Raw genomic sequence first — 113,695 nt, 5'->3', positions numbered from 1 at the left:
GATCGGATGAGCAGGCCCAACGGCCACCTCAGCCTCCCAACCACCATGATCCGACGCCTCTCTGGTGCCGTTGCGACAGAGGCTGCCCCCCTAGCTCCAGGTCATGGCAGGTTGTTCGAGGTGCCCTTCAGCCGCGACCAGCCTTTCCCGGGAAGTCCGTCGCGGCTGAAGCCGGTCCTGCGCGTGTGCTTGCCGTCGAGATGAGAGGCTCCCTGACGTCGCTCCCGCAGGGCAGGCCGTCTTCGGCGTGATGGTGGCGGAAGCAGGTGATCGGCCGTGCCCTACGGGCTGGGGTGCAGTCCGAGCGGGTGGCTGCGCCCGTTTCGCTACATATAAGAAGGAAGGGCGCCGACGGATGGCCAGTGGCATCGTGTCGCGTCCCGTCGCACGCCGGCGCGTCCGGCGCCGCCCATGTTGCGGCGTGCGCGCACTCACAAGTCGCCGTGGTGCGCCTGCAGCGCCGCGATCGCAGCCAGGCCGGCGGTTTCGGTGCGCAGGATGCGCGGCCCCAGGCGCAGGCCGACGAAGCCGGCAGCTTCCAGTGTGGCGCGGTCGCGTGGCGACCAGCCGCCTTCCGGGCCGATCGCGATCGTCGCCGCATCGCCACCGATGTCCAGCGCGCGCAGGCGCTGTTCGCCCTGCGGGTCCAGGATCAGTCGGCATGGGCTGTCCGCCGCGGCGCGCGCCGCATCGGCCAGTGCCAGCGGCGCGCTCAGCTGCGGCACGCGCGCGCGGCCGGACTGTTCGCAGGCCGCGATCACCACGCTGCGCCAGTGCGCCACGCGTTTGTCCACCCGCGCCGCATCCAGCTTCACTTCGGTGCGCTCGGCCCACACCGGCACGATCGCGGCGACGCCGAGTTCGGTGGCCTTCTGCAGGATCAGGTCCATCTTTTCGCCGCGCGCCACGCCCTGCAGCAGGGTGATCGCCAACGGCGACTCGTTGTCGGCCGGCCGTGCCGCGCCGATGCGCACGCTGGCGTTGCGCTTGCCGGCCTGCAGCAGTTCGGCGTGGTAATCGCAGCCGTCGCCGTTGAACAGCACGCAGGGGTCGCCCTCGCGCAGCCGCAACACGCGCAGCAGGTGGTTGGCGACATCCTCCGGCAGGCTCAACTCGGCGCCGGCGTGCAGCGGCAGGTCCACGTGGCAGCGGGTCAGGCGCATGCCACTGCCTCGTCGATCGCCGCCAGCGTGGTCTCGGCCAGCAGCGCGAGCTGCGCGGCGTCCATGCAGTAGGGCGGCATCCAGTACAGCACGTCGCCCAACGGGCGCAGCACCACCCCGCGCTCCAGCGCGGCGCGGTAGGCATGCAGGCCGACGCGCGCCGACGCAGGGAAGGGCGTGCGCTTGTCGCCGTTGCGGGTGAGTTCGAACGCCACCACCATGCCGGCCTGGCGCACGTCGGCCACGTGCGCATGCTCGGCGAACGACGCCGACAGCGCGCGCATGGTCTCGGCAGTGCTGCGGTTGCGTGCGATCACATCGTCCTCCTGCAGGATCCGCAGCGATGCCAGCGCCGCGGCGCAGGCCAGCGGGTTGCCGGTGTAGCTGTGCGAATGCAGGAAGGCGCGCTCGCGGCTGTCGTCGAGGAAGGCGTCGTACAGATGCTGGGTGGCCAGCACCGCCGACAGCGGCAGGAAGCCGCCGGTCAGGCCCTTGGACAGGCACAGCAGGTCCGGCATCACGCCGGCCTGCTCGCAGGCGAACAGGGTGCCGGTGCGGCCGAAGCCGGTGGCGATCTCGTCGGCGATCAGGAACGCGCCGTTGGCGTCGCACAGTTCGCGCGCCCGGCGCAGATAGGCCGGATCGTGCATGCGCATGCCACCGGCGCACTGTAGGCGCGGTTCCAGGATCACCGCGCAGATCTCGCCCGGATGTCGGTCGAACAGGTCGGCCAGCGCATCGGCGGCGGCGTCGGCGCGTTCGCGTGCGCTCTGTCCCGGTGCTGCCTGGTAGGCGTCGGGCGAGGGTGCGAACAGCGCCTCGGCCAGCAGCGGTGCATACACCCGCCGGTACAGGGGGATGTCGCCGACCGCCAGCGCCCCGATGGTCTCGCCGTGGTAGCCGTTCTCCAGCGCGACGAAACGCGTGCGCCCCGGCTCGCCGCGATTCTGGAAATAGTGGAAGGCCATCTTCAGCGCCACTTCCACGCCGGCCGAGCCGTTGTCGGCATAGAACACCTTGGCCAGTGGCGCGCGCCCTTCCTGGCGTGGCGCCAGCGCCAGCAACTGCTCGGCCAGCAGCACCGCCGGTTCGTGGCTGAAGCCGGCCAGCATCACCTGCTCCAGTTGGGTGGCCTGAGCGGCGATGGCTGCGGCGATGCGTGGTTCGCCGTGGCCGAACAGGTTGGTCCACCAACTGCTCACCGCGTCCAGGTAGCGGCGGCCGCCGTGGTCGATCAGCCAGGCGCCTTCGCCACGCGCGATCGGGACCAAGGGCAGGGTGTCGGGGTGTTCGCGCATCTGCGTGCACGGGTGCCAGAGCACGGCGAGGTCGCGCTGGCGCCACGCGTCGGCCATCTGTGCTGCGGTCAGGTCTGATAGCATTTCGCGCTCATGAACAGGTTCTTCGCTCCGCGCATTCTATCGACCGACGCCGCCCGGCGCCGCAGGGTGCCGGCGTGACCCGTCGCTTGCCGGTCATCCACGCCGTGCGCGAGCGCAGCGAATCGGCCGCCGAGCGCCGGGTCGAGGAGCTGGACCTGGAATTCAGCAACGGCGAACGCCGCGTGTTCCACCGGCTCAAGGCGCCGGGCCACGGCGCGGTGGTGGTGGTGCCGATGCTGGATGCGCAGACCGTGCTGCTGGTGCGCGAGTACGCCGCCGGTGTGCACCGCTACGAGCTGGGCCTGGTCAAGGGCCGCATCGATGCCGGCGAGACCCCGCTGCAGGCGGCCGACCGCGAACTCAAGGAAGAAGCCGGCTACGGCGCGCGGCAGCTGCGCGTGCTGCGCGCGATGACCCTGGCGCCGACCTACATGAGCCACCAGTCGTGGCTGGTGCTGGCACAAGATCTCTATCCCGAACGACTAGCCGGCGACGAGCCGGAGGAATTGGAAGTGGTGCCCTGGAAACTGGCTGAACTGGATCAACTGATGTTGCGTGAAGATTTTTCCGAGGGGCGTTCGCTGGCGGCGCTGTTCATCGCCCGCGAGTGGCTGGGTCGCGCCGAATGATCCGTCTGACCAGTGATTTGCGCGAAACCGTGATCGCCATCGCCATCGATGCCGCCGCGGCGATCATGTCCGTCTACGCCACCGGCTTCGAGGTGGAGCACAAGGCCGATGCCAGTCCGTTGACCCAGGCCGACCTGGCCGCACACCAGATCATCGTCGAAGGCCTGGAACGGCTGACCCCGGACCTGCCGGTGCTGTCCGAGGAATCGGCGCAGATCCCGTGGGAGGTGCGCGAGCACTGGACCACCTATTGGCTGGTCGACCCGCTCGACGGCACCCGCGAGTTCGTCAAGCGCAACGGCGAGTTCAGCGTCAACATCGCGCTGATCCACCAGGGTGCGCCGGTGTTCGGCGTGGTCCAGGCGCCGGTGGACGGCCGCGTCTGGCACGCGGTGCGCGGCGAGCAGGCGTACCGCCGCGAGGGCTTCCGCGATACCGCGCTGAACACGCGACGCCCGGCCACCGCGCCGCTGCGCGTGGCGGCGAGCCGCTCGCACCGCGACGCGCGCACCGACGCGCTGCTGCAGCGCATGGGCGAGATCGAACTGGTCGCGCAGGGCTCCTCGCTGAAGTTCTGCCGGATCGCCGACGGCGACCTGGACGTGTACCCGCGTTTCGGCCCGACCTCGGAGTGGGACACCGCCGCCGGGCAGTGCGTGCTGCAGGCCGCGGGCGGCGCGCTGCTGGCCGCCACGACCGGCAAGCCGTTCCGCTACAACCGCCGCGAATCGCTGCTCAACGGCGACTTCGTCGCGCTGGGCGATCCCGGGCTGCCCTGGCGCGACTGGCTCGGCTGAGCCGCGCCGCGAGCGCGCGCCGCATGGCGCGCGCTCTGCCACACTAGGCGGCAGGCGGCAGCGGTGCCGTCGCACCGGAACCCGCCCGTGACCCCCACCCGCTACGACCTTCCCGCCCTGCTCGACATCATGGCGCGCCTGCGCGATCCCGCGCAGGGCTGCCCCTGGGACCTGGAACAGGATTTCGCCAGCATCGCCGCGTACACGATCGAAGAGGCCTACGAAGTGGCCGACGCGATCGACCGCCAGGACCTGGCCGGGCTGAAGGACGAACTCGGCGATCTGCTGCTGCAGGTGGTGTTCCATGCGCAGATGGCGCGCGAGCAGGGCGCGTTCGGCTTCGACGAGGTGGTCGCGGCGATCTGCGACAAGATGGTGCGCCGCCATCCGCACGTGTTCGGCGACAGCAAGGTGGCCGATGCCGAACAGCAGACGCTGAAGTGGGAAGAGATCAAGCGCGCCGAGCGCGCCGCCGCCGGCGAGCGCGACGGCTCGGCGCTGTCCGGCATCGCGCGCGGCCTGCCGGAATGGCAGCGCGCGCTGAAATTGCAGTCGCGTGCGGCGCGGGTCGGCTTCGACTGGCCCGGCCCGGTGCCGGTGCTGGACAAGGTGCAGGAAGAACTGGAGGAAGTGCGCGCGGAACTGGCGCATGGCGCTGCGGCCGATCCGGCACGGCTGCATGACGAGATCGGCGACCTGCTGTTCGTCTGCGCCAACCTAGCGCGGCATGCCAAGGTCGATGTCGGCGCGGCGCTGCGCCACGCCAACCTCAAGTTCGAGCGCCGCTTCCGCGCGATGGAACGGTTGGCGCAGCAGGACGGCGGCGCGCTCGACGGTCTGGCCCTGGCGCAGCAGGAGGCGTACTGGCAGCGCGCCAAGGACGAAGAGCGCGCCGCGGCCGGATGAAGACCCTGCTGCTGTTCGTGCTGACCGCCGTCGCCGAGATCGTCGGCTGCTACCTTCCTTATCTGTGGTTGCGCGAACAGCGCAGTGCCTGGCTGCTGTTGCCCGCCGCGGGCAGCCTGGCGGCCTTCGTCTGGCTGCTGACCCTGCATCCCGCCGCCAGCGGCCGCGTCTATGCGGCCTACGGCGGCGTCTATGTCGCGGTCGCGTTGCTGTGGCTGTGGACGGTGCAGGGCATGCGCCCCACACGCTGGGACCTGCTCGGCGCCGGCCTGTGTCTGGCCGGCATGGCGGTGATCATGTTCGCACCGCGGCAGGGCTGAGGTCTGTGCGGCAGGTTGTCCTGCGACAACCAGAGGCCGGCCTTCGCGTAGGAGCGGCTTCAGCCGCGACAGGATTCACCGGGAACACCCGTCGCGGCTGAAGCCGCTCCTACGGCATCACCGCGTGACCTGCCAGGTTGCTGCAAAGCGCGTTATTGGAGATGTCATGAAGTCGCCCGTGCATGCGACGACGCGCTCCATTGCCGCCCTGTAGGCGTCACCTCCACATGCGCGGCTTGCGCAAGACTGCTGCGTCGCGGACACGCCTGGCGCGACGCTGTCGTCCACCACCTGGCCGCACCCGGCGCTGCGCCCGAGGAGGGCGTCCACGCGCTGCGAGCGGACGCCCGCGCTCCCGGCGTATGCTGGACGCCTGCGTCGCCTCGGGAGGGCCATCGCATGCGCCGCTTCGCCAATTTCCGCGAGTTCTACCCGTTCTATCTGAGCGAGCACCGCCATCGGCTGTCGCGCCGGCTGCATTTCGTCGGCAGCCTCGGCGTGCTGGCGAGCCTGCTGCTGGCGCTGTGCACCGGCCAGCCGCGCTGGCTGTGGGCCGCACCGGTCTGCGGCTACGGCTGCGCCTGGATCGGCCACTTCGTGTTCGAGAAAAACCGTCCAGCCACCTTCAAGCACCCGCTGTACTCGCTGGCCGGCGACTGGGTGATGTTCAAGGACATGCTGCTCGGCCGCATCCGCTGGTGACCGGCGCCCGCGCCGGCGCTCGCTATACTGCGGATTCGATTTCTTTCTGGTTAATGGAGCAACCTGATGCCGTCTACCTTTTTCCTCACGTTGGTGATCCTGTTCTTCGGCGTGGTGGTGCTGTTCAAGACCGTGCGCATGGTGCCGCAGGGATTCCAGTGGACGGTGGAGCGTTTCGGCCGCTACACCCACACGTTGTCGCCCGGCCTGCACTTCCTGATTCCGTGGATGTATGGCGTGGGCCGCAAGGTCAACATGATGGAGCAGGTGCTGGACGTGCCCAGTCAGGACGTCATCACCAAGGACAACGCGGTGGTGCGCGTGGATGGCGTGGTGTTCTTCCAGGTGCTGGACGCCGCCAAGGCGGCCTATGAAGTGTCGAATCTGGAAATCGCCACCATCGCCCTGGTGCAGACCAACATCCGTACCGTGATCGGCTCGATGGACCTGGACGAGTCGCTGAGCCAGCGCGAGACCATCAACGCGCAGCTGTTGAACGTGGTCGACCATGCCACCAATCCGTGGGGCATCAAGGTCACCCGCATCGAGATCCGCGACATCCAGCCGCCGCGCGATCTGGTCGATGCGATGGCCCGGCAGATGAAGGCCGAGCGCGAGAAGCGCGCGCAGATCCTCGAGGCGGAGGGCTCGCGGCAATCGGAGATCCTGCGCGCCGACGGCGAGAAGCAGGCGGCGGTGCTGGAGGCCGAAGGCCGCAAGGAAGCCGCGTTCCGCGACGCCGAGGCGCGCGAGCGCCTGGCCGAGGCCGAGGCGCGGGCGACGGCGATGGTGTCCAAGGCGATCGCCGAGGGCGACGTGCAGGCGATCAACTACTTCATCGCGCAGAAGTACGTGGAGGCGTTCAAGGAACTGGCCACCGCACCGAACCAGAAGTTCGTGCTGATGCCGATGGAGTCCAGCGGCATCATCGGCTCGATCGCCGGCATCGCCGAACTGGCGCGCGAGGCGCTGAACAAGCAGGGCACGCCGCCGGCGGTGCCGCGCGTGCCGCCGCGCAACGGAGTCTGAGCCATGCGCATTGAGGTAGTGGCCTGGGGTGCCCTGACCTTGTTGCTGTTCGCGGCCGAATCGCTGGCGCCGGGCGCCTTCATGCTGTGGATGGGCTTCGCCGCCGCGGCGGTGTTCCTCGCGGTCCTGGTGTTCCCGGACATCTCCCTGCTGCTGCAGGTCGGCGCGTTCGTGGTGCTGAGCTTCGTCTCGATCCAGGTGTATCGCACCTGGTTCCGCAACCGCGGCCGGACCAGCGACCAGCCGCTGCTCAACCGCCGCGCCGAACAGTTGATCGGCCGCGTGGTGACCCTGGACCAACCGATCCACGGCGGCCGCGGCCGTGCCAAGGTCGACGACGCCTTCTGGGTGGTCGGCGGTCCCGACCTGCCGGTCGGCAGCGCGGTGCGCATCGTCGGCGTGGATGGCATGACGCTGCTGGTCCAGGCTGCTTGAAAGCCGGGATTGGGGAGTCGGGATTGGGGATTCGTAGGAGCGGCTTCAGCCGCGACCCGAGATCGATGGCAGGTCGCGGCTGAAGCTGCTCCCGCGTAGTGCGTTATCGGGGGGCAGTCCTTCGGATCAGGATGGCTGCTTCTGCGATTCCCGACTCCCGACTCGCCAATCCCAGCCTTCGGCGGGTCGCGGCTGAAGCCGCTCCTACGACAGCGGTGATCAAGCGCCAGTCCTTCGGATCGGGACGGCGGCTCCTACGAATCCCCAATCCCGACTCGCCAATCCCAGCCTTCGACGGGTCGCGGCTGAAGCCGCTCCTACGACAGCGGCGATCGAGCGCCAGTCCTTCGGATCCAGGATAGCCGCTCCTACGAATCCCCAATCCCGACTCCCCACTCCCGGCTTCACCCCAGCGATAATGGGGGACTTTTCTCACGGACCCGCGCCATGACCCAGAAGACCATCCTCAACGACAGCCACCGCGCCCTCGGCGCCAAGATGGTCGACTTCGGCGGCTGGGACATGCCGATCCACTACGGCTCGCAGATCGACGAGCACCACCAGGTACGCCGCGACGCCGGCATGTTCGACGTCAGCCACATGACCGTGGTCGATCTGCACGGCGAGCAGGTCCGCGCCTTCCTGCGCCATCTGCTGGCCAATTCGGTGGACAAGCTGAAGGTGCCGGGCAAGGCGCTGTACACCTGCATGCTCAACCCGCAGGGCGGGGTGATCGACGATCTGATCGTCTATTACATGTCCGATGCGTTCTTCCGCCTGGTGGTCAATGCCGCGACCCGCGCCAAGGATCTGGCCTGGATCGGCGAGCAGGCACAGGCATTCGGCGTGCAGGTGCGCGAGCGCGACGACTTCGCGATGATCGCGGTGCAGGGTCCGAACGCGCGCGCCAAGGCGATCGGCCTGCTGCGCGAGCAGGATCGTGCCGCCGCGCAGAAGCTCGGCCGCTTCGCCGCGATCGAGGCGACCTCGGTCGACGGCGTGCCGCTGTTCGTCGCGCGCACCGGCTACACCGGCGAGGACGGCTTCGAGATCGTGCTGCCGCAGCAGCAGGCGCCGGCGTTCTGGGAGGCGTTGATCGGCGCCGGGGTCAAGCCGGCCGGGCTGGGCGCACGCGACACGCTGCGTCTGGAAGCGGGCATGAACCTGTACGGCCAGGACATGGACGACACCGTCTCGCCCTACGAGGCCGCGCTGGCCTGGACCGTCGCCCTCGACGAGGGCCGCGACTTCATCGGCCGCGCCGTGCTGGAAGCGCAGAAGGCCGGTGGCGCACCGCGGCAGATGATCGGCCTGGTGATGGACGAGAAGGGCGTGCTGCGTCACGGGCAGAAGGTGCTGACCGCCAACGGCGACGGCGAGATCCTGTCCGGCACCTTCTCGCCGACACTGGGCAAGGCGATCGCCTTCGCGCGGGTGCCGGCCGGCGAGCCGGGTGCGGTGCGCGTGGACATCCGCGGCAAGGAGGTGCCGGTGCGCGTGGTCAAGTTCCCGTTCGTGCGCGAAGGTCAGGTCCAGCCCGGCGTGCTCGGCTGAGTCCTATCCGCCGCGCGCGACTTCTTCCTCACGCGCGCGGTTCGCTACACTAGCCTCCCATCCTCGATACCGTCTTCTTCCGGAGCAACCCCATGAGCGAGATCCCTGGCGACCTCAAATTCCTCAAGTCCCACGAGTGGGCCCGCGTCGAAGGCAACGGTCGCGTGATCATCGGCATCTCCGACCACGCCCAGGGCCTGCTTGGCGACCTGGTCTACGTCGAACTGCCGAACGTCGGCGATCATGTCGAAGCCGGCAACGGCGTGGCCGTGGTCGAGTCGGTCAAGGCCGCCTCGGACGTGTACAGCCCGCTCAGCGGCAAGGTGGTCGAGGTCAACGCCGCGCTGAGCGACAAGCCGGAAACGATCAACGAGGACGCCTACGGCGAAGGCTGGATCCTTGTGCTGGAAGCGGACGATGCCGAGCAGTTGAACGAACTGCTGTCGCCGGACGAGTACGCCGAACTGCTCGAGGACGACGGCCACTGAGCCGACCGCCCGTCGCGACACCCGAACCGGCCGCCCAGTGCGGCCGGTTTCTTTTTTGGGGCCGCGCGACGCGGCCGTCATCGTCCGCGTCGGCATCGCCAGTCTCGCCATGGTTGTCCCGACGCGCCACTTCGCCAGCCGCCGCCTGTGCTTTTGCGAAGACGGCGTGAGATCGCTTTCGGGGGCAGTACCGCGAGCGCAACGCGTTCGCCGCATGTGGCCGCAGACGATTGGCGCGTCCGGCGTATCGGTCTGTGTCGGTTTTCCGACGCGGCGCAGGTGCCGCGCGGCGCGGATACGCGATGCGGGCCGGCGACGAACAGGCATGGGCGGCGTGGCGCAGCCGCGCACGTCGCCGATGCGCGACGGCGCGGTGCGTGCCGGCGTCGGCCGACGACTTCTGCGGGCTGCGCCGGTCGACGCGTCCATGCGAAGGCATCGATGGAAGCATGGTCTGGAGTGGGCGAGGGCAGTCGCGTGTGGCGCGGTGTGTCGGCGAGGTGCATGCAGGTTGTATCGCGGTGGCGCGATGCGACGCGTCTCGGTGACGCGGCACGCGATGCATCGCGCGCGTCGTGGCCGCCGCACGAAGCAAAAAAGTTTGCGCACTTTTGCGCATTTGCACTTGTGCGATGCCGGAACCGCACGCAGTCGCGAAATTTTTTTTCAGCTAGCGGACAGGCTGGCGCGCGCCGCCGCAGTTGCCGTCGACGCGTCGTCGATGCCTGCCCGTAATGCGATGCCGGCATTGCGCTGTTGCAGAAAACACGGAAATTTCCCTGCTTTTTTCGCGTGCGCGGTTTTCCTTGCGATGTCGGCAGCGGCGATCGGCGGCGGCGGCAAGGCGGCCGGCGCGGCATGCGGCGGTCGTGGCGCGCGTGCCGGCGGAAAAAAAATTGCGCGGAAGTGTTGACAGTAAAAAAAACCGTGATTAGGTTTCGCCCAGCAGACGTTGCTGCGCAAGCGAGTGAATCGGATCGACATCAAAACGCGAAGCACAACTTGGACATCCGCCAGGAACCCGAAGATGGTGGAGTTGGAGTCGCTTCCCTCCGAGAAACGCAACGTCTCCCCTGGTATCGCACCCGTATCGACATCCGGTACGGGTGTTTCTGTATCCGATCCGGCCCGCAGCGCGCGCCGGCGGTTCCCGCAGGCGGAACATCGCCGCGAGGTTGCTTTAACTGGGCATTTTCAATCCATAGTTCACTGACGAGGAGCCATCCCATGGCGACGAAAAAAGCTGCGAAAAAGCCGGCCGCTAAGAAGGCGGTCAAGAAGACTGCCGCCAAGAAGCCGGCAGCGAAGAAGGTTTCGGTAAAGAAGGCGGTCAAGAAGGTCGCCAAGAAGGTGGCCAAGAAGGTCGCCAAGGTGAAGAAGGCGGTCAAGAAGGCCGTTGCCAAGAAGGCAGTGAAGAAGACGGCAAAGAAGGCCGCCACCAAGAAGACCGCGAAGAAGGCCGTCGCCAAGAAGGCGGTGAAGAAGACCGCGAAGAAGGCTGCGACCAAGAAGACCGCTGCCAAGAAGACGGTGAAGAAGTCGGCTGCCAAGAAGCCGGCCGCGAAGAAGGCAACTGCGAAGAAGGCCACCGCCAAGAAGACCGTGGCGAAGAAGAAGCCGGCCGCTCGCAAGAAGAAGGCCGCTCCGGTCGCGCTGCCGGCCACGCCCGCGCCGCTGATCTGATCCATCCCGATCGCTGTTCCTAGACTCCCTCCCCGGTGCCCAGCGGGGAGGGAGTTTTTTATGTGCGGCATCCGGCCGTGCACGATCGCAGCACGCCTTTCTGCCTGACGATGCCGGTGGCGTTCGTCTTCTCCACCCTCGAAGACTGCTCTCTGCGCTCAGCTTGCCAGGTCGCGACGCGCACATCCTGCCGGTGTGTCTGGCACGACTGACTAGTGGCCGCCTACCGCGTCCGCCTGTTTCCGATCCAATTCGCCTGTCCTCTTTGCGCTGATCGCCAGGTCGGTTGCTAGGGATCTGCCCGTGTGTCTCGCAGTGGGACAAGCCTGCATGTCGGGACCGCCGCTTCGGGATCGGGTACCTGCGGCGATAACGGCGCACCCATCAGGTCTTCCCGACTGCGCTTGTCGCCATGCCGGTCACGCGCGCACCACGCGTGAGCAAGCGGGTTCGGCGAGGGACCTGCGCGAAAGCAACAGGCAAGCCACCCACACGGTGGTGAGGCTGCAGTGCCAGGGTGGGGTATCGGATTGAATGCACCGACCGAACGTGGAGCGGCCGGTCGCGGGAACGGGACCTGCTGCAGCAATCGAGACGCTTCTGGCATCCTCGGATCCAGCCCGGCCGCCGTGCGCCAGGCACGCAGCATGTCAGTGTGCCTTGCCCGACGATCGACACTGCATCGCTGTTTCCACGCATTGCGTGGACCGCAGGCACCTGCTTGGTCCCACTCGAGCCGAATGCAGCATGCGCCGTAGGAGCGGCTTCAGCCGCGACGGGCAGTCCCGGTAAAGCCCGTCGCGGCTGAAGCCGCTCCTACAGGATGTGTCTTGCCCGGCAGGTGCGCCTGCGCGCTACCCAGCGCTCTTGCGCGACTTGCCAGCATGCCGGCCCCGGCGTGCGGCGACGTGGAGCGCCATGTTCACCCGCCTTGAGATGGCGGACGGCGGCGAGAGCGCGCACTGCGTGCCTTGCGCGCGATCATGGAAGCGGCGGTGCGCCGTTGTCGCCGCGGCCGTAGGCGGGCGCTCCGAGCGCCCGCTGCCGTCGGGGGGAGAGGCGGGCGCTGACGTTCGCTGTGGCGTCGGCTCGGCCGTTGCGGTGGTGCCTGGGCGAGGCGATCGCGCTGCCACATCGCCACGTGGTCGCAACTTGGACAGGGCTGCGTCGCAGCGACGGGGCAGCGGGAATGCACACGCAACCCAGGTAACGCCGCAGACAGCAGAAAGGCGGCTTGCGCCGCCTTCTGCGAGGATGCTGCCCGGAGACCGCGCTCAGTGCGGCGAGGCCACCGACTTGGACGAGGATGCGCCCTTCTTGTCCTTCGGATCCGGACGTTCGGCCATCAGGTTGTCGCTGCCGAAGTCGGTGTCCACGTCCAGCCAGCGCTGCGCCGGCAGGCCGATCGCGCGATCGAGTACGGTCGGCAGCAGGCCCGAAGGCAGGCCGCTTTCGCCGTTCCACAGGATCGCCACGGCGAAGTCGCGTTCCGGCACCAGCGCGATCAGGCCGCGGTAACCCTGCACCGCGCCGGCATGGAAGATCACCTGGTGGCCGGAGTAGTCGAACACGCGCCAGCCCAGCGCATAGCTGGCCGAGTTGACCCGGGCGCGGCGCCAGCCCGAGCGCATCTCGCCCGGGGTGAGGATCAGCGGCGCGTGCAGGGTCGCCAGCAATGGCTCCGGCAGCACGTCGGGGCGATGCCCGGTCTGTGCGATCAGCCACTGCGCCATGTCGCTGATGCTGGCGTTGACGCCGGCGGCGGGCGCCAGGCGATAGTAGGTCGGCTTGGGCGTCAGCGAGACCCAGCCGTTGCGGCTGCGCACGTGCGGGCGCGCCCAGCGCGGGCTGGCCTGGATGCCGGCCAGGCCCATGCTGGCGTCGTTCATGCCCAGCGGCTTGAAGATGCGGCGCTCCACCGACTGCTCGTAGAAGCTGCCGGACGCGGCGAACACCACGTCGCCGATCAGGCTGAAGGCGACGTTCTGGTAGGCGTAGCACTCGCCCGGCGCGCACTTCAGCGGCGCATAGGCCAGCTTGTGGCTGAGGCTGTAGTAGTCGAGGTTGGATTCGACGTCACGGTCGTAGGCGTTGTAGGTGAGGCCGACGCGGTGGCTGAGCAGGTCGGCGACGTTCAACTGGCGCGTGGCCACCGGATCGCTGAGCTGGAAGCCCGGCACGTAGTCGACAACCTTGCTGTCCCAGCGCAGGGTGCCGTCGTTGACCAGCAGGCCGGCCATGGTGCCGGCGAACGCCTTGGACAGCGAGGCCAGGCGGAACACGGTGTGCGCATCGACCTGCTCGGGGCGGTTGACGTCGGTGACGCCGTAGCCGCGCGCGCTGAGCACCTGGCCGTTGTGCACGATGGCCATCGCCAGGCCGGGTACGCGCTCGCCATAGGTCAGTTGTTCGGCGGCCGACTCCAGCGCGGCCACGTCGAAGTCCCTGGCCAGCGGCAGCACCTGGCTCTGGGTCAGCGAAGCGCGGTAGGGCAGCGGCTGGGTCGGCGAGGTGTAGCGCGTGGCTTCGGTGTGCAGCGGTGGCGGCAGCGGTTGCGCGGGCGCCGGCGTCTGTGCGGTGGAGGACATCGCAAAGGGCAGCAATGCCCCGAGCAACCCGGTTGCCACCGGTCGAAGGAGCCGGTGCCTGCTGTTCTGTGTCATTGCGCCTGAGGCCTGTGAGGTGCTGCCGGCCACGATTCTAGCGCCGGATTTCTCGAATGCACAAACTGGGAGAAGATGAATAGGCATCGCCTTGATCCTGCTGGGGATTTCCCGCCTCGGACGGGGACGTGCAGGCCTGCCGACGGTGCGATGGCGGGAACTGCGGCGGATGCCATGGACATGCAATCGCCGTGCCGCGCGCGCCCCGCTTTAGCCCCTCTCCCCCCGGGAGAGGGGTTGGGGTGAGGGTACGACCGCCAGGACCATCGGACGTGGTGGCAACGGTCTGCAAATCCCGCCGCCACGAGGCGCCGTGCCTATCTCCCGCAGCAGCCGCCTCACCCCTCCCGCAGCACGGCCCGCCCACGGATCAGGTCGGCGGCGCGTTCGGCGATCATCATCGTCGGGCCGTTGGTGTTGCCGCTGACCAGGCGCGGCATCACCGAGGCGTCGACCACGCGCAGGCCGTCGAGGCCGCGCAGGCGCAGCTGCGGATCGACCACCGCCTGCGCGTCGCTGCCCATCCGGCAGGTGCCGATCGGGTGATAGATGGTTTCGGCCTTGGCGCGGATGAAGGCGATCAGCCCGGCCTCGTCCAGGTCATCGCGCGCCGGCAGCAGCGGCGTGCCGCGCCATGCATCGAACGCCGGTTGCCGCAGGATGTGCCGCGCCAGGCGCGCGCATTCCACCAGCATGCGCAGGTCGAAGCCGTCGGGGTCGCTCAGGTAGTTGGCCTGGATCCGCGCCGGCGTGCGCGGATCGGCGTCGTTGAGCGCGATGCGGCCGCGGCTGCGCGGCTGCAGGTGGCAGGCATGCAGGGTGAAGCCGTCGCCGGGCAGGCGGTTGCGTCCGTGGTCGTCGAGCATGGCCGGCACGAAGTGCATCTGGATGTCGGCGCGCGCGTCCGGCGCCAGCGGCGAGCGGATGAAGGCGCCGGCCTCGGCGATGTTGCTGCTGCCGGCGCCACGATGCCCGCGCAGGAAGTAGTCGAAGGCGATCCTGGCCTGGTTGCGGCGGTCGTAGCTGATGCCCGGGCGGGTGCGATACAGCGTGCACACATCCAGGTGATCCTGCAGGTTGGCGCCGACCTGCGGCTGGTCCAACTGCACCGCGATGCCGTGGCGGCGCAGCGCCTCGGCCGGGCCGATGCCCGAGAGCATCAGCAACTGCGGCGAGTTCACCGCGCCGGCGCTGAGCAGCACCTCGCGCGTCGCGCGCGCCTGCACCTCGCGGCCGTCCTGCGCATAGGCGACGCCGACCACGCGCCTGCCCTCGATCAGCAGGCGCAGCACCAGCGCGTCGGTGACCACCTGCAGGTTGTCCCGCGCGCGCGCCGGCGCCAGGTAGGCGACTGCGGCCGAGCAACGCGCGCCGTCCTTCTGGGTGACCTGGTACAGGCCCACGCCCTGTTGCTGCGGGCCGTTGAAATCGGGGTTGTGCGGAAAGCCCGCCTCCTGCGCGGCGGCCACGAACACGTCCGAGAGCGGGTTGTGGTAGCGCAGGTCGGAGACGTGCAGTGGGCCGTCGCCGCCATGCAGCGCATCGCCGCCGCGACTGTTGCGTTCGCTGCGGCGGAAGTAGGGCAGCACGCCACGCCAGTCCCAGCCGTCGGCGCCGTCGGCCGACCAGTCGTCGTAGTCGGCCGGCACGCCGCGCACGTAGCACATCGCGTTGATCGAACTGGAGCCGCCCAATACCTTGCCGCGCGGCCACCACAGCCGGCGGTCGTTCAAGGCCGGCTCGGCCTCGGTGAGGTAGTTCCAGTTGATGCGGCGGTTGTTGGCCAGGCGCGCCAGGCCGGCGGGCATGTGGATGAAGGGATTGCGGTCGCGTGGCCCGGCCTCGATCAGCAGCACCTTGCAGTCGCGGTCCTCGCTCAAGCGGTTGGCGAGCACGCAGCCGGCCGAGCCTGCGCCGATGATGATGTAGTCGTACACCCGCACTGTCCCCTGAGTTCCTGGCGCCGACGCTAGTCGCCGAGGATAGAGCATATGCTCGGCGCGGCCCGCCGCCGGATGCGATGCACGTGCAGCGTGGCGGGGCGACTGGCGCGTGCGCTGGCGGTGTTGCGGTGCATCAGCTACCGTGCGCGCTTTACGCCCGCGAAGATCGCCGATGTCCCGTTCCTGCGCCAGGGTCTGCCGCCGATGAGCGCCGCTCCGCACGCCCCCGGCGCACTGGCGCGGTTGCGCGGTGCGCTGCACGATTCGCCGCCGCTGGCGTGGGCGTTCCTGTACTTCTTCTCGCTGCTCAGCGGCTACTACGTGCTGCGGCCGGTGCGCGAGGCGATGGGCGCTTCCGCCGACGTGGCGGCGGTGTTCCCGCCGGCGATGATCGCGTTCTTCGCCGCGCACGGCATGCCATTGAAGGAGTTCGCGCTGCAGGTGTTGTTCACCTGCACCTTCCTGATCATGCTGTTGCTGCAGCCGGTCTACGGCGCGCTGGTCAGCCGTTATCCGCGACGGGTGTTCCTGCCGGTGGTGTACGGCTTCTTCATCGCCACGTTGCTGCTGTTCTACGTGCTGTTCGACAGCGGCGTGCCCGGGCGCGGCATGGCCTTCTTCCTGTGGATCTCCGTGTTCAACCTGTTCGCGGTGGCGGTGTTCTGGAGCTTCATGGCCGATGTCTTCAGCAACGCCGAAGCGCGCGCCTGCTACGGCTACATCGGCGCCGCCGGCACGCTCGGCGCGTTCCTGGGGCCGGTGATCGCCAGCAGCCTGGTCGAACGCATCGGCATCGCCAACCTGATGCTGGTGTCGGCCGGCTTCCTGGTGGTCAGCGTGGTGTGCCTGCTGCGCCTGCGGCTGTGGGCGGTCGCCCGCGAGCGCGAACGCGGCGTGGTCGGCGGCGAGGCGCCGATGGGCGGCGACGTGCTGGCCGGGCTGAAGCTGATCGCGCGCGAACCGCTGCTGCGCTGGCTCGCCCTGATGTCGGTGTTCGGCGTGGGCGTTGGCACCCTGCTGTACAACGAACAGGCGGCGATCGTGCGCCGCCTGTATACGGATGCCGCGGCCAGTACCGCCTTCTACGCCAGCATCGACCTGGCGGTGAACGCGGTGACCCTGGTGCTGCAGCTGCTGGTCACTCGCGCGCTGCTGTCGCGCTTCGGCATCGGGCCGGCACTGCTCATCCCGGGCTGCGCGATCCTGCTCGGCTACTCGGTGCTGGCGGTGTCGCCGCTGCCGATGCTGGTGGCGGTGGTGCAGGTGGTGACCCGCGCCGGCGAGTTCTCTTTGGCCAAGCCGGCCCGCGAGACCCTGTACACCCGGGTCGGACGCGAATGGCGCTACAAGGCCGGCGCGGCGATCGATACGGTGATCTACCGCGGCAGCGACCTCAGCTTCGCGTGGCTGTACAAGCTGCTGTCGGGATTCGGCTCGCAGGTGGTGTTCGTCGCCGGTCTGCTGGCCGCCTCCGGCATGACCCTGGGCGCGTGGCGGCTGCTGCGGGAGGCGGCCAAGCTGCCGCCGGAACGCACGAGGCCGACGCGCTGAGCCTGCGCCCTCCCGCCAGCGCGCGGATGCGCGCGGCTTCGTCGTCGCCCTGCGCGCAAGCAGGTGTCGCGCAGGGGGACTGGCCGCCCATCGGGGTGGTGGCTATGCTGGCGTTCTTTCTCCTGTGCCGGATAGCGCGATGATCCTGTTGGCTTCGATCCTGGTGGGCGCGGTCGCGCTGCTGCACCTGTATATCCTGGTGCTGGAGATGGTCCTGTGGACGCGTCCGCTGGGCATGAAGGTGTTCCGCAATTCGCCCGAGAAGGCGCAGGCCACGCGCGTGCTGGCGGCCAACCAGGGGCTCTACAACGGCTTTCTCGCTGCCGGCCTGGCCTGGGGCCTGGTCGCGCAGCGGGTCGACGTGATGCTGTTCTTCCTCGGCTGCGTGGTCGTGGCCGGCCTGTACGGCGGCTGGAGCGTCAGCCGCCGCATCGTGTTCGTGCAGGCGCTGCCGGCGGCGCTGGCGGTCGCGGCGGTGCTGCTGGCGTACTGAGCCGCACACCGCACACCGCACACCGCACACTGGACGCGATGGCGATCAGGCCGAGGCCGGCGTCCATGGCGACACCCACATGGCGATGCGCGCGAAGCAAACGACCTGCTCGCGCACGTTGCGGATCTCCGCACTGACCGGCAGGCCGTCGCCGCGCTCGGCGGCGACGATCGCCACGTCCGGCGTGGCCAGCGCATGCATCGGACCCAGCGCCTTGCTGCGGTATTCGACCCGTATGCCCTTGGGCATTCAGCGCATCGACGGCGGCAGTCTGGTGTCGATCATGACCCCGCCGGCCAATTCCGCGAGCTTGCACAGGGCGATCATGTGCACCGTGCCGATGTGATTGCTGATCCGCCGCCAGCGCGCGATGCGCACCTCGCTTGGCCGGGGGCCTCAAATAGCGACGCCAAGAGCAACGTAGGAGCGGCTTCAGCCGCGACGGGCGTTACCGGGAATGCCCGTCGCGGCTGAAGCCGCTCCTACAGTAACAGCATGGCGGCTGACGTGTGGCCAGAGCGCGTTGTCGGAAGCGCCCGGCAATCGGCTCATGACCGACCCCTCAAAAGCAGACGGCGGACCGAAGTCCGCCGTCGTGGGTGTCGCATGGCCAGGACGATCAGGCCGCTTCGCGCGAATGCCCGTCGTCGGCCGCGGCGGCGGCACGCTGGTAGTAGCTCGCCGACCGCAGTTCGTCGGTGTCGAAGTCGTCGACGCTGATCGTGTCCATGGTGATCTCGCGCAGTTCCTCCAACTGGCGGCGCTCGTCGGCCGACAGCACGCCTTCGCGCACCGCCTCGTCCAGCTGCGAGGCGAAGTCCAGCGCCTCGATGCCCTTGCTCTTGAGCGCCTTCAGGAACTTGCGCTCCACCGGCTCGGCCAGCACCGCCTTGGTCAGGTAGCTGGCGATGCGGCCGCCGGGGTTGTTCTCGCACGGGGTCAGGAACACGCCCTGGCCCAGGCGGTCGCGGGCTTCGTTGGGGGTCATCAGCAGCGCGGCGACGCGGTGGCCCAGGCGGTCGCCCGGCGCCTCGGCGCGGCGGCCCCACGGGAAGATCAGCGCCCACATCAGCCAGCCGACCGGACGGATCGGGAAGTTGCGCCGCGCCGCCGACAGCGCCAGCTCGATCTTGTGCACGCTGTCGTGGAAGGCCCAGGCCAGCAGCGGCTGGTCGGTGGCCGGCGCGCCGTCGTCGTGGTAGCGCTTGAGCATGGCGCTGGTCATGTAGATGTGGCTCAGCACGTCGCCCAGGCGTCCGGACAGCGACTCCTTGAACTTGAGCTTGCCGCCGAGCATCAGCATCGACACGTCGGCCATCAGCGCCAGGTTCGCCGAGTAGCGGTCCAGCTTGCGGAAGTAGCGGCGGGTGTAGGCGTCGCCCGGCGCGGCGCCGAGACGGGCGGCGGTCAGGCCGAACCACAGCGAACGCACCGCGTTGGAGATGGCGAAGCCGATGTGGCCGAACAGGTTGCGGTCGAACTCGTCGACGCCGGCTTTGTGGTCCGGGTTGCCGGCGGCCTTCATCTCCTTCATCACCCACGGATGGCACAGGATCGCGCCCTGGCCGAAGATCAGCAGGCTGCGGGTCATGATGTTGGCGCCTTCCACGGTGATCGCGATCGGCGCGGCCTGCCAGCTGCGGCCGGCGAAGTTGCGCGGGCCGAGGATGATGCCCTTGCCGCCGACCACGTCCATCACGTCGCTGATGACCTCGCGGCTCATCGTGGTGCAGTGGTACTTGGCGATCGCCGACGGCACCGACGGCACGTCGCCGCGGTCCACCGCCGCGGCGGTGGCCTGCGACAGCGCGCTGATCGCATAGGCCTTGCCGCCGATCCGCGCCAGCGCCTCTTCCACGCCTTCGAAGCGGCCGACCGACAGGCCGAACTGCTTGCGGATGCGCGCATACGCACCGGTGACCACCGCGCCGAACTTGGCGCCGCCGCTGGCGGTGGAGGGCAGGGTGATCGAGCGGCCCACGGCCAGGCACTCGTTGAGCATGTTCCAGCCCTTGCCGACCATCTCTACGCCGCCGATCAGCTGGCTCAGCGGGATGAACACTTCGCGGCCGTGGATCGGGCCGTTCTGGAACGGCGAGTTGAGCGGGAAGTGGCGGCGGCCGATTTCGACCCCGGGGGTCTCGCGCGGCAGCAGCGCCAGGGTGATGCCGATGTCCTTGGTGTCGCCGATCAGGCCTTCCGGGTCGTACATGCGGAACGCCAGGCCGACCAGGGTCGCCACCGGGGCCAGGGTGATGTAGCGCTTGTCGAAGGTCAGCTTGACGCCGAGCACGTTGGCGCCGTTCCACTCGCCCTTGCAGACGATGCCGTAGTCGGGGATCGAGGTGGCGTCGGAGCCGGCGAACGGACCGGTCAGGCCGAAGCAGGGCACTTCCTGGCCCACCGCCAGACGCGGCAGGTAGTAGTCCTTCTGCTCCTTGGAGCCGTAGTGCAGCAGCAGTTCACCCGGGCCCAGCGAGTTGGGCACGCCGACGGTGGAGCTGACCACGCTGGAGACCGAGGCGATCTTCTGGATCACCTTGTGGTGCGCCAGCGCGGAGAAGCCGAGGCCGCCGTATTCCTTCGGGATGATCATGCCGAAGAACTTGTTCTTCTTGATGAAGTTCCAGAGTTCCGGCGGCAGGTCGGCGTGGACGTGGGTGATTTCCCAGTCGTTGGTCATCCGGCACAGTTCTTCGACCGGGCCGTCGAGGAAGGCCTGCTCCTCGGCGGTCAGCTGCGGCTTGGGATAGTTCAGCAGCTTCTGCCAATCCGGATCGCCGGTGAACAGCTCGCCTTCGAAGCCGACCGAGCCGGTTTCCAGCGCGATGCGCTCGGTCTGCGACAGCGGCGGCAGCACCTTGCGGAACACCTTCAGCATCGGTGCGGTGAGCAGCGGCTTGCGCACGAACGGCAGCAGCAGCGGCACCGCGACCACCGCCAGCACGACGGCCGCGGCGATGGTGGCGACGTGGCTGGCGCCGAGCAGCCAGCACGCGACCAGCAGCGTGGCGCTCAACGCGGCCCAGACGGCGAGCCGCATGCGGTGATAGGCGGCGAATGCGCCGGCCAGCAACAACACGAGGAAGGGGGCGATGATGCTCATGGGCGTGCTCCGGGGAGGTACTCGGTGACGGCGGACGATGCGCCGGCGCAGGCCGGTGGCAGGGCGTCCAGATAGTGCAACACAGTGGCGGTAAATGCGGCGTTGTCGTCGCCGGCCAGCATGTGCGTGGCCTCGGGCAGATGCGCGTGCTGCGCATGCGGCACCAGCGACAGGAACTCTTCGATGGTCTGTGGCGTGACTAGGTCGCTGCGGCCGCCGCTGATCAACAGCAGTGGACACTGCACCTGCGCCGCGGCCTGCGCGATCGCGCCCTGGTGCTGGTCGCTGTCGCGCGCCAGTTCCTCGACCAGGCGCGGATCCCAGTGCCAGTACCAGCGGCCGTCGGCGTGCTGGCGCAGCACGCTGCGCAGCGCCTCCGGCGACTTGCGTGCACGCTGCGGCAGATACGCGGCGATCGCGTCGCCGGCGTCGTCCAGGCTGGCGAAGCCCTGCGGGTGCGCGGTCATGAAGGCGAGGATGCGCTCGACCCCGGCCGGCTGCCAGCGCGGGGTGATGTCCACCAGCACCATCGCCCGGAACAGGCCCGGCCAGCGCGATTCGGCGATCAGCCCGAACAGTCCGCCCATCGAGGCGGCGACCAGTACCGGTGGCGGCGACATCTCGCCGGCGACCACGATCAAATCGTCGGTGAACTGCTCACCGCGATAGGGCAGGTCGGCCGGGTTGCGTGCGGAATCGCCATGCCCGCGCGCGTCGTAGGCGACGCTGCGGTAGCCGTGCGCCTGCAGCGCCGCCGCCGTTGCCGACCAGGCGTGCCGGGTCTGGCCGAAACCATGCGCGAACAGCACCGATCCCGCCTCGCCGGGACCGGTGACGGTCGCGGCCAGCGCCAACTCGCCCGCGCCCGGGAGGGTGGACGAGACGGCATGCGTGACGGTGGTGGAAGCTGAAACCATACGAGATAGTATGGTTGCCCTGCGCGGCATGTCAATACGATGCAGTATGGGTGCAAAAAGCCAATGCTGCCGGGCGTTTGCGCCCGCCGCGCGGAGGCCACATACTGCAACCGACGTCCCCGTATGGTTAAATCCACGGATGAATACCGCGCCCGCTCCTTCCTCCGACGACGGCGCCGCTTCCGGCGGTGGCCGCAACAACCGGCTCAGTGCCGAAGACTGGGCGCAGGCCGCCCTGGACCTGATCGCCGAACAGGGCGTGAGCGCGGTGGCGGTGGAACCGCTGGCGCGGCGCCTGGGCGTGACCAAGGGCAGCTTCTACTGGCATTTCCCCTCGCGCGATGCGCTGCTGCAGGCCGCGCTGGAGCGCTGGGAACTGGTCGAACAGCAACAGGTGTTCGGCAGCCTGGAAGAGGTGCCGGATCCGCGCACACGGCTGCGCGCGCTGTTCCAGCTGGTCGCGCACGAGGTCAAGCCGCACATCATCTACAGCGAGTTGCTGAAGGCGCTCGATCATCCCGCGGTGCGGCCGGTGATCGACCGGGTTTCGCAGCGGCGCATGGAGTACCTGATCGCCTCGTTCCGCCAGGCCGGGCTCAGCCGCACCGACGCGCAGCATCGCGCACGCCTGGCCTATGCCGCCTACGTCGGCTTCCTGCAGCTGTCGCTGCAACTGCACCAGCCCAAGCAGGCGCGCGAGGACTTCGAGGCCTACGTCGAACACGTCATCGTGACCTTGATTCCCGGCTGATGGCGCAGGTGCCGGCCGCCGCCGACACGCTGGAGGCCGTGCATCGGCACGTGGCCGAGGGCGACTACCGGGCCGCCGATGCGCTGTGCGAGGGCGCCTTGGACGTTGCGCCCGCCGATCTGGCGCTGCGCCGTGCGCATGCGCTGCTGCTGATGGACAGCGGCGCATTCGCGCGTGCCGCACAGGCCTGGGCGCTGGTGGCCGCGGCCGAACCCAGTGCGGAGGCATGGAGTCGAGGTGCGATCTGCCTGGCCCGGCTCGGTGCGCATGCGCAGGCCGTGCCCGCGTTCGAGCACGCCTTGCAACTGGCCGCCGACGCGTTCCTGGTGCGGTTGTGGTACGCCGAAAGCCTGGATGCGCTGGGGCGGCACGACGATGCCCTGCCGATGTATTTCGCGGCGGTGCGCACGGCGCAGGCAAAGGGGCGCTGGCTCGATCAGAACAGTACCGCTCCGGAACTGCAGGCGCGCGTGGTCGCCGCGATGCAGCGGATCGATCAGGGGCGGCACGCGCTGTTTGTCGCCGCGATCCAGCCGTTGCTGGATCGTTTCGGCGAGCCAGCGCTGCGCCGGGTGATGGCGGCCTTGCGCATCTACCTCGGCCTGCAGCCACGGCCGGCGGATGATGGCCAGCATCCGACCTTCCTGTACATCCCGGAGCTGGATCCGTCGCCTTATCTAGGAGCAGCACGATTCCCCTGGCACGACCGCCTGCAGGACGCTACCGCCGGCATCGTCGAGGAGGCGCAGCAGGTCCTCGCGTCGCGGCAGTCGGTGCAGCCGTTCCTGGATTTCAGCAACGGTGCGTCGCCGCAGGACTACCTCGTCGGCGAGCGTGGCGACGGCGCCTGGGACGCGTATTTCTTCTACCGACACGGGCAGGCCCATTCGGAGAACCTGCAGCTCTGCCCGCGCACGGCGGCCGCGTTGGCGCAGGTGCCGTTGACGCGGATCGACGGGCATGCGCCGGAGGTGTTGTTCTCGATCCTGGCGCCCGGCACCACGATCAAGCCGCATTACGGCGTGACCAACGCGCGCGTCGTGACCCACCTGCCGTTGATCGTGCCGCCGGACTGCGCACTCGAGGTGGGCGGCATCGCGCATGCCTGGGAGGTCGGGCGCCTGGTCACCTTCAACGATACCTGCCTGCACCAGGCCTGGAACCACAGCGATCGGGTGCGGGTGGTGACGATCCTGGACACCTGGCACCCGGATCTGGACGAGGCCGAGACGCTGGCGCTGCGGCACCTGGTCGAGACGATCGGCGCGTTCAATCTGCGCGCTGGCGTGTGAGCGGCGCCCGCCGCGGCGCGTGTGTTGGAGTTCGCAGCGACGCTCAGCGCTTGAACATGAGATAGGTCGACAGGATGTACTTGTCGTTGGATACCGGCGGCTCGCCGACGTGCTGGTACATCCAGTAGGGCGGGAACATCAGCAGCCTGCCGGCGCGGGGAGCGGTTTCCACGTCGAGGTCGCAGAAGCGTGTGGTTCCGCCTTCGTCGACGTCGTTGAGGTACCACAGGAACACCAGGTAGCGTTCCGAGACCGCGTCGAGCGCGTCGAAGTGCGGCTGGAAGCGATCGGTGCCGCCCACCTGGTACTTCTTCAGGATCAGTCGGTCGATGGTCGGCCGGTACGGAATGGGCAGGGTCAGGCCCAGTTCCTGGTTGTAACGGGCCAGGTAGCGTTCGATCCGGTCCAGGAAGAAGCCGAGAAAGGCCGGATCGGCCAGCTTGCCGATATCCAGCTCGGTCCAGTTGCTCTCGCCGAGCGCGGCGTGGAGCGTGCTGCCGTTGCGCAGGTGATGCGCGCGGGACGCTTCGAACCCGTCGATCAACTGTTGGCAGAACGCGACGGGCAGCGCGTCGTCGTAGCTGCGGATGTAGTCGCTCAGCGCTTTCATGGGGCAGGTGCTTCCAGGTCGTAGCCCCAGTGCGCGGCCACCGGCTGCAGGATCGGCAGCGCGCTGGCCAGCCAGGGCGCGTAGGGATGCCAGCGCCCCACCGCGCGCTGGTTCACCGGTTCCACCACTTGCGCGTAGCTGGGGGTGCTGATGTAGCCCTTGCGTGCGGCATGTTGCGCGAAATCGGCCAGGAACCCGGCCTGGTCGATGCCCAGGAAGTCGCCGATGCGCTGCACTTGCGCAGGAAAATCGGCCACCGTTTCCTCGTACTTGAGGATCAGCAACTGCGGTTGCAGCAGCGCCTGGTGGTGGATCCAGAAGCGCATCGCGTTCACGTAGCTCTTGGCCAGGCGCTCGAGCGTGGAGCACAGCACCATGAAGGCGGGCGAGCGGAAGTTCTGCATGTAGCAGCTCAACAGCACGTCGCAGGGGTGGCGCAGGGCGAGAATGATCTTGGCGTCGGGGAACATGCGCATGATCACCGGCAGGCGCAACATGTTCAGCGGGTTCTTGTCGACCAGTTGCTGGCCCGGGGCCAGGGTGGTGACCTTGGCTACCTCCGCCCAGTACACCTGGCGCATCGCCGCGACCTGGTCCTGGTCCAGCGCGTCCAGGTCGTAGGGGTAGCGCTTGCCCTGCGCTTCCATCCATTCGATGCAGCGCTGCAGGATCGCGCGCTCGTCCATCGACGCGTAGCGCGGATGCGCATCGAGCATCTGTTCCAGCATCGTGGTGCCCGACCGGGGAAAGCCGACGATGAACACCGGCGATGCGTCGCTGTCCGGTGCCGTGCCGCGTGTGTCCGCTGCGAATGGAGTCTCCAGCCACAGGCTGGAGATCTGCAGCGGTTCTTCGCCGGAGTGGGCGATGTCCGGCATGGTCTCGGCGGCGAGCTTGAACTGGAGCGCATGCGCCTTCTCCAGCATGGCCATCGCCGCGGCAGGCTCGCCCTGCTTGTCGTCGATGCCGGCCAGCGCAAAATAGGCATTGGCTTCGATCTGCACCTGCGGCCGCAGCGCAAGCAATTCGACAGTGGCGTCGCGCGCGGCGGCGTAGTCCTTGCGGCGCAGCGCCAGCGCCGACTGCAGTTGCAGCAGGTCGATGCGGCTCTGCCGGTCCTCCTGCACGGCGATGGCGCTCGCCTGCTGCCACAGCGCCTCGGCCTGGCCGATGCGGTTGGTGCGTTCGTGCAGTTGCGCCAGGCGGATCAGGTTGGAAAGCGACGGCGCCTGGCCATGCGGCGTCTGCGACAGCAAGGCCTCGGCTTCGTCGGTTCTGCCGACCTGGATCAGCGCACCGGCCAGGTCCTCGCGCAGGTCGTCGGGCAAGTGCGGCCACAGTGCGGGCGGCGGGAGCAGGGCGGCGGCGCGTTGCGCATCACCGCATTCGAAGCAGGCGATGGCGGCGTGGATGCGCGCTTCCGGTTGCGCCGGATCTAGGTCGACCGCGTCCAGCAGGCGGTGTCGCGCATGCGCGATGTCGCCCATGTCCAGCAACAGCAGGCCATGGTCGACGAGATAGTGATAGGTCTGCGGTGCCAGGGCGAGCGCCTGGCGGTAGGCCTGATCGGCGTCGGCGTGTTCGCCAAGAGTGCGCAGCGCCATCCCCAGATTGGCCCAGTGCGCCGACTCCTGCGGCTGCAGGCGGGTCAGGGTGCGGTAGTGCGCGGCAGCGGCGGCCACGTCGCCGCTCTGCTGCAGCGCCATCGCCAGCAGCGTGTGCCAGCCGGGATCGTGCGGCGCTGCGGCCAGCGCCTGCCGGCAGAGGTCGCTTGCCGCGTCGGCCCGGCCTTGTTCGATGAGATCGATCGCGTGTTGCAGGTGTGGAGCGTCCATTCGGGTCTGCCAAAAAAGAGGGCCGCGCGAATGCGTCGCGCGGCCCTCGTCGTTACGTCAGGAGCGGACTGAGCGAACTCAGAAGCTCATGCTGTAGCGAGCCCACAGGTAGCGGCCAACGGTGTCGAAGCTGTTCACGTCCGTGTTGGCGTTCAGCACGTTGTTCTGATACAGCATGGGCGGCTGCTTGTCGAACACGTTGTCCAGGCCCACTTCCACCTTCGAATTGAACCACGGCAGCGCGTAGTTCACGCTGACGCTGTGCAGGAAGTAGGAGCCGTAGCTCTTGACGATACCGCAGTACTGAGGCGCGTTAACCGGGTCGCAAGCAGCATCCGCGCTGACCTTCTGGCTGAGATCGGCACTGCCGACGTCGAACGGACCAACATAGCGGATACGCCAGCTGGCGCCGAAGTCACCCTTCTGCCAGTTCACGAACAGGCGGCCGCGGACGCGCGAGTACAGGCCGTAGCTCTTGTTGTACGTGCCGGCGATATGGTTCACCACGCCCGCCGGATCGTCCGGATTGGTCTTGTTGTCGTAGCGCGCGATGTAGGTGCCGTCCAGGCCGAAGGTGTAGCTACCCCAGGCGGTCTCCGGCAGGCGATAGCGCAGCGCCAGGTCCCAACCCTTGGTATCCAGGCGGCCCAGATTGACGATCGGCTCGCGGATGAAGTTCACCTGTCCGTCGGAGTAACGGTTGATGAAGCCGCAGAACGGGCTGCTTTCATCGCTGTAACAGATGTTGGCCACGGTCTGCGCATCGGCGCGGTTGATCGTGTCGTTCAGGTACAGGCGCCAGTAGTCCAGGCTGGCCGAGAAGCCCGGCAGCCATTCCGGGTCATAGACCACGCCCCAGTCGAACGACTTGCCCTGTTCCGGCTTCAGGTCGAAGCCAGCAGCGACCGAACCCGACCACACGCCGGTGGTCTGCGACATGCCGCTCGGGGTGATGCCGGTGGCGCCCGGAATGGCGGTCGCACCCGCGCCCGCGCCGCACGCCGCTTCGTGGTTGCGCGCGGTGCCGGTACGGCCGTAGCCGAGGCAGGGGTCGGTGAAGTTCGGCGCATCGCCGCTGGCGCCGGCGTACAGGTTCTCGATCGTCGGGGCGCGGAATACCTCGGCGACCGTGCCGCGCAGCAGCAGGTTCTGGATCGGACGCCATTCCAACTGGACCTTGCTGTTGGTGGTGTTGCCGAAGGTGTTGTAATCCGAATAGCGCGAGCCCAGGGTCAGCGCCAGCAAGTGAGCGAACGGGACCTCGGACAGCAGCGGAACGTACAGTTCGGCGTACAGTTCCTTCACGTTGTACTTGCCGCTCAGCGGAGTGCCGCACGCTTCCTGCGAGATGAAGCAGTTGCCGTTCGCGTTGGCGATGGCGATGTAGTCGACCGCGTTCTTCTGGTACTCCTCGCGCCAGGACACGCCCACCGCCAGCTGCGTGGCGCCGGCCGGCAGCGAGAACAGCTCGCCGTTGGCGTTGGCTTCGAAGCTGCGCATCTGGTAGGTGTTGGAGTAGGTCGGACGCGCTTCGTATTTGCCGAGGGTCGCGATCGTCTGCGGGTCGTTGATGTTGAAGATGTTCAGCGGGGTGCAGCCGGCGATCACCGCGCCGGCGCTGCCGCACTTGACCACGCCATCGGTGTCGCGGAACGACGGACCCAGCGCGTCGCGCAGGCCGGCGTAGTACACGTAGCCGTAGCTGGTGTTCTCGCGGGTGTAGTGGCCGTAGTTCATGGCCGCGTCCCACTTCCAGGTACTGTCGCCGACGAAGCCTTCCAGGCCCGCCACGACCTGGTCGGTCACGGTGCTGTAGTAGGAGCGGCGCTGGCCCAGCGAGGTGAAGCGGGTCAGCAATTGGTTGTATGGCGGGGCGCCGTCGGTCGCGCCGAAGTTGGTGCCGAACGGGTTGTAGAAGTTGTTGGCGGAAATCACCACCTTGTCGCCACGGGCGTCGAACGGCAGCGGCGCGATCGCGAAGTTGGAGCTGGTCTTGTTGTGGTAGACCTGGGCGAAGGCGTTGATGCTGTCGGTGATCTGATAGTTGGCCAGGAAGAACGCGTTGGTGCGCTCCTGCGGCGTCATGATCAGGTTGGTGGCCTGGTAGTTGAAGGAGTCGGTCGCGCCGGAGTAGCAGCGGTAATCGCCCTGCGAGGCGCCGGACGCGCCGGGCTTCAGGGTGACGGTGGAGCAGCCGCCGTACTGGGCCTGCAGCGCGGTTGGCACGGTGATGCGGCCGCGCGGATTGCGGCTGGAGCCGAGCACGGTGACCCCGCCGCTGTACAGGTAGGTCGCGTCCTTGGAGTACTTGCGGTTGGCAGAGGAGATGCCGTCGAACTTGTTGTAGTTCAGGCCGACCATGATGTTGCCGCGATCGCCGACCTGACCGAAGGTCAGCGAGCCGCCGCTGCGCGCGCCATCGCTCAGGTGCGTCGCCTGACCGTAGTCGAGGGTGACCGCCAGGCCTTCGAAGTCCTTGCGCAGGATGAAGTTGACCACGCCGGCCACGGCATCGGAACCGTACACGGCCGAGGCACCGCTGGTCAGCACTTCGATGCGCTCCACGGCGCTGGCGGGGATCGAGTTGACGTCGTTGTTGACGACGCGACGGCCGTTGACCAGCAGCAGGGCGCGCTCGTCGCCGAGGCCGCGCAGGTCGACCGAGGACTTGCCGTCGCCGCCGCCGTTGTTGACCGCCGGGCTGGCCGGCGCGCCGGACATCGCCGGCAGTTCCTGCACCAGGTCGCCGAGGGTCAGCTTGCCGGTCTGCTCGATCGCGGCGCGATCGATCACGACCACCGGGCTGGCGGTCTCGGTTTCAACGCGGGCAACGCGCGAGCCGGTGACCTGGATGGTGTCCAGGGTCTTGGACGCATCGTTGGAGGAGCTGTCCTGCGCCGCGGCCGCGCCGGTGCTGAGCAGCGCGGTGGTGCCGGCGGCGAGTGCGAACGCGATCGCGTCGCGCAAGCGATGGGTCTTGCAATTCATTGGCTCTCTCTCCGAAAGGTGTATGTCAGCTGAGTTCTCCTGCGGAGGCGCCGAAATGCGATGCCAAAAACCGCGGGGTGAGCCGATGTTAACTTTGTCTTCAGAGAAATTAAAGAGTCGTTAATGAGGGTGCAATTTTAGTGATGTATATCACGTCCGTTCAGGCAATAAAAAAGCCTCCGCGAGGAGGCTTTTTCTTTGCGGAACAACACGTTGCTGGCGGTCGCTACAGGTCCTGCTCATAGCGCACGTAGGGGATGGTTCCTTCTTCGGTGCTGATGTTGTTCGGCGAGAACGGGTTCTTGCCGCGGGTGATGACGTTCTCGGCGCCGACGGTCAGCTGGCCGCTCCACGGGGTGCGCCAGGTCAGGCCCACGCCCAGGCCGGTCCACTTGCCGGGCTGGCCGGGGGCATCGACAACACGGCCGATGACGTTGGCGCTGAACGAGCCGTAGCCGCCGCCGATGCTCAGGCTCTTGCTGTCCCAGCGGTCGAGCATGGCCGGGGAGGCATCGGCGATCGGGACCAGACGCGCCTTGGCGTAGGTGCCGCCAATCGACACGAAGCCCTCGCGGCCGATGTTCTGCTGCGCGAAGACGGTCAGGTCGTTCTGCTCCATCCGCATCGACGGCGTCTTGTTGGCGCCGGCCAGCCAGGCGGGGAGGTTCTCGCGGCCGGTGCCGGCCGACAGAGACAGGCGCCCGCCGGGACGGTTGAAGGTGGTGGTGGCGGCGACGTGGTGGCCGGTGGTGCCGTCGTCGTCGCCCAGGCTGGCCAGCATGCAGTGGCTGGCCAGCCCGCTGATGCTGCTGCCGCTGGCGCTGTTGCACAGCAGGCCCAGCGAGTCGCCGGAGGACAGGCCGAATGCGGCATCCAGGGAGTTGCGGCCGAAATGCCAGCGCGCGCCCACCGCCTGTTCGCCGGTGGGCTCCAGGTACAGCAGTGCCTCGACCTTGCCGCTGCCCTTGTTCCAGACCGGCAGCACGGTGCGGTCCTGGCCACTGGCCGGCTTGCTCTGCGCGTGCACGCCCGTGCTCGCCGCAAGGGCGATCAGCAGGGCGAGCGGTAGGCGCAGGAAGGGTCGCATCAGCAGTCTGAGACTTGGGGCGGGCACGAAAGTTCCCGCCGGACAGGGTGATCGATGCTAGTGGATTTATGTTTCTTTAACAAGTCGGACTCCCCGGTCGCGACGCGCGTTGCAGCTAGTGCAAGCGCTCCGAGGAACTCGGTTCAGCCTGCGTTACGGCAAACAATACTCCGAATTCCGTCAAGGGGAAGTCATAGTGTCGGCCGCAGAATTCGCAGCGGATCTCAACTTGGCCGGTGGCCTCGGCTGCGGCCCGCGCTTCTTCCTCGCCCAGCGAGCGCAGCATCGCCGCGACCCGCTCGCGCGAGCACGAGCAGCCGAAGCGCAGCGGGCGGTCGCCCAGCAGTTCCGGGGTCTCCTCGTGGAACAGCCGGTGCAGCAGGGTCTCGGCCGGCGTGGCCAGCAGTTCCGCCTCGCCGACGGTCTCGAACAGTGCGCCGGCGCGGTTCCAGCCGTCCTCGTCGCCCGCATCGCCAGGCAACTTCTGCAGCAGCAGGCCGGCGGCATGGGTGCCGTCGGCGGCCAGGATCAGCCGCGTCGGCAGCTGCTCGGACTGGCGGAAGTAGTCCTCGAAGGCTTCGTCCAGCTCGGCCGAGGACATCGCCACCAGGCTCTGGTAGCGCTGCGGCTCGCGCGGATCCAGGCCGGGATTCTCGATGGTGATCGCCAGCAGGGCGTCGTCGCCGAGCGCGCGCAGGTCGCGCGGCGCGTCCTGACCGTCGCCCAACTGGACGATGCCGCGCAGCGTGCCGGCCGCGGTGCACTCAGCGAACAGGGTGCGCAGGGCGCCCTGGCTGCGCAACTGCACCGACAGGCGCCCGTCGACCTTGGTGTGGCCGGTGAACAGGGCCGCGGCGACGCAGGCCTCGCCGAGCAATTCGGTGGCCGCCGCCGGGTAGCTGGCCGGCGCCAGGATTTCGCGCCAGGTGTCGTGCAGGCGCACGTGCACACCGCGCACGCCGGCGCCGGGCAGCAGGAAGCGGGTCAGACGATCGTCGGAAGAATGCATTGCGGCCTCGCTGCGCATGGGAAGATGGCGACCGCACGAGAGTGGATCGTCACGGTGGACCAGATCGAAGAGAGCATAGGAATGGGGGCGGCGCGCCGCGATGCAAGTGGCGCTGCGCCGGTGCGTCCGCGCAAGCGCTGGCGGCGCTGGTTGCTGCTGGCGCCGCTGATCTTCGTGCTGGCGAGCGTGTCGCAGGTGCTGCTGCTGCGCTTCGTCGATCCGCCGTTCTCGGCGATGATGCTGGAGCGCCAGCTCGGCGCCTGGGCCGGCGGCGACTGGTCGTACCGCATCGCCTACGACTGGCGCGACACCGCGCGGATCGCGCCGAGCCTGCCGATCTCGCTGGTCGCTGCGGAGGACCAGCGGTTCCCCAGCCATCACGGCTTCGACCTGGACGCGATCGAGAAGGCGCGCGACCACAATGCGCGTGGCGGGCGCCTGCGCGGGGCCAGCACGATCAGCCAGCAGGTCGCCAAGAACGTGTTCCTGTGGCAGGGCCGCAGTTGGCTGCGCAAAGGATTGGAGGCCTGGTACACGGTGCTGATCGAGGCGCTGTGGTCGAAGCAGCGGATTCTCGAGGTGTACGCCAATGTCGCCGAGTTCGGCGATGGCGTGTATGGCGCGCAGGCGGCGGCGCGCAGCTTCTGGGGCAAGGACGCGGCGCAACTGACCCCGGCGCAGAGCGCGCTGCTGGCGGCGGTGCTGCCGGCGCCACAGCGCTATAACGCCACCCGTCCCGGTCCTTATGTGCAGGGCCGCGCCAACTGGATCCAGCGCCAGACCCGGCAACTGGGTGGGCCGGCCTACCTGCAGGCGCCGTAGGTTTAGCCCCTCTCCCCTCGGGAGAGGGGTTGGGGTGAGGGTACGGCTGCACGTGAGCGTGGCCGGGTCGGCGGCACCCGCACCCTCATCCGCCCCTGCGGGGCACCTTCTCCCGAGGGGAGAAGGAACTCAAAACCCCTCTCCCACCGGGAGAGGGGTTGGGGTGAGGGTACGGCTGCACGTGAGCGTAGCGAGGTCGGCGGCACCCGCACCCTCATCCGCCCTGCGGGCACCTTCTCCCGAGGGGAGAAGGAACTCAAAGCCCCTCTCCCGCCGGGAGAGGGGTTAGGGTGAGGGTACGGCTGCACGTGAGCGTGGCGGGGTCGGCGGCACCCTCACCCTCATCCGCCCCTGCGGGGCACTTTCTCCGAGGGCAGAAGGACCTTGAAGCCCTCTCGCGCCGGGAGAGGGGTTGGGGTGAGGGTACGGTCGGCACGTGAGCATGGTGGGATTCGGCGGCTGACGTACCCTCATCCGCCCCTGCGGGGCACCTTCTCCCGGTGGGAGAAGGGGGACTCCCGTTTTTGTTGCGTAGTGCCGCGCCGCTGGTGAACGCGCAGGCCGCTCCGTACCATCCGCCGATGGAATCCGAACGTCTCACCGTCGTCGTCACTGCCTTCAACGAGGCGCAGACCCTGCCGCTGTTGCACCCGCGCATCCTCGCTGCGCTCGACGCCGTGCCGGGATTGGAGGGTCGGGTGCTGTACGTGGACGACGGCAGCCGCGATGCCACTTGGGAGACGATCCAGGCGCTGGCCGCGTCCGACCCACGGGTCGGGGCGCTGCGCCTGTCGCGCAATTTCGGCAAGGAGCTGGCGCTGACCGCGGGGTTGGACTGCGTCGAGCGCGGCGCGGCGATGCTGCTGGACGCCGACGGGCAGGATCCGCCGGAGTTGATCGGGCAGTTCGTGGCGCACTGGCGTGCCGGCTACGACGACGTCTACGGCACACGCCTGGTGCGCGAAGGCGAGGGCTGGCTCAAGCGCGGCACCGCGGCGCTGTTCTACCGGGTGATCGGGCGCCTGTCGAAGACGCCGATCCCCGCCGATACCGGCGACTTCCGCCTGCTGTCGCCGCGCGCGCTGGCTGCGCTGCGGCAGTTGCGCGAGCGCCATCGCTTCATGAAGGGACTGTTCGGCTGGATCGGCTTCCGCCGCCTGGCGGTGCCGTATCGGCGGGCGCCGCGGCTGGCCGGGCGCAGCAAGTTCAGCCTGTGGCGGCTGTGGAACTTCGCCCTGGACGGCATCACCGGCTTCTCCACCGCGCCGTTGCGGGTGGCCACCTACCTCGGCCTGGCGACGGCGGCCGGCGCCTTCCTGTTCGCGCTCTTTGTGGTGGTCAAGGCCGCGCTCTTGGGCGATCCGGTGGCGGGCTGGCCGACGATGATGGCGGTGATCCTGTTCCTGGGCGGCGTGCAGTTGATCGCCCTGGGCCTGATCGGCGAATACCTAGGCCGGCTGTACGAGGAATCCAAGCAGCGTCCGCTGTATCTGGTGGAAACCTGGCGTGCACCGGGCGAAGGAGTATGCTCGGCCGTGCGATCCAGCGAACCGGGAGGCAGCGATGCGGACGGTACGGCAGGTCTTGAGCGAAAAGGGCAATGAGATCCACGCGGTCGCGCCGGACACGGCGGTGATCGAGGCGCTGCGGCTGATGGCCGCCAAGGGCATCGGCGCGGTGCTGGTGCTGCAGGGCGGACAGCTGTCCGGCATCCTGTCCGAGCGCGATTACGCACGCAAGGTGGTCCTGCAGGACCGCTCCTCGGCAACCACGCCAGTGCGCGACATCATGAGCAGCAGGGTGCACACCGTGGACCCGTCGCAGAGCGTGCAGCAGTGCATGGAACTGATGACCGGGCAACGCATCCGCCACTTGCCCGTGGTGGATGCCGGCACCGTGATCGGCGTGATCTCGATCGGCGACCTGGTCAAGGCGGTGATCGAAGAGCAGCGCGAGGAGCTGGATCAGTTGCAGGAGTACATCAGGAGCTGAGATTGGGGAGTCGGGATTGGGGGTTCGCAAGGGCGGCGGCGCTTGCGCCGTTGTCCGCCGAGCGCATCCTCCATCTTGGATTGGTCAGTGTTCCGGGCGCCTGCTTTTGCGAATCCCGAATCCCCAATCTCGAATCCCGCGGCTACTTGCCGCCGCACTGAATATCCTTACCCGGCCCGGTCTCGATGGTGGCCAGCAGGGCGGCCGGCGGGGCGATGCTGCCCAGGGCGACGGCAATGGCGCCGCGCAGGCCCAGGGCCTTAAAGTCGGGGCGGAAGCTCGGATCCTTGAAGGTGCCACCCACGCGCAGTGGCGAGCGCAGGGCGAGGATGCTGTGGTCCTTGGGCTGGGCCTTCAGCAGCAGGTCCAGGCGCTCCTGGCCCAGGTCGATGGTGCCGCTGCCGACCAGCAGGGTGTCGGTGCTGTCGAAGGCCAGGGCGCGCGAGGTCATCACCCCGTGCTGCACCGCGAAGTCGCCGAACGCGCAGCGCACCGGGATCTCGCGGTCCTTGGTCACCAGGTACTTCAGCGATTCGGCGATATCCAGGCCGGCCAGTTCCATCACCAGGTTGCTGATGCGGCCCTTGCCCATGCCGACGGCGACGCTGCCGTCGGCGGTGCCGAGCATCTGCGCGATCGAGTTGCCGCTGCCGGCCAGGGCGATCTCGCCGCCGATCGCGCCGGCGGCCTCCTTTGCCAGCTTGCCGTCGGGGAACAACTTGCCCAGTTGCACGCCGCGGATCGACAGCTGCGCGCGCGTGAGCAGGGTGGGCTTGCGCGCATCCATGCGAATGTCCGAGCGGATGTCGCCGCCCGCCACGCCGAAGTTCAGCGGCTGCAGCAACAGCACGCCGTCGTCGAGCTTCAGGTGCGCGTCCATGTCGTCCAGCGGCAGCGACGGTGCGTTGATGCGCTGCGCCTTCCAGTGCACGTCGGCGTCCATCGCGCGTAGCTTGCCGAGGTCGTATGGCGTGGACGGCAGCACTTTGTCGGTGGCGGCGAGCTTGGCCGCCTGCGCCTTCTGCTCGGCATTGGCGGTCTCGCCGGCGCCGGTGTGTGGCGGTGCGCCGACGAAGCCGGCCAGGTCGTCGAAATCCAGCCGTTGCGAGCGCAGGTCGGCGCGCAGGAACGGACGCGCGCCGCCTGTCTCGATCTGCACCGTGCCGGCCAGATCGCTATCGCCGGCGCGGCCGCGGAAGTCCTGGTAGCGCCAGCGATCGCCGTCGCGCTGCAAGCGCCCATCCAGCTGATAGGGCGGGGTGGAAGGAATGGCGATGCCCAGCAGTGGATACAGGTGGGCCATGTCGGTGCCGGCCAGTTGCAGTTGCAGGTCGAACACACGCAACTGGAACGGATTGGTCAGGGTGCCGCGCATGTGCGCGCGGGTGCTGCCGGCGCTGCCGCGCAGGTCGACGCGGAACGGATGGTCGCTCTCGCTCAGTTCCAGCGGCGAGGCGGTATTGCCCTTGAGGGTGAACGGATTGCCGCGCCAGCGGCCGTCGCCGCTGACCGTGATCGGCGGCGCGGCATCGCCACGGCGACGCTGTCCGACCTGGCTGTCGACGGCGATGTCGATCTCGGTGCGTCCGGCGGGGTCCTGGAAGCGCAGATGCCCTTGTTGCACCAGCAGGGCGCCAAGGACCACTGGCCTGCCGCTGTCGTCGGACTGGCCGAACGCCCAGTTGCCGGGCTGTCCGGCCGGGCCTGTCTCCAGCAGCAGATCGGGCTTGGTCAGGCGGATCTCGGGGATGCGCACGCGGCCGCGCAGCAGCGGCCACAGCGCGATGTCCAGTTCGGCGCGGTCGGCGCTGGCCATCTGCGGCTGCTTCGACCAGTCAGCATTGGCGAAGCGCAGGCGATCGCCACGGACGGTGATGATGCGGCCCAGCTCCACGTCCAGATCGCCGTCGATATGGAAGGCGCGCCCGGTGCGCGCCTGCACCGCGCGTTCAATCGGTGCCTTGAACCAGTTCCAGTCGAAGATCAGGATGATGGCGAGCAGGAGCAGCACCAGTGCGCCGAGCACGAACGGCCAGCGCCGCAGGCGGCCGTCGTTGCGCCGCCAGGGCCAGGAGCGGCGGCGTGCGCCGGATGCGGAAGCAGGGTCGGGAGCCATGCGGTCATCCTAGGCAGCCGCCGTGCACGGGGTGCGAAAGCGAGCGGCGCCTCAGAGCACCTGGCCGGTCACCGCCACGAAATGGCAGACGCTGCCGGCGAGGACGAACAGGTGCCAGATGGCGTGGAAGTAGCGCACGGTGTCGCGTTGATAAAAATACGTGCCGAGGGTGTAGAACAGGCCGCCGGCCAGCAGCCAGCCCAGGGTCCAGGCGTCGATGGAGCGCAGCAGCGGTTCGATCGCGACCACGATCAGCCAGCCCATGGCGATGTACAGGATGGTCGACAGCAGGCGGAAGCGGCCGGTGAAGAACAGTTTGAAGATCACCCCGGCCACGGCGATGGTCCAGATCGCCGCGAACAGACCCCAGCCCCACGGGCCGCGCAGGCCGATCAGGGTGAACGGGGTGTAGGTGCCGGCGATCAGCAGGTAGATCGCGCAGTGGTCGAAGATCTGCAGGCGTGCCTTGGCGCCGGGATGCGGAATGGCGTGGTAGAGCGTCGAGGCCACGTACAGCAGCAGCAAGGTGACGCTGAACACGATGGCAGTGGCGAGCTGCCAGCCGTCGCCATAGATCGCGGCGAGGGTGATCAGCACCGAGCCGCCGGCCAGCGAGGCGATGGCGCCGAGGCCGTGGGTCAGCGCACTGGCCAGTTCGTCGCGCCAATCCGTGGAAGGCGGCGCGTCGGCGTTCGAGTAGGCGGGCGAACGGTCTGCATCCATGGGCCCGCACGGTAGCGCAATTGCGAGCGGTTCGCATCCGCTGCGTCGCAGCACCGCGCCGCCGGTTGGGCGTGCGCTCAGCCGGCGCACGCCCACGGTCACATGGCGGTCATTCCATTGCCACGCTGTGCGCGTGTTCGCGGGTGGCGGCGAAGCGCACGTCCGGCGCGCGTTCCTGCGCCAGTTGCAGGTTGACCCGGGTCGGCGCCAGATACACCAGTTCGCCGGCGGCGTCGATGCCCAGGTTCATCGCATTCTTCTCGCGGAACTCTTCCAGCTTCTTGGCATTGTCGCAATGCACCCAGCGCGCGGTGACCACGCCGACCGGCTCGAAGCTGGCGTCCACGCCGTACTCGTCCTTGAGCCGGTAGGCGACCACGTCGAACTGCAGGGTGCCGACCGCGCCGAGGATCAGGTCGTTGCTCATCAGCGGGCGGAAGAACTGGGTGGCGCCTTCCTCTGACAACTGCGCCAGGCCCTTCTGCAGTTGCTTGAGCTTGAGCGGATCGCGCAGGCGCGCGCGGCGGAACAGTTCCGGGGCGAAGTTGGGGATGCCGGTGAACGACAGCGACTCGCCCTCGGTGAAGGTGTCGCCGATCGAGATGGTGCCGTGGTTGTGGATGCCGATGACGTCGCCGGGATAGGCCTCGGCGGCGATCTCGCGGTCGCTGGCCATGAAGGTCAGCGCATTGGCCAGCTTGACCTCCTTGCCGGTGCGCACGTGCAGGGTCTTCATGCCGGCGGCGAAGCGGCCCGAGCAGATGCGCATGAAGGCGACGCGGTCGCGATGCTGCGGGTCCATGTTGGCCTGGATCTTGAACACGAAGCCGGTCAGCTTGTCCTCGCCGGCCTGCACCTGCCGGCCGGTGGTGGCGCGCGGCTGCGGCGGCGGTGCGTGCTCGGCGAAGAAGTCCAGCAGCGGCTGCACGCCGAAGTTGTTGACGCCGGAGCCGAAGAACACCGGGGTCTGCTTGCCGGCGCGGTAGGCGTCCAGGTCGAAGGCATGGCTGGCGCCCTGCACCAGTTCCAGTTCCTCGCGCAGTTCGGCCAGCATCTGCGCGCCGATCTTCTCGGCCAGGCCGGGTGCGTCCAGCGACGGGAAGATGGTCGAGTCCTGGCGGGTGAAGTTGCGGCCGGGCTCGTACAGGTGCACTTCACCGGTCACCAGATGCACCACGCCCTTCAGGCGCTGGCCCATGCCGATCGGCCAGGTCACCGGCGCGCACTCGATGCCGAGCACGGTCTCCACTTCGTCGAGCAGGTCGATCGGGTCCTTGCCCTCGCGGTCGAGCTTGTTGATGAAGGTCATGATCGGCGTGTCGCGCAGCCGGCATACCTCCATCAGCTTGATGGTGCGTTCTTCCACGCCCTTGGCCACGTCGATCACCATCAGCGCCGAGTCCACCGCGGTGAGCACGCGATAGGTGTCCTCGCCGAAGTCGGCGTGGCCGGGGGTGTCGAGCAGGTTGATGATCTTGCCTTCGTACGGGAACTGCATCACCGACGAGGTCACCGAAATGCCGCGCTCCTTTTCCAGCGCCATCCAGTCCGAGGTGGCGTGGCGCGCGGCCTTGCGGCCCTTCACCGAGCCGGCCATCTGGATCGCCCCGCCGAACAGCAGCAGCTTTTCGGTCAGCGTGGTCTTGCCGGCGTCGGGGTGGGAAATGATGGCGAAGGTGCGGCGACGCGCAGCTTCGGTGGCGACTTCGGACATGGGCGGCACGCCCGCGAAGGGCGTCATCGGCAACGGAGGAAGCCCACGATTATAGCGGGCTTCCCGCGGCGGCCGTTCAGTTGAGCAGCCAGGGATGCGGGCGCTTGCTGGATTGGCGCGCCACCAGGTTGTAGACGATGACCATGCCGAGCAGCAGCAGGCTCCAGGCCGGCGCCAGCCAATGCGGCGCGACTGCGCCTGTCAGGCCGACCTGGCCAATGCTGATTCCGCCGAGCATGGCCAGGACGAACTGGGTGACGGTCAGCAACAGCGCGCCGCGCGGCCAGCGCATGCAGGCTAGCAGCAGGCTGCTGGCGGCGAGAGTCGCGGTCAGGGTGATCGACACGGTCAGTGGGTAATAGGCCGTTGGCGCGTGCTTGAGTGCGCCGAGCAGCCAGGACAGGCCCAGCCAGGGCAGCATCGCCGCGAGCGCGCGCTTCAGGATCACCTGGTTGAACAGCTTGCCGGCCTGCCCGGGGGCGCCTAGGCCGGGCAGCAAGGCGCTTTCCATCAGCCCCAGGTTGCCGTGCTTGCGCCACAACCACAGCCGTTGCAGGAACTTCACGCTGGACAGGTTGGCCATGACGTTGGCCATGACCAGCGGCAACGTCGGCGACTGCGTGCGCAGCAACAGAGGCGTCCACAACAACAGCAGCAGCGCTGGCGTGACCAGTGCGGCCAGGAGGGTGCTGGCGGTACTACCGGGAGCGAAGCCGGGCCCGAGCGCATAGCGCATGGCGCGTTCCGGTCGATGGCGCAGATCGGTCGGAAACACCGGACGGGCGATGCCCTGGATCCAGCCCAGGCGCCCACCTTGCGATTCGACCGCCTGCTTGGTGGTGCCGTCGCCGGGCTGGCGTTGCTGCAGGCCGATCCACATCGGGCGCGTCCATGCCGACAGCGCATCGGCCGGGCGACCACGCAAGTAGCGGTACGAGCACAGGCTGATCAGACCGCAGGCGAGCGCGGCGAGCAGCATGCTGGCGCGCGGATGCATGGCCAGTGGAGCGAAACTGGCCTCGGGCAACAGCCCGCCGAACGTCCCCGGCAAGATCCCGATCAAGGGGGCGCACCATGCCGGCAGGGTGGCGACCAACATGCCGAAGCTTGCGCTGAGCAGCAGGACAGAGAGCGAGAGGCCAGGATCGACGTCGCGCACGGCCAACAGCAGCGTCGGCAGCAGTACCGTCAAGGCCAGTGCGGCGCCGAACAGGTTGACGAAGCGCGCTGCCATGGATGGCAGACGGAGTTGGCGCCCTTGCTCGAGCAGACCCAGCAGACGAGCGCCGAGCAGCATCCACACGAACATCGCCAGGATCGCCGTGAGGATCGGCGGCAGGAGGTTGGCGGCTTTTTCAGGCAGCCAAGTGCAGGCGAAGGCGGCGGCGAGGGCTGGCGGATACAGCCAGCCGGTCACGCCCGATGCGCGGCAGAGCAGGCGCAGATCTGCTGGCAGACGGTTCATCCGACCACCTCGATGAACAGGTCTTCCAGGCCCAGCCGGTCGATGCGGATGCCGGGGACGGTCAGTAGTGCGGACGGCAGGTCGGTGGCATGCAGCACCAGCACGAGGCTGCCGTCGGCGCCTTGGCGGCGCGACAGTTCGCCGCGCAGCGGTGCCTCCAGCGCGGCGGCCGCCGGCGCCGGGATGCCGATGCGCAACACCCGGTCCTTGAGGTCGTCCAGCGGCTGGTCGAGCAGCAGCCGGCCCTGGTTGAGGAAGGCCACGCGCGAAGCCACGCGTTCCAGGTCGCTGACGATGTGGCTGGAGAACAGCACGGTGGTGCCGGCGTCGCAGGTTTCGGTGACGATCTCGCGCATCAGGTCGCGACGCGCGACCGGGTCCAGCGCCGAGGCCGGTTCGTCCAGCACCAGCAACGCCGGCCGTGCGGCCAGTGCGCGCACTAGGGCCAAGCGCTGGGCCTGGCCGGGCGAGAGTTTGCCGATGCTCTGGCGGCGGTCCAGTTCCCAGCGGCGCAGCAGCGTCTCCGCGCGCTGCGCGTCCCAGTGCGGATAGAGCTGCGCGGCGAAGGCGAGCAGTTCCTCCACACGCATCCAGCCGAACGCCTGCGGCTGCTGCGGCACGAAGCCCAACTGCGCCTTGCGCGCATCGTCCAGACGCAGCGCCGGGCCGCCGAACACCCGCGCCTGACCACGTTGCGGCTGCAGCAGGCCGAGCAGGCAGGCCAGCAGGGTGCTCTTGCCGGCGCCGTTGCGGCCGATCAGCCCGACCACCTCGCCGCGCGCCACCTGCAGGTCCACGCCCTGCAGAATCTCGCTGGTGCCGAAGGCCAGGTGCAGGTCATGCGCCGCCAGCGGCAGGTCCATGTCCAGGTCGGTCTGGATTGCGCTCTGCATCATCACGCTACTCATCGCCAGGTTCTCCAAACAACTGTTCAAGACGTTCGATCACGGGAGGCGACGGCAGGCCCAGTTCCCGGCAATGCCGGACCAGTTCCTGCAGGCGCGGTTCGATCAGCTCCAGGCGCTGCCGTTGCCGCTGCGGTGCGGCGGCGGTCGCGGCGATGGCCATGCCACGGCCGCGCAGGCGTTCCAGCACGCCTTCGGCCTCGAGCTGGCTGTAGGCGCGCGAGACCGTCATCGGATTCACCGCGTGGGCAGCGGCAACCTCGCGCACCGAGGGCAGGCCGTCGCCCGGGCGCAGTTGCCCGGCGGCGACCAGGCGGCGGATCTGCTCGGCGATCTGCCGGTAGATCGGCTCGGGGGCGCTGGGTTGGACGTGGAGGTCGGTTGCATCCATGTGTATTAATACATCAATACACTTGGCGCCTGTCAAGGCGTTTGCCGACGAACGGTAGGCGGCACGCTCAGGGTGGGGCGGGATGGGCGAAGCGCAGTTCGCCCAGCGGGCCGGCCATCCGGAACGGCACCGATTCCAGGCGCAGGCCGCGGTTGAGCTGGACGGCGAAATGCAGGTGCGGGCCGCTGCTCAGGCCGGTGTTGCCGGACAGGCCGAGGCGCTCGCCGCGCCGGACCGCCTGGCCGACCCGCACCTGCACGCCGCCGGCGGCCAGGTGTGCGTAGATCGCCATGCTGCCGTCGGCGTGCAGCACCCGCACCAGGTTGGCGGCCTGGCCCAGGCGCGGGTCGGTGCCGGATTCGCGGAAGTCGTCGCGCACCTCCATCACCACGCCCTCGCGCGCGGCCAGCACCGGCGTGCCTTCGGGCAGGGCGAAATCCAGCGCATAGGCGTTGGCCGGATCGCGATGGCTGAAGGCGCCGCCAAAGCCTTGATCGATACGCACCGGGCGATCGGCGAAGGGCAGGGCGTACAGCACCGCGTCCGCATGCGCGCGCGCCGAACCGGGCACCGCCTCGATGCGCAATCGGGCCCCATCGCCGCTGGCCTCGGCCAGGTCGCCGGGCGGATACAGGCGCGCGACCACGCGGCGTTCGCCGGCGGCCAGCTCCACCATCAGCGGTAGCGCGGGCACGGCGGTGAAGCCGGTGCTGTCGCCCAGCAGGCGGATCTGTACCGGGCCACCGAGCGGATTGCCCAGCGTGACCTCGCGCAGGCCGCTGTCGCGGGTCTGTACCTCCAGCCATGCCGGGGGCGGTTGTGGCCCGGGCCGCGGGGCATTCCAGCGCAGCAGCGGTTGCGCGGACGCAACGGTCGCCGCGGCCAGCGACAGGACCACGGCAAGCCAGCGGCGGGGACGGCGTCGGCGCACGGACAGCAGGAGCGATGGGGGAGGTGGAGTATGGCCGAGGCCGGGGATCGAAAAATCATATCGCTTCATCCGAATAAAGAGATTGACATTGCCGAAAATCGCTGGCATCGTGGCTCCACCATCGAGACCGGCGGAGGGACAGGCCCTTTGATGCCGGGGCAGCCAGCGGACGCGCAAGCGACCGTGTAGGTGCCAAATCCTGCGGGGACCACCGCGTCCGCCGAAAGATGGTTCGATCCATGCCCTCTGCATGGCGAACGCGAGCTCCGCGAAGCTCGATGGCCGTTCCTCCCTGGATACCGCCATGCGCCTCGTGAACTCGCCTGATCGCCCCACCTCCGCCACTCCGTCCCACGACCGCGTTGCCGCGCCGGCTGACGGCGTGCACGCGATGCGCGGCGAGATCGCGGTCGCGTTGCCGTTGCGCCACGCCGGCGTGCAGTTGCTGCGCCTGCGCTACGAACTGAGCGGCCCGGCCGCCGCGCCGGTGGTGTTCGTTGCCGGTGGCATCTCCGCGCACCGCCACCTTGCCGCCAACGCCAGCTTTTCCGAGAAGGGCTGGGCCGAAGGCCTGGTCGGACCGGGGCGGGCGCTGGACCCGACCCAGCGGCGGCTGCTGGCGTTCGATTTCGTCGGCGCCGACGGCAGCCTGGACGCGCCGATCGACAGCGCCGACCAGGCCGATGCCATCGCCGCGCTGCTGGACGCGCTGGACATCGCGCAACTGCACGGCTTCGTCGGCTACTCCTACGGCGCGCTGGTCGGCCTGCAGCTGGCGGTGCGGCATCCGCAGCGCCTGCAGAAGCTGATCGCGGTCAGCGGGGCGCATCGCGCGCATCCGTATGCGGCGGCCTGGCGCGCGCTGCAGCGCCGCGCCGTGGCGTTGGGCCAGCTGCAGTGCGCCGAGAGCCACGGGCTGTCGCTGGCGCGGCAGTTCGCGATGCTCAGCTACCGCACCCCAGAGGAGTTCGGCGAGCGCTTCGACGCGGCGCCGGAAGTGATCAACGGCCGCGTCCGCGTCGCCGCCGAAGACTACCTGGACGCCGCCGGCGCGCAGTACGTGGCGCGCACCCAGGTCAACGCCTACCTGCGCCTGTCCGAATCCATCGACCTGCACCGCATCGATCCGGCCGCCGTCGCCGTGCCCACGGTGGTGGTGGCGGTCGAAGGCGACCGCCTGGTACCGCTGTCGGACCTGGTGACCCTGGTCGAAGGCCTGGGCCCGCGCGGCAGCCTGCGCGTGCTGCGTTCGCCCTACGGCCACGACGCCTTCCTGAAAGAAACCGATCGCATCGACGCGATTCTCGCCACCGCCCTTCGCCCCACCGGAGTTGCCGCATGAGCACTGCCCACGACACCGATCTGCCCTGTAGTGCCGCCACCGCCGCGGTTCGTGCCGGCATCGACCGCGATACCGCCTACGGCGCGGTGACTCCGCCGATCGTGCTGTCGTCGAACTTCAGCTTCGACGGCTTCGGCAACAAGCGCCAGTACGACTACACCCGCAGCGGCAATCCGACCCGCGACCTGCTCGGCGAAGCACTGGCGGAACTGGAAGGCGGCGCCGGCGGCGTGATCACCGCCACCGGCATGGGCGCGATCAACCTGGTGCTCAACGCGTTGCTGCAGCCCGGCGACAAGCTGGTGGTGCCGCACGACGCGTACGGCGGCAGCTGGCGGCTGTTCAACGCGCTGGCCAAGAAGGGCCACTTCGAATTGATCACCGCCGATCTGACCGATCCGCGCTCGCTGGCCGATGCGCTGGCGCAGGCGCCGAAGCTGGTGCTGATCGAGACCCCGTCCAACCCGCTGCTGCGCATCACCGACCTGCGCTTCGTCATCGATGCCGCGCACAAGGCCGGCGCGCTGGCGGTGGTCGACAACACCTTCCTGTCGCCGGCGCTGCAGACCCCGATCGCCTTCGGCGCCGACCTGGTGATCCACTCCACCACCAAGTACGTCAACGGCCACAGCGACGTCGTCGGCGGCGCGGTGATCGCCGCCGATGCCGAGCTGCACCAGCAACTGGTGTGGTGGGCCAATGCGCTGGGCCTGACCGGCTCGCCGTTCGATGCGTTCCTGACCCTGCGCGGCCTGCGCACGCTGGATGCGCGCCTGCGGGCGCACCAGGAAAACGCGCAGGCGGTGGTGGAGTTGCTGACCACGCATGCGGCGGTGCGCCAGGTGTACTACCCCGGCCTGGCCTCGCATCCGGGCCATGCGGTGGCGGCGCGGCAGCAGCGCGGCTTCGGCGCGATGATCAGTTTCGAACTGGCCGGCGGCGAGGCCGAGGTGCGCGCCTTCGTCGACGGTCTGCGCTACTTCACCCTGGCCGAATCGCTGGGCGGCGTGGAGAGTCTGATCGCGCACCCGGCGACCATGACCCATGCGGCGATGACCGCCGAGGCGCGCGCCAAGGCCGGGATTTCCGATGGCCTGCTGCGCCTGTCGGTGGGCATCGAGTCCAGCGCGGACCTGGTCGCCGATCTGCAGGCCGGCCTGCAGCGCGCGCAGCGCGCCGGCGAGGCGCTGGCGCGTAAACGGGTGGACGCGTGAGCAGCGGCCTGGCCGATGCGCCATCGGCGCCGTTGCGCACGGCGCCCATCACGGCAACTCCGCGGCTGGGCCTGCTCGGCACCGGCACCGTCGGCCGCGCCTTCGTCGCGCGCTACCAGGCGCTGCAGCAGCGCCGCCCGGGCCTGCCGGCCTTCGCCTGGCTGGCCAATTCGCGCACCGTCGCCGACTGTGCGCTGACGCCGGCGCAGGCGCTGGCTGCGGCCAATGCCGCCGCGCGCGGAACGCAGGCGGTGACGCTGCCGGACGACCTGGGCCGTGGCGACATCGTGGTCGACGCCACCGCCAGCGAGGCGGTGGCGCAGCGCCATGCCGAGTGGCTGCGGCGCGGCATGCACGTGGTCACCGCCAACAAGCTCGGCCAGGGCGCCGCGCTGGCGCGGGCCGAGCAGATCCATGCCGCGCGGCATGCCGCCAGCACCCATTACGGCGACAGCGCCACGGTCGGCGCCGGCTTGCCGTTGCTGAGCAGCCTGCGCGCACTGGTCGCCGGTGGCGACCATATCCACGCGGTGGAAGGCGTGCTGTCCGGATCATTGGCCTGGCTGCTGCATCGCTACGACGGCCGCTGTGCCTTCTCCGACTGCGTGCGCGAGGCCGCGGCCGCCGGCTACACCGAGCCCGATCCGCGCGAGGATCTGTCCGGCGAGGACGTGCGGCGCAAGCTGCTGATCCTGGCCCGCGCCGCCGGCCTGCCGCTGCGTGCCGAGCAGGTGCAGGTGGCGTCGTTGGTGCCGGCCGCGCTGGCCGCCGTGCCGCTGGCGCAGTTGGATGCCGCGTTGGAACAACTGGACGCGCCGCTGGCGGCGCGCCTGGCGCAGGCGCAGGCCGACGGTGCCTGCCTGCGCTTTGTCGGCCGCTTCGATGCGCACGGCGCCTCGGTGGGCCTGCGCGCGCTGCCGCTGACGCATCCGCTGGCCAGCGGTGCCGGCACCGACAACCGCGTCGCCATCCACAGCGACCGTTATCTGCAGCAGCCGCTGCTGATCCAGGGGCCGGGCGCGGGTGCCGACGTCACCGCGGCGGCCTTGCTCGACGACGTGCTGCGGATCGCGGTGCGCTGAGCGATGCACGCGACGCCCGCATCCGTTGCGGGCGTCGCGATTGGGCTTGGCGGATGCCGAAGGCCAGCGGACGCGCTGCCGGCACTGCCCGCAACGCAGTTGCATGCGGGCCGCGCGGTGCGGCCGTCGCGCGTAGCGTGGCGGCCGGCGCCTCAGCTCATTGCAGCCCCTGGCCCATGGTCTTCAGCAACTCGCCCTGGTAGTCGCCGCTGAATTCCCAGAAGAACGCGCCGCCCAGGCCCTGGGTCTTGACGTAGTTCATCTTCTCGGTGACCAGCGCCGGATCGTCGTAGCTCCAGAAGCTGCTGCCGTCGTACTTCCAGTGCGCGTGCGCCTGCGCGTCCACGTAGTCGGTGCCGGCGCGGCCGCGCAACACCTTGTAGTCCTCGATGCCCGCCTCGTAGGTGCCCGGCGCGGCGTTGCCGCTCTGGTACAGGCCGTGGTTGACGTTGGGCACATTGGTCCAGCCGCGCCCGTAGAAGCCGATGCCGAGGTTGAGCTTGGCGGCCGGCACGCCACGGTCGAGGAAGGCCTGGATGGCGTCGTTGCTGTTGTAGTAGCGCTGGTCGCCGCTGGACGGATCGGCCGGCGACTCGAACAGCGCGGAGTGGTGGTTGGTCTGCGGGTCCCAGGCGCCGTGGAAGTCGTAGGTCATCACGTTGAGGTAGTCCAGGTAGGGCGCGTACAGGTTCGGGTCGGTGACGCGGATCTTGTCGATGCCGGCGCCGACCGCCACGGTCAGCAGCAGTCCCGGCCGCACCTGGTCGAGCTGGCGGCGGAACTCGGCCAGCAGCGCGGTGAAGTTCTGCCGGTCCTCGGCGCTGCCGCAGGCGATGCCGCAGGCCACCGGATACTCCCAGTCGATGTCGATGCCGTCGAACACGCCGGCCGCCGCCGCGTTGCCGCCGGCGCCGTCGGTGACCGGCAGGTTGCCGCGAATGTAGGCGTCGATGCAGGAGGCGACGAAGGCCTGGCGGTTCTCGGCGCGCGCGGCGCTGGAGAAGCCGCGCGACCAGGTCCAGCCGCCCAGCGAGATCAGCACCTTCAGGCCCGGGTGCGCAGCCTTGAGCTTCTTCAACTGGTTCCAGTTGCCGCGCAGCGGCTGGTCCCAGGTATCGCCCACGCCGTCCACGCTCTGCGCGGCGGAGAACGCCTTGGTGTAGTCGGCGAAGGCGTCGCCGCCGGCACCGGTGCCGCTGTCGGACGGTTGGGTGACACCGACTTCGCAGCGGTTGTTGCGGACGTTGCCGAAGGCGTAGTTGATGTGGGTCAGGTAGCCGGCCGCGCCGCTGGCCTGGATGTCGCGCACCTGGTAGTTGCGGCCATAGATGCCCCATTGGGTGAAGTAACCGATCACGCGTTTGCTGCCGCCGGCGCTGGCAGGCAGGGTGCGCACGCTCAGCGTGGCGCTGCTGGCCGAGACGTTGCCGGCGTTGTCGCGGGCACGGACCGCGTAGGCGTACGCGGTGTCGGCGGTCAGCGCCGAATCGGTGTAGCCGGTGGTGCTGGACGTACCCACGCGATTGCCGTTGCGGAGGATGTCGTAGCCGGCCACACCGCTGCCGCCGACGTTGTCGGAGGCGGCGTTCCAGGTCAGGGTGATGGCGTTGCTGGCGCGCGTTGCCGCGGTCAAGCCGGTGGGCACGCTCGGTGCCGTGGTGTCGGTCGACGGCGCCGCGACGCTGATCGCGACCGCGGCCGAGGTGGTGCGGGCGCCGGTGTTGTCGGTGGCCACGGCGGTGAGGCTGTAGTTCCCGGCTGCCGCGCCGCTCCAGGCCAGCGTGTAGGGCGCGCCACTCACGCTGCCCAGCGAGGTGCTCCCACGGAAGAATTCGACCCGCGCCACGCTGCCGTCCGGATCGCTGGCCGAGGCCTGCAGGGTGATGGTGTTGCCGACCACGAAGCGGGTGCCGGCGGTGGGTGCAGTCAGCGCCACGCTCGGTGGCTGGTTGGTCGAACTGCCATCGCAGCTGCCCAGATCCTGGTACCAACCGCAACTGGTGCAGTAGGTCGGCGCGGTGTTCCAGATCGGGCCGTTGGCGCGATACAGGTGGCCGGCGTAGGTCAGGGTGTCGCCGGCGGCGTAGATGGTGGCCGGATTCCAGGCGGCGACGCCGCTGCACGCGGCGGCCCAGGTCTGGCCGGGCACGAGGCCGGCCAGGACGAGACAACAGAACAGCAACCACGATCCAGCGGATTTCGTGTGCATGGTGACGCCTCCGATGCGATAGGTGACGCGACTGAGGAGCGGCGGTCGGTGCCGCTGTCTGGTTCTCCTTGGATCCGATCACCCGGGGCGTGGGAATGCGTGGCGCCGACATCGCTTGGCGTCGTGCACAGGCCGGGCAGGCGCAGGGTTCGCGTCAGGAGACAACGTTGTCAACCGACAATTCCATCGAATGCGAGACAGATCCAGGATTGCGGCGATGACAACGTTTTCATGAAAGCGCCCAATGCTGCGGCGCAATGGTCGCGGATCAGTGCGCAGCAGCGCGGGTGGCCTGACACGCTGCGCTGCCAAGCACGTTCGCGTGCGCGCGCTGTCTGCTGTCGCCGCCGGAGCGTCGCGGCGATCGGTCACGTCGCGGCTGAGCCGCCCCTACGGTGGGGCGGCGTAGTGATTGGCGGTGCCTTGTCGGCGCTCAGGGCGCGGTGGCCAGCGCCTCGAGCAAGGCCGCGTTGAAACGTTGTGGCGCTTCCACCTGCGGCGAATGGCCCAGATCGTCGAAGGCGACCAGGCGTGCGCCGGGAATCGCCGCGGCCGCGCGCTTGCCCAGGGCCGGGTAGTCGCCCAGCGTGGCCGCCAGCGCTGGCGACGCCAGGTCCTTGCCGATGGCGGTACGGTCGCGCTGGCCGATGAACAGCGTGGTCGGCACGCGCAGTTGCGGGAAGCGCTGCACCACCGGCTGATTGAACACCATGTCCGAGGTCAGCGCCTGGTTCCAGGCCACGCGGTCGCCGCCGGGGCCGGCATACAAGCCGGCCTGCATGCTCACCCAGCGGTCGTACTCGGGCTTCCACTGTCCACCGTAGTAGACGCTCTGCTGGTACTGCTTGATCGAGGCCGCGTCGGTCTTGCGCTCCTTGGCGTACCAGGCATCGACGCTGCGCCAGGGCACGCCCGCGGCTTTCCAGTCCTCCAGCCCGATCGGGTTCACCAGCAGCAACTGGCTCACGTCCTGCGGGTATTGCAGGGCGTAATGCGCGGCGAGCATGCCGCCCATCGAATGGCCGACGATGGCAGCGCGGGTCACCCCGGCCTGCTGCAGCAATGCGTGGGTATTGGCCGCCAGTTGCGCGAAGCTGAACTGGTAGGCCTGCGGCTTGCTCGACTTGCAGAAGCCGATCTGGTCCGGCGCCAGCACGCGGTAGCCTCGCGCCACCAGCGCGGCGATCGTCGATTCCCAGGTCGCCGCACAGAAGTTCTTGCCGTGCAGCAGCACCACGGTGCGGCCGTTCGGCGTGCCGGTCGGGGCCACGTCCATGTACGCCATCTGCAGCGGCTGGCGCTGCGAATCGAAGCGGTACCAGTGCACCGGGTAGGGATAGGCGAAGCCTTCCAGTTGCGCGCCGTAGCGCGGCGATGTTTCTGTGGCCGTGGCAGATGCGAGCGGCGACAGGGCGAGGGTGGCGAGCAGCAGGCAGTGGCGCATGCGAGCGGGGCGACAGGCGTGATGGACCACGACCTTAGCCCGGGCTGCGCTTGCGAGGCGTCAACGCATCACGCCGGCGGCAGGCTGCCGCCGTTGTGCACCAGGGTCAGGCAGGCGTGGCGCTGCATCTGCGCCAGCGGCTCGTGCAGCGCCGCCAATACCTGTTCGGCCTGTGCGCCCAGCACCGGCCGGTACGCGGCCCAGCCGTTGCGGCCCTTGGCCTTGGCCTGGTACAGCGCGCGGTCGGCCAGCACCAGCAATTGTTCCCAGCCGAGCAGGTTGTCGGGATCGTGCACGAACGGGAATTCGGCAAGCCCGATCGAGCAGGTGACCCGGCCCTGGCGGCCGTGGTCGAACACGAACGGGTGCGCGGCGACCGAGCGGCACAGCCGTTCGGCGGCCATGGTGAGGTTCTCGCGCGGCGCCGAGCGCAGCACCAGCAGGAACTCCTCGCCGCCCCAGCGCACCACGTAGTCGCTCTCGCGGGTCAGCCGCACCAGCAACTGCGCCATCTGCTGCAGCACCGCGTCGCCGGTATGGTGGCCGCCGCTGTCGTTGATCGACTTGAAATGGTCGATGTCGATCAGCGCGAACAGCATGCCCGAGGACAGCATGTCCTCGTCGTTGGCGGCCATGCGCCGGTACAACGCGATGTCGCTGGGGATGTGCAGCGACAGGTAGCGGCGGTTGCGCAACTGGGTCAGCTCGTCGGTGAAGCTGGCCTCCTGCAGGCGCTGGTTGGCCGCCTGCAGCGCCTGGGTGCGTTCGCGCACCTGGCGTTCGAGGATGTCGCGCTGGCGCCGGTTGTGCAGCCGCGCCAGGCCGACGGCGCACAGCAGCAGGGCGAACGCGCCCAGTGCCAGCAGCAGCCGGTAGTACGGCGTTTCCTGGAAGCGCAGCTGGATCCGCAGCGGCAGCCGCGCCGGCGCTGCCGCCCAGACGCCGGCGTTGTTGCTGCCGGTGACCTCGAACACGTAGTCGCCGCCGGGCAGGTTGGTGTAGCTGACCGCGCGCTGGCGGATGTCGTCGAGGGTGCGCCAGTTGCGGTCGTAGCCGAGCAGCCGGTAGCGCAGTTCGACGTTCTGCGGCGCCTGGAACGAGGCGGCGGTGAACTCGAAATCGAGATCGCGCGCGGCCTGCGGCAGCGGCGCGTGCAACGCCTGCGGTGTCAGCCACTGGCCCAGCGCGCGGACCCGCTCCACCACCGGCTGCGGCGCCACGGGGTTCTTGACGATGCCGGCGGTGTCCAGTGCGACCACGCCGTCGCGGCTGGGCAGCCACAGCGCACCCTGCTCGATGAAGCCCTTGCCGTTGCCGGCGCCGTTGCAGCACATGCCTTGCACGCCGCCATGGCGCTGCGCGCGCTCGGTGAGCATCAGTTCGGCGTTCAGCGGCGCCTGCGGCGACGCCGCGTGGCGCTGCAGGTCGGTCAGGCGCACGCGGTAGACCCCGCGCAGGCCGGCCACCCAGATCGCGCCGCGGCCGTCGTCGGCGATGAAGAAGGCGGCGTTCACCGGCAACCCGTCCTGCTCGCCGAACGCGGACCAGCGCGTGCCGTCGAACAACCACAACTGCTCGTTGAGGGTGCCGACCAGCCATTGCCCGCCGGGCAGTTCGTGGATCGCGGTGACGTCGGCGCTGGCCAGCGCCGAGCCCGGCGGGGCCAGCGCGACCAGGCGCTCGCCGCGCAGTGCGTACAGCCCCGACTGCGTGCCGACCAGCAGGCGCCCGTCGCGGGTCTCGTGGACCAGGCGCACGCGCGGATCGCGCAGGCCTTCGGCCGTGCCGTAGCGCTGCAGCCCAGTGCCGTCGCTGCGGAACAGGCCGTCGTCGCTGGCGAACCACAGCCGCTGCGCGCGATCGCGGGCGATGCCGCTGATCTGCAGGTCGCGCAGCGGTGCCAGCCAGGCCGGCTGGCTGAGCCGGCCGGCGCGGTACAGGGCGGCGCCATGGTGGGTGCCGATCCATAGCTGCCCGGGTTCGGCCAGCAAGGTGTAGGGCGCCTCGTTGTGCAGTTGCGCCAGACTCAGGCGCTGCTGGTAGCGGCCATCGCGCAACTGCGACAGGCCGCTGTCGGTGCCGACCCACAGCGATCCATCCGGGTCGCGCGCCAGCGTCCACACCAGCGCGTCGTCCAACCCTTCGTGGGTGCTGTAGCGGCGGGTCCAGCCGTTCCACAGCCGGGTCGCGCCGTTCCAACTGCTGCCCAGCCACAGGTTGCGCTCGCGGTCCTCGAAGATCGCGTTGACGCCGATGTTCGGCTTGCTTTCCGGATTGCGTTCGACGATGGCGCCATCGCGCACGCGCAGCAGCGCACCGGGCAGCCCCACCCACAGATTGCGGTCGCTGTCCTCGAACAAGGCCAGCACCGCGCGCCGGCCCAGGCCGGCGGCATCGGGCAGCCATTGCCAGCGTCCGTCGCGACGCGACAGCAGGCCGTCGCGGGTGCCGGCCCAGAGCGTGCCCTGCGCTTCCAGCAGGTGCTGCACCGGCGCCGCGCCGGCCTCCTGCGGCAGTGCCAGCGCCACCGGCGCGTCCTGGCCGGCGACGAAACGCAGTACCGCGCCGCGTGTGCCCACCCACAGCGCATCGGCGCGCGGCAACAGCGCAGAGGCGCCGCCAGCGATGCGGTGGCGCAGGTGCAGGCGATCGCCCTGTACCGCGTACACGCCATCCTGCGCTGCGACCAGCACGGTGCCGTGCGCGTCGGTGGCGATCGCCTCGATGTTGAGCAGAGGCGCCTGTGGATCCTGCGGCAGCAACGTGGCGAAGCGTCCGTCGCGGTAGCGCGACAGGCCGCGGTAGGTGCCGATCCACAGCGTGCCGGCGGCATCCACGTGCAGCGCCTTGATCAGGTTGCCGGGCAGATGCGCCGGCGCGCCCTCGTTGAACGAGGTCATGCGCACGCCGTCGAAGCGGGTCAGCCCGCCCATCGTGCCGATCCACAGGTAGCCTTGATGATCCTGCGCAAACGCCTGCACGCTCAGCTGCGGCAGGCCCTGGTCCAGGCCCCAGCCTTCGCGCTCGTAGTGATTGAACTGCTTGTCCGGCTGCAGGGCCCGCGCCTGCGGCACACATGCGCTCCACGCTGTCGAGAGCATGGCCAGCTGTAGCGCCAGCAGGCGCCAGGAGGCGTGTGGGAAACGCAAGAGCATGCCAATGCCGGATCGGCCGACGTCTCTGTCGTTAGCGGCATCGCCGCGCCGATCTTTATCCGCGCAGCGGCGGGGACGCTGGCGAGCGCGTGGGCCAGCGTCCATGGTGGCGGCTCAGCACTCGATCACGTTCACCGCCAGCCCGCCGCGGCTGGTTTCCTTGTACTTGTCCTGCATGTCGCGGCCGGTGTCGCGCATGGTACGAATCACCTTGTCCAGCGACACCTTGTGCTTGCCGTCGCCGCGCATGGCCATGCGGCTGGCGTTGATCGCCTTGACCGCACCCATCGCGTTGCGCTCGATGCAGGGGATCTGCACCAGGCCGCCGATCGGGTCGCAGGTCAGGCCGAGGTTGTGCTCCATGCCGATCTCGGCGGCGTTCTCGATCTGTCCCGGCTTGCCGCCGAGCGCGGCGACCAGGCCGCCGGCGGCCATCGAGCAGGCCACGCCGACCTCGCCCTGGCAGCCGACCTCGGCGCCGGAGATCGAGGCGTTCTCCTTGTAGAGGATGCCGATCGCCGCGGCGGTGAGCAGGAAGTCGAACACGCGCTGTTCGTCGGCGCCGGGGCAGAACCGGTCGAAGTAGTGCAGCACCGCCGGAATGATCCCGGCTGCGCCGTTGGTGGGTGCGGTGACCACGCGGCCGCCGGCGGCGTTCTCTTCGTTGACCGCCAGCGCGTACAGGTTGACCCAGTCCAGCGTGGTCAGCGGATCGCGCATCGCCGCTTCCGGTTTGGACGACAGCTCGCGGTACAGCGCCGGCGCGCGCCGCGACACGTGCAGGCCGCCGGGCAGCGTGCCTTCCTCGCGGATGCCGCGCGTCACGCAGGCCTGCATCGCGCCCCAGATCTCGCGCAGGCCGGCGCGGATCTCGTCCTCGCTGCGCCAGCACTTCTCGTTCTCGAACATCAGTGCGGCGATGCTCAGGCCGCTGCGCGCGGCCTGCGCGAGCAGTTCGTCGCCGCTCTTGAACGGGTAGGGCAGCGGCGTCTCGTCGGCGACGATGCGATCGTCCGCGGCGTCGTCCTGGTTGACCACGAATCCGCCGCCGACCGAGTAGTAGTCGCGCGTGGCGATCACTTCGTCGTTGGCGGCGTAGGCGGTGAAGCGCATGCCGTTGGTGTGGTACGGCAGCTTCTGCCGCTTGTTCATCGCCAGGTCGCGCTTCTCGTCGAAGGCGATCTCGTGCTGGCCGAGCAGGTTGATGCGCTTGCTGCCGCGGATGCGCTCCAGCGCGCCGGGGATGATGTCCGGATCGATCAGGTTCGGGCGCTGGCCTTCCAGGCCCAGCAGCACCGCCTTGTCGGTGCCATGGCCGCGCCCGGTCAGGGCCAGCGAGCCGAACACTTCGGCTCGCACCCGCACCACGTCCTGCAGGCGGCCCTGGTCGAACAGCCAGCGGTGCACGAAGCGCTCGGCGGCGCGCATCGGCCCCACGGTGTGCGAGGAACTCGGCCCGATGCCGATCTTGAACAGGTCGAAGGTGCTGACAGCCATGCGCGTGCCGAGGGGGTGGGCGAAAGACCGTCTATTCTATGCCTCCGGCGCGCGGCACAGGTCCGCAGCGCAGCATTGGACGCGAGCATGTCCCTGACCCTGTACCAGCGCGACGACTGCCATCTGTGCGACCAGGCCCTGCAGGTGCTGGCGCGCGCGCGCGTGGCCGAGCCGGACAGCGTGTTCATCGACGACGACGCGGCGCTGGAGGCGCGCTACGGCGTGCGCGTGCCGGTGCTGCGCACCGCCGATGGGCGCGAGCTGGACTGGCCGTTCGATGCACGCCGGGTGACCGACTGGCTGGCGGGCGCCTAGGGCCTGTCACCGACTCCCGGGCAGCCTGCGTTGCTGTCGCGAGGCGTATCTGTCCTGGGCGCGGGTCCGGCCGCGCGTGGGGCGATTTGTCTGTTGAATTGTCGCCCGGGCTGCGTCAGTGTGGTCGCAAGGGAGATGCGATCACAGGGGAACGCCATGGTCAGGGGACTGGGTCTTTTCTTGGGCGGTTTGTTGGGGGCAGTGGGGGCCTGCCAGGCGGCGGGCGCGGATGCGCCAACCTCCACGTCCGCAGCGACGGTCACGCGCCAGAGTGGCCCAACCAGCGTCACCGGCGAGGCGTACACGCAGCTGTACGCGGGGATGTCGCCGCCGGCGTTGCCGCAGGATCCGAAGCAGAAAAAGAAGTTCTTCGCTGCCCTGCTCAAAGCAATGGGCGGCGGCAAGGCCACGCGCGAGATCAACGTCGGCATTCGGGTCAAGATCGGTACGGTGGTACTTCCCGAGTATCCGCTGCTCACCTTCAGATTCGACCCGGATGGCGGCAATCCCTCCATCGTGACCGACGGTGGCCATTCCTTCCCGTTGAAGCGTCTTGAGGCAAACGAGAAGATCCACGTCGAAGCGGTGTACCGCGACACGACGTCTGCGCACTACGACACCGGTGCGGTCGCCGATGCGGTCGCCGGCCTACTGCCAGGCTCATCGATCGTCAGCGAGGTCGCCAAGCCCGCGATCCAGCGCGTCGCCGAACTGACCAGCGCGACCTGGAATGGCATGGCCAGCCAGTCGATGGACCTGGCGTTGCGGGAAGAACTGTCGCCTTATGCCGCGGATGCCAAGACCGTCGTGATCGCCCTGTCCGGGCGTGGCGGCGAGCCCTTTGGCACCTTGACGTTGTCGCTGCGCGCCACGCCGACGCTGCTGCGAACGCCGGTGGACGTGTTTCAGTTCGAGCCGCAGGCATTGCTGCGCGGACCGTCGGATTCGGCTTCGCGGCTGACCAGCCAGTTGGCTGGAATAACGCGCAGTTTCACCTCGATCTTGCGCGGGTTGCCCTCCTACTCGGAGCTGATCCGGGCGCCCTCGAACACGACGGTGCGCGGCTTCTGCTGGGCCGCTCGCGAAGAGCTGGTGACGCAGAATGGGCTGACCCTGGCGGACAGTACCTATGTCACCTATGCGGTGATGGCAGAAGCGGGCTTCGCGTCGAGCGACAACCGGGTCGATTGGTTCGAGGCGTGTTTCGATGCCGGCGAGCAGTCGGTTCTCGCCCAAGCCAACGGGATTGTGTCGCCGCCGGTCGCGCAGGCGCCGGCCAGCGTCGTGCCGCCCGATCTTCTGTTCGCGTTCGGTTGTTGGATGATGGATTCTTCAGGACCAGAGTGCGCCGACAGGGCGCCGGCCGCCGAGGCCACGCTGGCCAAGGCGCTGCACGACGACCTCGCGCTGGCGATCGACTCCTCCTTTCTTGCGACGGTGTCGCTGCGCGACCCTGCACATGTGCCCAAGGGGGTCGTGATCGGCATGCTCAAGGGTTCGGTCGCCTCCTTCAGTTGCTTCAGGCGCGGCATGCTGGTGAATTCGCCCGAGGGCAAGCCCTTCCGCTTCCAGGCCGAGTACCGCGACGACAGGATCGGTTCGCTGGCGATCTATCCGGTTGCGGAAGCCGCGTTGAGTTGCACCAACTGAGCGTTTCGGCCACTGGGCGGCTCCCCGTCTTGCCAGGCCGCTGCTCCACGCGAGACCCCGCCGGGGCGACGTCCACGGGCTTGCTTCCTGCGGAGCGCCCGTGTCGGCGCCGCTCGCTTGCGCCGCGGGTGGCTGCCGAGAGCTGCGGCAGAGCATGGTGCGATGTGCTGTCGTCGTCGATACGTCTCGGCATCGCTTGCCTGACTGCCGGCCGTGCGCGATGCATGCAGCCGCCCGCCCGATGCGCTAGCGCCCAAAGCCATAAAAAAAGCGGCGGACCCGACGAGGAAATCCGCCGCTCAGCGGCCGCACGCCGCGGCCTGTGGCGAATCACTTCGCCTTGAACACCACCTTGGTGCTGATTGCGGTTTCGTTGGGGATGGTCTTGGTATCGGCCCAGTCGCCGCCGCCCACGCCGAAGTCCAGGCGCTTGACCGTGGCCTTGCCGGCCAGCACCGGCTGCGCGCCCGGGGTCCAGGTGAAGGTCAGGGTCACCGGCTTGGACACGCCGCGCAGTTCCAGGGTGCCGTCGGCGGCGAACTGATTGTTGCCCAGCGCGCGGAACTTGTCGGCGCGGTAGTGCGCGGTGGCGAACTTGGCCACGTCGAAGAAGTCCGCACCCTGCAGGGTCGAGTCGCGGTCGGTGTTGCCGCTCTTGGCGCCGGCCAGCGGGATGGTCACGTCGAGCTTGGCGCCGGCCAGGTTGGCTGGGTCGAAGCTGAGCTTGGTGTCGAAGCCGGGGAACTGGCCGGTGAACACTTCGCCGTCGTACTTGCTGGCGAACACGAGGGTCGAGCCGGGGGCCTGCACATAGTCGGCGGCCTGCGCCGCGGGGGCGGCGGCGAGCAGGGCCACCAGGCTGGCGGCGACGGCGGCGGGGGACGCAAAACGGATGGACATCGAAACGGCTCCTCAGGACTTGGGGGTGAGCCAGCCGCGCGGCAGCATCCGCGCCAGGGTGGCATCGCGTTGGAACAGGTGGTGGTAGAAGGCGGCGCCGGCATGCGCCAGGACCACCGCGATCAGTAGCCAGAAGCCCCATTCGTGCACCGCGTGCGACAGGTCGCGCAGGTGCTCGTCCGGGGCGCTGAGCTTGGGCACCGCGACCAGGCCGAACCAGCGGAACGGACGCAGGCCGCTGGCCGAGTCGTACAGCCAGCCGGACAGCGGGATGGCGAAGATCATCACGTACAGCAGCACGTGGGTGGCGCCGGCGATGCGCTCCTGCCAGCCGGGCGTGCCCGGCACCGGCTTGGGCGCGCCGGCGTACAGGCGCCAGCCCAGCCGCACGATCACCAGTGCCAGCACGGTCAGGCCCAGCGACTTGTGTGCGGTGTAGACCCAGAAATACTTGGGCGTCTTCGGCAGCTCGCCCATGGTCAGGCCGACCACGCCGAGCAGCAGGATCAGCGCGGCGATCAGCCAGTGCAGGGTCTGGTTGACGCTGCCCCAGCGGTCGGCGGTATTGCGTGCGCTCATGGCGTGCCGTCCTGCGCGTTCGGCGCGATGGTGGTGTCGGCGGGCGCGGCAGGCGGAGTGCCCGGTGCCGGATCCGGCTCGGCCTTGGCGCTGCCTTCGCGGGTGGCCTCGGCCTCGATGCGCAGCTCCACCGTGCCGCCGATCACCGACGGCCAGGCGCTGATGCCGAAGTCGGCGCGCTGCAGCGTGGTGGTGGCGGAGAAGCCGGCGGTGCGGCGGAACGGCGGCATGGGATGGCGCTTCACCGCGTTCAGGGTCACGTCCAGGGTCACCTCGCGGGTGACGCCGTGCAGGGTCAGTTGCCCGATCACCTTGGCGTGCTGTGCGTCGATCGGCTCGACGCGGGTGGAGACGAACTGCGCCTCCGGGTAGTGCTCACCGTCGAGCAGGTTGTGCGCCAGCGCGGCGCGGTTCCATTTTTCGTCACCGAGGTCCAGCCGCTGCAACGGCACCCGCGCCTGCAGCCGCGCGCTGCGCCAGTCGTCCGGGTCGAACACCAGGGTGCCGGTGCTGCCGGACACGGTGCCCAGCGCCTTGGAGAACCCGGCGTGTTCGATCGCGAACAGCACCCGCGTGTGCACCGGGTCCAGCGCGTACTGCGCCGGTGCGGCGAAGGCGGCGCCGGGCAGGCCCAGCAGGAGGGCCACGAGAGAGGGTTTGAGCATGAAGCCGGCCGCGCTGGGAGGTCGCCGGATTCTAGTCACAGTCCGGGCCGGCTGCGTACCTGCGCCGCGTAACGGTTCGTTGCACGCGGTGGCAGGTGTGATTTTTGCGGCGCCGCGGGGTATAAGAGCGCTGCCGCGGCGAGCGGCACACGGAGCGGCCGCCCTGCGCGTCCGGCCCCGGCAGTGCGCCGGTGTTCATCCGCCGACGTCCTTTGCCGGAGCCGATGTCCATGCCCCCCATCCCGCGTTCCCCACGCCCGTGGCGCCGCTGGGGGCTGCTGTGCCTGTTGGCGCTGGCCGGCCTGTGCGCCGACGCCTGGGCCGGCGTGCCGGAACTGCCGCGCTTCCGGGTGTTCTCCAGCGAGCAAGGGCTACCGTCCAGCGACATCTCCGCGCTGCAACTGGACCGCGACGGCTATCTGTGGATCGCCAGCGGCGACGGCCTGGCCCGCTACGACGGGCGCGAGTTCCGGGTCTGGCGCCACGACCCGGCCGATCCGGCCTCGCTGCGCTGCAACTACGTGCAGGACCTGCACATCGACGCGCGCGACCGCATCTGGGTGGCCTGCGAGGGCGGCGGCCTGAGCATGCTCGGCGCGGACCGGCGCGGGTTCCGCCACTTCAACATGGCCACGCAGCCGGCGATGCGCAGCGACGAGGTGTTCGCCATCGCCAGCCGCGGCGACGCGGTGTTCTTCGGCACCTACCGCGGCGGCCTGTACCGGCTGGGCGGCGACGGCCGGGTGCAGCGCATCCGCGCCGGCGACCCGACGGTGGACGCGCTGCTCGACAGCGCGGTGCTGACCCTGGCCTTCGACGAGGCCGGGGTATTGTGGGTGGGCACCTTCAAGGGCCTGCTGCGCTACGACGGCCAGCGCATCAGCGCCTACCGCATCGACGACGGCATGCCGGACAAGGCGCAGGTGATCACAGCGATCACCCCGCTCGGCGACGGTCTGTGGTTCAGCGGCAACACCGGCCTGTTCCGGCGCGACCGCGCCGGGCGCTGGCTGCGCGCGGACTGGGTCGACGGCCTGCATCGCGCGGTCAGCGCGATCGCCGAGGATGGCGCCGGCGGTTACTGGCTCGGCAACGGCGAGGGCCTGTGGCACAAGCCGGCCGACGGGCCGGCGCGGCGGGTGGACACCGGCGGTGCGGCGGTGTCCGGCGCCAGCGTGGTGGAAGCGGTGTTGCGCGACCGCGAAGGCGGCCTGTGGGTACCGCTGCCGACGCGCGGCCTGGGCTACCTGCGTCCGGACTGGCGTCGCCTGGCGGTGCTGGGCACCGCACAGGGCCTGCCCGCCGATCAGTACGTCGGCCTGGCGCCGGCCCGTGCCGGCGGCGTGTGGCTGCTCGGTTCCGGCGCCAGCGTGTTCCGCCTCGACACCACCAACGGTGCGTTGAGCGCGCCGCACTGGGCCAATGGCGCGCCCAGCGGACGCATGCTGTCGGTGCTGGACGACCCGCGCGGCGCGTTGTGGATCGGTGGCAGCGGCACGCTGCTGCGCGGCCCGCTGGACGGCGGCCCCCTGCTGCGCTGGACCCGCGAAGCCGGCGAGGCCGATGCGATTCCGGACGGCACGCTCGCCTGGCTACAACTCGATGCGCGCCAGCGGCTGTGGATCGCCGCGCCGGGCTATGGCGTGCAAGTGCGCGATGGCGATGGTCACGTGCTGCAGAACATTCCCGGCGGCCAGCACGGCCTGGCCGGCACCGACATCGCCGCGTTCGCGATGGCACCGGACGGGCTGCCGTGGGTGGCGGACGAACAGTTCCAGCACTGGGACGAGGCGGCCGGCCAGTTCCGCACGCCGCCGGAACTGGCCGGCGAGAAGGTGCAGTCGTTCGCCTTCGCCGGCGCGCGCACGCTGTGGGTGCATCGCCTGTCCGGCCTGGAACTGTGGCGGCGCACCGGCACGCACTGGCAGCGCAGCCGGCGCTACGCAGTGGCCGACGGGCTGCCGGCCACCGAGTCCAGCGCGCTGGTCGCCGATCCGCAGGGGCGCGCCTGGCTGGGCATGCGCCGCGGCCTGTTCCGGGTCGATCCGCGGCGCACCCCGGCGGTGCGCGCGTTCGGCACCCGCGACGGGCTCGGCAGCCAGGAACTGGTGCGGCGCGGCCTGCTGATGACCGCCGACGGCGTGCTGGTGGCCGCCGCCGCCGACGGCAGCGTGGCGCTGCTGGACACGCAGCAGCCGGATCCGGTGCCGGTGCCGCTGGCGCTGAGCATGGAGAGCGTGCAGGTGCGGCGCGGCCCGCGCCTGCTGGCGCTGCCGACGCGCGGCGACTTCGTGCTGCGCTCGGACGATCGCGACCTGCGCGTGGCGGTGCGGTTGCTGTCCTACATCGATCCGGAACACATCGTCTACCGGTTCCGCTTGCCGGGGTACGACCGCGACTGGGTCAGCACCGGCGCCAGCGGCGAACGCACCCTGCCGCAACTGCCCGACGGCGCGCAGGTGCTGGAGATCCAGGCGCGCACCCGCAACGGCGCCTGGTCGCCGACGCTGCGTCTGCCGTTCCGGGTGCAGCCGCCGTGGTGGCGCAGCGTCTGGGGCATCGTCGGGCTGCTCGCCGCGGCCGGCCTGCTGCTGCTGGTGTCGCTGCGCGCCTACCGGCGCCGCCTGGGCCGCCAGCACGCCTGGGAGCTGGCCCTGCACAAGCAGGAACTGGCCGAGCAGGCCTCGCTGGCCAAGACCCGCTTCCTGGCCACGCTCGGCCACGAGGTGCGCACGCCGCTGACCGGAGTGCTGGGCATGAGCGAACTGTTGCTGGCCACGCCGCTGGACCCCAAGCAGCGCGGCTATACCGAGTCGATCCGCCGCGCCGGCACCCACTTGCTGCACCTTGTCAACGATGCGCTGGACCTGGCGCGGATCGAGGCCGGGCGCCTGCGCCTGGAATCGCAGCCGTTCGCGCTGCAGGCGCTGATCGAGGAGGTGGTCAACCTGATGGCCCCGTTGGCGCAGGCGCGCGGGTTGCGCTTCGATCTGCACGACGCGATGCCCGGCCCGACCACGGTGGAAGGCGACGCGCTGCGGGTGCGGCAGATCCTGCTGAACCTGCTCGGCAACGCGATCAAGTTCACCAGCAGCGGCTCGGTGGCGCTGCGGGTGGCGCCGGCCCAGGACGGCCACGGGCTATGCATCGAGGTGGCCGACACTGGCCCGGGCATCGGCACCGAGCAGCAGGCGCGGCTGTTCCAGCGCTTCGAACAGGGCGACGGCCCGCGCACCGCGGTGCGCCAGGGCGGCAGTGGCCTGGGCCTGGCGATCAGCCAGGAACTGGCGATGGCGATGGGCGGGCGCATCCAGGTCGAGAGCCGGCTCGGGCACGGCGCGCGCTTCCGCGTGGGCCTGCCGCTGCGCTGGCGCCCGGCGCAGGAACCCGCGGCGGTGCCGGCGGCGGCCCCGCGGGCGCGCACCGCGCTGCGCATCCTGCTGGTCGAGGACGAACCGACCGTGGCCCAGGTGATGGTCGAACTGCTGCGCGGCCGCGGCCACCAGGTGGCCTGGGCCGCGCACGGCCTGGAGGCGCTGACCGAAGCCAGCCAGGGCCGCTTCGACATCGGCCTGCTCGACCTGGATCTGCCGGCGCTGGACGGCCTGGCGCTGGCGCGGCAGCTGCGTGCGCTGGGCTACGGCTTCCCGCTGCTGGCGGTGACCGCGCGTTCCGACGGCGAGGCCGAGGACGCCGCGCGCGCCGCCGGCTTCGCCGGATTCGTGCGCAAGCCGGTCACCGGGCAGATGCTCGAAGCCGCGATCGACGCCGTGCTGGACGGCGCGCCGCCGCCGCTCTGAGTCGATGCAGGGCCGCGGTTGCCAGCGCCGGCGCTTATCGCCGACGATGGCGCGGTGGTGCGGGACGGATGCCCGTCGGGGGAGACAGAGGCGATGCGGTCGAGACGGATCTTGGGATGGCTGCTGCTGGCGTGGACCGCGGTCGCCGGCGCGGCAGTGCCGCCGACGCCGCAGCCGCGGCAACTGACCGTGGCCGACGGCTTGCCGTCCAACAGCATCAATGGCTTCGCCGAGGACAAGCTCGGCTACCTGTGGCTGGCCAGCAGCGACGGCCTGGCGCGCTTCGACGGACGCGGCTACCGCATCTGGCGGATCGAGGACGGCCTGCACCACAACAAGATCTGGTCGGTGCACGTTGATGCGCAGAACCGGGTCTGGTTCGGCACCGATGGCGCCGGCCTGGGCATGCTCTCGGCCGACCGCCGCCAGTTCCGCTACTACGATCGCAGCACCTATCCGCAGATCGGTTCCACCACCGTGTGGGCCATCGCCTCCACGCCGGATGGCAGCGTCTGGTTCGGCACCTCCGCTGGCGGCCTGCATCAACTGCAGCCGGACGGCCGCCTGCGCCGCTTCATGCCGATCCCCGGCGACGCGCGCAGCCTGCCTTCGGCCAGCGTCACCCATCTGGCGACCACGCCGGACGGCACCTTGTGGGTGGGGACGCGCGGCGGCCTGGCGCGCTGGACCGGCCGCGATTTCCAGCGGCTCGACGCCGCCGCGCTGCCGCGGCCGGAGGTGCAGGGGCTGACCCCCGAGCGCGACGAGACGCTGTGGGTCTCCACCCTGGGCGGGGTGCGCCTGCTGCGCGCCGACGCCAGCGTGGTGGAGCCGTATTGGCGCAACATGCCCGACGACAGCGTGCTGGGCATGCTGGTCCACGACCGCCACGGCACGCGCTGGTTCGACACCATGGACGGGCTGGGCCGCGAGAGCGAGTCCGGGGTGATCCGCAACGTGCCGCTGTACAGCAATTCCGCGCATGGGCTGGTCAAGCCGAACTGGTCGCTGGCCTTCGAGGACCGCGAGGGCGGCCTGTGGTTCGCCAGCACCAATGCCGGCCTGTGGCACCTGCCGGCCAATTGGCAGCAGTTTTCGGTGCTGTCCTACCGGGTGGACGACCCGGAGTCGATGGGCAATCCCTACGTGCTCGCCACCGCCGCCTCCCGCGACGGCGGGGTGTGGCTGGCGGGCACGCGCGGGGTGCTGGACAAGCTCGACCCGGCCACCGGCGCCGTGCATCGGCACATGCGGGCGATGTTCGGCCTGGACTGGACGCGGGCGATCGCCGAGGACCCGCAGGGCCGGCTGTGGGCGGCGGCCGCGGGAGCGGTGCTGCGCTACGATCCGGCCAGCGGCGAGGTCCGGCGCTGGGGAAAGGACGCCGGCGCCGACGCGCCGATGCTGGATCAGGTGGACCGGAGCGTCTTCAGCAGCGACCGCCACATCTGGATCTTCAGCGACATCACCGGCGTGCAGGTGCGCGACCTGGATGGCCACGTGCTGCGCAACATGGCCCCGGGAAGCGCCGGCCTGCCCGCGGATCTGACCGTGCAGGAGGCGAGCCTCGGGCCGCAGGGCCAGCCCTGGCTGCTGGGGCAGCACGGCCTGCTCGCCTGGAGTCCGGAGCGCGCGCGGTTCGAGCCGGTGCCCGGGGCACCGCAACGCCCCCTGAGCGCTCTGGCGATCAGCGACGGCAACGTGGTCTGGCTGGCCAGCGTCGGCTGCCTGGAGCGTTATCTGTGGGATGGCCGCCGGCTGAGCCTGCTCGACCGCATCGACGCCGAACAGGAGTTCCCGGCGCTGGCGCCGAACGGCCTGGTGGTCGATGCCAGCGGCGTGGCCTGGCTGAGCAGCGTCCGCGGGCTGATCCGGGTCGATCCGGCGAGCAGGGCGATCCGCTCCTACGGCGTGCACGATGGCCTGCCCAACCAGGAGTTCCAGATCCGCACCCTGGTGCAGGCGCGCAGCGGGCAGATCCTCGGCGGCACCCCGGACGGCGTGGTGCTGTTCGAGCCGGCGCAGGTGGTGCCGTCGCGGCGGCAGCCGCCGCTGGTGATCGAGCGCATCGGCGTGCGCCGCGGCGAGCGCGGGATGGACCTGCTGCACGCCGACCGCATCGTGCTGCAGGAAGGCGACCGCGATCTGCACGTGGTCGCGCGCCTGCTGTCGTTCTCCGATACCGACGCCAACACCTACCGCTTCCGCCTCAGCGGCTACGACCCGGATTGGGTCGATGTGGGCGCCAGCGGCGAGCGCCTGTTCTCGCGGTTGCCGTCTGGCCACTACACCCTGGAGATGCAGGCGCGTACCGCCGACAAGGTGTGGTCGAACGTGGTCAGTTTGCACTTCCGCGTCCTGCCGCCGTGGTGGCGCAGCCCCTGGGGCCTGGCCGGGCTGGCGGTGCTGGCGGTGCTGGCACTGTGGCTGCTCGCCTACCTGTACCGGCGCCGCCTGCGCCGGCGCGCCGCCTGGCAGCTGGCGGTGCACAAGCAGGAGGTGGCCGAGCAGGCCTCGCTGGCCAAGACCCGCTTCCTGGCCACGCTCGGCCACGAGGTGCGCACGCCGATGACCGGGGTGCTGGGCATGAGCGAACTGCTGCTGGCCACGCCGCTGGATCCCAAGCAGCGCCGCTACACCGAATCGATCCGCGACGCCGGTTCGCATCTGCTGCGCCTGGTCAACGATGCGCTGGACCTGGCGCGGATCGAGGCCGGGCGGCTGGAACTGGAGCAGCAGCCGTTCGACCTGGGCCGGTTGATCGCCGAACTGGAGGCGATGATGGGGCCGATGGCGCGCGGCCGCGGCCTTGCCTTCGCCCTGGACAACGCCATGCCGCCGCAGGTCACCGCGCGCGGCGACGCCACGCGGGTGCGGCAGATCCTGCTGAACCTGCTCAACAATGCCATCAAGTTCACCGAGCACGGCAGCGTGCAGTTGCGGGTGGCGCCGCTGCAGCCGCAGCAGGGCGTGCGTTTCGAGGTCGCCGATACCGGACCGGGCATCAATGCCGAACAGCAGGCGCGGCTGTTCCAGCGCTTCGAGCAGGCCGACGGGCCGCGCACCGCCGCGCGCTACGGCGGCAGTGGCCTGGGCCTGGCGATCAGCCAGGAACTGGCGGTGGCGATGGGCGGGCGCATCGAACTGCGCAGCCGCCTCGGTGCCGGCACCCGCTTCATGGTCGAGCTGCCGTTGCCGTGGACGCCCGAGCCGTTGCCGCAGGCACCGCGCGACACCCGCGCGCCCCACAGTGCCGCGACGCCGCGGCGGATCCTGCTGGTCGAGGACGACCCGACCGTGGCCGAGGTCGTCGGCGGCCTGCTGCGCGCGCGCGGGCACCACGTCACCCACGCCGTGCATGCGTTGGCCGCGTTGACCGAAGCGGCGGCCAGCACGTTCGACATCGCCTTGCTGGACCTGGACCTGCCCGGCCTGGATGGCCTGGCGCTGGCGCGGCAGCTGCGCGCCTTCGGCTACGGCATGCCGCTGATCGCGGTCACCGCCCGCGCCGACGCCGACGCCGAACCGCAGGCCCGCGCCGCGGGCTTCAGCGGCTTCCTGCGCAAGCCGGTGACCGGCGAGATGCTGGCCGATGCGGTGGAGGGGAAGCCGGGACCGGGGACCCGGGACCCGGGGCCCGGGAAGAGCAACGGCAGCAGCGACGGCGAAGAGGCATAGGCTGCACGGGCTGCGCGTCCATTGCTGCTAACGCGCTCCGCGTTAGGCTTTTTCCGGGTTCCGGGTTCCGGGTTCCGGGTTCCGGGTTCCGGGTCCCGGGTCCCGGGTCCCGGGTCCCGTTTTTATCACTCCGCCACCTCTTCCACCTGCTTCGGATGCGGCCGGGTATCGGGCAACTGCCAGAAGATCAGCGTCGAGGTCAGGGTGATCGCGCCCACGCACACGAAGGTCGCATGCAGCGCCGCGGTGGCGCCGTGGGTATCGCCGAGGTGGGTGTTGAACGCGGCCAGCAGGCTGCCGGCCGCGGCCGCGCCGAAGCCGGTGGCCAGCATCATCACCATCGAAAGCAGGCTGTTGCCGGCGCTGGCCTGGTCGCGGTCCAGGTCGCGCAGGGTCACCGTGTTCATGACGGTGAACTGCAGCGAGTTGACCGCGCCGAACAGGGCCAGCTGCAGCAGCCGCCAGCCCAGCGGCTGGCCGGCGTCGAACAGCAGGAAGCTGGCCATTGCGGTGCCGACCAGCACGGTGTTGGTCATCAGCACGCGGCGGTAGCCGAAGCGTTCCACCAGCTTCACCGCCGCGCGCTTGGAGGCCATGCCGGCCAGCGCCACCGGGATCATCATCAGCCCGGCATTCATCGGACTCATGCCCAGGCCGACCTGCAGCAGCAGCGGGATCAGGAACGGCATGCTGCCGCTGCCCACGCGCGAGAACAGGTTGCCGAGGATGCCGATGCGGAAGCTGATGACCTTGAACAGGTGCAGCGGAAACAGCGCCGCCGGCGCATTGGCCGCGTGCAGCCAGTAGCCGATCAGCGCCGCCAGCCCGGCGATGGCCAGCAACATCACGAAGGCGTGGCGCAGGCCCAGCTCGGAGATGCCGTCCAGCGCCAGCGACAGCGCGACCATGCCGAAGGCCAGCATCGCGTAGCCGATCAGGTCGAAGCGGGTGCGCTGCTCGCCGTAGAAGTCCGGCATGATCTTCAGCGCGGCGACGAAGCCGATCGCGCCGATCGGCAGGTTGATCAGGAACACCCAGTGCCAGGACGCCACCTGCACCAGCCAGCCGCCCAGGGTCGGCCCGACCAGCGGCCCGATCAGCGCGGGGATGGCGATGAAGCTCATCGCGCTGAGGAACTGCGCGCGCGACACCGAGCGCATCACCGCCAGCCGGCCGACCGGCAGCAGCATCGCGCCACCAATGCCCTGCAGCACGCGCGCGGCCACCAGGTAGGGCAGCCGCGGCGCCGCGGCGCACAGCAGCGAGCCGAGGGTGAACAGCACGATCGCGGCCAGGAAGGTGCGGCGCGTGCCGTAGCGGTCGGCGATCCAGCCGGAGGCGGGAATGAACATCGCCACCGCCAGCGCATAACTGAACACCACCGACTGCATCTGCAGCGGGCTCTCGCCCAGGCTGCGCGCCATCGCCGGCAACGCGGTGTTGACGATGGTGGCATCGAGCATCTGCATGAAGATGGCCAGCGACACCAGCCACAGCAGCGGACGGAAACTGCGCGCGTTGGGAACGGCGATCGGATCGGAGGAGGGCGCGGACATCGGCACGCAAGGTGACGCGGGGGGAGCGATAGGATCGCGCAGATCGCGTCGCCGTGTCGTGCAGCCGCGCGCACGACGCGTTGGCGATGCAGCGCGCGGTCAGCGATCGGCGCTGTGCAAGCCTCCGCAGACCGCGGCATGCGCGTGTTGCTTAGGAGCGGCTTCAGCCGCGACGGGCATTCCCGCAACATCCTGTCGCGGCTGAAGCCGCTCCTACGCCAAAGCGCAAGCGATCGAGCGCACGGTCAGATCGCCGGCCGCGCGCGCGACTGCAATCCCCAATCCCCAATCCCGGCGTTTAAGCGCGTCGACTGTGCCGCTGCACCGCGTCCACCAGCGCCCCGACATGCTCGGGCTGCATGTCCGGCGACAGGCCGTGGCCCAGGTTGAACACATGGCCGTCCAGCGAGCCGCCGTTGCCGTCGGCATAGCTGTGCAGCACGCGCTGCACTTCGCGTTCGATCGCCTCCGGCGCGCCGTACAGCATCGCCGGGTCCAGGTTGCCCTGCAGGGCGACGCGGCCGCCGGTGCGGCGCGCGGCGTCGGCCAGGTCGATGGTCCAGTCCACGCCCACGCCTTCGGCGCCGGAGCCGGCCAGTTCCTCCAGGTAGGGCGCATTGCCCTTGCCGAACAGGATCAGCGGGGTGCGCTCGGCGCCGTCGCCGCGCGCCAGTTCGCGGGCGATGCGCTGCAGGTAAGGCAGGGAAAACTCGCGGTACATCGCCGGGCTCAGCACGCCGCCCCAGGTGTCGAACACCTGCAACGCCTGCGCGCCGGCCGCGCGCTGCGCCGCCAGGTAGGCGATCACCGCATCGGTGTTGATCGACAGCAGTTGGTGCAGCGCGGCCGGGTCGTTCAGCGCCAGCGCCTTGATCCGCGCGTAGTTGTCGCTGCCGCCGCCCTCGACCATGTAGCAGGCCAGGGTCCAGGGGCTGCCGGAGAAGCCGATCAGCGGCACGCTGCCGTCCAGTTCGCGGCGGATCACCCGCACCGCGTCCATCACGTAGCGCAGTTCGGTCTCCATGTCCGGCACGCCGAGCCGGGCGATCGCCGCGGCGTCGCGCACCGGGTGGCGGAACTTGGGGCCTTCGCCTTCGACGAAGTACAGCTCCAGGCCCATCGCATCGGGAATGGTGAGGATGTCCGAGAACAGGATCGCCGCATCCAGCGGGAACCGCGCCAGCGGCTGCAGGGTCACTTCGCAGGCCAGCTCCGGGGTCTTGGCCATGGCCAGGAAACTGCCGGCGCGGGCGCGGGTGGCGCGGTATTCGGGCAGGTAGCGCCCGGCCTGGCGCATCAGCCACACGGGGGTCTGGTCCACGGGCTCGCGGCGCAGCGCGCGCAGCAGGCGGTCGTTCTTGAGCATGGGGGATTCCTTAGCGCGGCGCGTCGGCGCCACGGGTGAACATGACCTGGAAGCCGCGCTTGAGCTGCGCGTCGCGGGCTTTCTCGAAGGCGGCGTGGGCGTCGTCCTGCTGCAGGTACAGCTCGCGCCGCAGCTGCGCGCGGCCGCCGATCTGGCCGCTTTCGCGCAACAGCTCCCAGCCGCCGAGCAGGTCCGGCTGCAGGGTCAACTGGATGTAGCGTGGCGGCTCGTTGCCGTCGGGGCGTTGCTGGAGGAAGACGCGCATGCGCCGATTGTAGCGGGTGCCGGTGCGGGCGACGTGGTGCGACCGGCGGAACGCAGCGGGCTGCCGTCAGCCGGCGCGGAAGCCGCGGCGGTAGGCCGAGGGCGGCACGCCCAGGGCGCGTGCGAATTGCTGGCGCAGCGCGCCGGCGCTGCCGAAGCCGCAGGTGGCGGCGATCCGCTCCAGCGCCAGGTCGGTGCTCTCCAGCAATTGCTGGGCGCGGACCAGGCGCTGGTGCGCCAGCCACTGCACCACGGTAGTCCCGGTCACCTGGCGGAACTGCCGGGTGAAGCTGCGCCGGCTCATCCGCGCATGCGCGGCCAGCGCGTCCAGGCGCAGCGGCTGCTCCAGCCGTTGCAGCATCCAGTCCAGGGTCGGGCCGAGCAGGGCGTCGCGGCGGTTGGCCGGCAGCGGCTGTTCGACGTACTGCGCCTGCCCGCCCTGGCGATGCGGCGCCACCACCAGGCGCCGGGCGATGCGGTTGGCGACCTCGGCGCCGTGGCGGCGGCGCACAAGGTGCAGGCAGCAATCGATGCCGGCCACGGTGCCGGCCGAGGTCAGCACGTCGCCGTCGTCCACGTACAGCACGTCCGGCTGCAGCCGCACCTGCGGGTGGCGCTGCGCGAAGCGCGCCAGCGCCGCCCAGTGGGTGGTGGCGGGACGGCCGTCGAGCAGGCCGGCGTCGGCCAGCACGAAGGTGCCCAGGCACAGACCCACCACCTGCGCGCCGGCGGCGTGGGCGTGCCGCAGCGCCTGGCACAGCGCCGCCGGGGTCGGCTCGGCGGCATCGCGCCAGGACGGCACGATCACCGTGTCGGCGCCGTCCAGCGCCTCCAGGCCATGCTGCACCTGGATGGCGAAGCCGGCGTCGGTGCGCAGCAGGCCCGGCTCGGCGGCGCACACGCGCAGGTCGAAGGCCGGCAGGTTGGTGTCGGGCCGCGCCTCGAACACCTGGCAGGGCACCGCGAGGTGGAAGGGGCTGATGCGGTCGAAGGCGACCACGGCGATGCGATGCGGCGACATGGCCCGATTTTAGCGAAAACGGTGTTTCGGGCCACTCGTCGCCGCGCACCCGGCCGCCGACACTGGCTGCCTCTCAACCCTGGAGCCACCGCATGTCTTCCCCCCGCCGCGCTTTGCTGGTCATCGATGTCCAGAACGAGTACTTCGACGGCGCGCTGCCCATCGCCCATCCGCCGGTGGCGCAGTCGCTGCCCAACATCCTGCAGGCGATGGATGCCGCACAGGCGCACGGCGTGCCGATGCTGGTGGTGCAGCACACCGCGCCGGCGCAGTCACCGGTGTTCGCCGAGGGCAGCGCCGGCTGGGCGTTGCACCCGCAGGTCGCCGCGCGGCCGCACACGCGGTTGCTGCGCAAGACCCGGCCCAGCGTGTTCGCCGACACCGACCTGGCCGCCTGGCTGCAGGCGCAGGCGATCGACACCCTCACCGTGGTCGGCTACATGACCCACAACTGCAACGCCTCCACCGTGTACGAGGCCTTCCACCGCGGGCTGGCGGTGGAAGTCCTGGGCGACGCCAGCGGCGCGCTGGCGTACGCCAACGCCGCCGGCCATGCCAGCGCCGAGGAGATCCACCGGGTGTTCGGGGTGGTGTTCCACAGCAACTTCGCCGCGGTCGCCGACACCGCGCAGTGGATCGCGGCGGTGCAGGCGGGGCTACCGCTGGCGCGCGACAACGTGCTGCAGTCCAATCGCCGCGCGCACGGCGTGGCATGAGCGGTGCGCCGCGGGTGCTGCGTGCGCGGGCGTTCACGGGCAGCCGCGCCTGGGAGGCGCTGCCGGTGGCGTTGCTGGACGGCATCGGCGTGCGCATCCACTGGACCGATCAACCCTATGTCTGGCACGTCAACGACGGGCAGGAGGTGTTCGTGGTGCTGGATGGGCAGGTGCAGATGCGCTGGCGCGTGCATGGCGTCGAGCAGGCGGCGTTGCTGCAGGCCGGCGACCTGTTCCATGCGCCTGAGGGGACCGAGCACGTGGCGCATCCGCAGGGTCCGGCGCGGGTACTGGTGGTGGAGCGCGACGGCAGTCCGTGAGCGCCGGGACGCGCTCGCGGCCGGCGGCGCCGCGATTGTTGCCCATGCGGTAGCAGGGACGTGCGCTGTCGATGACGCGTGCACAGGGCGACGCACCGCGCGTGACGATGTGCGTTCTATCACGGCCCCATCACTGTCGATCTGGCGTCATTGGAACAGGCTATGCCGCTGCGTGCGCACAGAGATCCTGGTGTCACGGCATCGCCATTCACCACGAGTGCGGACGCGGCCGGCATGCGAAGCCAGAGCGATGGGCGGTTCCCTGGGCAGCACCTCGATGTCGGCGCGGGACCGGATCCTGCGCCGCTTTCTGCCACTTACAACGATGTCACGCCGTTGCGCGCGCCACGTCCGCGTGCGAGCGCTTATCAAACGCCACGCAAGGCGCGCGGACTTGGACGGATCACCGTCTTCGCCGGCCTGGCCATGCTGTGCCTGCTGATCCTCGGCGGTTGGTACTGGCGCGCACACCGCCAGCATCCCGCGCCGGCGCCCGAACCCTTGCGCGTGCAAACCATGACGGTCGCACCGCACCGGGTGCCGGACATCATCGAGACCTCCGGCACGCTGCTGTCGCCGCAGACCGTGGAGGTACGTGCGCAGGCCGACGGGGTGCTGCAGTCGGTACTGATCCATGACGGCGAGCAGGTCCACGCCGGGCAACTGCTGTTCACCATCGACCCGCGGCCGCTGCGGGCGGCGTTGGCGCAGGCACGCGCCACCCTGGCCCGCGACCAGGCGCTGGCGGCGGATGCGGCTGACACCGAGGCGCGCTACGCCAAGCTGTCCAAGACCGGCGCGGTCGATCCCAAGACCTACACCACCGCGGCCGACACGCTGCGCTCGCTGCGCGGCACCGTCGCCGCCGACCAGGCGCAGGTCGAGCAGACCCAACTGTCGCTGGCCTACACCCAGGTGCGCGCGCCGATCGACGGCCGCGCCGGCGCCATCGCGGTCAAGCCGGGCAACCTGGTGTCCAGCGGGTCCAGCACCGCGCTGGTGACGCTCAACGTCAGCACGCCGATCGAGGTGCGCTTCGCCCTGGCGCACGTGCAGGTCGACGCGGTGCGGGCGGCGCCGCTGGGGCGCCAGGGCCTGGGCTTGCCGGTGCTGGCGCTGGATGCGGTGAGCGGCAGGCTGCTCGATCGCGGCGAGGTGGCGTTCCTCGACAACGCCTTCGACACCAGCAGCGGCACCCTGGAGCTGCGCGCACGCTTCGCCAACACCGGCGCCATGCTGTGGCCCGGCCAGTTCGTCACCGTGCGGGTGATCCTGGCCGAGGACCCGCAGGCCCTGTCGGTGCCCGAGAGCGCGCTGCAGCAGGGACAGCAGGGCCCGTACGTGTACTGCGTGGTCGCTGGTCGCGCCGCGGCGCGGCCGCTGACCGTGGCGCGGATGGTCGACGGGCAGGCGGTGATCGCCAAGGGCCTGCGCGCGGGCGACCGGGTCATCCTCACCGTGCCCAACGAACTGCGCGACGGCAGCGCGGTGCAATCCGGCAACCCGCACGCCACGCCGAACGCGGCAGCGACCGGACGGCATGCGTGAACCTGTCGGCGCTGTTCATCCGCCGCGCGGTGATGACCTCGGTGCTGATGATCGTGCTGGTGCTGGCCGGCGGCATGGCCTACTTCGCGCTGCCGGTCAGCGAGCTGCCCGACGTCAGCTTCCCGACCATCACCGTCAACATGTCGCTGCCCGGTGCCAATCCCGAGACCATGGCCGCGGCGGTGGCGACGCCGCTGGAGCGCCAGTTCAGCGGCCTGCCCGGGCTGGACACGATGAGTTCGACCAGCAGCGTCGGCAGCACCCGCATCGTGTTGCAGTTCGCGTTGAGCCGCAATGTCGATGCCGCCGCGCAGGACGTGCAGAACGCGGTCTCGCAGGCGGCCGGCCTGCTGCCGCGCGAGATCAACCCGGCGCAGATCCAGAAGGAGGATCCCAGCGCCGCGCCGATCATGCACCTGATCCTGCGCTCCAGGACCATCGCGCTGCCGCTGCTCAACCAGTTCGCCAAGGACCGCGTGGCGCTGCGCCTGGCCTCGGTGCCGGGCGCCGGCCAGATCGACGTCAACGGTGCACAGAAGTACGCGGTGCGCCTGTTCGTCAACCCGCACCTGCTCGCCGCCCGCCACCTGGGCTTCGACCAGGTGGTCTCGGCGGTGCAGGCGGGCAACAGCAATGCGCCGGCCGGCACGCTGATGGGGCGCGCGCGCTCCTACACCGTGCGTGCCGACGGCCAGCTCAAGCGCGCGGCCGATTTCGACGCCATGGTGCTGAGCTATGCCGACGGCGCGCCGGTACGCCTGCGCGACGTCGGCCATGCCGAGGACAGCGTCGAGAACCTGCAGACCGCCGCCTCGCTCAACGGCCAGCGCGCGATCGAGATCAACATCCACCGCCAGCCGGGCGCCAACACACTGTCGGTGACCCAGGGCATCCAGGCGGCGTTGCCGGGGATCCGCGCGCAGCTGCCCGGCGACGCCCAGCTCGACGTGCTCTACGACCGCGGCGACTACATCGGCGCCTCGGTGGAGGACGTGGAGTGGACCCTGCTCGGCTCGCTGGCGCTGGTGATCGTGGTGATCCTGCTGTTCCTGCGCAGCTGGATGGCGACGCTGATCGTGGCGCTGGTGCTGCCGACCTCGCTGATCGGCACCTTCGCGGTGATGCGCCTGCTGCACTTCAGCCTCGACAACATCTCGATGCTGGCGCTGACCCTGTCGGTCGGCTTCGTGGTCGACGATGCCATCGTGGTCATCGAGAACATCGTGCGCCACGCCGAGCAGGGCGCCAGCCGCATGGACGCTGCCATCGCCGCCTCGCGCGAGATCGGCTTCACCGTGCTGTCGATGACGGTGTCGCTGGCGGCGGTGTTCCTGCCGATCGTGTTCATGGGCGGGCTGGTCGGGCGGTTGTTCTCCGAGTTCGGCATGGTGATCGCGATCGCGGTGATCCTGTCCGGCATCGTCTCGCTGACGCTCACGCCGATGCTCGCCAGCCGCTGGCTCGACCCGAAGAAGAGCACGGGCTGGGTGTTCGAGCGCTTCGACCGGTTGGTCGACGCCAGCGAACGCGGCTACGCGCGCTCGCTGGCCTGGGCGACCGAGCGCATCGGCCTGATGTGCGTCATCGGCGTGGCCACCCTGGTCGGCACCGCCGGTGTCTACGCCGTGGTCGAGAAGGGCTTCATCCCGCAGGTCGACTCGGGAAAGATCGACGGCGACACCCGCGTGCCGGAGGGCACCGCGTTCGCCGACTTCGTCGCCAAGCAGGCGGCGGTGGTGAAGATCATCCAGCGCAATCCCAACGTGGCCAATGTCGAATCGGTGATCGGCTCGGATAATTCGCTCAGCAACAGCGGGCGCCTGCTGATCGGGCTCAAGCCGCTGTCCGAGCGCAGCGGCAGCGCCGAGGAGGTGATCCAGGACGTGCGCAAGCAGGTCGCCGCGATCCAGGGCATCACCCTCAACATGCGCAATCCGCCGGCGATCGACATGGGGCCGACGGCGTCGAACGGATCGCTGCAGTACGTGCTGCAGTCCACCGACCAGAAGGCGCTGTACGCCCAATCCGACAGCATCCTGCAGCGCCTCCGGCAACTGCGCGACGTGCAGGATCCGCAGAGCGACCTGCAGCTCAAGAACCCGGAGATCGAGGTGGTGCTGCACCGCGAGCAGGCCGCCGCGCTGGGCGTCACCGCCGCCGGCCTGCAGGACACCCTGGCCAGCGCATACGGGGGCCGCAAGATCAGCACCATCTACGGCGACACCGACCAGTACGAAGTGCTGCTGCAGGTCGACCCCGCGGCGCAGGCCGACCTCAACGGCCTGGATGCGCTGTCGTTCAACGGCAACCAGAACCCGGGCATCACCGCGATCGGCACGCAGACCTCCAACAGCAGTTCTGGCACCAGCGCGGTACTGACCGCGGCCGGCGGCCCGATGGTGCCGCTGCGCGCGGTGGCCGACGTGCGCATGGGCGTGGGGCCGGTGGCGATCAACCATTACGCCGGCCTGCCGGCGGTGACGCTGTCGATGAACCTGGCGCCCGGCGTGTCGCTGGGCGATGCCGCCGCCGGCATCGGCAACCTGATGGCACAGACCCTGGGCAAGGGCGACGCACGCGCCATCAGCGGCCAGTTCGCCGGCTCGGCTCAGGCCTTCGAGAACTCGATGAAGACCTTGCCGATGCTGCTGCTGATCACCGTGCTGCTGATCTACGGCGTGCTGGCGATCCTGTACGAGAACGCGCTGCATCCGATCACCATCCTCACCTCGCTGCCGCTGGCCGGGTTCGGCGCCATCCTGATGCTGGTGCTGTTCCGTCAGGAGCTCAATCTCTTCAGCTTCGTCGGCCTGATCCTGCTGGTCGGGCTGGTCAAGAAGAACGGCATCATGATGGTGGACTACGCGCTCGACCTGGAGCGCTCGGGCGACGCGCGCTGGAGGCAGCCGCGCGCGGCGATGCTGGAAGCGGCGACGGTGCGCTTCCGCCCGATCATGATGACCACCCTGGCGGCGGTGCTGGGGTCGCTGCCGATCGCGCTGGGCGTGGGCGCCGGCGCCGAAGCGCGCCGCCCGCTCGGCATCGCGGTGGTCGGTGGGCTGCTGTTCTCGCAGGCGCTGACCCTGTACCTGACCCCGGCCTTCCACATCGCGATGGCCGAGTGGCTGGCGCGCCGTCGCGCACGCCGCGACGGTGCGGCGCCGCCATCCGCGCCGACGCTGCCGGAGCCGGCCTGATGCGCGCGCTCGTACTCGCTGCCGCGTGCCTGCTGTCGGCGTGCAGTCTGACGCCGGCCTATGTGCGGCCCACCGCACCGATCCCGCCGTCGTGGCCGGTGGGCGATGCCTACCTGGCGCAACACGAGGCGACGCTGCCGTCGCTGAGTTACCGGCAGGTGTTCGGCGACCCGCGCCTGCAGGCGCTGATCGTCCAGGCGCTGGACAACAACCGCGATCTGCGGATCGCGCTCGCCGACATCGCCCAGGCGCGAGCGCAGTACCGGATCCAGCGCGCCGCCCTGCTGCCCGAGGTGGGCGCCAGCGCGACCGCCACGCGCTCCTATCGCGGCAAGGGTGCGGCGCCGGGCAACGACGCCACCCAGGGCGGCAACGCAGCGGCCGCACCGGCGGCGGGCTATGCCAGTAATTACGATCTTGGCCTGGGCGTCACCGCCTTCGAACTGGATCTGTTCGGCCGCATCCATGCGCTGACCGCGGCCGCGCAGCAGCGCTACCTGGAACAGGAAGCGGCGGCACGCGCCACCCGCCTGACCCTGGTCGGCGACATCGCCACGGCCTGGCTGACCTACGCCAGCGACCGCAGCCTGCTGACGCTCGCGCAGGACACCGTGCGCAGCGCCGGGGCCAGCGTGGCGCTGACCGCGCAGCGGGTGGACGGCGGCATCGTGCCGCACTCGGACCTGGACCAGGCCAACCAGGTGCTGCATGCCGCGCAGTCCGACCTGGCCGCGCAGACCACGGCGCTGGCGCAGGACGTCAATGCCTTGCAGTTGCTGGTGGGCGCTCCGGTCGATCCGGCGCTGTTGCCGGGTTCGATCGAGGAGGCCGCTCCCAGCATCGGCGATCCGTCGGCTGGCCTGGACACGAGCGTGCTGCTGCGCAGGCCCGACGTGGTGCAGGCCGAGTACGAACTGCGTGCGGTCAATGCCGAGATCGGCGCGGCCCGCGCCGCGTTGTTTCCCAGCATCAGCCTGAGTGGCCTGCTGGGCTTGACCAGCACCACGCTGTCGCAACTCTTCACGCACGATGCGCGCACCGCGTCGGTCGGCGCCGGCGCCGCCTACACCTTGTTCGATGGCGGTGCGGCGCGCGCCAACGTGCGCTACACCGAGGCGCAGCGCGATGCCGCCGTGGCCGGCTACGAAAAGACCGTGCAGACCGCCTTCGGCGAAGTGGCAGATGCGTTGGCCCGGCGCGGCACTATCGATGCGCAGTTGCAGGCGCAGCGCGATCTGCTCGCCGATGCCGCCAACACCTACGACGCCAGCGCGCAGCGCTATCGCGAGGGTGTGGAGAGCGCCCTGTCCAACCTGGATGCGCAGCGCAGCTACTACGCGGCGCAGCGCAGCCTGGTCGCGGTCGAGCTGACCGCGGCCAGCAATCGGGTCACGCTGTATCGCACCTTGGGTGGGGATGCGTCGTTGGAGCACATCCAGCGCTGAGTCCGCTGGGCGCTGGGCGGCACGCTGCAGCCAGAGAGCGCTGCATGGCGTGCAGCCGGTAGTGCGCTTACTTCAGGTGTTCGCGCAGCCCGTCGCCGGCCTGCTGGATCGCGGTCCGCACCGCGGGTACGTCGCGCAGGGCATTGAGCAAGCCGAAATCGTGGATCAGCCCGTTGTAGCGGGTCACCGTGACCGTCACCCCGGCCTGGTCCAGCGTGCGGCCGAAGGCTTCGCCCTCGTCGCGCAGCACGTCCAGTTCGGCGGTCTGGATCAACGTCGGCGGCAGGCCGGCCAGCTGCGCCGGGGTGGCGCGCAGCGGCGAGGCGGTGATCTCGGCGCGGGCCTTGGGGTCGGTGGTGTAGTTGTCCCAGAACCAGGTCATCATGTTGCGGGTGAGGAAGTAGCCGCTCTGGAACTGCTGGTACGACGCATCGTCGAAGCGGGCGTCGGTCACCGGCCACAGCATCAGGTCGTAGCGCAGCGCCGGCGTTCCGGCCGCCTTGGCCTGCAGCGCCACGGCCGCGACCATGTTGCCGCCGACGCTGTTGCCGGCCAGCGCCAGGCGCTTGCCGTCCACGCCGATCTGCGCGCCATGCTCGGCGACCCAGCGGGTGGCGGCATAGGCCTGGTGGATGGCGACCGGATACTGCGCTTCCGGCGACGGCGTGTAGTCCACGTAAACCGCGACTGCGCCGGAGGCGTTGACCAGGTCGCGGATCAGGCGTTCGTGGGTCGGGAAGTCGCCCAGCACCCAGCCGCCGCCGTGGAAGAACATGAAGGCTGGCAACACCTGGCCGTCCGTGTGCGGCGGCCGCACGATGACCAGGTTCAGCGGCTTGCCCTCGGCCTGGATGGTGGTGCGGCTGACCTCGGCCGGCGGCAACGGCGTATTGGCCTGGGCATCGCGCAGCACCTGCCGCGCCTGCGTCGGCGTGAGTTGTTCGATCGGCTTGCCGCCGCTGCCGTTGAGCGCAGCGAGGAACGTCGCGACCGGGCGCAACGGCGCGGGCTGGTCGGCCGGTGTCGCGGCGGTGGCGGTGCCGATCGCGCCGGCCAGCAGCGAGGTGGCAAGCAAGGGAAGCAGGGTCTTCATGGCGGTTCCTGGGGCATGCCGGGCGAGATGCCGGCGACATGAGTGACTTTGCGCGCCAGGACGGTACGATAAGTGGCGAATCGTCCATAAAACTTTACCTGGAGTCCTGAGTGACCGACCGCCTGGCCGCCTTGTTGACCCACTTCTCGGTCAGCGCCGAGGTCTTCCACGCCGGCACCCTATGCGGCCTGCACCGGCTCGACGACGGCGACCGTGGCCAGCTGCACCTGCTGCGCCAGGGCAGCGTGGTCGTCCACAACGGCGACGGCAGAGTGCTGCGGATCGACCGGCCCAGCCTGCTGCTGTACCCGCAGGCCATGCCGCATCGCTTCGAGATCGATGCGCAACGCGGTGCGGATTTCGCCTGCGCGCACCTACGCTTCAGCGGCGGCGCGGCCAATCCGCTGGTGCGGGCCCTGCCGGCCTGCATCTGCCTGCCGCTGGACGCACTGCGCCAGGGCGAGGCGCTGCTGCACCTGCTGTTCGAGGAAGCGTTCGCGCAGCATTGCGGGCGCCAGGCGGTGTTGAACCGGCTGTTCGAGGTGGTGCTGGTGCACGTGATCCGCGAACTGATGGAGCAGGGACTCGCCGACGGCGGCATGCTCGCCGGCATGGCCGACGCGCGGCTGCGGCTGGCCCTGACCGGCATTCACGACGCCCCGGCGCAGCCCTGGACGCTGGAGAGCCTGGCGGCCCGCGCCGGCATGTCGCGCAGTGCCTTCGCGCGCAGCTTTCGCGAGACCCTCGGCTGCACGCCGGGCCAGTACCTGCAGGACTGGCGCATCGCCCTGGTGCAGCGTGGCCTGCGCGAAGGGCGGCCGCTGAAGCAGCTTGCCGACGAGGTGGGCTACGGCAGCGAGGCCGCGGTGTCGCGCGTGTTCAAGGCGCAGGTCGGGCAGACCCCGCGGGCGTGGCGGCAGGCGCGCTGAGTGCGCGTGCGACTGGCGACTGGCGGAGCGCACGGCACGTTTCATCACGCGTCTTGCCCTCGGCGCAGCCAGACGCGTCATTGCGTTGCAGCAGCGGCTTCAGGGCACCGCTTATCACTCGCTTTGCCCGGCTCAAGCGGACGCGTCGTGACACCCTCCGTAGGAGCGGCTTCAGCCGCGACGGGCTTTCCCGGGAATGCCTGTCGCGGCTGAAGTCGCTCCTGCGAGGGGTGCGATGTCTCCGGCCGAGGCGCAACAAAGCGAGTGATGAGCGATGTCCTGCAGTCGCGACAGGCGTTCCCGACAAGCATCTGTCGCGGCTCATCCCGCAAAAGGGGACAGGCGCCGCTGCTGCAAGCGCGCTTCCCGCCGGGATCGGCGGCGCCCTGCAAGTCGCCGCGCACGGGATCGCGCGCTGGCGCAGCCGTGCCTGCGCTCAGCCGGCCGCCAGCACCGCCAGCACCTCGGCCTCGTCGACGTCGGGCACGATCTCGGCGTGGCCGATGCCGCGCCACAGCACCAGCCGCAGGCGTCCGGCCAGGTTCTTCTTGTCCAGGCGCATGCGCGCCAGCAGGGCTTCCGGCGCCAGTCCGGCCGGCAGCGCGGTCGGCAGGCCGAAGTCGTGCAGCAGCGTGCGCAGTTGCGCCGTGTCCTGCGCGCTGGCCATGCCCAGCCGCGCCGACAGTTCGGCGGCCAGCACCATGCCCACCGCCACCGCTTCGCCATGGTTGAAGTTGGCGTTGTCCGGGGCGCCGTAGCCCTGTTCGGTCTCGATGGCGTGGCCGAAGGTGTGGCCGAGGTTGAGCAGGGCGCGCTCGCCCTTCTCCAGCGGATCGCGGGCGACGATCTCGGCCTTGTGTTCGCAGCTGCGCGCGATCGCCTGCGCCAGCGCCGCCGGCTCGCCGGCCAGCAGCGCGCGGCGTTCGGCGTGCAGCCATTCGAAGAACAGCGGGTCGCGGATGGCGCCGTACTTGATCACCTCGGCCAGCCCGGCGCGCAGTTCACGCGGCGGCAGGCTGCGCAGCGTGGCGGTGTCGGCCAGCACCGCGCGCGGCGGATGGAAGGCGCCGACCAGGTTCTTGCCTTGCGGAATGTCCACCGCGGTCTTGCCGCCGACCGAGGAGTCGACCATCGCCAGCAGCGTGGTCGGCAGTTGCACGCAGTCCACGCCGCGCATCCAGCAGGCCGCGGCGAAGCCGGCCAGGTCGCCGACCACGCCGCCGCCCAGCGCCAGCACGCAGGCGTCGCGGGTGGCGCCCAGCGCGGCCAGCGCGGCGATCGCCGCGGCGAAGTGGTCCAGGGTCTTGGAGGCTTCGCCGGCGGGAATCACGAAGTCGCCGATCTGCAGCTCCGGGCGCGCCGCCAGCAGCGCGCTGCGGACCTGCGCGGCATACAGCGGCGCCACCTGGCTGTCGCTGAGCAGCAGCACGTGGCGGCCGCGCACGTGCGCGGCGAGCGCGGCGCCGTCGTCGAGCAGGCCAGGGCCGATGCGGATGGTGTAGGCCGGGTCGCCAGCGACCTGGACCGTGCGCGATGCTGCCGTCATGCAGTGGGTTCCGGAAGTTTCCACGACGCGGCCAGGCGCACGACCAGCTGCGCGGTGGCCTCGGCCGGGGTGAAGTGGTCGGTGTCCAGGATCAGGTCGGCGACCTCGCGGTACAGCGGTTCGCGCACCGCGTGCAGGTCGCGCAGCACCTGCTCGCGGTCGCCACGCTGCAGCAGCGGGCGGCTGCGGTCGCGGTGCAGGCGCTGCAGTTGCGCGGCCACGCCGACCCGCAGGTACACCACGAAACCGTGCTCGCGCATCTCGCGGCGGCTGTCGGCATTGAGCACAGCGCCGCCGCCGGTGGAGATCAGGTGGCCGGGCGTGCTCAGGATGCTTTCCAGCACCGCGCGCTCGTGTTCGCGGAAACCGGCTTCGCCGGCGTGCTCGAACAGCGAGGTGATGCTGGCGCCGGTGCGTTCGACGATGGTCTGGTCGCTGTCGACGAAGACCAGGCCGAAGCGCTCGGCCAGGCGGCGGCCGATGACGCTCTTGCCGGCACCCATCGGGCCGACCAGCACCAGGTTGGGGGCGGGATTCATCCGCCGATGCTAGCAGAGACCGGCGCCGCCTCGCGCGCTGCGCAGGCCCCGCACGCGCCATCGTGCGGCGAGGCGTGCGTCGCGCGGTGCATGGCGCGACAATGGCGCATCGTCCGCCGAGTGCCTGTCGCCATGCCCGATCTCTACGCCGAAGCCCTGTCCACGTTCGCCGACCTGTTCGCCGAGGCGCGCACCAGCGACGAGGCCGAATACAACGCCATGGTCGTGTCCTCGGCCACGCTGGAGGCGCGCCCGTCGTCGCGGGTGGTGCTGCTCAAGGCCTACGACGCGCGCGGCTTCGTGTTCTACACCCACCTGGACAGCCAGAAGGGCCGCGAGCTGCAGGCCAATCCGCAGGCCTCGCTGCTGTTTCTGTGGCGGCGCATGCGCGAGGACGGGGTGCAGGTGCGCATCGACGGCGAGGTGCAACTGGTCGCCGCGGCCGAGGCCGATGCCTATTTCGCCTCGCGCCCGCGCATGAGCCAGATCGGCGCCTGGGCCTCGGCGCAGTCGCGCACCTTGGAGTCGCGCGAGGAGTTCGAGGAGCGCGTGGCCAAGGCCGAGGCCACCTTCGAGGGTCGCGAGGTGCCGCGTCCGGACGGCTGGGGCGGGTTCCGCGTGGTGCCGCGCAGCTTCGAGTTCTGGTACGGCGCCAAGTACCGCCTGCACGAGCGCTGGCGCTACGAGGCCGATGCTGCGGGCCATTGGAGCAAGCGGATGCTGTTTCCGTGAGCGGCGCCGGCCCGGCTTGCCGCGGCACCGCCGCCGCCGCAGCAGCAGCGCGCGCGTGTTCGGGCGAGGCGCGCTGAGGATGGGCCCGCAGCGCATCGTCTGCCTGACCGAGGAGCCGACCGAAACGCTGTACGCGCTCGGCGAAGAGCAGCGCATCGTCGGCATCAGCGGCTTCACCGTGCGCCCGCCGCAGGCGCGCCGCGACAAGCCCAAGGTCAGCGCCTTCACCAGCGCCAAGATCGGCGAGATCCTCAAGCTGCAGCCGGACCTGGCGATCGGCTTCTCCGACATCCAGGCCGACATCGCCGCCGAACTGGTGCGGCATGGCGTGGAGGTGTGGATCGCCAACCATCGCAGCGTCGACGGCATCCTCGACTACATCCGCCGCCTCGGCGCGCTGGTCGGCGCCGGGCCGCGCGCGGCGGCCTACGCCGACGACCTGCAGCGCGGCCTGGACGCCATCGCCGCGCAGGCCGCCCGCTTGCCGCGGCGGCCGCGGGTGTACCTGGAGGAATGGGACGAGCCGATCATCACCGGCATCCGCTGGGTCGCCGAACTGGTGGGCATCGCCGGCGGCGACGACGTGTTCCCGGAACTGTCGGTGCAGCCGCTGGCCAAGGCGCGAATCCTCGCCAACGGCGACGAGGTGGTGCGGCGTGCGCCGGACATCATCCTCGGCTCCTGGTGCGGCAAGCGCTTCCGTCCCGAGCGCGTCGCCGCGCGACCGGGCTGGGCGGCGATTCCGGCGGTGCGCGACGGACAACTGTTCGAGATCAAGTCGCCGCTGATCCTGCAGCCGGGGCCGGCCGCGCTCACCGACGGCGTGCGCGCCATCGCCGACATCATCCAGGCCTGGGCCAGGCGCGAGGACGCGACGTAGCGCTTTTCCCGATCCGCGAGCACGCCGCGTCGTCTGGCAGGTGCGCCAGCAGCGTTGCGTGGCGCAGGGCCTGGATGGCGGTCAGCGCAAGCCGCGCGGCGTCGGCGGCACACCGGCCAGGGTTCACCGGAAGCGGCGCTATCCCTGCATCCATGGCCGCGTCATCGTTCGGACGCGGGCACAGGGTCGCTGCCTCGCTCGTCTCTGCCGCACGTGTGCGTCACCACGGCGCGCCGTGCGCGAAAATGGATGAGACGGTCTAGCCAGGCGCCGGCTGGGTGCGTCCGGCGATGCAAAAGCCGAGCAGGGCCATGAACGCGGCGACGGCGAAGGTCGACAGATACGCCGCAGCGGCCGAGTACGCCAGCAGCGCGGCGAACAGCGAGCCGCCGACCGCCAGCGTGGTCGCCACCGCGATCGCCTCGCTCAACTGCAGCGCCGAGCTGTTGCGGCCCTGCCGCGCCGGCGGCGACAGGGTCAGGGTCAGCACCGCCAGGGTCGGGTAGATCAGCCCCATGCCCAGGCCGGTGGCGGTCCAGCCGCCGATCGCCAGTGCCGCCGGCACCGCAGGCAGCAGCGCCAGCGTCGTGGTCGCGATGCCCAGCGCCATCAGCGTGCAGGCCAGGCGCAGCCGCCGCAGGCGGGTGGCGTCGCGGCCGTAGTGGCCCTGGTACCAGGAGCCGGCGAACCAGCCCAGCGCACCGGCGCTCAGCGCCACGCCGGCCCACACCGGCGACAGCCCGCGTTCGCGCGACAGCAGCAGCGGCAGGAACGCCTCGCAGCCGAAGAATGCCGACCCGGCGACGCCACGCAGCGCGATCACGCTGGGCAGGCCGCGCGCGGCGCGCAGGGTGCCGGCCGGCAGCAATCGCCAGGCGCACAGCACCAGCAGCGCCAACGCCGACGGCAGCAGCAGCGCCGCCCACAGCCCGCGCTGCTGGCCGCCGAGGTACAGCAGACAGACCCCGGCCGCGGCGCCCAGCGACCACAGCCGCGACGCACCGCTGGCGCCGTCCGTGGTTGCGGCGGGCGGCAGCCGCCGCAATGCCGGCCACAGCAGCGCCGCCGCCGGCAGCGCCAGCAGCGGCACTGCCAGGAACACCCAGCGCCAGCCGACGTGCTCGACGATCAGTCCGCTGATGCTGGGGCCGATCAGCGACGGCACCACCCAGCCGGCGGAGAACGCGGCGAACATGCGCGGGCGGATCGCCTGCGGATACAGCCGCGCGACCAGCACGTACAGCACCACCGAGATCGCACCGGCGCCGAGGCCCTGCACCAGTCGACCGGCCAGCAGCATCCCCATCGATGGAGCGAAGCCGGCCAGCAGCAGGCCGCAGACGAAGCAGGCCAGGCCGGCCCACAGCGGCGCCGCCGGCCCGTGCAGGTCGCTCCAGCGCCCGGCCACGGTCATGCCGATCACGCTGGTGGCCAGGGTGCCGCCGAAGGCCAGCGCGTAGAGCCGCAGGCCCTCCAGTTCGCGGGCCACGGTCGGCATCGCCGCGGCCACCGCCAGCGCCTCGAAGGCGATCAGCGACACCAGTGCGACCATGCCGATGGTGGTGGCGCGATAGGCCGGCGCCAGCACGGAGCCGGCAGCGGCCGGAGCGGGTGGGGCAGCGGTGGCAGTGGCGTGGTCTTGCATCGGAATCCCTGGGAAAGCGGTTGGACGTGTGCAGGCGGCGGCTTGCGTGGGTGCCTGCAGGCCGTGCAGCATGCAACCTCAACCGGACTCGAGGTCAAGCGATGCAGGAGGAACTGAGCGTGGGGCAGGTGGCCGCGCGCAGCGGCGTGGCCGTGTCGGCGCTGCATTTCTACGAGAGCAAGGGCCTGATCCGCAGCATGCGCACCGCCGGCAACCAGCGCCGCTACACGCGCGACGTGCTGCGCCGGCTGGCGGTGATTCGCGTGGCGCAGCGCGTCGGCGTGCCGCTGGACAGCGTCAAGGCCGCCTTCGCGCAGTTGCCCGACGCGCGCACCCCGACCCGCGCCGAATGGGCACGGATGTCGGCGGTGTGGCGCGAGGAGCTGGACGCACGCATCCTGCAGCTGACCCGCCTGCGCCACCAGCTCACCGACTGCATCGGCTGCGGCTGCCTGTCGCTGCGCCGCTGCCGCCTGAGCAACCCGGCCGACACCCTGGCCGCGCACGGCGATGGGCCGCAGCGCTGGGCGGAGGATTGAGCAACGCATTCGCGCGCGGCAAGCACGCGTGATGTTGGTGCGGTTGTCGGTCTGGCCTCTGTAGGAGCGGCTTCAGCCGCGACCTGACATTACCGGGAAAGCCCGGTCGCGGCTGAAGCCGCTCCTACGACACGCGACGGCGCCACGATGTGCGATCGAGACGATGTGGGAGGGACTTCAGTCCCGACGCGGCACGGGTGGACGTCGCGGCATTGCTGTTTGCGCGAAATCAGATGACGCGCAAGGTGGTCGCCGTGAGCAATGTCGTGATTCACTGTGCTCTTCAGTCGCAGTGAACGAGGAGAGCGGCACCTGACGCTGCATGCAGTCGGGACTGAAGTCCCTCCCACAACGGCTGTCTGTATTGACCGCGTTTGCTATGCATAGGTCGGTCTGTCGATCTTTCCGTAGAGCGGCTTCAGCTGTGACCTGGCGTTACCGGGAAAGCCGGGTCGCGGCTGAAGCCGCTCCTACGACATGCGACGGCGCCGCGATGTGCGGTCGAGACGATGTGGGAGGGACTTCAGTCCCGACGCGATGCCGGTGGACGCGGCGGCACTGCGGCTTGTGTGTGCTCGGATGACGCGAGGGCTGATTGCTATGAGCGCAGCGCGTGTGGCCACAGGTGCTCGCTTGTCGAGGATGATGGAGACGTTGTTTTCACCGTGCCGTTGAGTCGCGACGAGCGAAGCGGAAAGGCGTCTGACGCTGCATGCAGTCGGGACTGAAGTCCCTCCCACAAAGAATCCATGTGCTCACCGGGCTCGGTCTGCATCGATCGGTCTGTCGATCTTTCCGTAAGAGCGGCTTCAGCCGCGACCTGGCGTTACCGGGAAAGCCCGGCCGCGGCTGAAGCCGCTCCTACGACACGCGACGGCGCCGCGATGTGCGGTCGAGACGATGTGGGAGGGACTTCAGTCCCGACGCGGTACTGGTTGACGTGGCGGCATTGCGGCTTGTGTGTGCTCGGATGACGCGAGGGCTGATTGCTATGAGTGCAGCGCGCGTGGCCACAGGTGCTCGCTTGTCGAGGATGATGGAGACGTCGTTTTCATCGTGCCATTGGGTCGCGACGAGCGAAGCGGAAAGGCGTTTGACGCTCCATGCAGTCGGGACTGAAGTCCCTCCCACAAAGAATCCATGTGCTCACCGGGCTCGGTCTGCGTCGATCGGTCTGTCGATCTTTCCGTAAGAGCGGCTTCAGCCGCGACCCGGTGTTACCGGGAAAGCCCCGTCGCGGCTGAAGCCGCTCCTCAAAACGGTTTGTGTTGCCCGCGCAGCGTGGACGTGCGCTAGAAATTGCGGGTGAAGCGCACCGTGCCGGCGCCGTCGGCAGTGCGGACCTGCACGACGAAGCGCAACTGGTCGTGGGCGCTGCTGCGTACCGTGCCCACGTAGTCGGTGTAGGCGTCGGTACGGACCGCGCGCAGCGCCACCGGCTGGCGCTGGCCGCTGAGGTCGGTCGCCACCGCCTCCACCGTACCGACGGCAGGCGCTTCCTCGCCGCCGTGCAGGGTGCGCAGCGCGATCATCACCAGCGCGGTGTCGGCTTCGCGGGCGATGCCGTAGCGACGTGCCACGTCCTCGCTCATCGCCAGCGTGGGCAAGGCGTTGTAGTGCACGCGCAGCGTGCCGAAATCGGCCTGCGCCGGGGTGGCGGCGAGCAGCGTCGCCGGGCGTGGGGTGTCCTGGTCCGCACAAGCGGCCAGGGCCAGGCACAGCAGCGCAACGGGCAGGACACGCATCGGCGTTCTCCGGCTTGGAGTGGCTGACAAAACAGCGCGAGCGGTCGCCAGGCGGGTGCGGACGGCGCGCAGGACCGCAGTGTACAAGCGCTACATGCCGATGCCGAGCACCGTGCGCGCCCACCTGGCGGCCGCGCAGCAGGTTGTTGGCCGCGCTCAGTCGTCGTTGGCGGCGGACAGGGCGCGGCCGCGTTCCGCCGCGGCGGCGATCGCGGCCGCGGTCAGCGCCTCGAAGCCGCCGTGCTGGAAGGTCTCGATCGCGGCCTGGGTGGTGCCGTTGGGCGAGGTCACCCGGCGACGCAGTTCGCTCGGCGCCTCGCCGGATTCGGTGAGCATGCGCGCCGCGCCGAGCACGGTCTGCAGGGTCAGGGTGCGCGCGGTGTCGGTGGGCAGGCCCTGGGCGATGCCGGCGGCCTCCATCGCCTCGGCGAGCAGGAAGACGTAGGCCGGTCCGCTGCCGGAGACCGCGGTGACCGAGTCGATCAGCGCTTCGTCCTCGACCCACACGGTGACGCCGGCGGCGGCCAGCACGTGCTCGGCGCGGGTGCGCTGTGCGGCGTCGACGCCGGCGTTGGCGAACAGGCCGGTGACGCCGGCGCCGAGCAGGGCGGGGGTGTTGGGCATCGCCCGCACCAGGGCGTGGCCGCCGCCGAGCCAGCGGTCCAGTTGCGCGATGGTGATGCCGGCGGCAATGGACACCAGCAGTGGCTTCTGGGCTTGCGCCAGCGCTGCCAGTTCGGTGCAGACCCCGCGCAGCATCTGCGGCTTGACCGCGAACATCCACAACGCCGCACCGTCCACGGCCTCGGCTGCGCTGGCGAACACCTGCACTGCGTACTCGGCCGCCAATGCCTCGCGCAGCGCCGCCACCGGCTCGGCCACGCGGATGCGGCGTGGATCGGCGCCCTGGCGAACCAGCCCGGCGATCAGGCTGCGCGCCATGTTGCCGCCACCGATGAAGGCGATGTCGGCGGCGTGGGAATTGGGGGAAGCGGGAACCATGGCGCAACACCGTCGCGAAGAGGGAGCGCCATGGTAGCGGTTGCGCCGCGCCACAGCGCTGCGGTGCGGCGCGACCGGATCGTGTCAGGCGAGAACGCGCCAGCCGCGGGGTGCGGTCTGGCGCGGTGGCCTCAGTTGGACTCGGTGAAGGAGATCGACGGGGTGCTGCCACCGGCCGTCGAGCAGCTGCCCAGGTTGAGGTTGTTGGTCTCGCCGGTGCTGCCGGCATTGGCCGCGCAGGTCGGGGCGGCGGTGGAGCCGTTGGTGGCGGCCACCTTCACCGTGATCGACGAGCCGGAGTTGAAGTTGGCGCTGGAACCGCCGGCGTTGCCGACCACGTTGAACTCGGCGTCCTTCCAGACGGTGGCCAGCTTGACCACGCTGTCCTTGGCGCTGACGCTGTAGGCGGTGCCGTTGTTGGTGAAGGTGATGGTGTCGTTGCCGTTGGCGGTGGCCGAGCCGGTCAGCTTGAGGTTGGCCAGTTGCGTGGCCGGCACGTCCGGCGCGCTGACCGCGTTGCTGTTGCGGTAGCAGTCCGAGCCGCCGCCGCTCATCCAGCCGCTCGGGCAGCTGCTGCCGTAGCCGATCAGCCAGTACTGCATGAACACCGCGGCCTGGCCCTGGGTCTCGTAGTCGGTGGCGTAGACGAACTGCTGCCACACGGTGCAGCCGGAGCGGCCGCCGCACACGCTGGTGGTGGCGTTGTAGTTGGAGTTGATCTGCAGCGAGTACTCGTTCGGGCCGAGGATGCCGCCGCCGCCGAAGGACGCCACGCCGACGCCCTGTTCCGAGGTCACGCCGGTGACCTGCGGGAAGCTGCCTACGACCTTGCTGATCAGGCTGCTGGAACGCAGCGCGTAGTCGTAGCCGTTGCCGGTGGTTTCGGTGGCGCCGAACAGGATCTTGTGCGGGATCGGATGCACGCGGCGGGTCAGGGTCTTGCAGGTGTCCGCTTGCCACTGCGTATCGGGGAAGTTGGCATGGAAGCAGCCTTCCGCCGGCGTCGGTTGATGCGCCATGGTTTCGCGCCAGGCGGTGCGGGCCTGGACTTGTGCGGGCGACATCATCGCTTCTTCGTTGGTCCAGGCCGGCGTCGCCGTCGGCGCGGCCATGGCCGCGGGGACGTGCAGCAGACCAATGACGCAGGAGGCGAACAGCAATCGGGTGGATGCTTGCATCTGTGACCTCGTTCGAGCCGAGCGCATTCGGCAATGGACTGCGGAGTACCCGCGGTCGGCCGCCATGGAAGCCGAAGCGTGCGCGTCTGAAACGTGACTGAATTAACGGTTCGCAACCGTGTCGCATGGTTCAGCAAGCGCTGTCGGAGCGAACCTTTCATTCATCCCGAAACTCTATGGTTTTCAACAGGATCGGCTACGACAGAATTCCGATGTTGGTGAATCGTGTTTGAAGCGCCCGTAGACAAATCATCACCGTGTCACGGGGAGTGCGGTAATGCGGCGCCCGCAGCAGCGGGATCAGCCAGCAACGCGTGGACCGCGCGCGCCGAACAGCGCGGTGCCGACCCGCACCATGGTGGCGCCCGCAGCGATCGCGTCGGCGAAGTCGCCGCTCATGCCCATCGACAAGGTGTCGACCTGCGGATAGGCCGTGCGCAGCCGCGCGAACAGGGCGTGCATGCGCGCGAACGCGTCGATGCGGCGCTCGGCCTCGGGCCAGGGCGCGGGAATGGCCATCAGCCCGCGCAGGGCCAGCGTCGGCTGCGCAGCGATGGCCGCGGCCAGGGCGTCCACGGCGTCGGGCTGGCAGCCATGCTTGCTGGCCTCGTCGTCGATGTTGACCTGGATCAGCACGTTCAGCGGCGCGGACGCGGCGGCGCGGCCCTTGGCCAGGGCGGCGACCAGCTTGGGCCGGTCCACGGTCTGCACCCAGTCGAACAGCGTCGCCGCCAGTTCGGCCTTGTTCGACTGCAGGTGGCCGATCAGGTGCCACTCCAGTCCGGCCTCGGCCAGCGCGGCGATCTTGGCCGCCGCTTCCTGCACGTAGTTCTCGCCGAAGGCGCGCTGCCCCTGTGCGGCCAGTGCCGCCACGGCCTCGGCCGGCTGGGTCTTGGACACCGCCAGCAACTGCGCGTGCGGGCGCCCTGCGGCGTCGGCGGCGCGGTCCATGTCCAGGCGGATCTGTTGCAGCGGAGAGAGGGGCACGAGCGGCGTTCCGGCAAAGGGAAGGGCGCTATACTGCCGGCCGGGGAATCATCCTTCCAGTCGCAGCCCAAGGGGAAAAGCAGCGTATGGATATCGCTGAACTATTGGCGTTCTCGGTCAAGAACAAGGCGTCCGACCTGCACCTGTCCGCGGGCCTGCCGCCGATGATCCGGGTCGATGGCGACGTCCGCCGCATCAACATTCCGGCGCTGGACCACAAGCAGGTGCATGCGCTTGTCTACGACATCATGTCGGACAAGCAGCGCCGCGACTACGAGGAATTCCTCGAGGTCGACTTCTCCTTCGAGATCCCCAGCCTGGCGCGCTTCCGCGTCAACGCGTTCAACCAGAACCGCGGCGCCGGCGCGGTGTTCCGCACCATTCCCTCCGAAGTGCTGACCCTGGAAGACCTGGGTTGCCCGCCGATCTTCCGCCAGCTGATCGACCAGCCGCAGGGCCTGATCCTGGTCACCGGGCCGACCGGTTCGGGCAAGTCGACCACGCTCGCCGGCATGATCGACTACATCAACAAGAACGAATACGGCCACATCCTCACCGTCGAGGATCCGATCGAATTCGTGCACACCTCGCAGAAGTGCCTGATCAACCAGCGCGAGGTGCACCGCGACACCCACGGCTTCAACGAGGCGCTGCGTTCGGCGCTGCGCGAAGACCCGGACATCATCCTGGTCGGCGAGTTGCGCGACCTGGAAACCATCCGCCTGGCGCTGACCGCGGCCGAGACCGGCCACCTGGTGTTCGGCACCCTGCACACCAGCTCGGCGGCCAAGACCATCGACCGCATCATCGACGTGTTCCCCGCCGGCGAGAAGCCGATGGTGCGCTCGATGCTGTCCGAATCGCTGCGCGCGGTGATCTCGCAGGCGCTGCTGAAGAAAGTCGGCGGCGGCCGCACCGCGGCGTGGGAGATCATGGTCGGCACCCCCGCCATCCGCAACCTGATCCGCGAGGACAAGGTGGCGCAGATGTACTCGGCGATCCAGACCGGCCAGCAGAACGGCATGCAGACCCTGGACCAGCACCTGCAGGACCTGGTCAAGCGCAGCCTGATCACCCGCAACCAGGCCCGCGAGTACGCCAAGGACAAGCGGTTGTTCGAGTAGCGGGGATTGGGGAGTCGGGATTGGGGATTCGCAAACGCGGGTCTCTCCGATCCTAGGATGCCCGCTCTTACCAATCCCCAATCCCGACTCCCCAATCCCCGCTCCGAAGGAGCACGCCATGAGCACCATCGACTTCACCTCCTTCCTGAAACTGATGGCGCACCAGAAGGCGTCGGATCTGTTCATCACCTCGGGCATGCCGCCGGCGATCAAGGTGCACGGCAAGATCACCCCGATCACGCAGACGCCGCTGACCCCGCAGCAGAGCCGCGACCTGGTGCTGAACGTGATGACGCCGGCGCAGCGCGAGGAGTTCGAGAAGACCCACGAGTGCAACTTCGCCATCGGCGTGGCCGGGGTCGGGCGCTTCCGCGTCAGCTGCTTCTACCAGCGCAACCAGGTCGGCATGGTGCTGCGCCGGATCGAGACGCGCATTCCCAGCGTGGACGAGCTGAACCTGCCGCCGGTGATCAAGACCCTGGCGATGACCAAGCGCGGCATCATCATCTTCGTCGGCGCCACCGGCACCGGCAAGTCGACCTCGCTGGCGGCGATGATCGGCTACCGCAACCAGAACTCCACCGGGCACATCATCACCATCGAGGACCCGATCGAGTTCGTGCACAAGCACGAGGGCTGCATCATCACCCAGCGCGAGGTCGGCATCGACACCGACAGCTGGGAGAACGCGCTGAAGAACACCCTGCGCCAGGCGCCGGACGTGATCATGATCGGCGAGGTGCGCACCCGCGAGGGCATGGACCACGCCATCTCCTTCGCCGAGACCGGCCACCTGGTGCTGTGCACCCTGCACGCCAACAACGCCAACCAGGCGATGGACCGCGTCATCAACTTCTTCCCCGAAGACCGCCGCAGCCAGCTGCTGATGGATCTGTCGCTGAACCTGCGCGGGGTGGTCGCGCAGCAGCTGATCCCGACCCCGGACGGCAAGGGCCGCCGCGTGGCGATGGAGATCATGCTCGGCACGCCGCTGGTGCAGGACTACATCCGCGAAGGCGAGATCCACAAGCTCAAGGACGTGATGAAGGAGTCCACCAACCTGGGCATGAAGACCTTCGACCAGAGCCTGTTCGAGCTGTACCAGGCCGGCGAGATCAGCTACGAGGACGCATTGCGCCACGCCGACTCGCAGAACGAGGTGCGCCTGCGCATCAAGCTGGCCCAGGGCGGCGACGCGCGCACCCTGGCGCAGGGCCTGGACGGGGTCGAGATCGCCGAGGTGCGCTGAGCCGGTCCGGCGCGCGAGCGCGAGGCCAGGCGCCCGTGCGATGACGGGCAACCCATGGCATCGCGGCCGTCTCCGGTGCGTTCACGGGTGTCGTGTTTCAGTCAGCCGTCCGCCGTAAGTCCATCGCGGACGCTTCAGCCGAAGGGAGGGAAGCCGCCATGAACGACGTGCCTGAATTGCTCTGGTCGACACAGCCGCATGCCGGCTACTACATCAACTCGGTGGCGGTGTCCGACGATGGCGATGTCATCGTCGCCGGCACCTTTTTCCATCAGTACGGCGGCCTGTCGCAGATTCCCGGGCTGGAAGCGGTGCCGCTCGAGCAACGCAAGATATTCGAACGCATCGCACCCGCGGCCACGCGCAGCGACGTGTGCGACGACCAGCAGGGGTGCTTCGGCACCTATGCCTGGGATCGGGCGGGCAACCTTCTGCTGAAGAAGGAGTTCGAAGGCTGGCAGGGCGTGTACTGGGTCGACGTGGCGGCGGACGGCGGCACCGTGGCCAGTTGCGGCTGGCAGAGCCAGGCACCGTATGCGGGCTTCATCAGTGCCTGGGCGGTTCCCGGCGGAAACGAACTGCTGTCGTATGCGCTCCCTGGCCGCGGCAACATGGTGACGCTGGATGCGCGTGGGCAAACGTTGCTGGCCGGTGCCGAGCAGGGCTATCTGTTCTGCCGCGACGGCGACGGGACCTTCCCCGCCACGCCCGTGTGCATCGCGCTGAGCGCTGGTGGTGACAGCGACAGCGCCGACAGCGTGATGGCCACCGGCCTCGCCGCCGACGGCACGATCGGACTGGTGGCCAGCGCACAGGGCGAGATCATCCTGTTCTCGATCGCGTCCGGACAACCGGCGGCGCTCACGCGCTGGCAGTTGCCCGGGCAGGCCCGCGTGCATGCCGCGGCGCTGTCCGGCGATGGGCGCCGGGCCTATGCCGGTGCCAGCGACGGCACGCTGTACGCCTTCGACGTGGCGACGTTCCAGAAAACGCCTGCGCCAGCCTGGACCGAGACGGTGCCCGAGGGGGCGACGACCATCTATGGGGTGGCCTGCGACCGCGCCGGCGACAAGGTCGCGATCGCCGGCAACCTCAAGGGTGGCGGCGTCGTCGCCGTGTACGCCGATACCGGCACCGCGGCGACGCTGCAGTGGACCGCGCACAGCGCGCACTCGCCCAACTGTCTGGCGTTCGATCCTGGCGGACAGTGGCTGGGGCTGGCCGATGGCCATCCCGACGGCACGCCTGGCGCGTTCAGCGTCTGGAACGCGGGCGACGGCACGCTGCAATGGTCCTATGGCACGGACAACATGAGCTGGCCGATCCGCCTGTGCAGCGATGCGACGGTGGTGGTGGGCGGCAGCGACGACAGCACGGTCACCGCCTTCGTCGGCCCCGGTTCGGCCATCGGCCGTGGCCGGCCGGAGGCGGATGGATGACAGGCTGGGACGCCGAGGCGCCGTTTCGCACGCGCGCCGCGGCGCCGCGCCGTCGCGGCGCGCTGCTGGTGCTGTCGGTGGTGCTGGTGGCGGCGTGGCTGGCGGTCTTCGAGTTGGCGCGGGTCCTGGACTATCAACTGCATGCCAGCCTGTGGTTCCCGCCGGTGGCGGTGACGCTGGCCACGTTCATGGTGCTGGGCTGGCGCGGCGCGCCGGCGATCGCCATCGCCTGCGTGCTGGCCACGCTGCTGAGCTTCTATCGCACGAGTGGCCACCCGGTCGTTCCCGGTCGGGCGGTCCTGGGCTATGCGCTGCTGTTCACCGCGCAACAGTTCTGCATCTGGGGCGGCCTGGCCTGGCTGCTGCGCCGCGTCGGCCGCGCCGTGTCCTCGAGCAGCCTGCCGCGTGTGGTCACCTGCTTCATCCTGGGCGGCGGGGTGGCCTCGCTGCTGTCTGCCTGCCTGGGCGGGGCGGGGCTGGCCGTCACCGGCGCCATCGACTTGCCGAGCATGTTCGCGCAGTTGATCCCGTGGGCGATCGGCGACTACGCCGGCCTGCTGGCGCTCGGTCCGCTGGCGATCGTGGCGGTGCTGCGTCTGGCCGAGCGCCTGCAGATCGCGCCACAGCCGGGGATCCCGCGCTTGTCGGGGATGATCGCGCCGGCCGGAAGCGTCTCCGGCTATCTGGTCAAGCTCGCGTTGCTGCTCGGCGTCACCCTGGCGGTGATGGCGTTGGCGGCGGCGTTGCCGCGGCAGCCGGCGGTGGTGTTCGCGCTGTTCGTGGTGGTGGTGATCCAGTTGTGGATCGTGCATACCCACGGAATGCTGCAGGCGCTGGTGGCGATCGCCGCCTTCAGCCTGTTGATCGCCCTGGCCACGCCGTTGCTGCGGCTCGAGGCACAGGCGCTGGCGCTGCAGTTCGCCATGATCAGCCTGGCGGCGAACAGTTACTTCGGCCTGGCCGTGCCCGGGCTCTATGCCGACAACACGCGATTGCGCCATGCGCTGGTACGCGATCCGGTGACCGGGGCGCTGTCGCGGACCGGATTCCTGGAGCAGGTGCTCAACGATCTGCAGCTGGCCGCGCACGACCCGCGTCCGCTGGCGGTGATCGTCGCCGACATGGACAACCTCAAGGCGATCAACGACCAGTTCGGACATGCGGCCGGCGACGCGGCCTTGCGTGCCCTCGTCAAGCGCTGCCGGCACTGTCTGCGGCCGGGCCAGTTGCTGGGGCGCCGAGGGGGCGACGAGTTCGCGCTGTACCTGCCGCTGACCACGCCGGAGCGGGCGCACGCACTGATCGACACGCTGCGCGCGGCGCTTGCCAAGCCCGGCGAGGACGACGGGTTCGCGACCGGGTTGTCGGCCAGCTTCGGCCTGGCCCTGTGCCACCGCCGCGATCTGGACGCGGAGGCGCTGGAGGAACTGCTCGATCAGGCCGACGCGGCGATGTACGCGGACAAGCGGCGGCATCGCGCGGTGGCCGTTCGCTGATTGAGTCCCTTCTCCCGCCGGGACCATGGCCCCCTTCTCGGGGGAACGGTGCCCCGAAAGGGCGGATGAGGGTGCGGTGCGCCAAAATGCCCCCATGCAAACAGACAACCCGTACGCCGCACCCGCCGCTGCGCTGCCTGACGCCGTGCCCGCTGCAGTGCCCACCGATCCCCTGTCGGCGTTGTTCGCACCGTCGGCAACCAAGTTGGCGCTGCTGTGCGCGACCAGCTTCGGCTGGTATGCGCTGTACTGGTTCTACCGCAACTGGCGCGCGCTGCGCCTGCTGTCCGGGCGCCGGCGCATCTCGCCGGTGTGGCGCTCGGTGTTCTCGCTGATCTGGGTGTTCGCCTGCTTTCGTGCGCTGGAACGCACCATCGGCGCACAGCGCGGCGTGCTGGTCGGCTGGCTGGGGCCTGGGCTTGCGTACGGCTGCCTGAGCCTGATCGGACTGTGGCCTTCGGTGCTGTCGCTGCTGACCCTGCTGGCCTGGACACCGGTGCTGCTGGTCAACCAGCGCCTGGCCCGGTTCAAGCAGGCACGCGGCCTGCCGCGCAGCGCGGCGGAGCGGTTCAGCCCATGGACCTGGGCATGGCTGGCGATCGCCGGGCCGGTGGCGCTGCTGGTGCTGGTCGGGATGGTGATTGCGGTCGTGGCCGGGTCGCATGACATCCAGGTCGACCTGCCCAACTGAGAGATCGCACTGCGCGATTGGGCGGGGAGGGCGAGGCGCCCCTGCGCGTGGATCGAGGCACGGAGCGAGCCATCCGCGCGCTGATTTAAAAGTTTCATGTGCAACCACAACCGCGCTGGTGTCTAATACCGCCCCCCACGCCGTGCCCCTTCCCGTGAGCCTTCCCGATTCCGATCTGCGTCCGGACCTGGACCCGTTGCCCGACGACGGCACCGTCGTCACCGCCGGACCGCTGACCCCGCCGCCGGATTCGGCCGGCACCGTGCAGGATGCGCGCGCGCTGCGCCACAGCGTGGCCGAGGACGTGCAGGGCATGCTGCTGGCGACCCTGGTGGCCTCGCTGGGGCTGGCGGTGTTCGCCCATGGCGGGTTGATGATCGGCGGCATGGCCGGCGTGGCCTTCCTGCTGCACTACGCGCTGGGCTGGAACTTCGGGCTGATGTTCGTGCTGGTCAACCTGCCGTTCTATTGGCTGGCGGTGCGGCGCATGGGCTGGGAGTTCACCCTCAAGACCTTCGTCGCGGTCGCCGCCTGCGGCCTGCTGACCGATTTGCTGCCGCGCTGGGCGCAGTGGGCGACGATGACGCCGCTGTTCTCGGCGCTGGTCGGTGGCGCGCTGGTCGGCCTGGGCATCCTGTTCTTCATCCGCCACCGCGCCAGCCTCGGCGGGGTCGGCATCCTCGCGGTCTACCTGCAGCGCAGCCGCGGCTGGAGCGCGGGCAAGGTGCAGATGAGCTTCGACGCGGCGCTGATGGCGGTGGCGTTCTGGCTGCTGGCGCCGCAGCAGGTGCTGTACTCGGCGATCGGCGCGGTGGTGCTGAGCCTGGTGCTGATGTTCAACCACCGCGCCGGCCGCTACATGGGCGTGTGACATCTGTAGCCGATCGTGGTTGCGCGATCGACGAGGTGCCGCGTATCGCGGTGCGCGGGTCTTTCGTGCGGGCGCGTGCGTAAGAGCGGCTTCCGCCGCGACGCGGCGTTATCGGGAAAGCCCCGTCGCGGCTGAAGCCGCTCCTACGGGGACAGCGGTGTGCCCCGCTGCGCTGCGCCACAACGTGTGACTAGCGGTGCCATTGCGCCGCGGCGAGGCGTCGCGGTGGATCCCACAGATCGGGAACGGGCGCCGCTCCTGCAGACATCGCAACACGTCGCGACAGTCGGAGAGGTCAGGCTCTTCGAGGCAGCTCCTGCAAGACGGAGACATGCCCGCCTGCATCGCGGCAAACCCGCACGACGCGAACTTTCCCTCAGTCGTCGCCGTCTTCGTCGCCGCGCGCCGCGCGCCGGGCACGGCGTCGGCACGCCGAGCCGTTGCGCCAGGCGCCGCGCGTCGAACGGCGCATGCACCTTCATGTCGTTGTCGAAGTAGCAGTACACGTCGCGCCGTGCCCGTGTCGGGGCGCGTGGGCCGACCCGCTGCGCGTCGGCCGGTTCGCCGCCGCGATGCCAGGCATCGATGCGCTGCGCCCAAGTGTCGAGGGCCTTGTCGTCGTAGCCGCTGGCGTAGAGCTGCGCATCGCCGTGCAGGCGCAGGTACAGGAAGTCGGCGGTCACGTCTTCCAGGTACGGCCACTTGCCGGCGGTGTCGGCCTGCACCAGCGCCACCCGGTGCTTGCGCAGCAAGGCCACCGCTTCCGGCGTGGCGAAGCTTGGATGGCGCACTTCCAGCGCATGGCGCAGGCGCCGGTTGCGGTCGATCCGCAGCAGGCTGCGATCGCGCATGCGCGCGCTGTCGCGCTTGCGCGCCAGGGTCAGGGCGGCCTCGCTGGTACGCGGCAGCAGCGTCAGGAAGGCGTCCAGCAGGTCGTGATCGAAGGCCAGCGACGGTGGCAGTTGCCACAGCAGCGGGCCGAGTTTCGGACCCAGCGCGAGCAGGCCGGAGGCGAAGAAATTGGCCAGCGGCTGCTCGCAGTCGCGCAGCCGTTTCAGGTGGGTGACGAAGCGCGGACCCTTGACCGCGAACACGAAGCCGCGCGGGGTGGCGTCGTGCCAGGCGGCATAGCTTTTCGGGGTCTGCAGCGAATAGAACGAGCCGTTGAGTTCAACCGAGCGGAAGCACCGCGCGGCGTATTCCAGTTCCCGCCGCTGGGTCAGCCCGGACGGATAGAAGACGCCGCGCCAGCGCGGATAGCGCCAGCCCGAGATGCCGATGCGCAAGGCCATGCGCCGACCATGCCGGCGGCCTCGTGCAGCGCTCGTGCAGGCCGCGCCAAGGCGGCGTCGTGCCGCTCCTCGCGCACCAGCAACCTCAGCTGGCGCGCATCCACGGCGGATCCAGCTGCGCGATGCGCGCGAACGCCGGGCAGTCTTCGCGGTGCGCGCCGGGCAGGTAGCCCAGGCTCATCAGGAATTCGCCGGTGATCTCGCCACCGGTGAAGCGGAAGGTGCGCTTGAACAGCTTGATCCACTCGGCCTTGCTGCGCGGATGCTGCGCGTCCAGCCAGGCGGCAAAGCTGCCGTGGCTGGCCCGCAGGCGCTGGATCACCTGCGCGTTGTGGATCGCCGCCTGCACCTTGAGCCGGTTGCGGATGATGCAGGCATCGCCGAGCAGGCGCAGCACGTCGGCCTCGCCGAAGGCCGCCACCGTGTCCACGTCGAACCCGGCGTAGGCGGCGCGGAAGCCGGCGCGCTTCTTCAGCATCAGCTCCCAGCTCAGCCCGGCCTGGTTGATCTCCAGCACCAGCCGCTCGAACAGGTCGGCTTCGGCGCGTTGCGGCACGCCGTACTCGTGGTCGTGGTAGTGGCCGTGCACCGGGTGCCCGGGGGCGATATCGCAATAGCTGCTCATGCGGCGGGTATCCGTCAGTCGGTCTGGTCGTTGGGGTCGGCGGGGTACACCTCGGTCCGCCGCGCACCCGGCAATTGCAGGTCGGGCCAGCGCCGCGGCAGCAGCTGCAGCTTGCCGTCACGCAGCGCCTGGTACAGCGCCTCGGCGTTGTCGCCGCGGCGCGGGAACAGGTGGGTTCGCGCCACGTCCTTCCAGCCGCTGCCCAGGTCGGTATGGATGCGGCATTCGACGCCGTAGCCGACGCCGGCATTGCACAGCAGGACGTCGTCGTGGCCATCGCCGTCCAGATCGCGGCGCAGCGCCACGCACTGCGCGCCCTCGCGCCGGCAGTTGCCATCGTCGATCTGCCCGGCCAGCAGCGCTTGCCACCAGGCGGCGCCGGGATCGGCGCTGCCGGCGGCCAGCGCGATGCGCTGGCGCACCTGCAGCGGATCGTTGCTGCGCGGCGCATCCTCGTTGTCGCCGCCCCAGCGCTGCTGGCGCTGCAGCATGCGCTGCAGGCGTTCGCGCTGTACCGGGTCGTCGGCGAAGGCGGGCACCTCGCGCAGCGCCTGCACCGCGCGGTAGCCGCGGCGGCCGCTGTCGAAGCGCAGGTAGGCCAGGTCCAGTTGCGCCGCGCTGGTGCGGCCGTCGGCCAGGCGCTGCAGTTGGTCACCGACGACGAGGCGGTAGGGGTCCAGCAGGGGCGAGTTGGCCGCCAGCGCCAGGCCGATCACCACCCACGACAGCACCCGGTTCACCGGCGCCAGCGGCTGCAGCCAGCGCGCGCCCGGCCGCAGCACCGCCCAGGCATAGCCGCATGCGTAACCGCAGGCGACCACCGCCACCAAGACGCCGGCAAAGCGTTCGGTACTCCAGCCGTATTGCGCGATGCGCAGCCACAGCGCGTACAGCGCCAACCCGGCATACAGCGGCAGGCTGAGCAGTCCGGCGTCGATCACCCGTTGCAGCCAGGCGGGGTAGGGCGCCTCGGCGGCGCCGTCCTGGTACACCGCATTGACGAAGACCACCACCGTCGCCACCACTGCGATCAGGATGCTGGCCGCGGCGCGGGTCTCCCACAGCGGCTGCAGGCCGGTGAACGGCAGGCTCAGCGCGAACAGCACCGCCACGAACGCCAGCAGCGGCAGCAGCCCGGTGCAGATCGCGAACAGGATCTGCCGCATCACCTGCACCGCGCGCTGCTGGGTGCGGCCGATCAGGATGCCCAGGCCGAACATGGTGCCGGTGGCCAGATAGATGAAGGCGGTCTGCCGGAACAGGTCGTAGAACAGGGTCAGCTTGACCAGCGCGAACAAGGCGCCCCACAGCCACAGCACCAGCCAGCAGATACCGATGAACAACAGTGCCAGCGCCAGGGTCAGCGCGTTCTGCCAGGCATGCTCGAACAGGTCGCGGTACGGCGCCTGCCAGCGCCCGTGCTGCAGCCGGCACTGCAGCCACGGCAGCAGCACGAACATCGCCAGCGCCACGGTGGCGCCGAACGGGCCCAGCACCTCGCGCGCGCGCAGGCCGGGCGCGCCGGTGGCGTTCCAGACGGCCCACGCCGACAGCGCCGCCACCAGCACCGCCACCGCGATGGTGTGCTGCCACAGGCGCAGCGCGCCCAGGTGCCGCACCGACAGCAGGGTCATGGTCGGCACGGTCAGCACCAGGGTGTACCAGCACACCTGTCCGCCCAGCGAGCCGAACGGCCACAGGCCGCTCTCGGCGCCGCGCTGCGCCAGGTACAGCAATGCGCCCTGCAGCAGGGCCACTAGCACGATGAAGGCGCGGGTCTGGCGCGGCAGGTCGGGGGGCGTGTCCATGCGTGCGTGCTCCTGGGCGACCGGTCGGGGCCGCGATCGGGCGGATTATGGCAGCCCGCCGCAGCCCGGCGCAGCGCACACGCGGGAGGGACGATAGAATGGGGCCATGTCCGCTTTGCCCACGCCTCTGGCCAACCAACTGCTGATCGCGCTGCCGGCGCTGTCCGATCCCAACTTCGCCCGCAGCGTGGCGCTGATCTGCCAGCACGACGAGAACGGCGCGATGGGCGTGGTGGTCAACCGCGCCTCCGAATACACCTTGGGCGAAGTGCTGGAGCAGATGGGCATCGAGACCATCGATGCCGCGCTGCGCGAGCAGGTGGTGCTCAGCGGCGGCCCGGTGCATCCGGAACGCGGCTTCGTCATCCACGATGGCGCGCACGGCTGGGACTCCAGCCTGGCCTTCGCCGAGGGCCTGTTCCTGACCACCTCGCGCGACGTGCTCGAGGCCATGGCGCGGGGCGAAGGCCCGCGCAACGCGGTGGTCGCGTTGGGCTGCGCCGGCTGGGGCGCCGGCCAGCTGGAATACGAACTGGGCGAGAACAGCTGGCTGACCGCGCCGGCCGATGCCGAGCTGCTGTTCGAGCTGCCGCTGGAGCGGCGCTGGCAGACTGCGGCCGGGCGCATCGGCGTGGACCTGTTCCGCCTCACCGACTACAGCGGGCATGCCTGAGTCCGGCCTGCCTGAGGCTGGGACTCCCGCGCCGGCCAGCGCCTCGTCCGCGACGATCCGCCGCGACGGCACCGTGCTCGGTTTCGACGTCGGCCACCGCCGCATCGGCGTGGCGGTCGGCAGTCCGTTCGGCAACGGCGCGCGTGCGCTGGCGGTGATCGACGTGCATGCGCAGGGGCCGGACTGGCCGGCGCTGGACCGCCTGCAGGCCGAATGGCGGCCGCACGGCCTGGTGGTCGGCGATCCGCTCACCCTCGACGGCGCCGACCAGCCCAACCGCAAGCGTGCGCATGCCTTCGCCCGCGAACTCGGCGCGCGCTACCGCCTGCCGGTGGTGCTGGTCGACGAGCGCTCCAGTTCGGTCGAGGCCGCGCAACGCTTCGCGGTGGACCGTGCCGCCGGCCGCAAGCGCCGCCGCGATGCCGCCGCGCTGGACGCGGTGGCCGCCGCGGTGATCGTGGAGCGCTGGCTGGCCGCGCCCGACGACGCCATTCCCCTTTCCTGATCCACAGCCCGGACCTGCCATGACTGATCCGCAACTCGATTCGAACGGGCGCCTGCGCCACCTGCTGACCCTGGAAGGGCTGCCGCGCGCGACCCTGCTGCAACTGCTGGACCGCGCCGGGCAGATCCGCGACGCGGCGGTGGGCCGGGTCGGCAAGCGCAGCGTGCTGGCCGGCACCGCGGTGTGCACGCTGTTCTTCGAACCGTCCACGCGCACCCGCAGCTCGTTCCACCTGGCCGCGCAGCGGCTCGGTGCCGACGTGCTGAACTTCGATGCTTCCACCTCGTCCACGCGCAAGGGCGAGACCGCGCGCGACACGCTGAAGAACCTGGAAGCGATGGGCGTGCGCGGCTTCGTCGTGCGCCACCCCGAGGACGGCGCGGTCGAGCGCCTGGCCGAAGCGGCGGGCGAGGGTACCGCACTGATCAACGCCGGCGACGGCCGCAGCGCGCATCCCACCCAGGGCCTGCTCGACATGCTGACCCTGCGCCACGCCAAGGGTGGCGACTTCTCCAAGCTCAAGCTGGTCATCGTCGGCGACGTCAAGCACTCGCGGGTGGCGCGCTCGGACCTGCATGCGCTGCGCACCCTCGGTGCCGGCGAAGTGCGCGTGTGCGGACCGCGCGCGCTGCTGCCCGACGACGGCACCCTGGACGGCTGCGTGGTCGGCGAGGATTTCGACGCCATGCTCGACGGCGTGGACGCGGTGATGATGCTGCGGCTGCAGCGCGAGCGCATGGAGGAAGGCCTGGTGTCCTCGCTGGAGGACTATCACGGCCAGTACGGCCTCACCGCCGAGCGCCTGCGCCGCGCGTCCAAGGACGCGGTGGTGCTGCATCCGGGCCCGATCAACCGCGGCGTGGAGATCACCGACGAGGTCGCCGACGGCGCGCAGTCGTGCATCCTGCGCCAGGTCGCCAACGGCGTGGCGGTGCGCATGGCGGTGCTGGAGACGCTGCTGGGCTGAGCGCGGCGCATCGCGCTCTCGTAGGAGCGGCTTTAGCCGCGACAGGCTTTACCGGGGCTGCCTGTCGCGGCTGAAGCCGCTCCTACGCGGTCTTGCCAAGCATCGCTGCCGAAGGTGGCGATCGGCACATCCGCGCCACCGCGAATCGGCCTACCATCGGCGACGATCCTCCCCACGGACGTCACCATGATCTTTGTCCTGCGCCGCGTTGCGTTCGCCGCGGCCTGTGTTTCCCTTGTCGCCGCCGCCCAGGCCGACGCCGCCACTGCTACTGCTGCCGCCGCGGACAGCGCCGGCACCTACGACCCGCAGGCGCTGTTCGCACCGCTGCAGTTGCCGCAGCCGGCCAATGCCTACCGCAGCGGCGGTGGCGTGCCAGGCCCGCAGTACTGGCAGAACCGCGCCGACTACGATCTGCACGCCACCATCGATCCGGCCATGCACACGCTCAGTGGCCAGGAGACCATCACCTACAGCAACCGCAGCCCGGACACGCTGGACGTGCTGTGGCTGCAGTTGGAGCAGAACCTGTACCGCGCCGATGCCCGCGCCCGTACCCTGCGCGCCGCGCGTGCCGACCGGTCCGCGCCGCAGAGCACGGAGGGTTACCGCATCGCCAAGGTGGAACTGGAGCAGGGCGGCAAGCGCGTGCCGGCGACCTTCCTGATCGACGACACGCGCATGCGCGTGGACCTGCCGCAGCCGCTGGCCAGCGGCAAGGCGCTCAAGCTGCACATCGACTACGCCTACACCGTGCCCGGTACCTGGGGCGGCCGCACCGCGGTCACGCCCACGCCTGATGGCGACATCTACGAGATCGCACAGTGGTATCCGCGCATGGCGGTGTACGACGACCTGCGCGGCTGGGACACGCAGCCCTACCTGGGCGCGGAGTTCTACCTGGAGTACGGCGATTTCGACTACGCGGTGACGGTGCCGTGGGACTATCTGGTGGCCGGTTCCGGCGAACTGGTGAACCCGGTGCAGGTGCTCACCGCCGCCCAGCGCCAGCACCTGGCGCAAGCCGCCGCCAGCGACACGACGGTGACCATCCGTGGCGCCGATGAAGTGGGCAACCCGGCCAGCCGGCCAAGCGCCAGCGGCACCCAGACCTGGCGCTTCCACATGGACCACACCCGCGACGTGGCCTTCGCCGCTTCGCCGGCGTTCGTCTGGGATGCGGCGCGGATCAACCTGCCCCAGGGCAAGCATGCACTGGCGATGTCAGTGTATCCACGCAGCGCGGTCGGCAGCGACAAGTGGGGCCGCTCCACCGAGTTCGTCAAAGCCTCGATCGAGCACTTTTCGCAGTGGTATCCGTACCCGTGGCCGGCGGCGGTGAACCTGGGTGGCCATGGTGCCGGCATGGAGTATCCGGGCATCGTCTTCGACGACATGGAGGACGGCGGCAAGCAATTGTTCTGGATCACCGCGCACGAACTGGGCCACGGCTGGTTCCCGATGATCGTCGGCTCCAACGAGCGCCGCCATGCGTTCATGGACGAGGGCTTCAACACCTTCATCGACGTGTACGCCTCCGATGCGATCAACCACGGCGAGTTCGCGCCCAAGCGCGATGGCGAGTACGCGCCCGGCGGCGGCAACCCGGTGGACGAGATCCTGCCGCTGCTGGCCGACGCGCAGGCGCCGACCCTGCTCGATCGCGCCGACGCCACCAGCGAGAAATACCGGCATCCGCTGACCTACTTCAAGGGCGCGCTGGGCCTGGTGCTGCTGCGCGAGCAGATCCTCGGGCCGGCGCGTTTCGATCCGGCGTTCCGCAAGTACATCGCCACCTGGGCCTACAAGCATCCCACGCCGTCGGATTTCTTCCGGCTGATGGAGAGCGAATCCGGCGAGGACCTGAGCTGGTGGTGGCGCGGCTGGTACCTCAACAACTGGCAGCTGGACATGGGCGTGCGCGCAGCCGCCTACATCGACCACGACCCGGCCCAGGGCCTGCTGGTGACCTTGAACAGCCGCCAGAAGCTGGTGATGCCGGCGACCTTGCGCATCGACTTCGCCGACGGCAGCCACCTGGACCAGCGCGTGCCGGTGGAGACCTGGATGCAGCAGACCCAGCCGCAGATCCGGGTGCCGAGCACGCAAAAGGTGCTGCACGTGACCCTGGATCCGGACCACGTGCTGCCCGACGCCGACCGCAGCGACAACCGGCTCGACACGGCGAGCTGAGCCGCGCGCGGCCATCCGCGCCGCGTCGGCGTCGGATGGCCTGCGCAAACGTGCTGCAGCCGCAACATTCGCGGCCGCGCGTCAGCGATGGGCGCCTGTCCCGGGGGAGTGCTCCGGAGTCGCTGGGGATGCATGCGATGCGCGTGCGTTCGCCGTCATTGCCGGCCACCGCCGCGCAACGCGGCGCGTGTGTAGACGGCCTGTCCCCGGCTGTCGCTGTCTGTCTCCTGCGGACCGTGCGTGTCCGCTTGTCCTGTCCCGCGCGGCGAACGGAGCGCAGGGTTCCAGTTCGGCGTCGTGGCGATTGCGTAGGCCGCGGCGCGCATTCCAAGAATGCGCCGGCCCCCACGCCCCCGTGCCGGCGCATGCGCACACTGCCATGCGCTTTGCACTCATCGCGACAGATGGGAGAGAGATCATGCAGCAGCAGTTCCGCAGGGGCGCACTGGCGCTCGCGCTGACCATGGGCGCCAGCCCGGCCTTCGCCGGCCCGGTGGGCTATGGGGCCAATACCACCGGCGGCGGCAGTGCCATTCCGGTGAACGTCGCCACGATGGAGGCGATGCAGGCGGCGATCGACAACTACGCCGGCTCCGGCGGCCTGGTGCTCAACTACACCGGCAGCTTCAACTACGCCAGCATCACCGACGTATGCGCGCAATGGAAGCTGCCGGCCAAGACCGTGCAGATCAAGAACAAGCGCGACATCACCATCAAGGGTGCGAACGGCTCCTCGGCCAACTTCGGCGTGCGCGTGGTCGGCAACGCGCACAACGTCATCATCCGCAACATGACCATCGGCCTGCTGCCGGGCGGCGAGGATGCCGATTCGATTTCGCTGGAGGGCAATTCCAGCGGCCAGCCGTCCAACATCTGGGTGGACCACAACACCATCTTCGCCTCGCTGACCAAGTGCCCCGGCGCCGGCGACGCGTCCTTCGACGGCGGCATCGACATGAAGAAGGGCGTCAATCACGTCACCGTCTCGTACAACTACATCCACGACTACCAGAAGGTCGCGCTCAACGGCTACAGCGACAGCGACACCCAGAACGCCGCCGCGCGCACCACCTACCATCACAACCGCTTCGAGAACGTGGAATCGCGCCTGCCGCTGCAGCGGCGCGGCTTGAGCCACATCTACAACAACTATTTCAACAACGTCTTCACCTCCGGTATCAACGTGCGCATGGGCGGGGTGGCGCTGATCGAAGCCAACTATTTCGAGAACATCAAGAACCCGGTCACCTCGCGCGACAGCAGCGAGATCGGCTATTGGGACCTGATCAACAACTACGTCGGCAGCGGCATCACCTGGACGGCGCCCGAAAGCACCAGCAAGCCCTACGCCAACGCCACCACCTGGATCTCGTCCAAGACCTATCCCGAGCCGCTGGGCTACCTGTACACGGCGATCCCTGCCGCGCAGGTCAAGGCCAAGGTCATCGCCACGGCGGGTGCGGGCACCAACCTGGCCGAATGAAGCGCACCGCCTCCGTGCCCGATGGCACGGAGGCGGTCGCCGGCAATGGTTGCACTGTATGCCGTTTGCCGCATGTCGGCCACACCCGTGTCGCGGTCGCCGCAGCCACCGCTGGGGCCATGCATCGGCCACGCCTGAAAATGGTATTGTTTCACCTAGATTTCACGCGCGCAGGCCGATCCGCCAGCGATCCGCGTGCCACGTGCACGCGCCGGTCACAAGCTTGACCCAATTCAAAAAACTGTGCGCAGTTGCGCATCAAGAATCACCAGCGATCGCCGTTACCTAATGCGAGTACCCGCTCGGGACATCCCGATGCGGTCGGTGCTGGAAGTGTCTTGGCCTTCTTGTCCGTCGCATCACGTCCAGGCCGCCGGCCTGATGGTGTCTTGTTCGATCCAGATCGTGGCGCGGGCTCTTTCCTTTCCTCACTTGGTGCCCCTCATGATCGGATTCCTTCAACGCTACAACGTCGGGACGCGACTCGCGTCCGCCTTCGGCGTCCTCATCCTGCTGTCCTGTGCGCTCGTCGTCGCCGGCCTGCTGACGTTGAAACAGGCGCGCGACATGATGGACACCATCGTCAACCGGCGCATGCAGATCCTCGATTACACCAGCGAGATGCGCAACGCCAGCTCGCTGATCGCCATCAATCTGCGCAACATCGTGCTGCCGACCACGCAGGAACAGAACGAAGGCTTCGCCAGGATCGTCGACGAACAGCGCCGCTACTACGACCAGATCCACGACAAGCTCTACGCGATCCCGGTCAGCGACGCCGCCGGCGCGCAGATGCGCAAGCAGATCGACGATGCCTACCAGCTCACCCGCGTCGCCAATCAGCAGGTGCTGGACCTGGGCATGAGCAACAAGCCCGACGAGGCGCTGAAGGTGATGCTGGGCCAGGCCGCGCCGGCGAACAAGCAATGGCAGGAGGCGATCACCGCCTACGCCAACCGGCAACGCACGCGCGGTGCCGAGGCCTACGCCAGCGCCAACGTGGCGATGGACCGTGGCCGCAGCCTGCTGCTGGCCGGCGGCGTCCTGGTGGTGCTGGTCAGCGGCCTGCTGGCCTGGCTGATCACCCGCAGCCTCACCGTGCCGCTGACGCGTGCCACCCGCGTCGCCGAGGCGATCGCCAACGGCAAGCTCGACAACGACGTGCGCACCGACGCCAAGGACGAGACCGGGCGGCTGCTGGCTGCGATGCAGGGCATGCAGCAGCAGGTCGGCAACCTGATCGGCGCGCAGTTGGAGATGGCCAAGCGCCACGATGCCGGCGAGGTCAGCCATCGCATCGAAGCGCAGGCCTTCCCCGGCGACTACGGGCGCATGGCCGCCGAGACCAATGCACTGGTGGCCTCGCACCTGGCGGTCAAGACGCGCCTGGCGCAGATCATGGGCCGCTACGCGATCGGCGACCTGTCGCAGGACATGGACCGCCTGCCTGGCGAGGAAGCGGTACTGAGCCAGACCATGGACGAGGTCAAGGCCAACCTGTCGGCGATGAACGGGCAGATCAAGCAACTGGCGACCTGCGCCGCCGATGGCGACTTCAGCGCACGCGGCGACGCCGAACGCTTCCAGTACGACTTCCGGGTGATGGTGGAGAGCCTGAACCAGCTGATGGCCACCGCCGATGGCAACCTGCAGGCGTTGTCGACGCTGCTGCAGGCGATCGCCGCGGGCGACCTGACCGCGCGCATGCACGGCGATTTCCGCGGCGTGTTCGCGCAGATGCGCGACGACGCCAATGCCACCGCCGAGCAACTGGCCGGCATCGTCGGCCGCATCAAGCACTCGGCGGTGTCGATCAATGCCGCGGCCAGCGAGATCGCCGCCGGCAACGACGACCTGTCGCGCCGCACCGAGCAGCAGGCCGCCAGCCTCGAAGAGACCGCCGCCTCGATGGAGGAGCTGACCTCCACCGTCCGCCAGAACGCCGAGCACGCCCGTCAGGCCAATCAGCTCGCGGCCGGCGCGGCCTCGGTCGCCGCGCAGGGCGGTGACGTGGTCGGCCAGGTGGTGACCACCATGAGTGGCATCGAGGCCTCCTCGAAGAAGATCGGCGACATCATCTCGGTGATCGACGGCATCGCCTTCCAGACCAACATCCTCGCACTCAATGCGGCGGTGGAAGCCGCGCGCGCCGGCGACCAGGGCCGCGGTTTCGCCGTGGTCGCCAGCGAAGTGCGTACCTTGGCGCAGCGCTCGGCCAGTGCCGCCAAGGAGATCAAGAGCCTGATCGACGATTCGGTGAGCCGCGTCGCCGAAGGCTCGGTCCTGGTCGACCAGGCCGGCAAGACCATGACCGAGATCGTGACCTCGGTGCAGCGTGTCACCGACATCATGGGGGAAATCTCCGCGGCCTCGCAGGAGCAGTCGGCCGGCATCGAACAGGTCAACCAGACCGTCACCCAGATGGACGAGAGCACCCAGCAGAACGCGGCCTTGGTGGAAGAGGCCAGCGCGGCGGCGCGCTCGATGGAGCAGCAGGCGGTGGAACTGAGCCAGGCGGTGGCGCTGTTCAAGCTGGATGCCTCGGCGGCCACGCCGGTGGTGCAGGCGCCGCAGCACGGCAAGCCCGCGCCCCTGGCTGCCAAGCGCAGCGTGCGCCCGGTGACGGCAGTGGCCAAGGCCGCGCCGCCGCGACGCGCCGGCCAGTCCGCAGCCGTGGCCGCGGTGGCGCTGGACAAGGACTGGCAGGAGTTCTGAGCCGACCCGGTCCGGCGCTGCCGGAGCGATCCTGCGCGGCCGCCTTCCTCGGAAGGCGGCCGCATGCAGATGCGAGGCGGTGCAGTGCATGCGCGATGGAGCGCGCGACGCCTGCAGGCGGACGATGGGCGGCGCATCGCCGCGCCGGAATCGGCGGTGCGATCCGCCTCGGCAGCACTCCCGCCGCCGCGGGCGCATTCCGTTTCGCGTTCTGGTGCGCCAATCTGGCGCCTGCGACGCATCGTCCGCGCCAGGTGCTGCGGGCACCGACGCGGTTGGGCCATCCGATGCTATCGGTGCAGCAGCACATCGCCGCGGCCGCAGGTGCGGCCGCGGCGTTAGGCCGAGGCTTACTGCGGCGGCTTGGTCTGCGGGCTCTTGATCACGTACGAGGTGATGTACTCGCCGTTGGAGCCGTAGACCACCACGATGGTGGTGTTGGCATCGCGGTAGACCACGGTCGCGTTGCACGGGCAGCTCGCCGCGGCGGTGACCATGCCCAGCGGCTGGTTCTTCGCGTCGTTGACCGCGATCATCTGTTCCTCGGCGGCGGTGCCGATCGGCAGCCGTGCCTCGGTGCCCGGCGTGGCGGTGAGCACGGTGATGACCTCGTCCTTCAACGAGTTGATCTGCACGAAGCGCAGGCCGGCCTTCTCGAACGTGTAGACCTTGAACAGCGGCGACAGGCTGACGTTCTTCTTGCCGATGGGCAGGCGTTCGCCCATGCCTTGAATGGCATCGGCGGCGTTGAGCGGCGCGCGCTCGGCGGCCTGCAGGCAGGGCACGGCCAGCGCGGCCGCCAGCACCGTCAGGGTCAGCAGCGGTTTGATCATGGTGTCTCTCCTTGTCTGGATGTACGGACCTGTACGCCATGGGACGAGCGGCAGCCGTGGTCCTTTCCGGCCGGAGCGCTCGCAACGGGCCGTCTCCCGGTCCGTCGCCGCCCGCCTTTTCCCGGCTCCGCGTGCACGCCCTCATCGGCAGGTACGGGGATAGGAGATTCGGTGGACGTCGAGTTCAGTATTTCTGACGTTAGTATCGCTGTCAATATGCAAAATCAACGGGATGTAGGAAATTCGCCGCTTGGTTGGATGTAAGGTGATTCCGTACTTTGCGCCGCCTGGATGGTGCCGCCGCGTTGCCGGGCGAGCGGCGAGGCCACGACAGTGTTCGCCGGCAGGGAGTGGGCGGTGCCCGCCACGAGCGCATGCGCGGATCCGCGCTGCGTTGCAGCAGCCACGCGGCGACGGCGGGCCGATCCGCGGTTGCAGGCGGCCAAACACGCGCGCGGCCGCACGCCACCGCCCTCAGCCTGTATCGTGTCGCGTTTTCCGCACCCGACCGAGCCGATGCCGCATCCGTCCGCGCCTGTCCCGCCTGCCGCCGCACCCGTCCTGCGCCACGCGCTGAAACCGCGGCAATTGATCATGATGGGATTGGGCAGCGCGATCGGCGCCGGCCTGTTCCTGGGCTCCGGCGTCGGCGTGCACGCGGCGGGTCCGGCGGTGTTGATCTCCTACCTGGTCGCCGGCGCGCTGGTGATCATCGTGATGAACGCGCTGGGCGAGATGGCGGCGGCCAAACCGGCCAGCGGCGCGTTCTCGGTCTATGCCGCCGACGCGATGGGGCCGACCGCCGGCGCCACCGTGGGCTGGCTGTGGTGGCTGCAACTGGTGATCGTGATCGCCGCCGAGGCGGTCGGTGCGGCCGGTCTGCTGGCGACGGTGTGGCCGGGCTTGCCGGTGCCGTTGGCCGCGATCGCGTTCATGGCCGCGTTCACCGCGATCAACCTGCTGGGCGTGCGCAACTTCGGCGAGTTCGAATTCTGGTTCGCCATCCTCAAGGTCGCGGCGATCGTCGGTTTCATCCTGGTCGGCATCGCCTTGCTGGCCGGTTGGTTGCCCGGGGTGGCCTCGCCGGGCCTGTCCAACGTCACCGGCAACGGCGGCTTCGCGCCGAAGGGCATGGCCGGCATCGGCGCCGCGTTGCTGGTGGTGGTGTTCGCCTTCGGCGGCACCGAAATCGTGGCGGTGGCCGCGGCCGAGACCGCCGACCCGGAGCGCAGCATCGCCCGTGCCATCCGCACCGTCGCCTGGCGCATCCTGGTGTTCTACATCGGCTCGCTGAGCGTGATCATCGCGGTGGTGCCATGGCAGAGCGAGGCGCTGAGTTCGCCGTTCGCCGCGGTGTTGCAGGTGGCCCGGATTCCTGGCGCCGCCACCGGCATCACCCTGATCGCGGTGATTGCGCTGCTGTCGGCGCTCAACGCCAATCTGTACGGCGCCTCGCGGATGATCTTCTCGCTGGCCCAGCGCGGCGAAGCGCCGCGTGCGCTGGCCGCGTCCAGCCGGCAGCAGGTGCCGTGGCTGGCGGTGCTGGCCAGCGTGCTGTTCGGCTTCGTCGCCGCGGTGCTGGAACTGCTGTATCCCAACCGGGTGCTGCCGGTGCTGCTGAACATCGTCGGCGCCACCTGCCTGCTGGTGTGGACGATCTCGCTGCTGTCGCAACTGATCCTGCGCGCGCGCGCCGACCGCGCCGGCACCCGCCTGCCGTTCCGCATGCGCGGCTATCCGGTGCTCACCGTGCTGGCGCTGGCGATCCTGGCGCTGATCTTCGGCCTGCTGGTGGCCTCGCCGGACACCCGCACGCAGTTCCTGTCGATGGCGGCGCTGACCGCGGTGATCGCGCTGATCAGCGGCGTGGCGCGGCGGCTGCGCGCGGGGTAGGGCGCGCGCTCCAACGGTGGCGGCATGCCGTTGTGTGAGGGACTTCAGTCCCGACGCGTGAGGGTGTCGGACGGCGTTGGGCTTCGCTCGTCGCGACTGAAGTCGCTCCCACATGGGGGGACTTCGCGCGCGTCATGTCTGCTGCCGTAGCAGCGGCGCTGGTTGCTTTTCATGGATCGACCGCGGCAGATGTCCGCGGTAAGGCCTGTCGCGGCTGAAGCCGCTCCTACGACGGCACCGACAGCTCGCAGACATGCCCTTGTAGGAGCGGCTTCAGCCGCGACGCTTTGCGATGGAAGGCGCGGCGGCCGAGTCCACGACCTGCACGCGCGCTACTCAGCCCAGCAGCAGGCGCGCGCCCAACGCGCACAGCAGCGCCGGCGGCATCACCAGCGCGCCGACCTTGAGGAAGCGCCAGAAGCCCACGTCCTCGCCTTCGCGGCGGATCGCGGTCAGCCACAGGATGGTCGCCAGCGAGCCGGTGATCGACAGGTTCGGGCCCAGGTCCACGCCGATCAGCAGCGCGTCCACCACCAGTTGCGGTGGCTGCGCCTGGGCGACGGTGGTGCTGGCGATCAGGCCGGCCGGCAGGTTGTTCATCAGGTTGGAGCCGAACGCCAGCAGGGTGCCGGCGACGCCGGCGGTGGCCTGCGGCGAGTGCGCGGCGGCGTCGGCCAGGGTGCGTGCGAGCAGGCCGATGACGCCGGTGCGCGAGAGCGCTTCCACCAGCACGAACAAACCGGCCACCAGCGGCAGCACCGACCACGACACCGCCCTGGCCATCGGCAGCGGCGACTGCCGGCCGCCCAGGCAGACCACGCCGAGCGTGGCCAGGCCGGCCAGGCAGGTCGGCAGGCCCAGGTCCAGGCCCAGCGCGGAGACGCCGACCAGCAACACGGCGGTGGCGAGGATGCCGACCAGGGCGAAGGTGCCGCCGCGGGTCAGTGGCACCGTGTCCACGCGCGCGGCGCAGCGGCCGGTCAGGTCCTTGCGCTCGGCCCAGCGCAGCATCACGAAGGTCACCCCGATCGCCAGCAGCGACGGCAGCGCGAACGCGGCCATCCACGCGCCCAGCGTCGGCATCTGCCCGCCGTACAGCACCAGGTTGGCGGGGTTGGAGATCGGCAGCACGAAGCTGGCGGCGTTGGCGATCAGCGCGCAGGCGAACAGCAGCGGCAGCGGCTTGGCGCCGGCCTTGCGCGCGGCCGCGTACACCGCCGGGGTCAGCACCACCGCGGTGGCGTCGTTGGACAGGAACGCGGTGACCACGATGCCGACGCCGAACACCAGCGCGAACAGGCGCTGGGTCGAGCCTTTGGCCAGATTCACCGCATGCATCGCCACCCAGTCGAACAGGCCTTCGGCGCGGGCGGTTTCCGACAGCAGCATCATGCCGATCAGGAACAGATAGACGTCCAGGCCCTTCAGCACCGCCTGCCAGGCCTCACCGCCGGGCATCAGCCCCAGCACCATCAGCAGCAGCGCCCCGCCCACCGCCCAGCACGCCTCGGGCAGCTTGAACGGCCGCGCGATCACCCCGGCGGTGGCCAGTGCGCAGATGCCCCAGGTGGCGAAATTGGCCGTATGCGTGCCGGGCATGCTCATGCCGCCGCTGCCGTGCGGGCGCCGTGGCGCGCGCGCGAGGGGGCCGCAGGGGCAGGGCAGGGG

88 protein-coding genes, 1 other RNA gene, 3 pseudogenes and 1 riboswitch are annotated in these 113,695 nt (G+C 69.7%); of the genes and pseudogenes, 46 read left to right on the top strand and 46 right to left on the bottom strand.

The window, feature by feature from the left end:
* Nucleotides 1–431: 431 nt before the first annotated feature.
* Nucleotides 432–1,163 (bottom strand): 16S rRNA (uracil(1498)-N(3))-methyltransferase, encoded by a 732-nt coding sequence (locus ACP93_RS09565; protein ID WP_048490455.1) that lies wholly within the window; start codon nt 1,161–1,163, stop codon nt 432–434.
* A complete protein-coding gene (gene bioA, locus ACP93_RS09560) occupies nt 1,154–2,545 on the bottom strand; it encodes an adenosylmethionine--8-amino-7-oxononanoate transaminase (RefSeq protein WP_048490454.1) in 1,392 nt (463 codons plus the stop codon). The genes ACP93_RS09565 and bioA overlap by 10 nt, the downstream gene beginning before the upstream one ends.
* An 86-nt stretch (nt 2,546–2,631) precedes the next feature.
* Between bioA and nudE the strand changes: the two genes are divergently transcribed.
* The 9 genes from nudE to gcvH all read left to right on the top strand — a co-directional run bounded on the left by nudE (nt 2,632) and on the right by gcvH (nt 9,405).
* Complete coding sequence (gene nudE / locus ACP93_RS09555; RefSeq protein WP_228135991.1) at nt 2,632–3,174, top strand: ADP compounds hydrolase NudE; 543 nt, start codon at nt 2,632–2,634, stop codon at nt 3,172–3,174.
* Nucleotides 3,171–3,971, top strand: a complete 801-nt coding sequence (cysQ, locus tag ACP93_RS09550) for a 3'(2'),5'-bisphosphate nucleotidase CysQ (RefSeq protein WP_048490452.1) — start codon at nt 3,171–3,173, stop codon at nt 3,969–3,971. Before nudE ends, cysQ begins: the two co-directional genes overlap by 4 nt.
* 129 nt (nt 3,972–4,100) lie before the next feature.
* Nucleotides 4,101–4,877, top strand: coding sequence for a nucleoside triphosphate pyrophosphohydrolase (mazG, locus tag ACP93_RS09545; protein ID WP_048490451.1), 777 nt, complete (start codon nt 4,101–4,103; stop codon nt 4,875–4,877).
* Nucleotides 4,874–5,197: a YnfA family protein gene (locus ACP93_RS09540; RefSeq protein ID WP_017916569.1), complete on the top strand. Its 324-nt coding sequence runs from the start codon at nt 4,874–4,876 to the stop codon at nt 5,195–5,197. Before mazG ends, ACP93_RS09540 begins: the two co-directional genes overlap by 4 nt.
* Nucleotides 5,198–5,596: 399 nt before the next feature.
* Nucleotides 5,597–5,899, top strand: a complete 303-nt coding sequence (locus tag ACP93_RS09535) for an Mpo1-like protein (RefSeq protein ID WP_048490450.1) — start codon at nt 5,597–5,599, stop codon at nt 5,897–5,899.
* A gap of 66 nt (nt 5,900–5,965) precedes the next feature.
* On the top strand, nt 5,966–6,928 hold the full coding sequence (locus ACP93_RS09530; protein WP_048490449.1) for an SPFH domain-containing protein: 963 nt from the start codon (nt 5,966–5,968) through the stop codon (nt 6,926–6,928).
* 3 nt (nt 6,929–6,931) lie between these two features.
* A complete protein-coding gene (locus tag ACP93_RS09525; protein ID WP_048490448.1) occupies nt 6,932–7,363 on the top strand; it encodes an NfeD family protein in 432 nt (143 codons plus the stop codon).
* A 447-nt stretch (nt 7,364–7,810) separates the two neighbouring features.
* Nucleotides 7,811–8,917: a glycine cleavage system aminomethyltransferase GcvT gene (gcvT, locus tag ACP93_RS09520; protein ID WP_048490447.1), complete on the top strand. Its 1,107-nt coding sequence runs from the start codon at nt 7,811–7,813 to the stop codon at nt 8,915–8,917.
* A 92-nt stretch (nt 8,918–9,009) separates the two neighbouring features.
* Nucleotides 9,010–9,405: a glycine cleavage system protein GcvH gene (gene gcvH / locus ACP93_RS09515; protein WP_048490446.1), complete on the top strand. Its 396-nt coding sequence runs from the start codon at nt 9,010–9,012 to the stop codon at nt 9,403–9,405.
* Nucleotides 9,406–10,071: 666 nt separating this feature from the next.
* On the opposite strand, the gene ACP93_RS21715 is transcribed toward gcvH, so the two are convergent.
* Nucleotides 10,072–10,389 (bottom strand): hypothetical protein, encoded by a 318-nt coding sequence (locus ACP93_RS21715; RefSeq protein WP_131721602.1) that lies wholly within the window; start codon nt 10,387–10,389, stop codon nt 10,072–10,074.
* Between the two features lie 243 nt (nt 10,390–10,632).
* Here ACP93_RS21715 and ACP93_RS09510 point away from each other — a divergent pair, with 243 nt between their 5' ends.
* On the top strand, nt 10,633–11,088 hold the full coding sequence (locus tag ACP93_RS09510; protein ID WP_010344200.1) for a hypothetical protein: 456 nt from the start codon (nt 10,633–10,635) through the stop codon (nt 11,086–11,088).
* 1,274 nt (nt 11,089–12,362) lie between these two features.
* On the opposite strand, the gene ACP93_RS09505 is transcribed toward ACP93_RS09510, so the two are convergent.
* A complete protein-coding gene (locus ACP93_RS09505; protein ID WP_204243663.1) occupies nt 12,363–13,715 on the bottom strand; it encodes a serine hydrolase domain-containing protein in 1,353 nt (450 codons plus the stop codon).
* A gap of 374 nt (nt 13,716–14,089) precedes the next feature.
* Complete coding sequence (locus ACP93_RS09500) at nt 14,090–15,688, bottom strand: GMC family oxidoreductase (protein WP_048490444.1); 1,599 nt, start codon at nt 15,686–15,688, stop codon at nt 14,090–14,092.
* A 210-nt stretch (nt 15,689–15,898) separates the two neighbouring features.
* Here ACP93_RS09500 and ACP93_RS09495 point away from each other — a divergent pair, with 210 nt between their 5' ends.
* Nucleotides 15,899–17,245 (top strand): NTP/NDP exchange transporter, encoded by a 1,347-nt coding sequence (locus tag ACP93_RS09495; RefSeq protein WP_048490468.1) that lies wholly within the window; start codon nt 15,899–15,901, stop codon nt 17,243–17,245.
* Nucleotides 17,246–17,384: 139 nt separating this feature from the next.
* Entirely contained in the window at nt 17,385–17,738 is a 354-nt protein-coding gene (locus ACP93_RS09490) for a DUF1304 domain-containing protein (RefSeq protein ID WP_048490443.1), read from the top strand.
* Between the two features lie 45 nt (nt 17,739–17,783).
* On the opposite strand, the pseudogene ACP93_RS09485 reads toward ACP93_RS09490, so the two are convergent.
* From ACP93_RS09485 to ACP93_RS09475, 3 genes and pseudogenes are all read right to left on the bottom strand, one after another.
* Nucleotides 17,784–18,116, bottom strand: a pseudogene (locus tag ACP93_RS09485) (DUF4442 domain-containing protein).
* A gap of 241 nt (nt 18,117–18,357) precedes the next feature.
* Nucleotides 18,358–20,844, bottom strand: coding sequence for an acyl-CoA dehydrogenase (locus ACP93_RS09480; protein WP_048490442.1), 2,487 nt, complete (start codon nt 20,842–20,844; stop codon nt 18,358–18,360).
* Nucleotides 20,841–21,761, bottom strand: coding sequence for an alpha/beta fold hydrolase (locus ACP93_RS09475; RefSeq protein ID WP_048490441.1), 921 nt, complete (start codon nt 21,759–21,761; stop codon nt 20,841–20,843). The genes ACP93_RS09480 and ACP93_RS09475 overlap by 4 nt, the downstream gene beginning before the upstream one ends.
* 139 nt (nt 21,762–21,900) lie before the next feature.
* Between ACP93_RS09475 and ACP93_RS09470 the strand changes: the two genes are divergently transcribed.
* Nucleotides 21,901–22,512, top strand: coding sequence for a TetR/AcrR family transcriptional regulator (locus ACP93_RS09470; RefSeq protein WP_017910473.1), 612 nt, complete (start codon nt 21,901–21,903; stop codon nt 22,510–22,512).
* The gene (locus tag ACP93_RS09465) at nt 22,512–23,804 is read left to right on the top strand and encodes an aspartyl/asparaginyl beta-hydroxylase domain-containing protein (RefSeq protein ID WP_048490440.1); all 1,293 of its coding nucleotides are present in this window, start codon (nt 22,512–22,514) and stop codon (nt 23,802–23,804) included. The genes ACP93_RS09470 and ACP93_RS09465 overlap by 1 nt, the downstream gene beginning before the upstream one ends.
* Before the next feature lie 43 nt (nt 23,805–23,847).
* On the opposite strand, the gene ACP93_RS09460 is transcribed toward ACP93_RS09465, so the two are convergent.
* From ACP93_RS09460 to ACP93_RS09440, 5 genes are all read right to left on the bottom strand, one after another.
* Entirely contained in the window at nt 23,848–24,414 is a 567-nt protein-coding gene (locus tag ACP93_RS09460; protein WP_048490439.1) for a 2OG-Fe(II) oxygenase, read from the bottom strand.
* The gene (locus ACP93_RS09455; protein WP_048490438.1) at nt 24,411–26,249 is read right to left on the bottom strand and encodes a tetratricopeptide repeat-containing sulfotransferase family protein; all 1,839 of its coding nucleotides are present in this window, start codon (nt 26,247–26,249) and stop codon (nt 24,411–24,413) included. Before ACP93_RS09455 ends, ACP93_RS09460 begins: the two co-directional genes overlap by 4 nt.
* Before the next feature lie 78 nt (nt 26,250–26,327).
* Nucleotides 26,328–29,237 (bottom strand): TonB-dependent receptor plug domain-containing protein, encoded by a 2,910-nt coding sequence (locus tag ACP93_RS09450; RefSeq protein WP_048490437.1) that lies wholly within the window; start codon nt 29,235–29,237, stop codon nt 26,328–26,330.
* A gap of 226 nt (nt 29,238–29,463) precedes the next feature.
* Nucleotides 29,464–30,324 (bottom strand): XOO1806 family protein, encoded by an 861-nt coding sequence (locus tag ACP93_RS09445; RefSeq protein ID WP_048490436.1) that lies wholly within the window; start codon nt 30,322–30,324, stop codon nt 29,464–29,466.
* 115 nt (nt 30,325–30,439) lie between these two features.
* Nucleotides 30,440–31,333, bottom strand: a complete 894-nt coding sequence (locus tag ACP93_RS09440) for an Hsp33 family molecular chaperone HslO (protein WP_048490467.1) — start codon at nt 31,331–31,333, stop codon at nt 30,440–30,442.
* An 81-nt stretch (nt 31,334–31,414) separates the two neighbouring features.
* Between ACP93_RS09440 and mtgA the strand changes: the two genes are divergently transcribed.
* From mtgA to ACP93_RS09425, 3 genes are all read left to right on the top strand, one after another.
* Nucleotides 31,415–32,155 carry a monofunctional biosynthetic peptidoglycan transglycosylase gene (mtgA, locus tag ACP93_RS09435; RefSeq protein WP_048490435.1) on the top strand — a complete coding sequence of 247 codons (741 nt, stop codon included), beginning with the start codon at nt 31,415–31,417 and terminating at the stop codon, nt 32,153–32,155.
* Nucleotides 32,156–32,736: 581 nt separating this feature from the next.
* Nucleotides 32,737–33,759, top strand: a complete 1,023-nt coding sequence (locus ACP93_RS09430; protein ID WP_048490466.1) for a glycosyltransferase family 2 protein — start codon at nt 32,737–32,739, stop codon at nt 33,757–33,759.
* Nucleotides 33,719–34,147, top strand: a complete 429-nt coding sequence (locus ACP93_RS09425; RefSeq protein ID WP_048490434.1) for a CBS domain-containing protein — start codon at nt 33,719–33,721, stop codon at nt 34,145–34,147. Before ACP93_RS09430 ends, ACP93_RS09425 begins: the two co-directional genes overlap by 41 nt.
* A gap of 142 nt (nt 34,148–34,289) precedes the next feature.
* Here ACP93_RS09425 and ACP93_RS09420 read toward each other — a convergent pair whose 3' ends face one another.
* From ACP93_RS09420 to ACP93_RS09390, 7 genes are all read right to left on the bottom strand, one after another.
* Nucleotides 34,290–36,263: an AsmA family protein gene (locus ACP93_RS09420; RefSeq protein WP_048490433.1), complete on the bottom strand. Its 1,974-nt coding sequence runs from the start codon at nt 36,261–36,263 to the stop codon at nt 34,290–34,292.
* A 51-nt stretch (nt 36,264–36,314) separates the two neighbouring features.
* Nucleotides 36,315–36,986, bottom strand: coding sequence for a PAQR family membrane homeostasis protein TrhA (locus ACP93_RS09415; protein ID WP_048490432.1), 672 nt, complete (start codon nt 36,984–36,986; stop codon nt 36,315–36,317).
* Between the two features lie 109 nt (nt 36,987–37,095).
* Nucleotides 37,096–38,700, bottom strand: a complete 1,605-nt coding sequence (locus tag ACP93_RS09410) for a peptide chain release factor 3 (protein WP_048490465.1) — start codon at nt 38,698–38,700, stop codon at nt 37,096–37,098.
* Between the two features lie 76 nt (nt 38,701–38,776).
* On the bottom strand, nt 38,777–40,165 hold the full coding sequence (locus ACP93_RS09405; protein ID WP_048490431.1) for a hypothetical protein: 1,389 nt from the start codon (nt 40,163–40,165) through the stop codon (nt 38,777–38,779).
* Nucleotides 40,162–41,073: an ABC transporter ATP-binding protein gene (locus tag ACP93_RS09400; protein WP_082143412.1), complete on the bottom strand. Its 912-nt coding sequence runs from the start codon at nt 41,071–41,073 to the stop codon at nt 40,162–40,164. The genes ACP93_RS09405 and ACP93_RS09400 overlap by 4 nt, the downstream gene beginning before the upstream one ends.
* Nucleotides 41,066–41,461, bottom strand: a complete 396-nt coding sequence (locus ACP93_RS09395; protein ID WP_048490430.1) for a GntR family transcriptional regulator — start codon at nt 41,459–41,461, stop codon at nt 41,066–41,068. The genes ACP93_RS09400 and ACP93_RS09395 overlap by 8 nt, the downstream gene beginning before the upstream one ends.
* 67 nt (nt 41,462–41,528) lie before the next feature.
* Nucleotides 41,529–42,359 carry a M23 family metallopeptidase gene (locus ACP93_RS09390; RefSeq protein WP_053069718.1) on the bottom strand — a complete coding sequence of 277 codons (831 nt, stop codon included), beginning with the start codon at nt 42,357–42,359 and terminating at the stop codon, nt 41,529–41,531.
* Between the two features lie 148 nt (nt 42,360–42,507).
* A riboswitch (SAM riboswitch) is annotated at nt 42,508–42,626 on the top strand.
* A gap of 70 nt (nt 42,627–42,696) precedes the next feature.
* Here ACP93_RS09390 and ACP93_RS09385 point away from each other — a divergent pair.
* Genes ACP93_RS09385 through ACP93_RS09375 form a run of 3 tightly spaced genes read left to right on the top strand, consistent with a single transcriptional unit; the run spans nt 42,697 to nt 46,030 of the window.
* Nucleotides 42,697–43,734 (top strand): homoserine O-succinyltransferase MetX, encoded by a 1,038-nt coding sequence (locus ACP93_RS09385; protein ID WP_048490462.1) that lies wholly within the window; start codon nt 42,697–42,699, stop codon nt 43,732–43,734.
* The gene (locus tag ACP93_RS09380; protein ID WP_048490429.1) at nt 43,731–44,948 is read left to right on the top strand and encodes an O-succinylhomoserine (thiol)-lyase; all 1,218 of its coding nucleotides are present in this window, start codon (nt 43,731–43,733) and stop codon (nt 44,946–44,948) included. The genes ACP93_RS09385 and ACP93_RS09380 overlap by 4 nt, the downstream gene beginning before the upstream one ends.
* The gene (locus ACP93_RS09375; RefSeq protein WP_048490428.1) at nt 44,945–46,030 is read left to right on the top strand and encodes a homoserine dehydrogenase; all 1,086 of its coding nucleotides are present in this window, start codon (nt 44,945–44,947) and stop codon (nt 46,028–46,030) included. The genes ACP93_RS09380 and ACP93_RS09375 overlap by 4 nt, the downstream gene beginning before the upstream one ends.
* Nucleotides 46,031–46,187: 157 nt before the next feature.
* On the opposite strand, the gene ACP93_RS22275 is transcribed toward ACP93_RS09375, so the two are convergent.
* The 5 genes and pseudogenes from ACP93_RS22275 to ACP93_RS09355 all read right to left on the bottom strand — a co-directional run bounded on the left by ACP93_RS22275 (nt 46,188) and on the right by ACP93_RS09355 (nt 54,335).
* Entirely contained in the window at nt 46,188–47,432 is a 1,245-nt protein-coding gene (locus ACP93_RS22275; RefSeq protein ID WP_228135990.1) for a glycoside hydrolase family 18 protein, read from the bottom strand.
* Nucleotides 47,433–47,777: 345 nt separating this feature from the next.
* Nucleotides 47,778–48,239 (bottom strand): annotated as a pseudogene (locus ACP93_RS22270) (Ig-like domain-containing protein); the annotation flags it as partial.
* 433 nt (nt 48,240–48,672) lie between these two features.
* Nucleotides 48,673–49,683 carry an alpha/beta fold hydrolase gene (locus ACP93_RS09365; RefSeq protein ID WP_048490426.1) on the bottom strand — a complete coding sequence of 337 codons (1,011 nt, stop codon included), beginning with the start codon at nt 49,681–49,683 and terminating at the stop codon, nt 48,673–48,675.
* Between the two features lie 68 nt (nt 49,684–49,751).
* Complete coding sequence (locus tag ACP93_RS09360) at nt 49,752–52,838, bottom strand: ligand-binding sensor domain-containing diguanylate cyclase (RefSeq protein ID WP_228135988.1); 3,087 nt, start codon at nt 52,836–52,838, stop codon at nt 49,752–49,754.
* 114 nt (nt 52,839–52,952) lie between these two features.
* A complete protein-coding gene (locus tag ACP93_RS09355) occupies nt 52,953–54,335 on the bottom strand; it encodes an L-serine ammonia-lyase (RefSeq protein ID WP_048490425.1) in 1,383 nt (460 codons plus the stop codon).
* Nucleotides 54,336–54,422: 87 nt separating this feature from the next.
* Here ACP93_RS09355 and ACP93_RS09350 point away from each other — a divergent pair, with 87 nt between their 5' ends.
* Together ACP93_RS09350 and ACP93_RS09345 are read left to right on the top strand one after the other, a co-directional pair.
* Nucleotides 54,423–54,650 (top strand): glutaredoxin family protein, encoded by a 228-nt coding sequence (locus ACP93_RS09350; protein WP_048490424.1) that lies wholly within the window; start codon nt 54,423–54,425, stop codon nt 54,648–54,650.
* Nucleotides 54,651–54,806: 156 nt separating this feature from the next.
* Nucleotides 54,807–56,300, top strand: a complete 1,494-nt coding sequence (locus tag ACP93_RS09345) for a hypothetical protein (RefSeq protein WP_131721601.1) — start codon at nt 54,807–54,809, stop codon at nt 56,298–56,300.
* Nucleotides 56,301–56,630: 330 nt separating this feature from the next.
* Here the strand turns inward: ACP93_RS09345 and ACP93_RS09340 are convergent, their stop codons facing one another.
* From ACP93_RS09340 to ACP93_RS09330, 3 genes are read right to left on the bottom strand one after another with little or no spacing between them, the layout of a single operon-like run.
* On the bottom strand, nt 56,631–57,200 hold the full coding sequence (locus tag ACP93_RS09340; protein WP_048490422.1) for a YceI family protein: 570 nt from the start codon (nt 57,198–57,200) through the stop codon (nt 56,631–56,633).
* 12 nt (nt 57,201–57,212) lie between these two features.
* A complete protein-coding gene (locus ACP93_RS09335) occupies nt 57,213–57,779 on the bottom strand; it encodes a cytochrome b (RefSeq protein ID WP_048490421.1) in 567 nt (188 codons plus the stop codon).
* Nucleotides 57,776–58,444, bottom strand: a complete 669-nt coding sequence (locus ACP93_RS09330; RefSeq protein ID WP_048490420.1) for a YceI family protein — start codon at nt 58,442–58,444, stop codon at nt 57,776–57,778. Before ACP93_RS09330 ends, ACP93_RS09335 begins: the two co-directional genes overlap by 4 nt.
* Before the next feature lie 230 nt (nt 58,445–58,674).
* Between ACP93_RS09330 and ACP93_RS09325 the strand changes: the two genes are divergently transcribed.
* Together ACP93_RS09325 and ACP93_RS09320 are read left to right on the top strand one after the other, a co-directional pair.
* Nucleotides 58,675–62,244, top strand: a complete 3,570-nt coding sequence (locus tag ACP93_RS09325; protein WP_053069720.1) for a hybrid sensor histidine kinase/response regulator — start codon at nt 58,675–58,677, stop codon at nt 62,242–62,244.
* Nucleotides 62,245–62,337: 93 nt separating this feature from the next.
* On the top strand, nt 62,338–65,922 hold the full coding sequence (locus tag ACP93_RS09320) for a hybrid sensor histidine kinase/response regulator (RefSeq protein ID WP_228135987.1): 3,585 nt from the start codon (nt 62,338–62,340) through the stop codon (nt 65,920–65,922).
* 125 nt (nt 65,923–66,047) lie between these two features.
* Here the strand turns inward: ACP93_RS09320 and mdtD are convergent, their stop codons facing one another.
* The 4 genes from mdtD to ACP93_RS09300 all read right to left on the bottom strand — a co-directional run bounded on the left by mdtD (nt 66,048) and on the right by ACP93_RS09300 (nt 70,129).
* Nucleotides 66,048–67,478, bottom strand: coding sequence for a multidrug transporter subunit MdtD (gene mdtD / locus ACP93_RS09315; protein WP_048490418.1), 1,431 nt, complete (start codon nt 67,476–67,478; stop codon nt 66,048–66,050).
* A 298-nt stretch (nt 67,479–67,776) separates the two neighbouring features.
* On the bottom strand, nt 67,777–68,844 hold the full coding sequence (gene hemE, locus ACP93_RS09310; RefSeq protein WP_048490417.1) for a uroporphyrinogen decarboxylase: 1,068 nt from the start codon (nt 68,842–68,844) through the stop codon (nt 67,777–67,779).
* Nucleotides 68,845–68,854: 10 nt separating this feature from the next.
* A complete protein-coding gene (locus ACP93_RS09305) occupies nt 68,855–69,109 on the bottom strand; it encodes a WGR domain-containing protein (protein ID WP_048490416.1) in 255 nt (84 codons plus the stop codon).
* Between the two features lie 66 nt (nt 69,110–69,175).
* Nucleotides 69,176–70,129, bottom strand: coding sequence for a GlxA family transcriptional regulator (locus ACP93_RS09300; protein ID WP_048490415.1), 954 nt, complete (start codon nt 70,127–70,129; stop codon nt 69,176–69,178).
* A gap of 92 nt (nt 70,130–70,221) precedes the next feature.
* On the opposite strand from ACP93_RS09300, the gene ACP93_RS09295 reads away from it, so the two are divergent.
* The 5 genes from ACP93_RS09295 (at nt 70,222) to ACP93_RS09275 (ending at nt 77,355) form a co-directional block, all read left to right on the top strand.
* Nucleotides 70,222–70,845, top strand: a complete 624-nt coding sequence (locus tag ACP93_RS09295; RefSeq protein ID WP_048490414.1) for a cysteine hydrolase family protein — start codon at nt 70,222–70,224, stop codon at nt 70,843–70,845.
* Nucleotides 70,842–71,165: a cupin domain-containing protein gene (locus ACP93_RS09290; RefSeq protein WP_048490413.1), complete on the top strand. Its 324-nt coding sequence runs from the start codon at nt 70,842–70,844 to the stop codon at nt 71,163–71,165. Before ACP93_RS09295 ends, ACP93_RS09290 begins: the two co-directional genes overlap by 4 nt.
* Nucleotides 71,166–71,591: 426 nt before the next feature.
* Nucleotides 71,592–72,713: an efflux RND transporter periplasmic adaptor subunit gene (locus ACP93_RS09285; protein WP_048490412.1), complete on the top strand. Its 1,122-nt coding sequence runs from the start codon at nt 71,592–71,594 to the stop codon at nt 72,711–72,713.
* Nucleotides 72,710–75,910, top strand: a complete 3,201-nt coding sequence (locus tag ACP93_RS09280; protein WP_048490411.1) for an efflux RND transporter permease subunit — start codon at nt 72,710–72,712, stop codon at nt 75,908–75,910. Before ACP93_RS09285 ends, ACP93_RS09280 begins: the two co-directional genes overlap by 4 nt.
* The gene (locus ACP93_RS09275; protein ID WP_053069719.1) at nt 75,910–77,355 is read left to right on the top strand and encodes an efflux transporter outer membrane subunit; all 1,446 of its coding nucleotides are present in this window, start codon (nt 75,910–75,912) and stop codon (nt 77,353–77,355) included. Before ACP93_RS09280 ends, ACP93_RS09275 begins: the two co-directional genes overlap by 1 nt.
* A gap of 67 nt (nt 77,356–77,422) precedes the next feature.
* Here the strand turns inward: ACP93_RS09275 and ACP93_RS09270 are convergent, their stop codons facing one another.
* On the bottom strand, nt 77,423–78,448 hold the full coding sequence (locus ACP93_RS09270; RefSeq protein ID WP_048490410.1) for an alpha/beta hydrolase: 1,026 nt from the start codon (nt 78,446–78,448) through the stop codon (nt 77,423–77,425).
* Between the two features lie 110 nt (nt 78,449–78,558).
* Here ACP93_RS09270 and ACP93_RS09265 point away from each other — a divergent pair, with 110 nt between their 5' ends.
* The gene (locus ACP93_RS09265; RefSeq protein WP_048490409.1) at nt 78,559–79,377 is read left to right on the top strand and encodes an AraC family transcriptional regulator; all 819 of its coding nucleotides are present in this window, start codon (nt 78,559–78,561) and stop codon (nt 79,375–79,377) included.
* A gap of 436 nt (nt 79,378–79,813) precedes the next feature.
* Here the strand turns inward: ACP93_RS09265 and aroB are convergent, their stop codons facing one another.
* Complete coding sequence (gene aroB / locus ACP93_RS09260; RefSeq protein ID WP_048490408.1) at nt 79,814–80,923, bottom strand: 3-dehydroquinate synthase; 1,110 nt, start codon at nt 80,921–80,923, stop codon at nt 79,814–79,816.
* Nucleotides 80,920–81,462 carry a shikimate kinase gene (locus ACP93_RS09255; RefSeq protein WP_048490407.1) on the bottom strand — a complete coding sequence of 181 codons (543 nt, stop codon included), beginning with the start codon at nt 81,460–81,462 and terminating at the stop codon, nt 80,920–80,922. The genes aroB and ACP93_RS09255 overlap by 4 nt, the downstream gene beginning before the upstream one ends.
* A 132-nt stretch (nt 81,463–81,594) precedes the next feature.
* On the opposite strand from ACP93_RS09255, the gene pdxH reads away from it, so the two are divergent.
* On the top strand, nt 81,595–82,194 hold the full coding sequence (gene pdxH, locus ACP93_RS09250) for a pyridoxamine 5'-phosphate oxidase (RefSeq protein ID WP_048490406.1): 600 nt from the start codon (nt 81,595–81,597) through the stop codon (nt 82,192–82,194).
* A gap of 79 nt (nt 82,195–82,273) precedes the next feature.
* Complete coding sequence (locus ACP93_RS09245) at nt 82,274–83,074, top strand: cobalamin-binding protein (protein WP_048490405.1); 801 nt, start codon at nt 82,274–82,276, stop codon at nt 83,072–83,074.
* A gap of 259 nt (nt 83,075–83,333) precedes the next feature.
* On the opposite strand, the gene ACP93_RS09240 is transcribed toward ACP93_RS09245, so the two are convergent.
* On the bottom strand, nt 83,334–84,719 hold the full coding sequence (locus ACP93_RS09240; RefSeq protein ID WP_048490404.1) for an MFS transporter: 1,386 nt from the start codon (nt 84,717–84,719) through the stop codon (nt 83,334–83,336).
* A gap of 101 nt (nt 84,720–84,820) precedes the next feature.
* Here ACP93_RS09240 and soxR point away from each other — a divergent pair, with 101 nt between their 5' ends.
* Nucleotides 84,821–85,258: a redox-sensitive transcriptional activator SoxR gene (gene soxR / locus ACP93_RS09235; RefSeq protein WP_048490403.1), complete on the top strand. Its 438-nt coding sequence runs from the start codon at nt 84,821–84,823 to the stop codon at nt 85,256–85,258.
* A gap of 1,292 nt (nt 85,259–86,550) precedes the next feature.
* Here soxR and ACP93_RS09230 read toward each other — a convergent pair.
* The 5 genes from ACP93_RS09230 to ACP93_RS09215 form a co-directional block, all read right to left on the bottom strand.
* Nucleotides 86,551–87,003: a DUF4426 domain-containing protein gene (locus tag ACP93_RS09230; protein WP_048490402.1), complete on the bottom strand. Its 453-nt coding sequence runs from the start codon at nt 87,001–87,003 to the stop codon at nt 86,551–86,553.
* A gap of 21 nt (nt 87,004–87,024) precedes the next feature.
* Nucleotides 87,025–87,099: non-coding RNA, sX9 sRNA (locus ACP93_RS21100), on the bottom strand.
* A 60-nt stretch (nt 87,100–87,159) separates the two neighbouring features.
* Complete coding sequence (gene proC / locus ACP93_RS09225) at nt 87,160–88,005, bottom strand: pyrroline-5-carboxylate reductase (protein ID WP_048490401.1); 846 nt, start codon at nt 88,003–88,005, stop codon at nt 87,160–87,162.
* A gap of 131 nt (nt 88,006–88,136) precedes the next feature.
* Nucleotides 88,137–89,165, bottom strand: coding sequence for a hypothetical protein (locus tag ACP93_RS09220; RefSeq protein WP_048490400.1), 1,029 nt, complete (start codon nt 89,163–89,165; stop codon nt 88,137–88,139).
* Between the two features lie 318 nt (nt 89,166–89,483).
* Nucleotides 89,484–90,134 (bottom strand): YggS family pyridoxal phosphate-dependent enzyme, encoded by a 651-nt coding sequence (locus tag ACP93_RS09215; protein WP_048490458.1) that lies wholly within the window; start codon nt 90,132–90,134, stop codon nt 89,484–89,486.
* Nucleotides 90,135–90,256: 122 nt separating this feature from the next.
* On the opposite strand from ACP93_RS09215, the gene ACP93_RS09210 reads away from it, so the two are divergent.
* The 6 genes from ACP93_RS09210 to ACP93_RS09185 all read left to right on the top strand — a co-directional run bounded on the left by ACP93_RS09210 (nt 90,257) and on the right by ACP93_RS09185 (nt 97,040).
* Complete coding sequence (locus ACP93_RS09210; protein WP_010344138.1) at nt 90,257–91,294, top strand: type IV pilus twitching motility protein PilT; 1,038 nt, start codon at nt 90,257–90,259, stop codon at nt 91,292–91,294.
* 118 nt (nt 91,295–91,412) lie between these two features.
* Nucleotides 91,413–92,543 carry a PilT/PilU family type 4a pilus ATPase gene (locus tag ACP93_RS09205; protein WP_010344137.1) on the top strand — a complete coding sequence of 377 codons (1,131 nt, stop codon included), beginning with the start codon at nt 91,413–91,415 and terminating at the stop codon, nt 92,541–92,543.
* Between the two features lie 158 nt (nt 92,544–92,701).
* A complete protein-coding gene (locus tag ACP93_RS09200) occupies nt 92,702–93,982 on the top strand; it encodes a WD40 repeat domain-containing protein (protein WP_048490399.1) in 1,281 nt (426 codons plus the stop codon).
* Nucleotides 93,979–95,478 carry a GGDEF domain-containing protein gene (locus tag ACP93_RS09195; RefSeq protein WP_048490398.1) on the top strand — a complete coding sequence of 500 codons (1,500 nt, stop codon included), beginning with the start codon at nt 93,979–93,981 and terminating at the stop codon, nt 95,476–95,478. The genes ACP93_RS09200 and ACP93_RS09195 overlap by 4 nt, the downstream gene beginning before the upstream one ends.
* Nucleotides 95,479–95,572: 94 nt before the next feature.
* Entirely contained in the window at nt 95,573–96,169 is a 597-nt protein-coding gene (locus tag ACP93_RS09190; RefSeq protein WP_048490397.1) for an MFS transporter permease, read from the top strand.
* A 154-nt stretch (nt 96,170–96,323) separates the two neighbouring features.
* Entirely contained in the window at nt 96,324–97,040 is a 717-nt protein-coding gene (locus tag ACP93_RS09185) for a YitT family protein (protein WP_053069717.1), read from the top strand.
* A 407-nt stretch (nt 97,041–97,447) separates the two neighbouring features.
* Here the strand turns inward: ACP93_RS09185 and ACP93_RS09180 are convergent.
* The 3 genes and pseudogenes from ACP93_RS09180 to ACP93_RS09170 form a co-directional block, all read right to left on the bottom strand.
* Nucleotides 97,448–98,332: pseudogene (locus ACP93_RS09180) on the bottom strand (DUF72 domain-containing protein); the annotation flags it as partial.
* An 85-nt stretch (nt 98,333–98,417) separates the two neighbouring features.
* On the bottom strand, nt 98,418–98,957 hold the full coding sequence (locus tag ACP93_RS09175) for a DNA-3-methyladenine glycosylase I (protein WP_048490396.1): 540 nt from the start codon (nt 98,955–98,957) through the stop codon (nt 98,418–98,420).
* Nucleotides 98,958–98,971: 14 nt separating this feature from the next.
* Nucleotides 98,972–100,765 carry a DUF4153 domain-containing protein gene (locus tag ACP93_RS09170; RefSeq protein ID WP_048490395.1) on the bottom strand — a complete coding sequence of 598 codons (1,794 nt, stop codon included), beginning with the start codon at nt 100,763–100,765 and terminating at the stop codon, nt 98,972–98,974.
* Between the two features lie 106 nt (nt 100,766–100,871).
* On the opposite strand from ACP93_RS09170, the gene ACP93_RS09165 reads away from it, so the two are divergent.
* The 6 genes from ACP93_RS09165 to ACP93_RS09140 all read left to right on the top strand — a co-directional run bounded on the left by ACP93_RS09165 (nt 100,872) and on the right by ACP93_RS09140 (nt 109,301).
* Entirely contained in the window at nt 100,872–101,438 is a 567-nt protein-coding gene (locus ACP93_RS09165) for a YqgE/AlgH family protein (RefSeq protein ID WP_048490394.1), read from the top strand.
* Nucleotides 101,431–101,943 carry a Holliday junction resolvase RuvX gene (gene ruvX / locus ACP93_RS09160; RefSeq protein WP_228135985.1) on the top strand — a complete coding sequence of 171 codons (513 nt, stop codon included), beginning with the start codon at nt 101,431–101,433 and terminating at the stop codon, nt 101,941–101,943. Before ACP93_RS09165 ends, ruvX begins: the two co-directional genes overlap by 8 nt.
* 19 nt (nt 101,944–101,962) lie before the next feature.
* On the top strand, nt 101,963–102,910 hold the full coding sequence (locus ACP93_RS09155; RefSeq protein WP_048490393.1) for an aspartate carbamoyltransferase catalytic subunit: 948 nt from the start codon (nt 101,963–101,965) through the stop codon (nt 102,908–102,910).
* A gap of 186 nt (nt 102,911–103,096) precedes the next feature.
* Nucleotides 103,097–105,103: a M1 family metallopeptidase gene (locus ACP93_RS09150; protein WP_048490392.1), complete on the top strand. Its 2,007-nt coding sequence runs from the start codon at nt 103,097–103,099 to the stop codon at nt 105,101–105,103.
* Nucleotides 105,104–105,521: 418 nt separating this feature from the next.
* A complete protein-coding gene (locus ACP93_RS09145; RefSeq protein ID WP_048490391.1) occupies nt 105,522–106,586 on the top strand; it encodes a pectate lyase family protein in 1,065 nt (354 codons plus the stop codon).
* A gap of 444 nt (nt 106,587–107,030) precedes the next feature.
* Complete coding sequence (locus tag ACP93_RS09140; RefSeq protein WP_048490390.1) at nt 107,031–109,301, top strand: methyl-accepting chemotaxis protein; 2,271 nt, start codon at nt 107,031–107,033, stop codon at nt 109,299–109,301.
* 350 nt (nt 109,302–109,651) lie between these two features.
* On the opposite strand, the gene ACP93_RS09135 is transcribed toward ACP93_RS09140, so the two are convergent.
* Nucleotides 109,652–110,134, bottom strand: a complete 483-nt coding sequence (locus ACP93_RS09135; protein ID WP_048490389.1) for a hypothetical protein — start codon at nt 110,132–110,134, stop codon at nt 109,652–109,654.
* A gap of 516 nt (nt 110,135–110,650) precedes the next feature.
* Between ACP93_RS09135 and ACP93_RS09130 the strand changes: the two genes are divergently transcribed.
* On the top strand, nt 110,651–112,027 hold the full coding sequence (locus tag ACP93_RS09130; RefSeq protein ID WP_048490388.1) for an amino acid permease: 1,377 nt from the start codon (nt 110,651–110,653) through the stop codon (nt 112,025–112,027).
* A gap of 336 nt (nt 112,028–112,363) precedes the next feature.
* Here the strand turns inward: ACP93_RS09130 and ACP93_RS09125 are convergent, their stop codons facing one another.
* The gene (locus ACP93_RS09125; RefSeq protein ID WP_048490387.1) at nt 112,364–113,632 is read right to left on the bottom strand and encodes an arsenic transporter; all 1,269 of its coding nucleotides are present in this window, start codon (nt 113,630–113,632) and stop codon (nt 112,364–112,366) included.
* Between the last annotated feature and the right edge of the window lie 63 nt (nt 113,633–113,695).

Source organism: Xanthomonas sp. NCPPB 1128, from assembly GCF_001043115.1.
Taxonomy (GTDB): domain Bacteria; phylum Pseudomonadota; class Gammaproteobacteria; order Xanthomonadales; family Xanthomonadaceae; genus Xanthomonas_A.
This window is presented reverse-complemented; position numbering and strand designations above follow the sequence as displayed.

Excerpts from the sequence above, each read along its gene's own strand:
- ACP93_RS09465 (WP_048490440.1), top strand. The coding sequence starts at position 22,512 with ATGGCGCAGGTGCCGGCCGCCGCCGACACGCTGGAGGCCGTGCATCGG.
- ACP93_RS09415 (WP_048490432.1), bottom strand. The coding sequence starts at position 36,986 with ATGGATGCAGACCGTTCGCCCGCCTACTCGAACGCCGACGCGCCGCCT.
- ACP93_RS09320 (WP_228135987.1), top strand. The coding sequence starts at position 62,338 with ATGCGGTCGAGACGGATCTTGGGATGGCTGCTGCTGGCGTGGACCGCG.
- ACP93_RS09395 (WP_048490430.1), bottom strand. The coding sequence starts at position 41,461 with ATGGATGCAACCGACCTCCACGTCCAACCCAGCGCCCCCGAGCCGATC.
- mazG (WP_048490451.1), top strand. The coding sequence starts at position 4,101 with ATGGCGCGCCTGCGCGATCCCGCGCAGGGCTGCCCCTGGGACCTGGAA.
- ACP93_RS09400 (WP_082143412.1), bottom strand. The coding sequence starts at position 41,073 with ATGAGTAGCGTGATGATGCAGAGCGCAATCCAGACCGACCTGGACATG.
- ACP93_RS09215 (WP_048490458.1), bottom strand. The coding sequence starts at position 90,134 with ATGGACCGCGCCGCCGACGCCGCAGGGCGCCCGCACGCGCAGTTGCTG.
- ACP93_RS09175 (WP_048490396.1), bottom strand. The coding sequence starts at position 98,957 with ATGAGCAGCTATTGCGATATCGCCCCCGGGCACCCGGTGCACGGCCAC.
- ACP93_RS09165 (WP_048490394.1), top strand. The coding sequence starts at position 100,872 with ATGTCCGCTTTGCCCACGCCTCTGGCCAACCAACTGCTGATCGCGCTG.
- ACP93_RS09385 (WP_048490462.1), top strand. The coding sequence starts at position 42,697 with ATGCGCCTCGTGAACTCGCCTGATCGCCCCACCTCCGCCACTCCGTCC.
- ACP93_RS09405 (WP_048490431.1), bottom strand. The coding sequence starts at position 40,165 with ATGAACCGTCTGCCAGCAGATCTGCGCCTGCTCTGCCGCGCATCGGGC.
- ACP93_RS09245 (WP_048490405.1), top strand. The coding sequence starts at position 82,274 with ATGGGCCCGCAGCGCATCGTCTGCCTGACCGAGGAGCCGACCGAAACG.
- ACP93_RS09295 (WP_048490414.1), top strand. The coding sequence starts at position 70,222 with ATGTCTTCCCCCCGCCGCGCTTTGCTGGTCATCGATGTCCAGAACGAG.
- ACP93_RS09325 (WP_053069720.1), top strand. The coding sequence starts at position 58,675 with ATGCCCCCCATCCCGCGTTCCCCACGCCCGTGGCGCCGCTGGGGGCTG.
- ACP93_RS09195 (WP_048490398.1), top strand. The coding sequence starts at position 93,979 with ATGACAGGCTGGGACGCCGAGGCGCCGTTTCGCACGCGCGCCGCGGCG.
- ACP93_RS09330 (WP_048490420.1), bottom strand. The coding sequence starts at position 58,444 with ATGCTCAAACCCTCTCTCGTGGCCCTCCTGCTGGGCCTGCCCGGCGCC.
- ACP93_RS09365 (WP_048490426.1), bottom strand. The coding sequence starts at position 49,683 with ATGCGCCACTGCCTGCTGCTCGCCACCCTCGCCCTGTCGCCGCTCGCA.
- ACP93_RS09155 (WP_048490393.1), top strand. The coding sequence starts at position 101,963 with ATGACTGATCCGCAACTCGATTCGAACGGGCGCCTGCGCCACCTGCTG.
- ACP93_RS09450 (WP_048490437.1), bottom strand. The coding sequence starts at position 29,237 with ATGAATTGCAAGACCCATCGCTTGCGCGACGCGATCGCGTTCGCACTC.
- ACP93_RS09300 (WP_048490415.1), bottom strand. The coding sequence starts at position 70,129 with ATGTCGCCGCATCGCATCGCCGTGGTCGCCTTCGACCGCATCAGCCCC.
- soxR (WP_048490403.1), top strand. The coding sequence starts at position 84,821 with ATGCAGGAGGAACTGAGCGTGGGGCAGGTGGCCGCGCGCAGCGGCGTG.
- ACP93_RS09380 (WP_048490429.1), top strand. The coding sequence starts at position 43,731 with ATGAGCACTGCCCACGACACCGATCTGCCCTGTAGTGCCGCCACCGCC.
- ACP93_RS09285 (WP_048490412.1), top strand. The coding sequence starts at position 71,592 with ATGCTGTGCCTGCTGATCCTCGGCGGTTGGTACTGGCGCGCACACCGC.
- ACP93_RS09495 (WP_048490468.1), top strand. The coding sequence starts at position 15,899 with ATGAGCGCCGCTCCGCACGCCCCCGGCGCACTGGCGCGGTTGCGCGGT.
- ACP93_RS09205 (WP_010344137.1), top strand. The coding sequence starts at position 91,413 with ATGAGCACCATCGACTTCACCTCCTTCCTGAAACTGATGGCGCACCAG.
- ACP93_RS21715 (WP_131721602.1), bottom strand. The coding sequence starts at position 10,389 with ATGTCGATCCGATTCACTCGCTTGCGCAGCAACGTCTGCTGGGCGAAA.
- ACP93_RS09350 (WP_048490424.1), top strand. The coding sequence starts at position 54,423 with ATGTCCCTGACCCTGTACCAGCGCGACGACTGCCATCTGTGCGACCAG.
- ACP93_RS09335 (WP_048490421.1), bottom strand. The coding sequence starts at position 57,779 with ATGAGCGCACGCAATACCGCCGACCGCTGGGGCAGCGTCAACCAGACC.
- ruvX (WP_228135985.1), top strand. The coding sequence starts at position 101,431 with ATGCCTGAGTCCGGCCTGCCTGAGGCTGGGACTCCCGCGCCGGCCAGC.
- ACP93_RS09305 (WP_048490416.1), bottom strand. The coding sequence starts at position 69,109 with ATGCGCGTCTTCCTCCAGCAACGCCCCGACGGCAACGAGCCGCCACGC.
- ACP93_RS09440 (WP_048490467.1), bottom strand. The coding sequence starts at position 31,333 with ATGCATTCTTCCGACGATCGTCTGACCCGCTTCCTGCTGCCCGGCGCC.
- ACP93_RS09135 (WP_048490389.1), bottom strand. The coding sequence starts at position 110,134 with ATGATCAAACCGCTGCTGACCCTGACGGTGCTGGCGGCCGCGCTGGCC.
- ACP93_RS09125 (WP_048490387.1), bottom strand. The coding sequence starts at position 113,632 with ATGAGCATGCCCGGCACGCATACGGCCAATTTCGCCACCTGGGGCATC.
- ACP93_RS09270 (WP_048490410.1), bottom strand. The coding sequence starts at position 78,448 with ATGAAGACCCTGCTTCCCTTGCTTGCCACCTCGCTGCTGGCCGGCGCG.
- gcvT (WP_048490447.1), top strand. The coding sequence starts at position 7,811 with ATGACCCAGAAGACCATCCTCAACGACAGCCACCGCGCCCTCGGCGCC.
- proC (WP_048490401.1), bottom strand. The coding sequence starts at position 88,005 with ATGGTTCCCGCTTCCCCCAATTCCCACGCCGCCGACATCGCCTTCATC.
- ACP93_RS09420 (WP_048490433.1), bottom strand. The coding sequence starts at position 36,263 with ATGGCTCCCGACCCTGCTTCCGCATCCGGCGCACGCCGCCGCTCCTGG.
- ACP93_RS09475 (WP_048490441.1), bottom strand. The coding sequence starts at position 21,761 with ATGGTTTCAGCTTCCACCACCGTCACGCATGCCGTCTCGTCCACCCTC.
- ACP93_RS09455 (WP_048490438.1), bottom strand. The coding sequence starts at position 26,249 with ATGGACGCTCCACACCTGCAACACGCGATCGATCTCATCGAACAAGGC.
- ACP93_RS09255 (WP_048490407.1), bottom strand. The coding sequence starts at position 81,462 with ATGAATCCCGCCCCCAACCTGGTGCTGGTCGGCCCGATGGGTGCCGGC.
- ACP93_RS09200 (WP_048490399.1), top strand. The coding sequence starts at position 92,702 with ATGAACGACGTGCCTGAATTGCTCTGGTCGACACAGCCGCATGCCGGC.
- ACP93_RS09240 (WP_048490404.1), bottom strand. The coding sequence starts at position 84,719 with ATGCAAGACCACGCCACTGCCACCGCTGCCCCACCCGCTCCGGCCGCT.
- cysQ (WP_048490452.1), top strand. The coding sequence starts at position 3,171 with ATGATCCGTCTGACCAGTGATTTGCGCGAAACCGTGATCGCCATCGCC.
- ACP93_RS09470 (WP_017910473.1), top strand. The coding sequence starts at position 21,901 with ATGAATACCGCGCCCGCTCCTTCCTCCGACGACGGCGCCGCTTCCGGC.
- ACP93_RS09230 (WP_048490402.1), bottom strand. The coding sequence starts at position 87,003 with ATGCGTGTCCTGCCCGTTGCGCTGCTGTGCCTGGCCCTGGCCGCTTGT.
- ACP93_RS09170 (WP_048490395.1), bottom strand. The coding sequence starts at position 100,765 with ATGGACACGCCCCCCGACCTGCCGCGCCAGACCCGCGCCTTCATCGTG.
- gcvH (WP_048490446.1), top strand. The coding sequence starts at position 9,010 with ATGAGCGAGATCCCTGGCGACCTCAAATTCCTCAAGTCCCACGAGTGG.
- ACP93_RS09210 (WP_010344138.1), top strand. The coding sequence starts at position 90,257 with ATGGATATCGCTGAACTATTGGCGTTCTCGGTCAAGAACAAGGCGTCC.
- ACP93_RS09510 (WP_010344200.1), top strand. The coding sequence starts at position 10,633 with ATGGCGACGAAAAAAGCTGCGAAAAAGCCGGCCGCTAAGAAGGCGGTC.
- ACP93_RS09130 (WP_048490388.1), top strand. The coding sequence starts at position 110,651 with ATGCCGCATCCGTCCGCGCCTGTCCCGCCTGCCGCCGCACCCGTCCTG.
- ACP93_RS09140 (WP_048490390.1), top strand. The coding sequence starts at position 107,031 with ATGATCGGATTCCTTCAACGCTACAACGTCGGGACGCGACTCGCGTCC.
- ACP93_RS09410 (WP_048490465.1), bottom strand. The coding sequence starts at position 38,700 with ATGTCCGAAGTCGCCACCGAAGCTGCGCGTCGCCGCACCTTCGCCATC.
- ACP93_RS09490 (WP_048490443.1), top strand. The coding sequence starts at position 17,385 with ATGATCCTGTTGGCTTCGATCCTGGTGGGCGCGGTCGCGCTGCTGCAC.
- ACP93_RS09150 (WP_048490392.1), top strand. The coding sequence starts at position 103,097 with ATGATCTTTGTCCTGCGCCGCGTTGCGTTCGCCGCGGCCTGTGTTTCC.
- ACP93_RS09535 (WP_048490450.1), top strand. The coding sequence starts at position 5,597 with ATGCGCCGCTTCGCCAATTTCCGCGAGTTCTACCCGTTCTATCTGAGC.
- ACP93_RS09340 (WP_048490422.1), bottom strand. The coding sequence starts at position 57,200 with ATGTCCATCCGTTTTGCGTCCCCCGCCGCCGTCGCCGCCAGCCTGGTG.
- ACP93_RS09540 (WP_017916569.1), top strand. The coding sequence starts at position 4,874 with ATGAAGACCCTGCTGCTGTTCGTGCTGACCGCCGTCGCCGAGATCGTC.
- ACP93_RS09525 (WP_048490448.1), top strand. The coding sequence starts at position 6,932 with ATGCGCATTGAGGTAGTGGCCTGGGGTGCCCTGACCTTGTTGCTGTTC.
- bioA (WP_048490454.1), bottom strand. The coding sequence starts at position 2,545 with ATGCTATCAGACCTGACCGCAGCACAGATGGCCGACGCGTGGCGCCAG.
- mtgA (WP_048490435.1), top strand. The coding sequence starts at position 31,415 with ATGGGGGCGGCGCGCCGCGATGCAAGTGGCGCTGCGCCGGTGCGTCCG.
- ACP93_RS09480 (WP_048490442.1), bottom strand. The coding sequence starts at position 20,844 with ATGAGCATCATCGCCCCCTTCCTCGTGTTGTTGCTGGCCGGCGCATTC.
- ACP93_RS09360 (WP_228135988.1), bottom strand. The coding sequence starts at position 52,838 with ATGCTCTTGCGTTTCCCACACGCCTCCTGGCGCCTGCTGGCGCTACAG.
- aroB (WP_048490408.1), bottom strand. The coding sequence starts at position 80,923 with ATGACGGCAGCATCGCGCACGGTCCAGGTCGCTGGCGACCCGGCCTAC.
- ACP93_RS09345 (WP_131721601.1), top strand. The coding sequence starts at position 54,807 with ATGGTCAGGGGACTGGGTCTTTTCTTGGGCGGTTTGTTGGGGGCAGTG.
- ACP93_RS09460 (WP_048490439.1), bottom strand. The coding sequence starts at position 24,414 with ATGAAAGCGCTGAGCGACTACATCCGCAGCTACGACGACGCGCTGCCC.
- ACP93_RS09355 (WP_048490425.1), bottom strand. The coding sequence starts at position 54,335 with ATGGCTGTCAGCACCTTCGACCTGTTCAAGATCGGCATCGGGCCGAGT.
- ACP93_RS09190 (WP_048490397.1), top strand. The coding sequence starts at position 95,573 with ATGCAAACAGACAACCCGTACGCCGCACCCGCCGCTGCGCTGCCTGAC.
- hemE (WP_048490417.1), bottom strand. The coding sequence starts at position 68,844 with ATGCTCAAGAACGACCGCCTGCTGCGCGCGCTGCGCCGCGAGCCCGTG.
- pdxH (WP_048490406.1), top strand. The coding sequence starts at position 81,595 with ATGCCCGATCTCTACGCCGAAGCCCTGTCCACGTTCGCCGACCTGTTC.
- ACP93_RS09430 (WP_048490466.1), top strand. The coding sequence starts at position 32,737 with ATGGAATCCGAACGTCTCACCGTCGTCGTCACTGCCTTCAACGAGGCG.
- ACP93_RS09275 (WP_053069719.1), top strand. The coding sequence starts at position 75,910 with ATGCGCGCGCTCGTACTCGCTGCCGCGTGCCTGCTGTCGGCGTGCAGT.
- ACP93_RS09445 (WP_048490436.1), bottom strand. The coding sequence starts at position 30,324 with ATGCGACCCTTCCTGCGCCTACCGCTCGCCCTGCTGATCGCCCTTGCG.
- ACP93_RS09565 (WP_048490455.1), bottom strand. The coding sequence starts at position 1,163 with ATGCGCCTGACCCGCTGCCACGTGGACCTGCCGCTGCACGCCGGCGCC.
- ACP93_RS09425 (WP_048490434.1), top strand. The coding sequence starts at position 33,719 with ATGCGGACGGTACGGCAGGTCTTGAGCGAAAAGGGCAATGAGATCCAC.
- ACP93_RS09530 (WP_048490449.1), top strand. The coding sequence starts at position 5,966 with ATGCCGTCTACCTTTTTCCTCACGTTGGTGATCCTGTTCTTCGGCGTG.
- ACP93_RS09145 (WP_048490391.1), top strand. The coding sequence starts at position 105,522 with ATGCAGCAGCAGTTCCGCAGGGGCGCACTGGCGCTCGCGCTGACCATG.
- ACP93_RS09290 (WP_048490413.1), top strand. The coding sequence starts at position 70,842 with ATGAGCGGTGCGCCGCGGGTGCTGCGTGCGCGGGCGTTCACGGGCAGC.
- mdtD (WP_048490418.1), bottom strand. The coding sequence starts at position 67,478 with ATGTCCGCGCCCTCCTCCGATCCGATCGCCGTTCCCAACGCGCGCAGT.